Here is a 102855-nt window from a genome sequence, read left to right on the forward strand (position 1 = left end):
GCGAGATGAACGAACATCTGCCGGAACCGCTGATCTATGCCGCCTGGCTGCGCGCGTTGCAGGAAAGGCTGATCCGCGACGATCTCGGGCCGCTGGCGGATGAATACACCCATGTCGAGCCGCTGTTCATCGAACGGGTCTACCGCGACATCGACGGCGCCAGCGCCTGGTGCGACATCCTGCAATCCTCGCCCGAGGAGAGCTGCACCGATATCGCCCGCCTGGCGCTGGACGATGCAGTGGTCTGGTTGGAAGAGACCCACGGCCGCGACCTCTCGGCCCTGCGCTGGGGCGACGCGCATGAGGCGACCCATGATCACCCGGTGCTGGGCGAGGTGCCGGTGCTGCGCCATTTCGTCAATATTCGCCAGTCGACCTCGGGCGGCGACCATACGCTCTTGCGCGGCCGCACCCGCGGCACCGGAGCCAACCCCTATCTGAACGTGCATGGCGCTGGCTATCGCGGGGTCTACGACTTCGCCGATCCCGACAGTTCGGTCTTTATCACCTCGACCGGCCAGTCTGGCCACTTTCTGTCCCGCCACTACGACGATCTCGGCAGCCTGTGGCGGCGCGGCGAATATATCCCGATGTCACTGGATGAAGATCTCGCACGGGCGGCAGCAACGGGGGTGACACGGCTGATGCCGCAGTAGCTTTGCGGCACCTGATCGCCCCCGTTTGCGAGAGCCGCGCCATCGTCGACCCGGGTGGCGATACAACGGCCGTGAATGCCACTTCATCCCGGCCAGGCCCGTAACAGTTCGCGAAAGAACGCCGACAGCAGCCAAATTGCAGCCTCGGGAAGCGGGTCTGCGATGGCGCAGCAGCCTGCGCCCCGGCCCAGCCAACCCGCTACCGTACAGACCTTCACCGTCCCGGCCCTGCGCCGGGACCTCCCGGCCAGCCTCACACCGGCGCGTTCGGTTGCTTGCTCGGGCTGCGCCCCAGTTCCGCGCCCTACAGCCTTGCGAATTGCGCTTCCTGTTTGCGGCTCCAGGCCACCTTGAGCCGATAGCCGGTCTCGTCCTGCGCCTCGTCGGTCACCAGACCGCGCTCGAACAGCCAGGCGCGCTTGCGGCCCTCGCCGAAACCAAGCGCCACTTCGGTCTCGTGTTTTTCGGCCTCGAGCGCGCGGGTCACCGCATCGAGGAAATCCCCCATGCCGTCGCCGGTCACCGCCGAAAGCGTCACGATGGCATCGTCGCGGGCCGCGCGGGCCTGAAGCGCGGCCCGGTCCTCGGCGGCAATCCGGTCGATCTTGTTCCAGATCTCGAGCTGCGGGGTGCTGTCAGGCACCCCGAGGCTGCCCAGGATGGCGCGCACGTCCTCGGCCTGCTCTTCGCTGCCCTCATGGCTGATGTCGCGCACATGGCAGATCACATCCGCCGCCAGCACCTCTTCCAGCGTGGCGCGGAAGGCGGCGACCAGTTCGGTCGGCAGGTCCGAGATAAAGCCCACGGTGTCCGACAGGATCACCTCGAGCCCGTTGTCGAGTTCGACCGCGCGCATCGTCGGGTCGAGCGTAGCAAAGAGCATGTCCTTGGCCATGACCTCAGCCCCGGTCAGCCGGTTGAACAGCGTCGATTTGCCGGCGTTGGTATAGCCCACCAGCGCGACAATCGGAAACGGCACCTTGGCGCGGGCCTTGCGGTGCAGGTCGCGGGTCTTGACCACCTTGTCGAGCTGCCGGCGCAGGCGCACCAATTGATCGTCGATCGCCCGCCGGTCGGCCTCGATCTGGGTTTCGCCGGGGCCGCCGACAAAGCCGAGCCCGCCGCGCTGCCGCTCGAGGTGGGTCCAGGCGCGGACAAGGCGGGTGCGCTGATAAGACAGCGCCGCCATCTCGACCTGCAACACCCCCTCGCGGGTGGCGGCGCGGTCGGAAAAGATCTCGAGGATCAGCCCGGTGCGATCGAGCAACTTGACCCCCCAGTCCTTTTCGAGATTGCGCTGCTGCACCGGTGTCACCGGCCCGTCGACCAGCACCAATTCGACGTCCTCGGCCTTGAACCGGGCGCCCAGTTCCTCGATCTTGCCGGAGCCGAAGAGCTTGCCGGGCTGAACGTTTCTCAGGCCGACGACCTCGGCGCCCACCACCTCGAGATCAGGCAGCGCCGCGGCCAGGGCCACCGCCTCTGCCAGCGCCGGTTCGGGCGTGCGCCGGTCCTGATCGGACTTGATGTCGGGATGCAGGACCCAGGCACGGGTCACATGCGTGTCATGCTCTTTCAAGCGCCCTCGTCACCGTCATAAAGGTTGATCGGCTGGGCCGGCATGATCGTCGAGATCGCATGTTTGTACACCAGCTGCGACTGCCCGTCGCGGCGCAGCAGCACGCAGAAATTGTCGAACCAGGTGATCACGCCCTGAAGCTTGACGCCGTTGATCAGGAAAACCGTCACCGGAACCTTGGTCTTGCGCACGTGATTCAGGAACGCGTCCTGAAGGTTCTGTCTGTCCGAAGCCATACCTAAATTGCCTTTGTTCTTGCCGTAGTTGCCGCGGATCGGCCCCCTCACTGAGGCGCGAGTATGTCGTGCCAGCCAAGGGTTTTCCAGCCCCGAATGACGACAAATTATGCTGCGGTGCAGCAAAAGTCAATTGCGCCACAGGTTGGGCGACAAAAGCGCGATGATCGCCAGCGTTTCCAGCCGCCCCAGCACCATGGCCGCGCCATAGACCAGCTTGGCCCCGGCGTTGAGCTCGACCAGCACGATCGGCGCCTCCAGCGCCACGTCGGTCAGCGGCCCGGTTGTCGACAGCGCCGAGGTGGCCAGCACGATGGCGGCGTCGAAACGCACGCCAAAGCCGCCGAGAATCACCGTGATCGCCGCCAGCGAGATGGCGAAGAGCATGAAGAAGACCCAGGCCACAAAGGCGCCGTGCCGGCGGATGCGCCGGCTGACGGCGCGGGCATTGCCGACCGAGGAGGGATGTACCAGCCGTTCGATCTCGCGCCGGCCGTTGAGATAGAGCGCGAAGACCCTGAGCAGCTTGACCCCGCCGGCGGTGGTGGCCACGCCGCCACCGATCATGGCAAGCCCCAGAAGGATGATGCCCGGGTTGTCGAGGCCGGACCAACTGCGCGCGGCGGCCCAGTCGGCGCTTTCGAAGCCGGTGGTCGAGAGAAACGACAGCACGGTGAACATGCTACCCCAGGCCGCACGGACGGCCGAGAACAGGTCGTCAACCTCGTCGACCTCGAAGGCCCCGGCCCAATGGCGCAGGATCAGAAAACCGGGCACCAGCACCACCAGCAGCAGGCCCAGCCGGAACTCGGGGTCATGGCGCAGATCGGCGGCAGCGCCGGTGACGGTGTCATTGGTGAAGGTCAGCCGCGACAGCGAGAACAGCAGAAAGAGAAAGATCAGCCCCTCGCCGACAAAGCCGGCCGCACCGCTCTGCACCCCGCCGATTGGCGAAATGCCGGAGGTCGCCAGCGTCGAGGCGGCATGGCTGAAGGCCACCAGCGGCGCCTCGCCCGCCACCAGCAGCGTGATCCAGAGCGCCAGCGTCAGCCCGAAATAGACCGGGATCAGCCGCCACGAGGTCCGCATCAGCCGGGTCACCGGATCGGCGCCTTCCATGGTGGCGACGCGGGCTTCGCCACCGCCCGGCTCGGCGCTGGCGGTCACCTCGAAGCCGCCGAGATTGAGCGGCGCGAGGATCGCCGCCGCGGCGATCCACATCAGCAACCCGCCCATCCAGCCGACCAGCGCGCGCCAGAGATGCAGGGTGTCGGACAGCCGTTCCGGCGCAAACAGCGTCGCGCCGGTGGTGGTAAAGCTCGAGACCATCTCGAGATAGGCGTTGAGAAACGAGGTGGTGCGCAGCGCCTCGTGAAATGGCACCGCCATGATCAGCGGCAGCACGGTGAAGGCGCCCAGCAGCCCCAGCAGCTGGCGCAGGCCGGAACGGTTCTGCACCTGGTTCGAAATGGCGATGCCGACAAGGCTGACCAGGATCAGCGTCAGCAGGCCGGCATAAAAGAAGGTGCGCGCCTGGTGAAACGCTTCCGAGGCCAGCGCATGCACCGCCGGAACCATCATCCACAGCCCGCAAAGCCCCACAAGCTGAAGAAAGAAGGGAAGGTTTTTCAGGGTGTTGAGCATCTAGAAAAAGTCGATCGAGACCTGGAGCAGGCGCTCCACCTCGGGGACATCCTTGGTCATCGAGAACAGCGCGATGACATTGCCCTCTTCGATCCTGAGCGCGCCCGTGGGCCGCATCACCTTGCCCTCCTGCAAGACCGCGCCCACCAGCACACCCTCGGGGAAATCGATGTCGCGGATGCGCTGGCCGGCGATCGGCGAGGTCGAGAGCACCTCGGCCTCGATCACCTCGGCCTCGGCATCGCCCACCGAATAGACGCCGCGCACCCGGCCATGGCGGATGTGGCGCAGGATCGAGCTGACGGTGGTGGCGCGCGGGTTGATATAGGCGTCGATGCCCAGCGGCCCCATCAGCGGCACCAGCGTCGGATCGTTGATCAGCGCGATGGCAAAGGGACAGCCCTCGGCCTTGGCGCGCACCGCCGCCAGCATGTTGACCTTGTCGTCGTCGGTGACCGTCAGCACCGCGTCGGCGCGGTGGATATTGGCCTCTTTCAGCAGCGCCGCATCCAGACCGTCGCCATTGAGCACGATGGTCCGCTCGAGGATATCCGCCGCCCGTTCGGCGCATTTGCGGTTCTTTTCGATCACCTTGGCGCGGATCCGCTCGGCCCGGGACTCGAGCGCCTGCGCCACGGCGAGGCCGACATTGCCGCCGCCGACCAGCACCACACGCTCCTGCTTGGTCTGGGTCTTGCCGAAGATCTCCATCGTGCGGGTCACGTCGTCGATGTGGCTCATCAGATAACAATCGTCGCCGGCAAAGAGCTGATCGCCGGGATCGGGCGCAAAGAGCGTGCCCTCGCGACGGATCGCCACCACCACCGACCGCAGGGTCGAGAACAGATCGGTGAGCTGGCGCAGCGGCGTGTTGAGCACCGGGCATTCGGCGGTGAGCCGAAGACCGAGAAACTGCGCCTTGCCGTCGAGGAAATGCTCGGTGTCGAAGGCGGCCGGCGCCGAAAGCCGTTGCAGCGCGGCGTCGGCGACCTCCTTCTCGGGCGAGATCACCACGTCGATCGGCATGTGATCGCGGCGGTAGAGATCGGAATAGATCGCGTCGAGATAGCTCTGAGAGCGCAGTCGCGCCACCTTGCGCGGGATGGCAAAGACCGAATGGGCCACCTGACAGGTGACCATGTTGACCTCGTCGGAATGGGTGGCGGCGATGATCATGTCGGCATCGCGCGCGCCGGCCCGGTCGAGAATGTCGGGATAGCTGGCAAAACCGGCAATGCCCTGCACGTCCAAGGTATCGGTGGCCCGGCGCACCAGGTCGGGGTTGCTGTCGACCACCGTGACATCGTTGCGCTCACCCGACAGATGACGCGCGATCTGCCAGCCGACCTGTCCGGCGCCACAGATGATAACTTTCATGGCTCAGGCTCCCCTGCCCCGATCGCGAAAATCATCCTTGGCAGATGCGTGCAAGAGCGTCAACGCGCTACGCGGATGGCGACGGGCCAGCTGTGGCAAATACGGCAAGCGGCCGCGTTCCGGCCGCCTCCCGGGCAAAAAGACTTGCAAAAGCCGCCCGAGATTGCTGTGACGCTGAAAACCTGCGCAGCCACACAGCGAGAGAGACCGCCGGATGACCCTGACGAAGACTAGCCTGAGAACCGTGACCCTGGTCTCGGCGCTCGCGATTCTGGCGAGCTGCGGACAACGCGACCGGTCGGCGCCGCGCCCCGACCCGCAGGCGCTGGAATGCATGACCCGGGCGATGTACTTCGAATCGAACCGCTCGAGCCGCGACGGCATGATCGGGGTGGGCACCGTGGTGATGAACCGCGTCGCCTCGGACGATTTCCCGGATACGGTCTGCGGCGTGGTCTCGCAGAAGAACCAGTTCGCGCCGGGCGTGATGACCCGCCCGATGACCGACCGGGGCCTGCCGCTGGCGCTGGAATCGGCGCGGGCGGTGCTGCAAGGCGAACGCCATCCGCTGATCACCAAAGGCCGGTTCTTCCACGCCGCCTATTACGTCGCGAACTACAACAACATCCATTATGTGGCGACCGCCGGCGGCAATGCGTTCTACGAAAAGCGCCGCCCGGAACTGGTGACCCGCCGCACCCCGCCGACCCAGATCGAAGGCCTGACCGGCGGCTGATCCCCCGTCCCGGGTGCGGGCCGGGTGTTTTCGGCGGGATTATGGCTCTTCGCGAGGACCGGGGCACTTCGCCGACCCAGAGGCCCCGGCGCGGGGGCCGGGGCGCGGATCTCGTGCCAATTGCCTGACGCCCTGACCGGAGGCAGCGCCCTCCCCCGTCCCGGGCCCGCCCCGGGACCTCTGGCGTTGAGGCCAAGACGCTGGGCCGACGCGCCTACTGCCCGAAGCCCTGCATGGCCTTGAAATCCATCTTTTCCAGCGTGGCGAGCATGGTTTCGGTATCCGCGCCAGAGACCTGAACCAGAATGCGGTTGGCCACCAGCCCCATGATCTCGCCGTCCTGAATGGCGAATTTCTGGCGGTTCACCCGTTCGACCGTCAGCCCCATCATCGCGGCATTGTTGATCACCCCAGCCAGGCTCGCCACCATCGGATTGTCGGCCATGAGCTTGATGGCAAAGCGCTTGCCCTCGCCGGCATAGCTTGCCTCGGCGCCGACGCCACCGCCGATCATTGCCAGCCCCGGGGCCGCCTCTTCGTCGATCTCGCGGGTCCAACCTTCGGGCGCCGGCGGCAGAAAGGCGCTGAGCGCGCCGGTCTTGCGGCCAAGCAGCTGCTGCCTCGCGATGTCGATCTCATCGAGGGCGTATTGGATATCGCCCGCTTCATAGGCCGCGAGGGCGCTGTTCAGGGTGTCGGTGATCTCGTCGGCCGCCAGCGGCGTGGCAACAAGACAGGCGGCGGTCAGAAGGCCGGGGAAAATACGCATGAAAAATCTCGTGTGGTGCGGTTATTCGCGAAACCTGCCGCGAAGCGACGCGCAAGACAAGCCCGCCGCCGGGTGTCGGCTGTTCAGAGACCGAGCCGCGCCTTCTGTTGCGCTTGCCAGGCGCGCACCGCTTCCAGCGTTTCCCATTCATACCGCGGGTCTTCCGTCACCCGGCCGAACCACAGCCGCCCCTGGCCGATGCGCCAGGGATCGAGCAGCAGCCCCGCCTCCATCGGCCGGCCCCGGGCAGAGACCACCACCGAGACATGTTCGAGCCGGACGTTGCGGGCATTGGAAAAGCCGACGTGCAGATCGATGGTCCGCAGCCTCTCGGCATGCAGCGCCGCATAAAGCGCATTGGTCCAGTCGCGGCAGAGCCCCTTTTCGCGCAGGCCGTGGATCACCTTGAAATTGTGCTTCAGCGGCGGGTCGACCACCTGCCATTCCTCGGCCCAGTCGAGCGGCCGCAATACCGCGATCCGCGCGGTGCGCCCCGCCTCTTGCGCATCCACCTCCGGCCCCAGCGCCAGAAGCGCCCGGGTCAGCGCGGCGATCCGGGCCTCGCCGTTGCCGGTTTCGGCGAAACTCATCTGCGGCGCCGGCGCGCCGCAGCCGGCCGACAGCCCCAGCGCCGCGAGGCCCAGGGCCACGCGGCGCCGCGTCATCACTGCTGGCACCGGTCAGCCCGCCTGTGCCGCCGTCTCGCCGACCCGCGCCACCCTGGCACCGGATTTCGACGAGGTGACCACGCCCAGCGACTTCAGCTTGCGGTGCAGGGCCGAGCGCTCCATGCCGACAAACGAGGCGGTGCGGCTGATGTTGCCGCCGAAGCGGTTGATCTGGGTCAGCAGGTATTCCCGCTCGAAGGCCTCGCGCGCCTCGCGCAGCGGCAGGGTCGCCAGCGTGCCGGCCAGCACCACCCGGCCCTCTTCCTGCCCCGCCGGCGCATCCTGCGGCAGCTCATGGGCGTCGATCTCGCCCGTGCCGTCGCCAAGGATCAGCACCCGTTCGATCAGGTTCTTGAGCTGGCGGACGTTGCCCGGCCAGGTCATCGTCTGCATCAGGGCCACGGCCTCATCCGACAGGCTGCGCATCGGCAGGCCCTGGGTGTCGTGGCAGACCTTGATGAAATATTGTGCCAGCACCGGGATATCCTCGCGCCGTTCCTCAAGCGAGGGCACGGCGATCGGCACCACGTTGAGCCGGTGATAGAGCTCCTGGCGGAAGCGCTCGGCCTCGATCTCTTCTTCCAGGTTACGGTTGGTCGAAGAGATCACCCGCAGGTCCACCCGCACCTTGTCTGTGCCGCCGACGCGGGTGAACTGCTGATCGACCAGCACCCGCAGGATCTTGGACTGGGTGCCGAGCGGCATGTCGGCCACCTCGTCGAAGTAGATCACCCCGCCATGCGCCTGTTCCAGCAGGCCGGCCTCGACGCCGCGTTCGGCGCTCTCGCGGCCGAACAGCACCTCCTCCATGGTCTCGGGCTCGATCGAGGCGCAGTTGACGGTGATGAAAGGCGCCTCGGCGCGGGCGGAATGGGCATGGATGTAGCGCGCCGCCACCTCCTTGCCGCTGCCGGCCGGCCCGGTCAGCATCACCCGACCGTTGGATTTGGTCACCTTGTCGAGCTGGCCCAGCAACGCCCGGAACGCGGCGCTTTCGCCGACCATCTCGGCGGCGGTGCTTTCCTTGCGCTTGAGCTGCTGGTTCTCACGGCGCAGTCGCGATGTCTCCATCGCGCGGCGGATCACCACCAATAGCTGATCGATGTTGAACGGCTTCTCGATGAAGTCATAGGCGCCCTGCTTGATCGCGGCGACGGCGATCTCGATATTGCCATGCCCCGAGATGATCACCACCGGAATGCCCGGGTTGTCGCGCTTGACCGTCTTGAGGATGTCGATGCCGTCCATCCGGCTGTCCTTGAGCCAGATATCGAGGATCATCAGCGCCGGCGGCTCGTCGTTGAGCGCGGCCATGCATTCATCCGACCCGCCGGCAAGACGGGTGGTAAAGCCCTCATCTTCCAGAATATCCCCGATCAGCTCGCGGATATCGCGTTCGTCGTCGACAATTAGAATATCGCTCATTTGCTCGTTTCCCCTCGGTCCTCTTCACGCACACTGTCCAAATCCGCCGCCAAAGGCAGCCGGATCACGGCCATCGCCCCGGCAGCGGGCTGGCCGTCAAATCGCGGCGCGTCTTCCAGTGCAAGACTGCCGCCATGTTCCTCAATGATCTTCTTGACGATGGGCAGGCCCAGCCCGGTGCCCTTGTCGCGGGTCGTCACATAGGGCTCGAACAGCCGCGCGCGGTCTTCGGGCAGGCCGATGCCGTTGTCCATGATGTGGATCAGCGCCTGGCGGCCCTCGTCCTCGCAGGTGACGCGGATCATCGGCCTGTGGCCCTCGGGCGCGCCACGCTCTTGCAGGGTCTCGATGGCCTCGCCGGCGTTCTTGATCAGGTTGGTCAGCGCCTGGCTGATCATCGTGGCGTCGAGATCGGCCATCATCGGCCCTTCGGGCAGCGCCACGTCGAAGCGCACATCCGGCTGGCCGCTTTCCTGCAACAGCAGCGCGCCGCGCAGCAGGTCGACCACATCCTCCGGCGCGCGGTCGGGTTCCGGCATGCGGGCGAATTTCGAAAATTCGTCGACGATGCGCCGCAGGTCGTTGGTCTGGCGCACGATCACCCCGGTCAGCTCCTCGAGCTTGGCGGCGCTGGCCGCGTCGAGCTCGCGGCGGAACTTGCGATGGATGCGCTCGGCCGAAAGCTGGATCGGCGTCAGCGGGTTCTTGATTTCATGCGCGATGCGCCGCGCCACGTCGCCCCAGGCGGCCATGCGCTGCGCCGCCACCAGGTCGGACACATCGTCGAAGGCCACCACATAGCCTTCGAGCCCGCCGTCCTCGCGGCTTCGGGTGGCCATGCGCACCAGCAGGTTCTCCTGTCTGCCCTCGCGCACCACCTTGACCTCTTGCTGCACCACGTTGCGTTCGCCGGCGGCCAGTGCCTCGAACAGCGGGCCGAATTCCGGCACCGCCACATTCAGCGGCACGGTCTGGCGGTTTTCGCTCCAGCCCAGAAGCCGCTCGGCCGAGCGGTTGACGAAGGACACCCGCCCGGCATCGTCGAGCCCGACCACGCCTGACGTCACCGAGGACAGCACCGAATCGAACATCCTGCGGCGGCGTTCGATCTGGCGGGTGTTGTCGAGCAGGGTCTCGCGCTGGCCCTTGAGCTGACGGGTCATCTGGTTGAAATAGCGGCCGAGCATGGCGATCTCGTCGTCGCCTTCCTCTTCGCGCACCTGCACATCCAGATCGCCGGCACCGACCCGCTGCGCCGCGCCAGTCAGCCGGCCCACCGGCCGCGACAGCCGTTCGGCGAACCACAGGCCCAGCCAGGTGGCGGCCAGCACCAGCAACAGCGCAAAACCCAGGTAGATCAGCGCGAAGTCGAACAGGCGCCGGCCGCGCTCACTTTCCTGTTGCTGATAGAATTGCGCGGTCTGCTGGGTATCGTCGAGCAGGTCGAGCAGCTCGCCGTTGACGTTGCGGGAGATATAGAGATAGCGGTCGGGAAATTCGCTGAGCGGCACGATGGCGCGAAACTCGCTGTTTTCCCAATCCTCGATCAGGCTCAGGCTGTTGTCGCCCTGGCTGGCGGCGATCTGCGCCGCCGTGGGTTTCTCGAAATCGAACAGGTAGGACCGTTCGCCACGGGTGCGCAGCTCGCCGGTGCCGTCGATCAGATAGGCCTCGCGCAGCCCGCGCTGGATCAGCCCCTGCCCGTCGGTCAGCACCTTGCGCAGATTGGTCGTCGGATCGCGCAGCACGGTCGGACGCTGGGCATTGATATAGCCGGCCAGCGCGCGGGCATCCTCAGCCAGATCCTCGCGCTGTTCGGCCTGATAGGCCTTGGCGGCCGAAAGCGACGCCCCCACCACCTGGCGCACCCTGTCCGAGAACCAGGTCTCGAGCCCGATGTTGATTGTCAACACGGCAAAGACCGCCACCGTCACCGCCGGAATCAGCGCCATCAGTGCAAACACCCCGGTCAGCCGCAGGTGCAGCCGCGACCCGGCCGAACGCGCCCGCCGCGCCGCCACCATCCGCGCCACCCGTTGCAGCACCAGCGCCGCGATCAGCAGAACATAGACAAAATCCGCCAGCAGAATCAGCCGCAGCCCCGGCGCGCTGGCGCCCATGTTGAGCGGCCCCATGACAAGGAAGGTGGCAAAAGCCAGGCAAGGGCCCAGCACCACCAGCGCCAGGGTCGTGATGTTCTGGACCCGGCGCTGACGCGCCCACCGCCGCAGCCCCTCCAGAGAGACCCGCCGAACCGGCGGAGTCCTGCCGCCCCCGTTCAAACCTCGCGCCGATGCATGTGCCCCAGTGGCCACAGACCGCCCTCACTCAGATGTGCCGCTTGCGCGGCGAACCGCCATATCCTGTGGCTCTCTCCCGTCCAACCACATGGGTTGCGACATCGGGGCCACTCATGTGGCTGTTTTACATCAACTTGCGGCGCCGTGTCACGGGAATATCGAGATCGGTGATTTTCTTGCGCAGCGTATTGCGGTTGATGCCGAGCAGTTCGGCGCATTTCGCCTGATTTCCGCCTGTGGCCTCGAGCGCGATTTCGATCAACGGGTATTCCACCTCCTTGAGAATACGCTGATAAAGCCCCGGCGGCGGCAGGAGCGCGCCATGCAGGTCGAAATACCGGCGCAGGTGGCGGGAAACTGCCGCCCCCAGCTTTTCGCTGCTGCCGCCCGAAAGCACCGGCTCCATCTCGGGTTGATTGCCAAGCACCAGCTCAACCTCGGTGCGGGTGATTTCCTCGGCCCGGCTGGTCAGACTCAGCCGGCGCACCGCGTTCTCCAGCTGGCGGACATTGCCCGGCCAGCTGTAGGCGCGAAACAGCTCGGCGGCATCGCCCGAAAGCCAGCGCTTGGGCGCGCCGTCGCGCTCGGCCCGCAGCAGGAAATGATCGGTCAGCAGGGCGATGTCCTCGACCCGTTCGCGCAGGCTCGGCACCTGGATCGAGGCGCCCGAGAGCCGATAGTAGAGATCCTGCCGCAGCCGCCCCTTGTCCAGCGCCTCGGCCAGGTCGCCCTGGCTGGTCGCCATGAAGCGCGGCACGTGGTCGCCGGGCGTGTCGATCATCCGCACGATCCGCGCCTGGATGTCATCGGGAATGTCGGTGATCTCGTCCAGCAGCAGCGTGCCGCCCTTGACCCGCGCCAGCACCCGCGCCGGGCCTTCGATGTCCTGCAACTCATTGCCGGTGACGGTGACAAACGGCAGCGTGCGCCGGTCGGAGAAGTCGTGAATGGCCCGCGCGATCAGGGACTTGCCGGTGCCACTTTCACCGGAAATCAGCACCGGAAGATCGGTGTTCATCACCCGCGCCACCAACCGGTAAAGCGCCTGCATCACCGGCGTCCTGCCGACCAGCGGCAATTCGTCCGGCTGATCGGGCACATCCGGCGCCGGCCGGGCCGGGGCGCTGCGCGCCTCGAGCGCCCGGGCGGTGCGCTTCATCAGATCCGGTAGATCGAAGGGCTTGGGCAGGTAATCATAGGCCTCGGCCTCGGCCGCCTGGATCGCCGTCATGATGGTGTTCTGCGCCGAGATCACGATGACCGGCAGGTCGGGTCGGTCCTGGCGGATTTTCGGAAGCATTTCCAACCCATTGCCATCCGGCATTGCAACGTCGGAGATGACCACGTCGCCCTTGCCCTCGCCGACCCAGCGCATCAGCGTGGTCAGCGACGAGGTGGCATGCACCTTGCAGCCCGCGCGGGTCAGCGCCTGGGTCAGCACCGTGCGGATGGTGCGGTCGTCGTCAGCAACCAGGATCGTGCCGTCCATGAGAAATCCTCCTAGGCTCTGCCCGCTGTGGCGCCCTTGGGCACCATCGGCAGGGAAATTCGAAAGACCGTGCGCCCGGGCACGGAAGTGACTGAAATCCAACCGTCATGGTCGGAAATGATCTTGCTCACCAGCGCCAGGCCCAGCCCGGTGCCATTCTCGCGGCCCGAGACAAACGGCTCGAAGATGTCGCCCTTGAGCGCTTCCGGCAGGCCCGGGCCATCGTCGATCACCTCGACCTGAAGCGGCAGGGTCTGGCCGGTGCCATCCGAACGCCGCAGGCGGAAGGCGCGTTCGTAATAGGTGTGCAGGCGAATGGTGCCGCCCTCGGGGCCGGCGGCCTCGGCGGCATTGCGGATCAGGTTCGAGATCACCTGCAAGAGCTGGTCGGCATCGCCCCAGACATGCGGCAGCGAGGGGTCGTAATCCTCGATGATCTTCATATGCGCCGCGGCACCCACCAGCGCAGAGCGCCGCGCCCGGTCGAGAACATCGTGGATATTGACCGATCCGCGCTCGGGCGCCGAGAGATTGCCGAATTGTTCGACCTGCTCCAGAAGCTTCACGATCCGCCGGGTCTCACCGACGATAAGGTCTGTCATTTCAAGATCTTCAGCGCTGAGATTCATGCTCAGAAGCTGCGCCGCGCCGGCGATCCCGGCCAGCGGATTCTTGATTTCATGGGCCAGCATCTCGGCCATGCCGATGGCGGATTTGGCGGCGGATTTCACCGAATGGCTCTGGGTCATCCGCCCCGCCAGCTCGCGTGGCGAAATCAGCAGCATCATGCCGCCGGCCGCGTCTTGCAGCGGCGCGACCTGTAGGTTGCACTGAAGCGGCGCGCGGTCGCCGGTGCCGACGTCCACATCATTGACGAACAGCGCGGTTCCCTGCGCCCTGGCGCGCCCGAGGCTTTCTTCCAACGGCGCGTCGACGGCCAGCCGGTCCCAGACCGGCTCGCCCCGAAGCGCCTTGGCCGAGGAGTTGAGAAAGCCCTCGGCGGCCGGGTTCACATCGACGATGCGGTCGCCGTCGTCGATCAGGATCGCCGGCACCGGCAGCGAAGACCAGACGGCATTGTCGGTGGTGGCGGCCGGCGCGGTCATGCGGCCACCTCGGTCTCTCCGGCCAGCGCCTCCGGCAGGCGCGTCAGCACTTCGGCCGGCGCCTTGCTGGTGAGAAGGACGCGGCGCAGCCCCGGCTCGGTCCCTGCGACATCCATGTACCAGCCCAGGTGCTTGCGCGCCACGCGCAGCCCGAGCTCCTTGCCGTAGAACATCAGCATCGCCTCGTAATGCCCTGCAACTATGTCAGAAAACGCCTTGCCTCGCGGAACTTCCGGGGCCGGTGTGCCAAAGAGATCATGCGCCATTTGCGCCAGTATCCATGGTCGGCCCTGAGCCCCGCGCCCGACCATCACCCCCTGAGCGCAGGATTTCGCCATTGCGTCAGCGGCTTGCGTGCTGGAAGTAATGTCTCCATTGGCTATCACCGGGATATCGACGGCGGCGCTGACATTGGCGATTGCATCCCAGTCGGCGCGGCCCTTGTAGAACTGGCAGCGGGTCCGGCCGTGGATGGTGATCATCCTGACCCCCGCCTCCTGGGCCCGCCGCGCCAGCTCCGGCGCGTTGAGCAGATTGTCGTCCCAGCCCAGCCGCGTCTTGAGCGTCACCGGCAGATCGACCGCGCCCACCACCGCCTCGATCAGCGTCAGCGCATGGTCGAGATCTTTCATCAGCGCCGAACCGGCCGCACCGGCCCCGCTGGCCGACGTCACCTTCTTGGCCGGGCAGCCCATGTTGATGTCGATCAGCCGGGCGCCATTGGCCTCGATCTGCCGGGCGGCCTCGGCCATCCAATGCGCCTCGCGGCCGGCGATCTGCACCGAGGTCGCCTCGATGCCATAGCCCAGCTCGGCCTTTTCGCGCACCCCGGGCTTGGCCTGCACCATCTCCTGGCTGGCCACCATTTCCGAGACAACCAGCCCGGCACCAAAGCTCTGGACGAGGTTGCGAAACGGCAAATCGGTGATCCCCGCCAAAGGCGCGAGGAAAACCGGGGGGTTGAGCGATAGGTCTGCCACCTGAATGGTCACGTGCTTAATCCTTGTGCATTCCCCTCCGGCCTACCCCCTGCCCGGGGCAACTTCAATCTTTGCCGCACTTTCTGCGACTGCGAAAAGGACGGCTGCCCAAAAAACGGGCAGCTTCCCGGGGGCAATTGCCGTTTGCTTCGGCAGGTCGTATCAGGCGGCCATGAAAATCGCAGCTTTGATTGTTGCCGCCGGGCGCGGCACCCGCGCAGGGCCCGGCGCGCCGAAACAATGGCGCCCGCTGGCCGGCCGGCGCGTTGTCGACTGGACGCTGGCGGCCTTTGACCGGCCCGATATTACCACGCGGGCGCTGGTGATTCACCCGGAAGACCGCGCCGAGGCTGCGGCGCTCGACGTGCGGCTGATCGACGGCGGCAAAACGCGGTCCGAAAGCGTGCGCCGCGGCCTCGAGGCGCTGGCCGGGGACCGCCCCGATCTGGTGTTGATCCACGACGTGGCGCGGCCCTGCGTGCCCGACGCGGTGATCGACGCGGTGATCGACGCGCTGGCCCATGCGCCCGGCGCCGCCCCGGCGCTCCCGGTGACCGATGCCCTCTGGACTGGCGCGACGGCCCGCGTCACCGGCACGCGCGACCGTGAGGGGCTTTTTCGCGCGCAGACGCCGCAGGGCTTTCACTTCGACGCCATCCTTGCCGCGCACCGCGCCCATACCACCGAGGCCGCCGATGACGTCGCCGTGGCGCGCGCATTCGGGCTGGACGTCGCCATCACCGCTGGCGCAGAAGAGAACCTGAAAATCACCCTGCCCGCCGATTTCGCGCGGGCCGAATCCCTGCTGAAAGGAGCCGCCGCGATGCGTATCGGCACAGGCTATGACGTGCACCAGTTCTGCGAGGGCGATCACGTGATGCTCTGCGGCGTGAAGCTGCCGCACGAGCGCGGGCTCAAGGGCCATTCCGACGCCGATGTCGGCATGCATGCGCTGACCGACGCGATTTATGGCGCCCTCGCACGGGGCGACATCGGCCAGCATTTTCCGCCCTCGGATCCGCAGTGGAAAGGCGCCGAAAGCCATATCTTCCTGCGCCATGCGGTTGATCTGGCAAAGGACATGGGATTCACCCTGGGCAACGCCGATATCACGCTTATCTGTGAACGGCCCAAGGTGGGCCCGCATTCGGAGCGGATGCGCCAGGCACTGGCAGAGATCATGGGGGTCGGGATGGATCAGGTTTCGGTCAAGGCGACCACGTCGGAGAAACTCGGCTTTACCGGCCGCGAAGAGGGCATTGCGGCACAGGCCAGCGTGCTTCTGGTGCCCGCATGAGCCGGTTGATCGCCACCTGGTTCTATTCCGGCTATCTTAAGCCCGCGCCGGGCACCTGGGGCTCGCTGGCTGCCCTGCCCTTTGCCTATGTGCTGCATCTGCTGGGCGGGCCCTGGCTTCTGCTGCTGGCGACTTTGGCGATTTTTGCCCTCGGCTATTGGGCGACCGGCCGCGAAACCGCCGGCAAGGCCGATCATGACCCATCGGAGATTGTCGTCGATGAGGTCGTCGGCCAATGGCTGGCGCTCTGGCCGGTGTCCTATGGCGCGGTCTTTGCCGGGGCGGATGTGCTGCGGCTCTGGCCGGGCATCCTTGCCGCCTTTCTGTTCTTTCGGCTGTTCGACATCTGGAAGCCGGGCCCGGTGGGCTGGGCCGACCGCAAGGGCGGGCCAATGGGCGTGATGCTGGACGATGTCTTTGCCGGCATCGCGGCCGGCGGCGTGGTCATCGTGCTGGCGGCACTGGCGCATCTGGTGCTGCTGACATGAGTCTTGCGGCGGGTCTTCTGGCGGCGGATCTTCTGGCGGCGGCGCGGCGGGCCGGCAAACGGGTGACCTGCGCCGAGAGCTGCACCGGTGGCATGGTGGCGGCGGCAATCACCGATCCGCCCGGTGCCTCGGACATCTTCGATTGCGGCTTTGTCACCTATTCCAACCAGACCAAGCAGGATCTGTTGGGGGTGCGGGCCGCCACCCTCGAGGCCCATGGCGCGGTCTCGGAACCGGTGGCGCGCGAAATGGCTCAGGGCGCGTTGCGGCGCGCAGGGGCCGATGCGGCGGTGTCGATCAGCGGCATTGCCGGGCCGGGCGGCGGCAACGCCGAGAAACCCGAAGGCCGGGTCTGCTTTGCCATTGCCACCGGTGCCAGCACCACCTGCGAGACGGTGGATTTCGGCGCACTGGGCCGCGACCGGGTGCGCGCGGCGGCGCGTGACCATGCGCTGGGCCTGCTTTTGCGCGCCCTGCACAGCAATTAATCATTTCGCCGGATTCATCGCCTAAAAATTCGTCACATCGTAAATGCCGTGCTTTTGTGCGGGCCTGAGCGCAGTTGCCGCTTTTTTTTGCAGCGGCTTTGCGGTTTTTCCCCGGAAACCGCACTCAGGAAGGAATTTCAGGCATGAACGGAGCCGATACCGCCTGGATCATCGTTGCAACTGCGCTGGTCCTCTTCATGACATTGCCGGGGCTTGCCCTGTTTTATGGCGGGCTTGTGCGCGCCCGCAATGTGCTCAGCGTCTTCATGCATTGCTATGCCATCGCCTGCCTGATGAGCGTGCTGTGGTTCGCGCTGGGCTATTCCATCGCCTTCGGCGGCGGCGACAGCGGGCTCTGGGGCGGGCTCGACAAGGTGCTGCTTCTGGGGCTGAGCGCCGATGACCTGGCCGGCACCCTGCCCGAGGTGCTGTTCTTTGCCTTCCAGATGACCTTTGCCATCATCACCCCGGCGCTGATCGTCGGTGCCTATGTCGAACGGGTGGGCTTTGGCTTTGTGCTGCTGTTCTCGGCGCTCTGGATGCTGTTGGTCTATGCGCCGGTGGTGCATTGGATCTGGGGCGGCGGCATGCTGTCGGATGGCGGCATCTTTGGCGAAACCGGGGTGCGGGATTTTGCCGGCGGCATCGTGGTGCACGAAACGGCCGGCCTCGCGGCGCTCTTGCTGGCGGTGTTTCTCGGGCCGCGGCGCAACAAGACCACGCCGCCGCACAACCCCGGTTTCGTGATGATCGGCGCGGCTATGCTATGGGTCGGCTGGTTCGGCTTCAACGGCGGCTCGCAGCTGGCGGCCGACGGCGGTGCTGCCATGGCGCTGACGGTGACGCACCTTTCGGCGGCGACGGCTTCGCTGACCTGGGCGCTCTGGGAAAAGATCAAGTTCGGCAAGGCCTCGCTGGTGGGCATGGTCACCGGCACCATCGCCGGCCTCGCCTCGATCACCCCGGCCTCGGGCTTTGTCGGCCCGGTCGAGGCGCTGATCATCGGTGCTGTGGCGGGTGTGCTCTGCCAGGAGGCGGTGAACCTGGCCCGCAACACGCTCAAGATCGACGACACGCTCGACGTCTTTGCGGTGCACGGGGTCGGCGGCATCTTCGGCACCATCATGATCGCGGTCTTCGGCGCCGGCAGCTTTGCCGCGCAACTCGGATCGCTGGCGATCGTGGGTGTGTTCACCGTGGTGGTGACGGTAGTGCTGATCTTCGTGGTCAAGGCGATCACGCCGCTGCGGGTCGATGAAGAGACCGAGCACAGCGGGCTCGACATCATGGTGCATGGCGAACGGGCCTACGACCACGCGAGCTGAGGCGCCGCCCTGTCGCCTGACCGAAACATACAGACCGAGAAAAGGGCCCTGCGTGGGCCCTTTTTGCGTGCCGGGCCCGCATTTGGAACACCGGCGCCGGCGATCTTGTTGATCCCCTGAGCAAAATGCACAGAGGAAGGTCACGTCATGCAAAGTCACACCGCCCGCGTTCAGGACATCCCCATGCGCTGGGAAGAGAGCGGATCCGGCGATCCCGTCATCCTGGTTCACGGCATCCCCACCTGCCCCGCCCTCTGGCGCCATGTCGCGCCGCTGATCCAGAAACGGAGGGTGTTGGCCTGGGAGATGGTCGGCTACGGCAGCTCGATCCCGGAGGGCCGCGACCGCGATATCTCGGTGGCGGCGCAGGCCGGCTACCTGGCCGCCTGGATGGAGGATCAGGGCATCGCCCGCGCGGTGGTGGCAGGCCATGACCTGGGCGGCGGCGTGGCGCAGATCCTTGCGGCGCGGCACCCCGACAAGGTCAGCGGGCTCTTTCTGACCAATGCGATCTGTTACGAATCCTGGCCGGTGCCTGTGGTCAAGGCGGTGGCGGCCACCGGCTCGATCCTCAAACATGCGCCCGACGGCTCGGTGCGTCAGTTCATGAAGTTGATGTTCTCGAAAGGCCATGACGCCGCGGAGGCCCGCGCAGAGGCGCTGGAAACCCATGCGCCCTATTACGAGGCGCATGACGGGGCCGAAGCCTTCGTACGGCAGACCCAGTCGCTCGACAATGCCGATACCATGGCGGTGGCCGAAGACCTGCCGCGCCTCGGGATACCGGCGCGGATCGCCTGGGGGGCCGAGGACGAATTCCAGACGCTGGATTATGGCGAACGGCTGGCCCGCGATCTGAAGGCGCCCCTGCGCCGGATCGAAGGGGGCAAGCATTTTACCCCGGAAGACCACCCGCAGATCATCGCCGAAGAGATCAACGCGCTGATCCGCGAGGTCGAGGCGGCCGACCCGCCGGCCCGATAACACCGGCAGATCGGAGAGCGGGCCGTGGCGGCCCGGTCGCGCGGATCAGATCACCGCGTCAAAGCCCACGCTGGCCCTGGCCGGTTCCGACGCCGTCTTGGCATAGCCCTTGAGGGCTGCGCTCAGCGCCCCGGGCCGGTCCTCGGCGACGGTCTCCCGCGCGGCGAGAAGGTCCGACTTGGGGGTCTGTCCCAGCCCGTCGACCAGGCTGTTCATCTGGGTTTCGGCCTGCACCCGCAACGCCTGGGCGCGGGCCTGCGAGATATCGGTCGGGCGCTCGATGGCGGCCACCGGCGCGACCTTCTGGGTCACGACAACGGCGGGTTTCTCCGCGACCGGCGCCGCCGCATTGGCGCTGTCGGTGCTTTGCGCCGGGGCCGGCTCGGCCTTGGCGGGTTTGTTCTTGGCCTGGCTGTTCTCGGAAGGGCCCTTGTCCTTCTCGGCCTTTTGTTTTTCCTTGGTCTTCTGCTCCGCGGCGGGCATCGAAGATGCGCCCCCGAGCCCGAGGGATGATGTCAGCATGGCGATTTGTCTCCATAGTGGTTACCAAACCGTTGAATCGCCGATGATTGCGTCGGAAACGGGGCCAGTCTGTGGAGTTTTCAAAACATGTTAAACGCCGCCGCTGACAGCCTTGGGCTCAACCATAAAGCTCTTGGGCACGGGATTCGAAGGCGCGGACGATGCGGTGCATCGCCTCATTGAAGACCACGCCGATGATGCTTCGCAGGATGGCATTGCGGAACTCGAAATCGACGAAAAAGGACACATCGCAGCCGCCATCGGCACGGTCGGCGAAGCTCCAGTTGGACTTCATGTATTTGAACGGCCCGTCGAGGTATTCGGTGTCGATCTTCCGGGCCTCGGGCCAGAGCACGACGCGGCTGCCGAATTGTTCGCGGAAAACCTTGAAGGAGATCACCAGGTCGGCCTCCATCAGAACCGAGCCGTCGGCCTGCGGTGTTTCGCGGCGGATCCGCGCGGCGGCGCACCAGGGCAGGAATTCCGGGTAGCGGCCGACATCGGCAACCAGATCGTACATCTGCTGCGCGGTATACGGAAGGTGACGGGTTTCGGAATGGGTTGGCATCGGGCCCCGGATTTGTCATGACGGTTCGGGGCCCATGTCGCCCGAAGACCAACGGATTTCAAGGGGTGGCCCATGTCAGAGCGTCCTTATGTCATCGATCAGATGATCTCGGCCAAGACGATCGCGGCCCGCATCGAAGAGCTCTGCCGCGACATCCGGGGCGAGTTCTCGGACACGGAAAAGCTTGTGGTTGTGGGCCTGCTGCGCGGCTCCTTTGTGTTCATCGCCGATCTGGTGCGCGAGCTGCACATGCCAGTCGAGGTCGATTTCATCGAGGCCTCGTCTTATGGCGACGCGATGGAATCGAGCCGCGAAGTGCGGATTCTCAAAGACCTGCGTGGCGCCATCGAGGGGCGGGATGTGCTGGTGGTCGAGGATATCGTCGACACCGGCCACACGCTCAGCCATGTGATCTCCCTACTGACCTCGCGCCACCCGGCGCGGCTGCGGTCGATCGCCCTGCTCGACAAGCCGACCCGGCGCGAGGTGGATTTCCGCGCCGACTGGATCGGCTTCGAAATCCCCGATGAATTTGTTGTCGGCTACGGCATCGACTTTGCGCAACGCGACCGCAACCTGCCGTATATCGGCAAGGTCCGCTTTACCGAGTAGCGCCGATGCACTGGCTGTATCGCATGTCGCTCTGGGCCCGGCGCCCGCCATCCGCCAGACGGGTGATGCTGGTGCTGGCGGTGATTGCGGTCTGCCTTGCGATCTACGCCGTCGAACGCTGGGTCGGCTGGCCGGAGGCGTTGACCGCCGAGCGGCTGCGCTGGGGCGGCGGCGCGCGGCCCTGAGGTCAGGGGCCGGCCAGCGCCTCGGCCTGATCCGCCAGCACCTCGCGCACCACCGCCATGAACCGCGCCATGCGCGGTGAGCCCGCCAGATCGCGGTGGCAGAGCACCCAGATCGGGATCCGCATGCGCGGCAGGCCGCAGTCCACCGGCCGCAACTCGGGGCATTCCACCGCCAGAACATGCGGCAGGATGGCGATCCCCTGCCCCCGGACCGCCATTGCGCGCAAGGCCAGAAAACTGTCGGCGCAGGCAGCGATCCGGTCGGGCGCCACATGTTCGGCCATCCACTGCGCCGGGGCGGCCCGCGCCAGCGGCCCCGCGAGGCCCAGCCAGCGGCGGTCGTCCGGGTCGCGGGCATAGGCGCCGAACCCCAGTTCCGCCGCCGCCGCACCAGACATGTCGGACGGCCGCGTCAGCGAGGGCCGCACCGCCAGATCCGCCTGAAGCCGGCCCATGTCGAGATGCGCATTGTTTGACATCAGGCAGACCCGGTGCGGCGCCATGACGTCGGAGATCCGGCCCAGCCCGGCCGCCAGCACGCCGGTGCAGAAGGTATCCGTCGAGGTCAGCCGCAGCAGGTCGCCCGCCGCCGCGCCGCCGGCACGCAGCAGATCGCTGACCCGGCCCAGCGCAAGCGCCGCTTCTCGCGCCGCTTCGATCACGTCTGCGCGATCCGTCCGGAGCCGATAGCCTTGCTGCGAGCGTTCGAAAACCTCGGCGCCATGCGCGTCTTCGAAAGCCGAGATTCGGCGCAAAACCGTTGCGTGGTTGACCCCGAGCCGCCGTGCCGCGCCGCTGACCGAGCCGGTTTCGGCCACCGACAACACGAATTTCAGGTCATCCCAATTGTCGTTGTGCATGAATGCGCACCTGTTTCGCAGGGTTTCGGAATATGTTTGTGATCCTTGCAGTGCATACTAAGCTCTGTTTTAGGCACCAACTTCGGGAAGGTACTGATGAAAAAGATTGTAACTGTTCTGGCCGCCACGGCAATTCTGTCCGGCGGCACTGTTGTCGCGCAGGAATACAAGAACCAGATCAAGGCCCGTCAGGGCACGATGTGGGTGATCGCGCTCAACCTTGGCACGCTGGGCGCGATGGCCAAGGGCGAGGCCGAATATGACGCCGAGGCCGCCACCACCGCCGCCGAGTCGATCCAGGCCGCGTCGAATATCCACGTTCCAGCGCTCTTTCCCGAAGGCTCTGACGGCGAGATGAACGAAGGTTCGACCGCCAAGGCATCGATCAGCCAGGACATCGCCGGTTTCAGCGAGAAATGGGCCGCGCTGGGCACCGCCGCCGACAAGGCTGTGGCCGAGGCCGGCACCGGCAAGGACGCGCTTGGCCCGGTGATGGGGGCGTTGGGCGGCGCCTGCAAATCCTGCCATGAAACCTATCGCATCCCGCAGTGACGGTGCTGAATGGTTAAGGTTCTGAGGCTGATTGTTCCGGCCGCGATTGTCGCGGCCGGGATTGCCTGGGTGATGACCGCACCGAAAACCGTGGCCGAGGACGCCTTTGCCAGCCCCGAGGGCGGCGAAGTCGCGCGCGGCGAGACGGTGTTTCGCGCCGCCGGCTGCGGCACCTGTCATGCCGCGCCCGGGGCCGAAGGCGACGACAAGCTGGTTCTGGCCGGCGGGCAGAGCTTTCCCTCGCCCTTCGGCGCCTTCACCGCGCCCAATATTTCGCCCGATCCCGACCATGGCATCGGCGAGTGGTCGCTTCAGGACCTCGCCAATGCGCTGCTGCACGGGGTATCGCCCGAGGGCGTGCATTATTTTCCGGCCTTTCCCTATACCTCGTACACCCATATGGGCGACCGCGACATTGTCGATCTCTACGCCTATCTTCAGACCCTGCCGGCCAGTTCCGCGCCGTCGCAGCCGCATGAGGTGGGCTTTCCCTTCAACATCCGCCGCAGCCTCGGCGGCTGGAAATTCCTGTTTCTCAAGGATGACTGGGTGATGGACGGCAACGATCTGGGGGCCGAGCTGACCCGCGGCCGCTATCTGGTGGAAGCGCTGGGTCATTGCGCCGAATGCCACACGCCGCGCAACGCGCTTGGCGGGCTCGACCGCAGCCGCTGGATGGCCGGGGCGCCCGACCCTTCGGGCAAGGGGACGATCCCGGCGCTGACACCGGACAAGCTCTCCTGGTCGGCCACCGACATCGCCTATTACCTCGAGAGCGGCTTTACGCCCGAGTTCGACAGCGCCGGGGGTCATATGGCGGCGGTGGTCGAGAATACCTCAAGACTGCCGGCGGAGGACCGTGCCGCAATTGCCGCATATGTCAAGGCATTGCCCGTGCCCGTGGCGGCAAGCACAGGCTATTAGATCAGAATCGGTGTAGGCTGTCTCCGGACCATATCTGGGGGGATATGATGCATGTGGTGATTGCCGGCGCCGGGCCAACCGGGCTGACGGCCGCTGTCGAGCTGGCCCGTCTTGGCGCGCGCGTCACGACGCTGGAAAAGCGCTCCGGCCCGTCCTATCTGTCGCGCGCGGTGGGGCTTCAGCCCCGCTCGCTCGAGATCCTGCGACCCTCGGGTGTGGCCGATGCCCTCCTGCGCGAAGCTGTGGTTTTTTCCGGCATCACCTTTCATTTGCGTGCCGAAGAGGTGGCGCGGCTGCCGCTGGGCTTCGACGCTGCCAGCCGGCTCTGGGGGCTGGCGCAGGACCGGACCGAGGCGCATCTCGAGACCGCGCTCACCCATTACGGAGAGATCGTGCGCTACGGCGTTGAATTCCGCGGGTTTTCCCAAGATGCCAAGGGCGTCACCGTCGAAACCGGCGATGGCCATCTCGAGGCCGACTACCTGATCGGCGCCGATGGCGTGCACAGCGCCGTCAGAGCGGCCATGGGGCTGGAATTCCGCGGCCGCGACCTGCCCGGCACGTGGTCGATCGCCGATGTGGATGCCGAAGGCTGGCCCGATCCGACACGGTTCCAGGGCTTCCTGCTCGATCAGGGCGACGTGCTGGTGGTGGTGCCGCTGGAAGAATCCCGCTTTCGGGTGATCTCGTCGCGCGAAGATGCGCTGGCGGCCTTGCCGGTGCCGATGGACATCCGCCGGGTACGGCGGCGCGGCAATTTCACCGTCTCGGTGCGGCAGGTGAAGCGCTATCAGGAAGGCCGGGTGTTCCTTGCCGGGGATGCGGCACATTGCCATTCGCCGGTGGGCGGGCGCGGCATGAATCTCGGCATTGCCGATGCCGCCGACCTGGCGCAGCGGATCATCGACGGCACCACCGACGGCTATACCGAGACCCGCCACCCCGAGGGCGCGCGGGTGCTGCGCCTGTCGGAACGCGGGCGCAAGATGCTGAACACCACAAGCGCCACGCGCCGCGGACTGGCGATCCGGGCGATGAAACTCGGCGCCGCGGTGCCGCCGGTCGGCCGGGCGATGGTGCGCCGGCTGGTGTCGGGGTGAGCGCGGGGGATTGAGTGTGGGTGGCGAGAGGCGGGCTGGGTTGCAACCCCGCCCCACGGGATTTCATCCGCGCCGCACCGCAGGTCATGATACCCAGCCGCGACGCGGTCCGCCTTCGGGCCGCGCCGCGCAACCGACGGTCACACCTTGGCGAGCTTGGCGTCGCGATTGGCCTTGAGCCGGGCGAAATCGTCGCCGGCGTGATAAGACGACCGGGTCAGCGGCGTGGCCGAGACCATCAGAAAGCCCTTGCCATAGGCCGATTTCTCGTAGGCCGCGAATTCATCGGGATGCACAAACCGCTCGACCCCGTGGTGTTTCGGCGTCGGCTGCAAATATTGCCCGATGGTCAGGAAATCCACATCCGCGGCGCGCATGTCGTCCATCACCTGGGTCACCGCCTGGCGGTCCTCGCCGAGGCCCACCATGATGCCGGATTTGGTAAAGATCGAGGGGTCGAGTTCCTTGACCCGCTGCAACAGGCGCAGGCTGTGGAAATAGCGCGCGCCGGGCCGCACCTCGGGATAGAGGCCGGGCACCGTCTCGAGGTTGTGGTTGAAGACATCCGGCTTGGCGGCGACCACCACTTCGAGCACTTCGGGGGCGCATTTCAGGAAGTCCGGCGTCAGGATCTCGATCGTCGTGCCGGGCGAGCGATGGCGCACCGCGCGGATGGTCTGGGCAAAGTGATCGGCGCCGCCATCGGCCAGGTCGTCGCGGTCGACCGAGGTGATCACCACATGGTTGAGCCCCAGCTTGTCGACCGCATGCGCCACCCGGCCCGGCTCGAAGACATCGAGGTTTTCCGGGCGGCCGGTGGCGATGTTGCAGAAGGTGCAGCCGCGGGTGCAGATGTCGCCCATGATCATCATGGTGGCATGGCCCTGCGACCAGCATTCGCCGGCATTGGGGCAGCCGGCCTCTTCGCAGACCGTCACGAGGTTGTTCTCGCGCATGATCTTGCGGGTTTCGTTGTACCCTTCGCCGCCGGGCGCCTTGACGCGAATCCAGCTCGGCTTCTTTGGCTGCGCATTGTCCGGGCGATGGGCCTTTTCCGGATGGCGTTGCTCAGGGATCTTGAGGTCTCGCACGATTTATTCCCCGCGACGTTGGCTGATAGCGTGGCCTATAGCATAGGTGCTTGCAGTGAGCCATGCCAGTACGACATTGCTGCCATGCTGTCGCTCACCCCAGTTCTCAAGTATTGCTCACTGCAAGTCAGATCTCCTAGACATCACTTGGATTCTGCACCTGCGAAGGGTTTACTTCGCGCGTGCGGCATTACATATCCGCCGGGCCGGAGCGACCGGCCCCAGACGATTGCCAGCGATTGACGGAGAGCAAGATGAAAACCGGATACAAACTTCCCGATGTGACCTTTCACACCCGCGTGCGCGACGACAGCCTCGAAGGGCCCAACCCCTTCCGCTGGGAAGACAAGACCACGGCGGATTATTTTGCCGGCAAACGGGTGATCCTGTTCTCCCTGCCCGGCGCCTTCACCCCCACCTGCTCGACCTACCAGCTGCCCGGGTTCGAGAAGAACGCCGAGACCTTTGCCAACCATGGCATCGACGCGATCTACTGCATGTCGGTCAACGACAGCTTCGTGATGAACAAATGGGCGCAGGACCAGAAGCTCGAGACCGTCACCGTGATCCCCGACGGCTCGGGTGAATTCAGCCGCAAGATCGGCATGCTGGTGGCCAAGGACAACCTCGGCTTCGGCATGCGCTCCTGGCGCTATGCGGCCATCGTCAAGGACGGCGTCATCGAAGCCTGGTTCGAAGAGCCCGGCCTGGCCGACAACCACGGCGAAGACCCCTATGGCGTCTCGTCGCCCGAGACCGTTCTGGAGTACCTGGCCGAAGACGCCAAGGGCGTCGCGGCGGAATAATCCGGGTTTCGGGGGCTCTGCCCCCGTCCTCGCAAGCGAGGACTCCCCCGGCGGTATTTGAGAAGAGAAGAAGGACTGGGGGGTGCCTCGGTCCTTTTTTGTATTTGGAAGATGGGCCTACAGGATCGGCCAGGGGCTGGTGGGTTTGGTGCGGCGCAGGACGAAATTGGTGTGGCTGGCGCGGACGAGGCCGGAGGCCAGGATGCCGCGCATCAGGAAATGCTCGAGGTCCTCGGGGTCCTTGGCGGCGATCTTCAGAATATAATCGCTCTCGCCGGTAACGCTGGCGCATTCGATGATCCGGTCTTCGGTCTGCACCAGGCGGTTGAAGGCGCCAATGGTGTCTTCGCGGTGATCCATCAGGGTGACAAAGACATAGGCCAGGGCATGAAGCCCCAGAAGCTTGGGATTGAGCCGCGCGGTATAGCCGGTGATCAGCCCGGCCTCCTCCATCCGCTTGATGCGCCGCCAGCAGGGCGAGGTGGAGAGCGCCACCCGCCCCGCGATCTCCTGGATGCTGGCCTTGCCGTCGGTTTGCAGCAGGTGGAGGATTCGACGGTCGGTGTCGTCGAGCGCGAGGGTCATCTTGCCTCTCTTTCCGCGAGCTTCAGGCAAATCTTTCCGTCATTCTGCGCAGAGACGGCAAGATGGGCAAGTTTTTCCCGGCAATCGGATGGAAAATACCCGGCAAGGAGGAGCCATCATGCCGAAATCCACCAGTTATGCCGCCAAGATCCCCGACGCGCGGGGCCGTATCGCCTATGACGCCGAGGAAGACGCCGTCTGGCGCGACCTCTATGCCCGGCAATTGCCCAATGTGCAGGCGCATTCGGCGCGGGCCTACCTCGACGGTCTGGCGCGGGTCGGCCTGCCGGAGACCCGGGTGCCGCAATGCCCCGATGTCTCGGAGACGCTGCGGGCGCTGACCGGCTGGCAGGTGCAGCCGGTGCCGGCGCTCATCCCGTTTGGCAAATTCTTCTCGATGCTGGCCGAGCGGGCGTTTCCGGCGGCGTCCTTTATCCGCCGACGCGAGCATTTCGACTATATCGAGGAGCCCGACATCTTTCATGAGCTCTTCGGCCATACCCCGCTGCTGACCGATCCGCGCTTTGCCGGGTTCAGCCAGGCGATCGGCCAGGCCGGGCTGCGGGCCGGTCCCAAGGAGTATGCCTGGCTGATCCGGCTGTACTGGTTCTCGATCGAATTCGGCCTGGTGGTCGAGGATGGCGGTTACAAGGCGCTGGGATCGGGGCTGGCCTCGTCGGTGACCGAACTTCCCTGGAGCGTGCAGGACAAGGGCCCGGAGCGGCGGCCGTTCAACATTATCGACATCCTGCGCACGCCCTACCGGATCGACATTCATCAGCCGATCTATTTCGTGATCGAGGATCTCGACGATCTGTTTGCCGCCGCCGAGCGCGACCTGCTGGCGGATGTGCATGCGGCGCAGGCGCTGGGCCTGCATGCGCCGGCCTATCCGCCCAAAGATGACGCAGCCTGAGGAGCGCAGACCATGACAACCTGTAACATCGGTGGCGGCTGTTCACCGGACACGCCGACCATGTCACGACACGACGCCCAGGCGCAGCTCAAGACGCTGCATGCCGATTGGCAGCTGTCCGAGGATGGCAGCACGATCACCCGGCGGATTGCGGTGAAGGGATTTGCCAAGGCGGTCTATCACGCCAATCTCGCCGCCTGGATGGCCGACCGACACGGCCATCACCCCGACGTGGCCTTCGGCTGGGGTTATTGCGCGCTGAGTTACACCACCCACGAGGCCGGCGGGCTGACCGAGATCGACATCGCCTGCGCCAAGGAATTCGACGGGCTGCTGGCCTGAGCGTCAGCCGATCAGCGTGTCACCGCCCTGCACCTCGTCGTAGAACCGGCGCAGCCGTTGCAGGGCGATGCGCAGCACGATCTTGCCCGAGCGCGCCGACCAGCCCATGCGCTTTTCGGTCACTTCGAGGCCTTCGAGATAGCAGCAGCAGCGCAGCGCCACATCGCCAAGGCCGGGGCCGAGGTCGCCGAGCGCCCGGGCAACCCGGCGGCGGGCCTCGGTGCTGGCCAGGGGGCCCTCGCCCGGGCCGCTGCCCTGGGTGCCGCCGGTCAGAAAGCTGTCCCAGTTCTGGGTGGTGCGGGCGGCCATCTGGGCAATCTCGAAATCCTCGCGCAGCCGTTCGCCGGCCGAGACCAGATCATCGGTCAGAAATCGCGCGCCGTCCTTGTCCCTGCGCCGCGCCAGCAAGGTGAGCGGCGTCTCATTGGCGCTGTAGCGGATGCGCTTGCGCGGCAACGGCGGCGCCACCGCCGACGGCGCGGCGGAAAACGGCGCCTGGGCCTCGGCCATGCCGCAGGCGCCGGCCTGCGCTCCGCTTTCGTCCTGCGCCAGAAGCCGGCTCAGCGCGGCGCGACCGGACGGGGTGATGTGATAGCGCGCAATCCGCCCCGGCACCTTGCAGGCGATCCATTCCTTCAGCGCCAGTGCCTCGGCAATCTGGGTGTCGACCACCGCGGTGCGCTGGGTGGTGCCGGAGGCGGTGTCGCGCACCACAACCGCCTTTTCCATGTCAGGCACCACCGCCAGCACGGCGCCGCTTTCGGTCAGCCGCCGCAGGATGCGCCGGGCCTCTCGGTCAAGGGTTTCGTCGTCGGTCTGGGTGCAGTCGCGCCGGGAGTGGGCCGCCATGGGTTCGCCTTTCGCAAAGGGCGCCTTGTCGGTGGTGGATTTCCCGAGCTGTCGCAATGCGGCATCGACCAGCGGATCGTCGCGCCGGTTTTCAAGCCGCCGCACCTGCCGCAAAACAGTAGAGGGATGGCACCCCGAAAGCCGCGCCAGCTGCCGCAGCGAGAGACCATGCTCGACGTGACGGATGTAATGAGCCGCCGCCTCTGGCACCCAGCCGGGCCAATTCCACGCGGCAGGCCAGTCGATCACCTTCGACGGTCCGAACTCAGTCTTGCACAAGGCTCATATCCCACGATTTATCAAGATATCCACAACCTAAAGGCGACAAGGTTACTCGTTGGTTAATTGTTGCCGCATGGTGAACATCATTGTTTCCAAAGGATAAACAATTCTGACAGCGGCGCACTCTGCCGGGCGGCCGCACGCAACACCCGTGAAAAGTGTGAGACCTTTGGCGAAATCCTGCTTAACGAGAGGAACCGCCATGCAAGACGCCCTGACCATCCTGCGCCGGCTGCGCCGTCCCCGACTTCTGATCCGGGCGGCGCGTGCCGGGCTTGCCGAGTATCGTCGTGACGTGCACCTGCGCCGCACGCTCGGAGGCGAGGCGCCGCAGCGCTGCGGGCCGGCGCTGATCCGGCTGATCGAGATCGAGACCGATCTCAATGATGCCCGACTTCGGAAATGCGCAAGCTACAGCGTCGCCCGCCATGTCGAGGTGCTGGTGGCGATGATGGGCGAGGCGCAGCTGCTGCGCCCCGCGCAATGAGGCCGTTCAGGTAAAGCTGTCGGGCATCGAGGCCTTCTTGTTGGCGACATAGCCGGCCAGCGCCTCGTTGACGCCCGGATCGATTGCCGGCTGCTGGTAGTCGCGCAGCATCCGCTCCACCCGCTCGGCGGCCAGGGTCATGGTGTCGCGGGCGCCCTCTTCGTCCCAGGTCTCGAACGGCTTGTAGTCGAACAGCTGGGTTTTCCAGAAGGCATCCTGGAAATTGGCCTGGGTATGGGCGCAGCCGAGGTAGTGGCCGCCGGGGCCGACCTCGCGGATCGCGTCCATCGCCTGGGCGTTTTCATCCGCCACCACGCCGGCGGCCATCTTGTGCAAGGTGCCGAGCTGGTCGGCGTCCATCACGAATTTCTCGAAGCTCGACACCAGCCCGCCTTCGAGCCAGCCGCAGGCGTGCAGCATGAAATTGACCCCGCCCAGCAGCGCCGCGTTGAGCGTATGGGTCGTCTCGTAGGCGGCCTGGGCATCGGGCAGTTTCGACCCGCAGAGCCCGCCGCCGGAGCGATAGGGCAGCCCCATGCGCCGCGCCAGCTGACCGGCGCCATAGAGAATCTGGCTGGCCTCGGGGGTGCCGAAGGTGGGCGCCCCGGAGCCCATGTCGATCGAGGTCACGAAGGTGCCGAAGATCACCGGCGCGCCGGGGCGGATCAGCTGGGAATAGGCGATGCCGGCCAGCACCTCGGCCAGCACCTGGGTCAGCGTGCCCACCACCGAGACCGGCGCCATCGCCCCGCCGACGATGAAGGGCGAGACGATGCAGGCCTGGTTGTTCCTTGCGTAGACCTCGAGCGCGCCCATCATCACGTCGTCGAAGGTCATCGGCGAGTTGACGTTGATCAGCGAGGTCATCACCGTGTTCTGCTGCACGAAGTCGCGGCCAAAGAGGATCTCGCACATCTCGACCGAATCCTGCGCCCGGCTGGGTTCGGTCACCGAGCCCATGAACGGCTTGTCCGAAAGCGTCATATGGGCGTGCAGCATGTCGAGATGGCGCTTGTTCACCGCCACGTCGGTGGGCTCGCAGACGGTGCCGCCGGAATGGTGCAGCCATTTCGACATGTAGCCCAACTTCACGAACTTGCGGAAATCCTCCATCGTCGCATAGCGGCGGCCACCGGCCATGTCGCGCACGAAGGGCGGGCCATAGACCGGCGCGCAGACAAGGCCCTTGCCGCCGATCACCACGTTGCGCTCTGGGTTGCGGGCGTGTTGCGTAAAGGAGGATGGCGCCGTGGCGCAGAGCTTGCGGGCCAGGCCACGCGGAATATGCACCCGTTCCCCCTGGACATCGGCGCCGGCCTCTTTCCAGCGCGCGCAGGCGGCAGGGTTGTTGACGAAATTGACGCCTATCTCTTCCAGCAAGGTCTCGGCATTGGTCTCGATGATCTCGAGCACCTCTTCGGTCAGCACCTCGAAATTCGGGATGTTGCGCTCGATATATTTTGCCGTGTCAAAGCTCACGGCGGAGCGTGCCGCGCGCCGCGCGGCGCCGCCGCCGCCCCGTGCCCGCCTGCGAGTTGCTGCGTCTGACATGTGCTCACCCTTTCGATCTTGCCCGGGCGCTGCCGGTAATTACCCCGGATTTACAGCAGGGTCAGAACGACGCGTGTGGGAAATCCGCCCTTTGAGGCGGGAAAACGACATGCCGGGGCGATCAATCGCCTGTCGAGCGCAGCCGCCAGCCGGTCTGTTCCGGCAGAAAGACCTCGATCGCCGCGCTGGCCACCACCTGGGTGTCGCCCGCTAGATGGGGCACGTCCATGCCGCCCTTTACCGCCGTGATCGCCACCGTGCCGAAAGGGAACTTTCCGGCCAAGGCCTGCGTCTCCACCGCTTCGGGGTGTTGCACGCCCAGCGTCACCTTGATCTGAACCGCATCGGGCGGCAGGTTCAGCGTCTGGACCACATGCAGGCTGGAATGGCGCAGCGCATCGTCGATCGCCCGGCCGGCGGCCTTGGTGTAATCCGCGCCGTGCAGGTCGACGCCCTGCCCCATCTCGATGATCAGCCGCCTCATGCCACCCGCTCCATGTCGAAGGAGACCGTCAGCGCGGCATGGGCGATCACCGTCGGATTGCCCGTCCCCTCGGGGCGCGGAATGTCGAGACCGCCGGCCACCACATCGAGTTCCGGCGCGCCATAGGGAAAGACCGCCGCCACCGCCGCGCGATCAACCTTGTCGGGCTGCTGCACGGCGATCTGCACCGATATCGCCATGTCGCTCTTGTCAAAACCGAAAAGCTCGGCGGCATTGATCGAATTGTGCCACAACGCGTTCTCCACGGCGCGTTTCGCCGCCTGGGTGTAATCGCCACGCCGCAGCGAGGTGCCCATGCCGAATTCCGTCAATATCCGTTCCATCGTGATCCTCCGTTTGCCGCAGGCAGGCACGAAGCGCGCCCAAAGGTCAACGGCCAATCGGATCCTTTGACCCGGGGCGCGGGGATGTGCATGATGGAGGTGGGGAGCGGGCAGAAACGGTGGCGCAATGACGACCCAGACCGAAGCCCGCACGGAGCGCGACGAACGCAAGACACTGACATCGCCGGAAATCACGGCGGTGGCGCACCTCTACCGTGGCGAGGTCTATCGCAGCACGATCTGGCGCACGCGGCTCGACACCACGACCAACTGGTCGGTGGTGACGCTGGGGGTGGCATTGTCGATTTCCTTCTCCTCGCCCGAGGCCTCGCCCCTGCCGCTGGTGCTGGTCGGCGTGCTGATCCTGCTGTTCCTGATGCTCGAGGCGCGGCGCTATCGCTATTTCAACGTCTGGCGGGCGCGCTGCCGCTGGCTCGAGACCCATTTCTATGCGCCGATGCTGCATGACGGCGACCTGCATCTCGAGGATCAATGGCAACAGACCCTGGCCGAGGACTATCTGCGCCCGCGCTATCATGTCGGCTTCTTCATCTCGGTCGGGCGACGCATCCGCAGCAATTACCTGTGGATCCTGCTGATCCAGACCCTGGCCTTTGCCGGCAAGATCGCGGTGCATCCGACCCCGGTGCAAAGCTGGGCCCAGGCGGTCGACCGTGCTAATGTCGGGCCGATCCCGGGCGAGCTGCTGTTTCTCGGCGGGTTCCTCTATGTCACGGTCTGGACCGGCATCGCCTATTGGTCCTATCAGAAAGACGCCGCGAAACACCGCCGGAGCGGCCGGCCCCGATCCGACAGCATGGGATGACCGTCCCGGACCCCGCTCCGGGACCTCGCGTCCCGGGATAACCTTTGGGTCCAGCGCGGCCGCTCACCGGGAGCCCCCGGATCAAGTCCGGGGCGCGCGGGGCGGATACCCGGCGGAGGATCCCCCGGCAAAACGCATTGACACTCTTGCCCTCTCCCCCGCGCGCGCCTAAAGCCCTGTCATGACCCAGGACACCCATGACCGCCTTCTGATCATCGACTTCGGCAGCCAGGTAACGCAGCTCATTGCGCGCCGCCTGCGCGAGCTCAACGTCTATTGCGAAATCCACCCCTACCAGAACGTGACCGACGCCTTTCTGGCCGAATTTGCGCCCAAGGCCGTGATCTTTTCCGGCGGGCCGGATTCGGTGATGCGCGACGGCTCGCCCCGGCCGCCGAAATCGGTCTATGAGCTGGACGTGCCGATCCTGGGCATCTGTTACGGCCAGCAGGTCATGATGCAGGATCTGGGCGGCAAGGTCGAAGCCGGCGAACATGCCACGGCCGAATTCGGCCGCGCCTGGGTGACCCCGGCAGAGACCCGCCCCGATCTGCTCACCGGCTGGTTCATGGATGGCTCGGGCCGCGAGCAGGTCTGGATGAGCCACGGCGACCATGTCTCTGAAATCGCACCCGGTTTCGCCGTCTACGGCACTTCGCCCGGCGCGCCCTTTGCCATCACCGCCGATCTCGAGCGGCGGTTCTATGCCGTGCAGTTCCACCCCGAGGTGCACCATACCCCCAACGGCAAGACGCTCTACGAGAACTTCGTGCGCGATGCCGGCTTCGAGGGCGACTGGACCATGGACGCCTATCGCGAGGAGGCGATCCGCAAGATTCGCGAACAGGTCGGCGACAAACAGGTGATCTGCGGGTTGTCCGGCGGCGTCGACAGCTCGGTCGCGGCGGTGCTGATCCACGAGGCGATCGGCGATCAGCTCACCTGCGTCTTTGTCGATCACGGCCTGCTGCGGCAGAACGAGGCCGAGGAAGTCGTGACGATGTTCCGCGACAACTACAACATTCCGCTGATCCACGCCGATGAATCCGAGCTGTTCCTGGGCGAGCTGGAGGGCCAGAGCGACCCCGAGACCAAGCGCAAGATCATCGGCAAGCTGTTCATCGACGTGTTCCAGAAATACGCCGGCGAGATCGAGGGCGCCGAGTTCCTGGCGCAGGGCACGCTCTATCCCGACGTGATCGAATCGGTGTCGTTTTCCGGCGGCCCCTCGGTGACGATCAAGTCGCACCACAACGTCGGCGGGTTGCCCGAGAAAATGGGGCTGAAGCTGGTCGAGCCGCTGCGCGAACTCTTCAAGGACGAGGTGCGCGCGCTGGGCCACGAGCTGGGTCTGCCGGCCTCCTTTATCGGCCGCCATCCCTTCCCCGGCCCGGGCCTCGCCATCCGTTGCCCCGGCGAGATCACCCGCGAAAAGCTCGAGATCCTGCGCAAGGCCGATGCCGTCTATATCGACCAGATCCGCAAGCACGGGCTTTATGACGAGATCTGGCAGGCCTTTGTCGCGATCCTGCCGGTGCGCACCGTGGGCGTGATGGGCGACGGCCGCACCTATGATTTCGCCTGTGCGCTGCGCGCCGTGACCTCGGTCGACGGGATGACGGCGGATTACTATCCGTTCAGCCATGATTTCCTGGGCGAAACCGCGACCCGGATCATCAACGAGGTCAAGGGAATCAACCGGGTGACCTATGATGTGACGTCGAAACCGCCGGGAACGATCGAATGGGAATGAGCGGGCGGTAAAGGCCCGTCCGGCGCCCTCGCAGAGTTCTGCGGGGGCGTTTTTGTTTCCGCGCCGCCGATCTGGCGGGAAGGCCCGCGCGCTACCCTGGCACCTTCGGCGGTGGCCGGCGGAAGATCTCGCGGAACATGCCGGGTGTCAGCGCCGACAGCGGGTTGACCGAGATCTTCGGCGCGCTGGCCTTGCCGCGCAGGTTGAAGTTGAAGCCGAACAGCCCCTCGCCCTTGCGCGAAAACAGCTGACCGACGAAATTGACCACATAGATCGGCGACAACACCCCCTGCATGTCCATCGTCTGGCTCGCCAGATCGTAATAGCCGTCCAGGCTGATGCCCATCGACGGGCCGACCGCGCTCGATCGGGTGAGGATCACCTGTTTCGGCGTCAGCCGGAATCGCGCCTCGACCTCGGGAAAGGAAATCCCCTGGCCGCCCAATTGCTCGAGCAGGCCGATCACCGAGATCGCGTTCAGCAGATCGGCCATCACCGGGGCATTGCGGATGCGGGTGTCGCGAATGTCGAGCTCGCCGTCGAAAGTGCCGGCGGCGCCGGTGGGCAACAGCTTGAGGTGGAAGGTGCCGCCATGCATGTTCTTGAGCAGTCCGGCATCGCGCAGCACCGCACCGGCATCCTCCGATTTGATCACGAAACGGCTGCCCTTGCCGGTCGGGCTGACGCTGCCGCGTACCGGCACACCGCCATTGAGCCGCGCGGTGAAATTGCCCTTCATCCCGCCGCTCAACGCGAAATCGCCGCGAAAATCGGTGAGCACGATGCCATCGGTCAATTGCAGCCGGTCGGGCGCCAGGGTGAGCGGCCCCGGTGCCGCGCCGCCGCGCGCGGATGTGCCGCCACCGCTGCCGCTGGTCGAGGTGAAGGGCGCGTTGCGCATGTCGATCCGGCCGCCCGAAACCTGCACCGCCGGAGCGCTGCCGCGCCCCCGCCCGGTCAGCGTCACCGGCGCGTCAAGCCAGCTGCCGGCGCGCAGCCGGGTGATCGCCAGCGATTGCAACCCGCCGCTCTCGCGCAGGGTCAGCCGGCCCTCGAGGTCGAGCCCGGGGCCGCTCAGTGCCAGCGAATCGACCCGCACCGGTTTTCCAAGCACACCGTCGATGGCCAGCGTGCCGGTGCGCGCCTGTCCCATCGACCAGCCGATCGCATCGAGCCGAAGCCCCAGCCCGGCAAGATCGGAGGTCAGGGAAAATTCCGGCGGCCTGCCCTTGGCCAGCGCCAGTTCCAGCCGCCCCTGGCCCTGCCCCGAGACCGAGCCGGGTGGCAGGGTGATATTGAACGTGTCGAGCGTCTCTTGCGACAGGGTCACATCCGCCACCACCTGCGATCCCGCATCCGCCGCCCCCGGCCCCAGCCCGGTTTCCCAGCTGCCGTCAAACGGCACGCCGGCTAGGGTGCCGGCGCCTTCGATCCTCAGGTGCCGGTTGCTGGCGGTAAAGCTCAGCGCCTTGGCGGCAAGCGGCTTTCCGGGCACGATCTGCCGGCTCGAAACGCCAAACCCCCGTCCCGCGACCGCAAAGCTCACCTCGCCCGGCGCGGGCTTTTTCTTCAGCGGGAAATCGATCTGCCCCGACGCCTGCACCCGGCCGTGAGCGAGATCGACCGGCCGGCCCGCCTTGTCCAGCGCGCGCATCGGTTCCTGGTTCAGCACCCAGAGCGCCGCATGCACCGGCCCGGCGGCCTTGAGCTGCACCTGCGCCGGGCCGCGCCGCACCCGGACATCGGGAATGGTAAAGACCGTCCCGGCCACATCCAGCGCCCCGCCCTCTTTCGCGGTCAGGGTGCCACTGTCGACGCTGACCGCCAGCCGGTTGTTTTCGAACTGCAACAGACCCGATGCGTCGGTGACCGGCGGCAGGGTCTTCATGAAGCGCACCCGCGCCTCGGCGACCTCGGCGCTGACAAAGAGATCGGGCGCCGCGCCGTCGGGATAGGCGCGCAGCCGCACCGCCATGTTGCGCAACCGGCCGTCCAGCACATTTGTGGCAACCCAGTCGCGGGTCTTGGGCTTGAAACCGGCGGGCCAGAGACCCAGCAGCCGGTCCGGCGCGATTTCGTCGAGCTGGCCCATGACCGAGATGTCCCAGCCCTCCGGCGCCGCCTCGACCCGGCCCCGCGCGCGCAGGGTCTGGCCGGTGTCGGACAGGGCCAGCCGGCCGATGCGCAACACGAAGGGATCGAGCGCCAGATGGAAATCGAGCGCCGCCGAGGTCAGCGTCTGCGGCGCATCGTACAGGCCCACCGGATTGGCGCTGATCCCGGCGAGGCTGACCTGCCCCTGCAAGGAAAACGGCAGGCCGCTGTCGGTCCCCTCGAGCACCGCGCTGCCGTCGCCGGTGGCGTTGATCCAGTCGCTGACCACCGCGATCTCGTTGAAGCGCAGGGTCTCTTCGGCGGGATCATAGGTGAAATAGGACCGGGCCGAGGTAAAGGGGATCGGCCGGGTGGCGTCGCTGGGCTGGACCACGCCTTCGCCGATGCTGAGCGTCGCGCTGAGCGGGCCAAGCCGGCCGTCTTCGTGAAACGAGGTCCGCAGCGACCCCGAGATCGGCGCCCGAAGCACGCCGAGCCAGGCCAGCGCCGCGCTCTGGCTGGCAATGTCGCCCGAGGCCACATCGGTGACGCTGACCCCGAGGCTGACCGCGTTGGAACCGATCGCGCTTTCGCCGAATACCTCGAGCGTGGCGGCGTAGGAGCGGCCGCTGAGCAGTGCAAAATCGCCCCGCATCTGCAAGATCTCGCTTTCGCGCGACAGCGCCAGCCGGCCGCCGTCCACCGTCCAGCTGCGGCGCGCGCGGGCGTCCTGAAATTGCAGGGTAACGGCGTTGATCTCGATCTCCCGCAGGGCGGCGAACTGCGGCTGATAGACAAAGTCGTCGATCTTCTCGATCAACCCGTTGAGCCCGATCCCGGCCTCGCCCAGACCGTCGCCAAAGGCCAGGTCGAGCGCCCCGTCGGCGCCGCGCCGCAGCCGCAGGAACACCCCGGCGACCGACACGCTGCGCGGCTGCAACCGGCCTTCGAATATCGCCCGCCGGGCGATCTTGATGTCGGCATGCGACAGTTCGAGCAACAGCCGCCCGGTTTCGGCCTGGCGCAGCTCCACATCCTCGAGCGCGATTTCGGGGCGCAGGTCGGATTGCACGTACAGCGTCATCTCGCTGAAGCTCAGCTCGTACCCCGGCATCTGCCGTGCGAGACGCGTCTCGATCTCGGCGCGCAGCCAGTCGGGCGCGTTCAGCGGCTTGCCCAGCAGCGCCACGCCGCCCCAGACCAGCGACCCGGTCAGCAATGCGACCCAGAACACCATCCAGAGCGCGGCACGCGCCACGATCGCCCGCTTGCGGGGACCGCACCGCCGAACCGCTCTCGCCCCCTGATCGGGGCCGGTCTGTTGCGGGGTCGTATCGTCCTGTTCGCTGCTCACCGGCTGGGGCCGCCTCCCGAGAATTGACAAGCCTGTGTTTTTCTGGCCTGCCCGGCCCTAATATTGGGTGAAGGCCCGGCAACCAAGGGAAAGCGAAGCATATGACCACAGGCGTCCTTCAAACCGGCGAAATCGTGCCGGAGATCACCCTGCCACGCGATGGCGGCGAAACTGTGAACCTCGGCGCGCTGCGGCCCGCGCCGGTGGTGCTGTTTTTCTATCCCCGCGATCTGACTTCGGGCTGCACCAAGGAGGCGATCGCCTTTTCCGCCCTGCGCGCCGATTTCGAGGCGGCCGGGGCGCAGGTCTTCGGGATTTCCAAGGATTCGGTCCAAAGTCACGACAAGTTCGTTGCGAAACATGATCTGACTGTACCGCTTCTGTCGGACGAAGCTACGGATATCGCCGAGATTTTCGGCGTCTGGCAGGAAAAGAAGATGTACGGCAAGACCTTCATGGGCATCGTGCGCTCGACCTTCCTGATCGATAGCGAGGGCCGGCTGGCCCGCGAATGGCGCAAGGTCAAGGTTGATGGCCATGCCGAAGAGGTGCTGGACGCGGTGCGCGCCCTATGAGCCGCAGCCTCGCGGAGATGGCCACCGAGGTGCTGATCACCGCCGATGGCCGCGAAAAGACCCGGCTGTCGCGCGCCCATGCCGTAACCTGGCTGGCGGCGCGCGCTGAAGGCCGGCCGCTGCCGGTCGGCCGCGCCGCGCCGCCGCAGCGCCCGGCACGGCCCGAACAGCCCGAACTCCTGTCGCCGCGCGACGTGCCGAAACGCAAGCCCGGCAGCCCGGCGGGGCGTATCGCCCTGCTGCATGCGGTTGCACATATCGAACTCAATGCCGTCGATCTGCACTGGGATATCATTGCCCGCTTTACAGATACCGACTTTCCGCCCGGCTTCTACGATGACTGGGTGCGGGCGGCGGACGACGAATCCAAGCATTTCAACCTGATGTGCGACTGCCTCGAGGCCGAAGGCAGTTTCTATGGTGCGCTGCCGGCCCATGCCGGCATGTGGCGCGCCGCCGAGGATACCGCGGGTGACATTCTCGGGCGGCTGGCCGTGGTGCCGATGGTGCTCGAGGCGCGCGGGCTCGACGTGACGCCGGGCATGATCGAGATCTTCCGCAAGGCCGGCGCGACCCGGGCGGTCGAGGCGCTGGAGGTGATCTACAGCGAAGAAGTGGCGCATGTGGCCTATGGCTCGAAGTGGTTCCACTTTCTCTGCGGGCGGCACAATCTCGACCCGAAAGACGTGTTCCACGAGCTGGTCACAAAATATTTCAAAGGCCCGCTCAAACCGCCTTTCAACGAGGAAAAACGCGCCGAAGCCGGTCTTCCGCCGGATTTCTACTGGCCACTGACCGCCGAGGGCGCTGCGTAGCGCGCGGCGCGCGGTCGGCAAGACCGAAAGCGCTTACCTTACGCAACCCCTTCCGATATCGGCGAATATTCGCCCATTGCCGGGTTTGAGCGCCGCTTTGCCGAATCGCGCGGCTTGCAAACTTGCGCGTGTGTAAAGCTCTGGTTAAGGAAGCCTGAGGGGCAAAGTGCCGGGGACAGGCACCCTTGGACTGGACGAACAAGATAAGGGACGGCTGCGGTGCGGACACGGCTAGCAATCAGAATTCATGCGATCCTAGAGAGATACTTCCCGGAACGCCGTCTGTTCCTGCGATCGGACACCGACACCCGCTTCATCCGTCTGAAATCCGAAACCCAGTTCATCGCCTTCACCGGCTCGGCGCTGGTCATCGCCTGGTCGATCATCGCCACCGCCATCCTGCTGATGGATTCGATCGGCGCCGGAAACTTCCGCGAACAGGCCCGCCGCGACCAGCAGACCTATATGTCGCGCCTCAATTTGCTCAGCCAGGAACGCGACGCCCGCGCCTCGGACGCGCTGGCCGCGCAGGAGCGCTTCAACTCGGCGCTCGAACGGATCTCGCTGATGCAGAGCGAACTGCTCGGCTCGGAAATCCGCCGGCGTGAGCTGGAAACCGGCATCGAAGTCGTCCAGACCACCCTGCGCAACGTGATGTCCGACAAACGGGCGGTGGAAACCAAATTCGCCGCGCTTCAGGACGCGATGGAAAACGGCGGCCCGATGCCCGGCCATTCCGACATGGCCGACAGCGAAACCGTCGACCTGCTCGCCAATGCGCTGGAACGCACCGCGCAGGAACGCGACCGCGTGGTGGCCGACGCCCAGCAGGCGTTGATTGCCGCCGACGCCATGGCCACCGAACTGCGCAGCATGGAAGAGAAGAACGACGCCATCTTCCGCCAGCTCGAAGAGGCGATGACGATCTCGGTCACCCCGCTCGACAAGATGTTCAAGGCCGCCGGCATGAACCCCGACAACATCCTCGACAAGGTGCGGGCCGGCTATTCCGGCCAGGGCGGTCCGCTGATGCCGCTGAGCTTTTCCACCAAGGGCGGCGAGCTCACCGAAGACAGCAAGCGCGCCAACCGCATCCTCAACCAGATGGATCGGCTCAACCTCTATCGCATCGCCGCTGCCAAGGCGCCTTTTGCCAACCCGCTGAAGGATTCCTATCGCTTCACCAGCGGCTTCGGCTATCGTTGGGGCCGGCTGCACGCCGGTGCCGATTTCGCCAGCGCCCACGGCACCCCGATCTATTCCACCGCCGATGGCATCGTGGTCCATGCCGGCTGGCAGTCGGGCTATGGCAAGCTGGTCAAGATCCAGCATGAATTCGGCATCGAGACACGCTATGCGCATATGTCGAAAATCCGCGTGAAGAAGGGCCAAAGGGTCTCGCGCGGTGATCGCATCGGTGATATGGGAAACACAGGACGCTCCACCGGCACGCATCTGCACTATGAGGTCCGTGTTGGCGGCAAAGCCGTCAATCCAATGATTTATCTGAAGGCTGCGAAAGATGTTTTCTAAAAGCAAAATCAATGAGCCCGGCCCCAAGGCCGACGACGCTGCAAAGCCTGCGGCCGCAGAACAGAAGAAGCCCACAATGCCTCCACAGTCCGAATACAAGCCCTCCTCCGCGCCCAAGACCAAGCCGCCGGCGTCGGTCCTGTCGGCCGATCTGCACGTGGTCGGCAACATGAAGACCACCGGCGACATTCAGGTCGAGGGCACCGTCGAGGGCGATATTCGTGCCCACCTGCTGACCATCGGCGAAACCGCCACCATCAAGGGCGAATGCGTCGCGGATGACGTCGTCGTCAATGGCCGCATCGTCGGCCGGGTGCGCGGCCTCAAGGTGCGCCTGACCGCCACCGCGCGGGTCGAAGGCGACATCATCCACAAGACCATCGCGATCGAGAGCGGCGCGCATTTCGAAGGCTCGGTGCAGCGCCAGGACGACCCGCTGAACGCCAAGGGCAAGGCACCGGCGCAACAGCCGCAAGAGCAGCAGCAGCGCCCCGCCGGCCAATAAGCCCGGCCTCGCGTCGACCCGTACCGAATGAAAGTCCCGCCGCGTGCGGGGCTTTTCCGTTCCGCCGGCCGCTTCCGGCGAAACCGCGCCCGAGGCCGCAAAGGATGACCGGATGACCTTTCCCGATTTCATTACCAGCCAGCCCGGACTTGACCTGCCCTATCCAGAGGATGTGGTGCAAAGCGCCACCGTCCGGTCGAATGACAGGCTGGTGGTGTTTTTCACCTTCCTGAAGGACATGGACCTGCCTCTCCATGCCCACAAGGCACAATGGGGCAGCGTCGTCGAAGGCGAGATCGAACTGACCATCGGCGGCGAAACCCGCATCTATCGCCCCGGCGACAGTTATTCCATCGCCGCAGGCGTCGAACATGGCGCCCGGATCAAGGCCGGCACCCGGGTGATCGACGTCTTCGAAGAGCCCGACCGCTATCCGCTCAAGCCGTGACGGCGGTGGACCGCCCACCGCGTTGACAGTCGTTGCCCGACAGGCCGGGCAGAGCTAGGACCGCTGCATGAAACCCACCGCGTTGCTCACCGCCGCTGCCCTGGGACTGGCGCTCGCCAGCCCGCTTGGCGCGCATCCGCATATCTATATCGACACCGATTTCGACCTGGTCTTCGACACCGACGGCAAGCTTGCGGCGGTGCGTATCGACTGGGCCTACGACGATTTCTATTCGCTGCTGATGATCGAGGAAAACGGTCTCGACGCCGATGGCGACGGCACCCCCGAACAGGCCAGGCTCGACGCCTTTGCCGGCCAGGACGTCGATTGGGAAGCGGGCTTTCCGGGCCATTTCACCCTCGACGCCGCCGGCACGCCGCTGGCACTTGGCCTGCCCGAGGAGCACCGCGTGCGTTATGAGGACGGGCGGATCATCACGTCGCACCTGCGGCCGCTGGTGGCGCGTTTCGAGATCGACGCCGCGCCGCTGGTGGCCCGGTCCTATGACCCGACCTATTTTGTCGCCTATGACGTGCCCGAGACCCCGGGCAGCCAGGGTCGTGACGATTGCAGCCTGACCCGCAACGTCGCCTCGCGCGATGCGGCGATGAAGGAATACGGCGATCAGCTCGCGGCGGTGGACGCCAGCGACGATCCCTTCCAGGTGGTCGACCTGCCCGACATCGGCATCCTCTTTGCAGACAGTTTCGAGATTACATGCAACGCACCCTCCTGATCTTTCCCCTGCTGCTGGTGGCAGGCGCCACCTGGGCCGTGATGCAGGGCCATGACGATGCCCTCGTGCGCTGGGCCGCCGAGGGCCAGCGCGAGTTCCAGAACGCCCTGGCCGGCGCCCTGCGCGCGCTGCGCGCCGAAGAGCCCGGCGCGGTGCTGGCGCTGGTCGGTGTCTGCTTTGCCTATGGCTTCTTTCACGCCGTCGGCCCCGGCCATGGCAAGCTGCTGATCGGCGGCTACGGGCTGTCGCACCGCGTGCCGCTGGGCCGGCTCACGGTGATTTCGCTGCTGTCGTCGCTGGGCCAGGCGCTGAGCGCCATCGTGCTGGTGCTCTCCGGTCTGTTCCTGCTCGACTGGACCCGCAGCCAGCTCACCGACACCGCCGAAAAGGTCATGCTGCCGCTGAGCACCCTGGCGATCGGCCTGATTGGCGGCTGGCTGGCGCTGCGCGGCGCGCGCAAGCTCTGGCGGCTGCGTCGCGATCAGGCTCATGCCCACCACGGCTGCACCCATCGCCACGGACCGACGCAGGAAGAGCTGCGCCGTGCCGGCGGGCTGCGCGACGCCCTGGTGCTGATCGCCGGCATCGCCGCGCGCCCCTGTTCGGGCGCGATCCTGCTGCTGGTGCTGAGCTGGCACATGGACATCCTCACCACCGGCATTCTCGGCGCCCTGGCGATGTCGCTGGGCACCGCCGCGCTGTCGATCCTGGTGGCCACGATCAGCGTCGTCGCCCGCGACAGCACCCTGCTGTCGCTGGCCGACACCCGCCGCGCGGCCCTGGTGCTGCCGATGATCGAACTGCTCGCCGGCGGCGCGATCCTGGCGATCTCGCTCCGGGTGATGGGCCTTTTGGCCTGAACAGGGACGGCCGCCGCACGCCCCCACCGTTGCCCGGCAAGCGACAGGTACAGACGCTCAGGCTTCGAGCTCGGCATCCCAGTAGAGAAAATCGACCCAGCTTTCATGCAGATGGTTGGGCGGGAACTTGCGGCCCATGTTGCGCAACTCTTCGGCGCCGGGCTGGCGCGGCGGCTTGCGCAGCGACATGCCGGCGCGGGCCAGCGACTTCGAACCCTTCTTGAGATTGCAGGGCGCGCAGGCGGCGACCACGTTCTGCCACGAGGTCACCCCGCCTGCGGCGCGCGGCACCACATGGTCAAAGGTCAGCTCGCGCTTGGTGCCGCAGTACTGGCAGCGGAATTCATCCCTCAGAAAAAGATTAAAGCGCGTGAAGGCCACGCGCTTTTGAGGTTTTACATAGTCTTTCAGGACAACGACGCTGGGTATCCTGATGGTGGTCGAGGGACTGCGGACCTCGTGGTCATATTCGGCCACGATATCCACCCGGTCGAGCCAGGCCGCCTTGATCGCGTCCTGCCAGGGCCAGAGCGACAGGGGATAATACGACAAAGGCCGGTAATCCGCGTTGAGCACCAGTGCCGGGTATTGCTTCAGCGCCGATGGCTCGCGTACAAAATCCGTCCTGAAATCACCGTCCATGGGTCGTCACATCCTCTTGTCCGCTCCAGTATGCCTCATGTCCGCGCTTCTTGGGATCGCTTTCGTTACTACGACTATATCTCGCGTTTCCAATCAGGCAAGCGCCTAAACATGGAGATTTGCCCTAGGGGTTAGGCCAGTTTGGTAACGTTGGCATGACGGCGGCTCACCCGGCGGCCAACCGCTCATGCCAGGCCCCTGTCGCTGACCCGGCCCGAGGCGATGGCGATCTCGCGCGCGGGGGCCAGGGCGGCGGCAAAGGCGCTGTCGTGGGTGACAAAGATCAGCGCGCCGTCATACTCGCCAAGCGCGCGTTCCACCGCCGCGATGGCCGCCAGGTCAAGATGGTTTGTGGGCTCATCCAGCAGCACCAGCTGCGGCGGCCGCGCCCGCCCCAGCGTCAGCGCCAGCCCCAGCCGCAGCCGCTCGCCGCCCGAAAGCCCGGCCAGCGGTTTGAGCGCCTCGCGGTTGCGAAACAGAAACCGCGCCAGCAGCGCCCGGCAGTCCTGTTCGCCCATTTCCGGCAATGTGCGGCGCGCCAGCGAAAGCACGTCGCCGGCTTGGCCCAGATGGCTCAGCCGCTGGTCGAGGTAGACACTATCCACCGGGCGCTCGATCCGACCCGACAGCGGCGGCAATCGCCCGGCGATCTGCCGCAGCAGCGTCGACTTGCCGCTGCCGTTGGCGCCGGAAAGCCGGACCCGCTCAGGCCCGCGCAGCTCGAAGGACAGTGGCGGCAGAAGCGCCCGGCCAGCCTGCCCCACCCCCAGGTCGCGGGCGCGCAGCACCAGCTTCTGCGCCGCCAGCCCGGTCGAGGGCAGGTCGAAACTGATCGCCCGGTCGCGCGCCACGCCGGCCTGTGCCGCCGCCAGCCGGGCCGCCGCCGTCGCCTGCTGTCGGGTCGCCAGCCGGCTCTGGCCGGCGCCGGCGGCTTCGGCCCCCTCCCGGGCCTTGTCGAGCAGCATCTTCGACTGCGAGCCATCGCGCAGCGCCCGGCCCTGCCGCGCCCGCCGGGCGGCGCGCATCTCGGCCGTCCGCGCTGCGCGCCGGGCCCGCGCCACCTCGGCGCCGGCCTGCTCCAGCTCGGCCGCGGCTCGGGCCTCGGCCGCCGCGCGCGCCGCGGCAAACGCGCTCCAGCCGCCGCCAAAGAGATGTACGCCACCCGGCGCCAGCTCGATGATCCGGTCGACCCGCTCGAGCAGCGCCCGGTCATGGCTGGCCACCAGCGCAATCCCCCGGTGCGTCGCCAGAAGCTCGGCCACCAGCGCGCGGCCCGCAGCATCGAGATCATTGGTCGGCTCGTCCAGCAGGACGATCCCCGGCCCGTCAAAAAACGCCGCCGCCAGCGCCGCCCGGCGTTGTTGCCCGCCGGAAAGCTCGGATAGCCCCCGCGCCGGCGCGACCGGCACCCCGGCCTGCGCCAGCGCCGCCGCCATCCGCTCTTCCAACGTCCAGTCGACAAGATCGTAATCCACCGGCGCCCCGGCCAGCGCCGCCTGCAACCGATCGAAGCCAGCGGCATCGAACAGGTCCGCCACCCGCGTGCCCTGGCGCGGCGCGAGCTGTGCCAGACGCCGCGGCGGCGTGCTGGCATGGATATGACCGGCGTGGGGATGCGCCCCGGCAATCGCCGCCAGCAGGCTGGATTTTCCGGTGCCATTACCGCCCACCAGCCCGGTCACCCCGGCCTCGAGGCTCAGGGAAAAGGCTGCGATCAGCGGCGTGGCGTCAGGTCGGGCAAGGGCGGTTTCGGTAAATGTCAGAACAGGCATGGGGACTCCGGGAAACGGCGAGGATCAAGCGGCGGTGATACAAACCCTGATCCATCGTTTCGGTCTCCATGCTTGGACAATGCGGCCAGTCTAGCCCGGCCCGCCCCCTTGGCGCAACAGCGCCGATCCTGTAGCCTGCCGCCATGTTCATCCCCCCCAAGATCACCGGCGTTCTCGAAGCCGCGCTTTACGCGGCGGATCTCGACCGCGCCGAGGCCTTCTATCACGGCGTGCTGAACATGGAGGTCGTGCTGCGGCTGGAGCAGCGCCATGTGTTCTTTCGCGCCGGCCAGACCATCCTGCTGGTCTTCAACCCGGAAGAAACCGCCAAACCCTCGCAGAACACCCGGATGCCGGTGCCGGCCCATGGCGCCCACGGCCCCGGCCATGTCTGCTTTCGCGCTTCCCGCGAGGAGATCAGCCGCTGGCGGGCGCATGTCCTGGACCAGGGCATTGCCGTCGACGCCGAGTTCGACTGGCCCAACGGCGCCCGCTCGCTCTACATCCGCGACCCGGCGGGAAACTCGGTGGAATTCGCCGAACCCCACCTCTGGTTCTGACCCGATCCGGGACCTCGTTCGATTGGAAACACCTCTGGGGTGGAGGCCGCAGGCCCGGGGGCAATGTCCCTTAAGAAATGTGGGCCAAGCCCTCTAAGTCGCGCAGCAGGCGCGGCGTCGCGTCAAAAGCCGCACTTGTCGCGCAGAAAGGCCAGCGCCACTCCCAATCCGTCGGGGGCGATGCCATGCGCCGTGCCCTTCATGATATGGGCAAAGACCTCCTTGAAGCCGGCCTTTTGCAAGGCCTCGGCCGCCTCGGGCAGCGATTGCGGCGGCACCACGTCGTCATGGTCGCCATGCACCAGCAGCACCGGCGGAAAGCTCACCGCCTCGTCCTCGAGCAGCTCGGGCGCCAGCAGGCGGCCGGAAAAGCCCACCACGCCGGCCACCGCATCCTCGCGCCGGGGCGCGACGTGCAGGCTCATCATCGTGCCTTGCGAAAACCCGAAGAGCGCCACCTGCTCGGGCAGCACATCCTCGTCCACCATCACCGAGTCGAGATAGGCATTGAGGTCTTCCGCCGCGCGCACCATGCCGGCCTCGGCCTCTTCCTGCGACGAACCGTCGATCCAGGGGATCGGAAACCACTGAAACCCCATCGGCGCCCCGGCGCAGGCCTCGGGCGCATCCGGCGCCAGAAACAGCGTGTCGGGCAGATGTTCGCTCAGCGGATCGGCCAGACCGAGAAGGTCGGCCCCGTTGGCGCCGTAACCATGCAGAAAAATCACCACCGACCGCAGCTCGCCCGAGGCGGGCTCCTTGCGACCGGACGTCAGAACACGAGTCATCGAATACCTTCCCTTGCCTTGGCATGCCTGTAGTAGGCCCAGAGCGCACGGGCCGCAACCGACCGCCAGGGCGACCAGGCTTCGGCCATCTGCCGCAGCGCGCGCTCCTTCGGCCGGTCCTCCAGGTCGAACAGCAGCCGCGCCGATTCTTGCAGCGCGAGGTCGCCGGGGGCAAAGACATCGGCCCGGCCGAGCGAGAACATGGCATAGATCTCCGCTGTCCAGATGCCGATCCCCCTGACCGCCACCAGCGTCGCGATCACCTCCGCATCCGGCATCCGGCGCAGCGCGGCAAAGTCGATCTCCGCCGCCGCCAGCGCCCCGGCATAGGCCGCCTTCTGCCGGCTCAGCCCGAGATCGCGCAGGGCGCTTTCGTCGACCGCGCGGATTGCCTCCGGCGTCACCATGCCCGCCGCCTGCAACCGCGCCCAGATTGCCGCGGCCGAGGCGACCGAGACCTGCTGGCTGACGATCGCGCTCAGCAATTGCGCAAAGCCGTCCGCCCGGCGGCGCAGCGGCAGCGGGCCGCAGGCGTCAAGCGCCGGGGCAAATCGCGGATCGGCGCGGCGCAGCCAATCCGCGCCCTCGGCCACACAGGCGTCGGTCTCGATGATCCGGCCTAGCTCGCCCATTCTGCAATCCTCCTCCGGGCCGCCGCCACGTCGCGCACCACCGGCGCCGGCGGCAGGGGTTTCCGGTCGATCATGCCGACCCGCAGCCCGAGCCGCCGCGCGGCGGCGAGCTTGGGCCAGCCGCCGGGCCCGCCGGCATTGCGCAGGATCAGCCAGTCGATCCGAAGCCGCCGGAACAGCGCCACCTCGCCGGCCACCGAAAACGGCGAGGCGCCGCGCAGGAACCGGCCACGGGGCAGTGGAAACGGATCGTGATGCTCCGACAATTGCCGGGTGAACACATAGGCCTCGCGCAGCGCGGCAAAGCGCGTCAGCCCTTCGCGGCCGGTGGCCAGAAACACCCGCGCACCGCGCGGCAGGTGACGCGCCGCCGCGGTCTCGTCGCGCAGCCGGACCCAGCGGTCGCGCCGGCCTGGCCGCCAGGCCGGCCGCTCCAGCCGCAGCAGATCGACGCCCAGCGCCCCGGCCACCCGGTGGGCGCAGAACGAGCTCTGCCAATCGTTGGGATGGCTGGCGTCGACGATCAGCCCGACCCCGGCCGCGACCCGCGCGGTCAGCGCCGCCTGCCCCAGCGGTTCGGGCAGCAGCGGGATCGGCCAGCCATGCGCCCGCCGCTCCGGGCCGGGCAGCATCACAGCGGCCCTTCCGCGCAAGCCGGGGGCCAGCGCCCGCGCCTCGGCAGAGCCGCCGATCAGCAGAATGTCAGTGCCCGATCGATGCATGTCGCGTCAGCCCTTCCGGGGCCGAGGATTGGCCGGTTCGCCGGCCGGGGTCAAGCTCTCTGCCCGTGGCGCCCCGTTCGGGCAATCATTCCCCCCGGCGCGGCAATCCGAGAAAGAACCGCAGCATTTCCGCGCTCGCGTCGGGCCCCTCGGCATCGGTGTAGCTGCCCGCCGGAACGCCGCCCGACCAGGCATGGCCAAGACCGTCGATCTGCCAGTGTTCCATGGCCGGCGTGCCGTCGGCTGCCAGCACGCTGGTGCGGGTGAAACTGCGCCCGCCGGCATTTCCGCCATCGATCACCTCGGCCCCGCCGGGATTGGCCTGGCTGGCGATGCGGCCGCCATTGGCCGGGGCGACGGTGCTGTCGGCGCTGCCGTGAAAAACGATGGTGGGCAGCGGCGGGCCGGAGGCATCCTGCATTGCCGCCGGGCTTCCGGCCATGGCGGCAAAAGCGCCATGCGCCGTGTTCGCGGCCTTGTACGGCAGCCCGGAATGCGCCCCCACGGCGGCAAAGAGATCGGGATAGCTGCGCCCGAGGATCACCGCCATCGCCGCCCCGGCCGAGAGCCCGGCGACAAAGACCTTGCCCGCCGGTACATCATGGCGCTCGTACAATTCGCGGGTCAGCCCGGCGAGGATCGCGGGCTCGCCCGCGCCCCGCTCCTGGTCGTCGGTGGAGAACCAGTTCCAGCAGGCATTCACATTGGCCGAACGCGGCTGGGCCGGATAGACGACGATCAGCCCGTGGTGATCCGCCAACCGGTTCATGCCGGTGCCAATGGCGAAATCAACCGGCGTCTGGGTGCAGCCATGCAGCATGAGGATCAGCCCCCGCGGCCGGCCCGTCAGCCGCGGCAGATAGACCCGGTACTCGCGACGGCCGGCGGCACAGGCAAAGGTGCCGGCATCGAAGCGCGCGCCCTCGGGCAGCGGCGCCTCCTCGGGCTCCGGCCCCGGCATGCCGATCCCCGGCATCCGGGCGGCGATATCGGCCAGGGTCTCGCCCAGCGCCTTGCGCGGGCTTTCGGCGCTCTGCGGATTGCCGCCAGCGGTATCTGCCGCAACCCCGCCAAACGAGGTGCGGAGCCTGTCGGCCGCCTCGGCCAAGGTGCTGCTCCGCAGGGCCTCTGTCGCCCGTTGCATGGCCGAGGAAAATCGAGAGTTCATTGCCCTCTCCTTGTCAGGGGATGCCGCCCGTCGCAATGTTCCGCGCCGTGCTGGCCTGTCGGTCATCCTGCGCGGCGGCCTGCGATGTTCATCATTAACTGCCGTTTCGGGCACAGGTATATCCCGGGACGGCCCGACCACAAGCTGCGGCGCACCGCCTGCCCGATATTTGCGCGCCGCCCGGTCGCTGGACACCCGCCCGTCAAAGGTGGCCGAGGACCGGGATGGCCGAGATGCAGTTTTGTGCAGGTCGGCCAGCCCGCTCCGCGCGATCGTCCGGGTTTTGCCTTGCGCCGCACTTTTGCCGGCGTCGCCGCCCCTACCGCTCGGCGTGTCGCACGGCCGTTTCCCTTGCCCGATGCCTTCGTCGGCAATGCTCAGCCCGGCGGCCCCGATCTCGACCGCCGCCGCCACAGACGATCCCGCGTCTCCTTTCCATGTGTGACGCGGGTCACCCAAGGCCGGGAAATCGGCGCTTGCCGCGCCCGGCGCGGCGGCTTACCGATTGCCTCATGACAGATCTTGCCGCTCCCACCCCCGCCGACAGCCGTGCCCGGCGCAATGTGGTCGTTCTTGTGCTCGCCCAGGCGATCCTCGGGGCGCAGATGCCGATGATCTTTACCATCGGCGGCCTGGCCGGGCAGTCGCTGGCTTCCAACGTCTGTTTTGCAACGCTGCCGATTTCGCTGATCGTGATCGGCTCGATGGTCACCGCGACGCCGATTTCCGCCTTCATGCAGCGCTATGGCCGGCGGGCGGGGTTTTTCGTCGGGGCGCTTGGCGGCGCGCTCGGCGGGTTGATCGGTGCCTACGCGCTTTATCTTCAGAGCTTCCCGCTCTTCCTCCTCGGCTCTTTCCTGACCGGGATCTACATGTCGGCGCAGGGCTTCTACCGCTTCGCCGCCGCCGACACCGCCTCGGACGATTTCCGCCCCAAGGCGATCTCCTATGTCATGGCCGGCGGCCTGGCCTCGGCGGTGATCGGCCCGCAGCTGGTCAAGCTCACCGCCGATGCCTATGTGATCCCCTTCCTCGGCACCTATGCCACGGTGATCGCCGTCAACCTGCTGGGCGCGCTGCTGTTTCTCTTCCTCAACATCCCCCGGCCGCCGGTGCCCGCAGCCGATGCCCCCAAGGGCCGGTCCCGCCGCGAACTGATCGCCACGCCGCGCATCGCGGTGGCGGTGATCTGCGCCATGGTGTCTTATGCGCTGATGAACCTGGTGATGACCTCGACGCCGCTGGCGGTTGTCGGCTGCGGCTTTGACAAGAACAACGCCGCCGACGTGGTCACCGCCCATGTGCTGGCAATGTTCGTGCCCTCGTTCTTTACCGGCCATCTGATCGCGCGCTTCGGGGTCGAACGGATCATGGGCCTGGGGCTGGTGATCCTCGCCGTCGCCGGCGGTGTCGGGCTGGCCGGCGTCGCGCTCGAGAATTTCTTTGTCGCGCTGGTGCTGCTCGGCCTCGGCTGGAACTTCGGCTTTATCGGCGCCACCACCATGCTCGCCGCCGCCCATGCGCCGGAGGAACGCGGCAAGATGCAGGGCCTCAATGACCTGATCGTCTTTGGCGGCGTCTCGGTGGCCTCGCTGGCCTCGGGCGGGCTGATGAATTGTTCCGGCGGCACGCCGCAGGCCGGGTGGACGGCCGTCAACATGGCGATGGTGCCCTTCCTGGTGCTGGCCGGCGGCGCGCTGCTCTGGCTGATGCTGCGGCCCCGGCCCGAAGCGGCCTGAGGCGGCCTGAGGCGGCCCGAGGCTCAGACCCCGCTGCGCAGGGCCCGCCAGATCAGCCGCGCCCGCTTGCCTGCGTCCGACAGGCCGAGGCTGCCCCGCGCCACCCGCCCGGGATCGGCCGTCACCTGTTTCAGCAGAGCCTCGGCCTGCCAGGTGCTGCGCAGCGCTACGCTCTGGGCCGGCGACACCGCCGCCCGCCCCCGCCGCAGCCGTTCCAGCGCCGCCGCTGCCAGCGCCCGCACCGCCTCTGGCCGCCCGTCTACCAGCGGCCGATGCCCCCGCGCCTCGAGCTCGGGAACGGCAACCAGGTAATGCGCCACCCCGGCGCCATAGGCGACGTCACGCACCGCCGCCTCATCCGGCGCACCATACCATAGCGCGGCGGCATACAGCAGGTTGCCCGAGGTGGCCTCGATATAGGCCTCGAACTCCGACTCGCTGGCAAAGCCCTCGCGCCCGATATCCTGCCGCCGCGCGTCGATCAGCCCGTCGAGCAACGCGCCCTGCTCCGGCGTCAGCACCAGCGCCAGCGGCGTCACCACCTCGTGGCGCCGCACCAGCCCGCCGGCGGCAATCTCGGCCAGGGCGTCGCGCCACCATTGCAGCCGCATCTCGGCAATCATCGGCTCCTGGGTCATCCAGGGCGCCCGCGCCACCTCGAGGTTGAAGGCAAACAGCGGAAACAGCCGGGCCCGCGCCGCGACGTCACAGGACATCACCGCCATGAAGCGGTCGGGATCGCCCTTTTCGACAAGGGCGGCGCAGGCATGCCAATCCGCCATCAGCCGGCGTCGCGGATCAGTTTCCAGCGGATCGCGTCGAGCAGCGCCTCCATCGAGGCATCGACGATGTTGGGCGAGACCCCGACCGTCGACCAGCGCCGCCCCTTGCCATCCTCGCAGTCGATGATCACCCGTGTCACCGCCTCGGTGCCGCCCTGGGTGATCCGCACCTTGAAATCCACCAGATGCATGTCGTCGATCGAGGCTTGGTACTTGCCCAGATCCCGCTTCAGCGCCTGGCTCAGCGCATTGACCGGCCCGCGATCGTTGCCCTCCTCGTCGTGGCTTTCGCTGACCGAGAGGATCTGCTCGCCGTCGATGGTCACCGCCACCACCGCCTCCGAGGCGCTGACGATGCTGCCCAGCGCATTGCGCCGCCGCTCCACCGTCACCCGGTAGCGGTCGAGCTCGAAGAACCGCCGCGCCTGGCCCAGCTCCTCGCGCGCCAGCAGCTCGAAGGAGGCCTGGGCGCCATCGTAGGAATAGCCGTCGGTCTCGCGTGATTTGACCCGGTCCAGGATGCGGCCCAGCGCCGGATCGCCCTTTTCCACCGCCAGCCCGGCATCGGCCAGCCGCGTGCGCAGGTTCGACTGCCCGGCCTGGTTCGACATCGGGATGATGCGCGTATTGCCCACCACCTCCGGATCGATATGCTCATAGGTCGCCGGATCCTTGAGGATGGCGCTGGCATGCAGGCCCGCCTTGTGGGCAAAGGCCGAGGCGCCCACATAAGCCGCCTGCCGCATCGGCACCCGGTTGAGAATCTCGTCCAGCATCCGGCTGACCCGCACCAGACCCGAAAGCGCCGCGCGCTCGACGCCGATCTCGAACAGATCGGCATAAGGCGCCTTGAGCAACAGGGTCGGGATCAGCGTCGTCAGATTGGCATTGCCACAGCGCTCGCCCAGCCCGTTGAGCGTGCCCTGCACCTGCCGCGCCCCGGCCATGACCGCTGCCAGCGATCCGGCCACCGCCGTTTCGGTGTCGTTGTGGGTGTGGATGCCCAGCCTGTCGCCCGGGATCCCTGCCGCGATCACCTCCGCCACGATCCCTCCGATCTCTTCCGGCAGGGTGCCGCCATTGGTGTCGCAAAGCACCACCCAGCGCGCCCCGGCCGCAAGCGCCGCGCGGCAGGCCTCGAGCGCATAATCGGGATCGGATTTGTAGCCGTCGAAGAAATGCTCGGCATCGAACAGCGCCTCGCGCCCCTGGGCCACGATATGCGCCACCGAGCGGGCGATGTTCTCGGTGTTCTCGGCCTTGCTGATGCCCAGCGCCGCCTCGACGTGATAGGTGTGGCTCTTGCCCACCAGGCAAATGCTGCCGGTGCCGGCATTCATCACCGCCGCCAGAACATCGTCGTTCTCGGCGCTGATGCCGGCGCGCTTGGTCATGCCGAAGGCGGTCATTCGCGCTCGCGTCTGCGGCGCGGCTTCGAAAAACGCGCTGTCGGTCGGGTTGGCGCCGGGCCAGCCGCCCTCGATGTAATCCACGCCGAGCGCATCCAGCGCCTCGGCGATCCGCAGCTTCTCGGCGGTCGAGAACTGCACCCCCTGGGTCTGTTGCCCGTCGCGCAGGGTGGTGTCGTAAAGGTAAAGCCGTTCAGCCATGACAGCGCCCCATGCTTCTTCTGTTCAAAAATACCCGTCGGGGGGAGTTCGCACCGGCGGAGGGGGGGCAGACAGCCCCCCGGAAACGCGCATCCCGCATCACAAGGCCTCCAGCTTGGCGGCGTCAAAGCCCGGTCCCGGCACCAGCTCGACGCCGGATTTGCTCATCCGCACCTCGACGCCGGCGGCGATCAGCCCCTGTTTCAGCGCATCGACACCAGAGAAATCCTTGCTCTCCATCGCCTGCGCGCGGGTCTCGTTGAAGCGGGCGACCAGCGCCGAAAGATCCACCTCGACGCGGTCCCAGCCGCCCAGCGCCTCGCCCAACAATCCGAGCAAGCCCGCCCCGGCCTTCAGCGCCGGGGCCTCCCCCTCGGCCGCCAGCCGGTGCAGCTCGGCAATCGCGCCGGCGGTGTTCAGATCATCGGCCAGGGCGGCAACCACCGCCTCGGGCAGCGCGCCCGGCTCGACGCCCTCGCAGAGCCCGCGCCACTTGCGCAGCGTGGCCTCCGCCTCATCCCGCTTCTTCACGGTCCAGTCCATCGGCTTGCCGTAATGGGTCGAGAGAAAGACAAAGCGGATCACCTCGCCCGGCACCCCCTCGTTCAAGAGATCCCGCACGGTAAAGAAATTGCCCAGCGACTTGGACATCTTCCGCCCCTCGACCTGCAACATCTCGTTGTGCAGCCAGACCCGGGCAAAATCGCCTTCCGGATGGGCGCAGCAGCTCTGGGCGATCTCGTTTTCATGATGCGGAAACATCAGGTCGTTGCCGCCGCCGTGAATGTCGAACGACGCCCCGAGCAGGGCATGCGACATCGCCGAACATTCGATATGCCAGCCGGGGCGGCCGCGGCCCCAGGGGCTCTCCCAGCCGGGCAGATCCCCGGACGAGGGTTTCCACAACACGAAATCCATCGGGTTGCGCTTGTACGGCGCCACCTCGACGCGGGCGCCGGCAATCATGTCATCCACCGACCGGCCGGAGAGCGCGCCGTAATCCTTGTAGCTCTCGACCGAGAACAGCACATGGCCCTCGGCGGCATAGGCATGGCCCTTGGCGATCAGCCCTTCGATCATCTCGATCATCTCGCCGATATATTGCGTCGCCCGCGGCATCTTGCTGGGCTCCAGCGTGCCCAGCGCCGCCATGTCGTCGAGATACCATTGCGTGGTCTCGGCGGTGATCTCCTCGATACTGCGGCCGCTTTCGGCGGCGCGGGCGTTGATCTTGTCGTCGACGTCGGTGAAGTTGCGCACATAGGTCACATGGTCCGGCCCATAGACATGGCGCAGCAGCCGGAAGAGCACGTCGAACATGATCACATTGCGCGCGTTCCCCAGGTGGGCGCGATCATAAACCGTTGGCCCGCAGAGATAAATCCGCACATTTTCCGGATCGATCGGGGCAAAGACCTCTTTTCGGCGGGCCTTGGTATTGTGCAGTCTGATCTCGGTCATAACCTCTCCTCACGGGCGCGCAGGCGCTCGCGGCGGGCTTAGCAAGATCGGTTCACAAAGGAAAGAAAGAGCAGGCCCGCCGACAAGTGTCAGCGGATAATGCAGCAAATGATGATTGCCTGGATGCTCATGCGGCCCGACCTAGCACAGGACGTGCGCCGCGCCAAGCGCGGACTTGCCCCCGGCCGGCCTCTTGCGCGACTCGCCCGGCCGCCGCACCATGGGTGTCATGTCACGCGAGATGGTGAATACGATCTGCGCCGCCATGCCCGGCGCCGAGGTCTCCGACCCCTAGGGCGGCGGCCACGACGCCTGGAAGGTCGCCGGCAAGATGTTCGCCTGTGTCGGCGCTCTGGGCGGCGGCGTCTCGGTCAAGACCGCCGATGTCGAGAGCGCCAGCGCGCTGATCGAGATCGGCCGGGCGGTCAAGGCACCGTACTTCCACCGCTCCTGGGTGCAGGTGCCCTTCGAACGGCTCGGTCCCAAGGACATCACCGACGAGGAGCTGCGCGAACGGCTGGTGGCCTCCTACCGGATCGTGCGCGCGAAGCTGCCGAAGAAGGTGCAGGCCGGGCTCGACCCGGCGGAGTGATTGACATCCCGGCACGGCGCTGTCTGCATGGCGAAAAGTCGAAAGGGGCGCGATATGCGGATATCCGACAGGTTGGCCACATTGGTGAGCGATGGCGACGGCTGGGGCGTGTTCTACAAGGCGCGCGCCCTGGTGGCCGAAGGCGTGGCGGTCACCGAGCTGACGATCGGCGAACATGACATCCCCACCCATCCCCGCATCCTCGAGGAAATGCACCGCGCGGCGCGGGGCGGCCATACCGGCTATGCCGCCGTGCCCGGCACCGATGCGCTGCGCGACAAGGTGGCGGCGCATGTCACCGAGCGCAGCGGCGTGCCCACCGGGCGCGGCAACGTGCTGATCACCCCGGGCGGACAATCCGGGCTGTTCGCGGCGCATATGCTGGCCTGCGCGCCGGGCGACCGGGGGCTGTTCATCGATCCCTATTACGCCACTTACCCCGGCACCATCCGCGCCGCCGGCGCCCTGCCGGTGCCGGTCGCGGCGCGTGCCGAGGATGGGTTCCAGCCAGATCCGGCGCGGATCGCGGCGGCGGCGGCGGGCGCGACCTCGCTGCTGATCAACACCCCCAACAATCCCACCGGCATCCTCTATGACCGCGACCGGCTGCAAGGGCTGGTCGATCTGACGCGCACACGCGGTCTGTGGCTGATCTCGGACGAGGTCTATGACACCATGGTCTGGGAGGGCCGGCACCTGAGCCCGCGCGCTCTGCCCGGTGCGCGCGATCACACGCTGGTGGTGGGCTCGATGTCCAAGAGCCACGCCATGACCGGCAGCCGCATCGGCTGGGTGATCGGCCCGGAGCCGGCGATCTCGGCGCTGATCGACCTGGCGACCCACACCACCTATGGCGTGCCGGGATATATCCAGGATGCGGCGCTTTTCGCGCTCGACGAAGGCGCCTGGCTGGAAGAGGAAATCGCCGCGCCCTTCCGCCGCCGCCGCGATCTGGCGGCGGGAATTGTCGCCGGGTGCCCGGTGGTGCAGAGCGCCCCGGCGCAGGGCGCGATGTACCTGATGCTCGACATCCGCCGCACCGGGCTCTCCGGGCTGGGGTTTGCCGAGGCGCTGCTCGACCGGCACCGCATTGCCGTCATGCCCGGCGAAAGCTTTGGCCGCGCCGCGGCCGGCCATGTGCGGGTGGCCCTGACGGTCGAGGATGCGGCGCTGGCCCGGGCGCTCGACGTGCTGCTGCGCTTTGCCGAAGACCTTTGCCGGGAGGCGGCGGAATGAGCGATCCGGTCAGTTCGATCCGCAATCTCGGCCCGGCGATGGAGGCGGCCTGCGCCCGCGCCGGCATCACCAGCGCCGACGCGCTGCGCGCGCTGGGGGCGGATGTGGCCTACGGCAAACTGATCGCCAGCGGCATGCGCCCGCATTTCATCGGCTATTACGTGCTGGTGATGGGGCTTCAGGGGCGGCCGTGGAACGATTGCCAGGGCGCGGAGAAACAGGCGCTGCGCCAACGTTTCGACGCGCTCAAGGCGGCACAAAAGCCCGCCGGGGCCCCTGACAGCGGCATCGAGCGCATCCTGGACGAGATCGGCGTGGTCGAGGCGGCGCGACGGTGAAGTCCTGCGGGCCCGCGGTTCGAGGGGCCTTGGCCGAAGAGACCCCGGCGCGGGGGTCCGGGGCGGGTCAGGCGGGGAGTTTCATCCGGGCAAAGGCCCAGGCGGCGGCCATGTGGGTGATGGCAAAGCGCGGCGTACCGAGCGCGGCGTCGAGCTCTTCCGGGGTGGCGAAGCTCACTTCCATCTCTTCGAGATCGCCGGGGTCGGGTTCGGCCACCTTTTCGCAGTCGAGGGCGAGGAAATAACTGCCCGAACAGCCACGCTGGTTGCCGTTGTCGACATAAGTGCCCATCGGGATGAAGGCCCCGGCCCGATAGCCGGTTTCCTCCATCAGCTCACGGCGGCCGGCCGTTTCCGGGTCTTCGCCCGCGTCGACGAAACCGCCGGGAAAGGTGATCGAGACGCAGCGCGGGCCATGCTTGTATTGCTCGAGGATCAGGATGCGGCCCTCGGGTGTGACCGGCACGACCGAAACGAAGGGACGCAGGTGGACCTGATAGAAATCGTCGACCTGACGGCCATCGGGCAGTTCGACCGTCTCGCGCGCGACCTTGAGATACGGCGCGGCCTCGAAGACGATGTCCTTGCGGAGGGTTTTCCAATGCCTGTCAGCCATGTCCGGCGTCGCCCTGTGATTGTCTGAACGTCTTGAAACGGAAAACGCCGCCCCGGGACCGGGGCGGCAGCATTCATCGGGTCGGCGCGGACGGCTCAGCCGACCAGTTCGAGGCCCGAGAAGAAATAGGCGATCTCGACCGCGGCGGTTTCCGGCGCGTCGGAGCCGTGCACCGAGTTCTCGCCCACGGATTCGGCAAACTCGGCACGCACGGTGCCCGGCGCCGCATCGGCGGGGTTGGTGGCGCCCATCACTTCGCGGTTCTTCTGGATGGCGTTGTCGCCCTCGAGCACCTGCACCACCACCGGCTCGGAGGCCATGAACTCGCAGAGTTCGTCGTAGAAGGGACGCTCGGCGTGCACTTCGTAGAACTTGCCGGCCTGGGCCTTGGTCAGCTGAATGCGCTTCTGCGCGACGATGCGCAGACCGGCGTCCTCGAATTTGGCATTGATCTTGCCGGTGAGGTTGCGGCGGGTGGCATCGGGTTTGATGATGCTGAGCGTGCGTTGGGTTGCCATCGGGCGGTCTCCTGTTTGAGACCGGGGATATGCGCCCCGGCCGGTCTGAAATCGGGCGTGCGATAGCACGGGGGTTGCGGCATGGGAAGGGGGCTTTGCCCCCTCGGCCTGCGGCCTCACCCCCAGGAATATTTTCGGCCAGAAGAAGGGCCGGAGGTGGCTGGTGTGTGGGGCCCGGCTCTGCTAGAGCGCGGCCATGCTGACGATTGATGACATCTCCTATTCGGTGGAAGGGCGCCTGCTGCTTGACGGCGCCAGCGCGCGGATCCCCGCCGGCCACAAGGTCGGGCTGATCGGCCGCAACGGCACCGGCAAGACCACGCTGTTCCGGCTGATCCGCGGCGAGCTGGCGCTGGAAGGCGGGGCGATCACCCTGCCCCAGCGCGCCCGCATCGGCGGCGTGGCCCAGGAGGTGCCGGCCAACGAGGTGTCCCTGCTCGACACCGTGCTGGCCGCCGACACCGAGCGGGCGGCGCTGATGGCCGAGGCGGAGGAGGCCGAGGACGCCACCCGCATCGCCGAGGTCCAGACCCGGCTGGCCGATATCGACGCCTGGAGCGCCGAGGCGCGGGCCTCGTCGATCCTCAAGGGCCTGGGGTTCGACGATGCCGAGCAACTGATGCCCTGTTCAGCCTTTTCCGGCGGTTGGCGGATGCGGGTGGCACTGGCCGGCGTGCTCTTTGCCCAGCCCGACCTGCTCTTGCTCGACGAGCCGACCAACTATCTCGACCTCGAGGGCGCGCTCTGGCTGGAGAGCTATCTGGCGAAATATCCGCATACGGTGATCATCATCAGCCACGACCGCGGGCTATTGAACCGTGCCGTGGGCGCGATCCTGCATCTCGAGGATCGCCAGCTGACCTTCTACCAGGGCCCCTATGACCAGTTTGCCCGCCAGCGCGCCGAACAGCGTGCGGTGCAGGCCTCGATGGCCAAGAAGCAGCAGGCCCGGGTGGCGCATCTGCAAAGCTTTGTCGACCGGTTCCGCGCCAAGGCCTCGAAGGCCAAGCAGGCGCAGGCGCGGCTGAAGATGATCGAGAAGATCGATCTGGTGGCGGCGCCGGAAGAGGTGGCGCGCCGGGTCTTCACCTTTCCGCAGCCCGAGGAGCTGTCGCCGCCGATCATCTCGATCGAGGGTGGCGAGACCGGCTATGACGACAAGCCGGTGCTGCGTGGGCTGAACCTGCGGATCGACCATGACGACCGCATCGCGCTCCTGGGCAAGAACGGCCAGGGCAAATCGACCCTGTCGAAGCTCCTGTCGGACCGGCTGCCGCTGATGGCGGGCAAGATGACCCGCTCGGCCAAGCTGCGGATCGGCTATTTCGCCCAGCACCAGGTCGACGAGCTGCATATCGACGAGACGCCGTTGCAACACCTGCAACGCGAGCGGCCCGAGACCCAGCAATCGAAGCTCCGGGCGCAGCTTGCCGGGTTCGGCCTGGGCGCCGATCAGGCCGAGACCGAGGTCGGCCGGCTGTCGGGCGGGCAGAAGGCGCGGCTCTCGCTGCTCTTGGCGACGCTCGACGCGCCGCATCTCCTGATCCTCGACGAACCGACCAACCACCTCGATATCGAGAGCCGCGAGGCGCTGGTCGAGGCGCTGACCGCCTATGGCGGCGCGGTGATCCTGGTCAGCCACGACATGCATCTGCTGTCGATGGTGGCCGACCGGCTCTGGCTGGTATCGGATGGCGGGGTGAAACCCTTCGACGACGATCTCGAGGCCTATCGCAAGCTGCTGCTCTCCTCGGACAAGGCGGCGAAATCCGACAAGCCCAAGCCGGCGAAGAAGGACGAGGCGCCGCGCCGCGCCACCCGCGAGAAGCTGATGGCGCTGCGCGCCGAGGTGCGCAAATGCGAGGACCGGGTGGAGAAGATCACCGACATGCATGGCAAGCTGTCGCGCAAGCTGGCCGATCCGGCGATCTACGACGCGGCCAAGACCGCCGAGCTGGCCGAGTGGAACCGCAAGTTCGCCGAGGTCGAGGAAGGGCTGAAGCGCGCCGAGGCGCTGTGGATGGCGGCGCTGGAGAAGCTGGAGAAAGTTGGCGGCTGAGCCTCCCACGGCGCGCCCCGGGCCTGACCCGGGGCCCCGCCCTCAAGCTGCCCTCTCGTGGCGATTGTGTCGCGGCACCCGCCGTGCCTGTCGTCTTCGCCCCTTGCCAAACCGCGCGCGCCGTGCTGCCTAGGGGCATGGACAGCGCCTTTCTCATCTCCGCCTTTGTCACGCTTTTCGTGGTGATCGATCCCGTCGGGCTGTCGCCGCTCTTTGTGGCCATGACCTCGGGCATGTCGCCCCGCGCCAGACGCGCCATCGCGGTGCGGGCCTGCGTGGTGGCGGTGGCGATCCTGGCGCTGTTCGGCGCTTTGGGGGAATCGGTGCTGGGCTTCATCGGCATCTCGATGCCCGCCTTCCGCATTGCCGGCGGGCTGCTGTTGTTTCTCACCGCGCTCGACATGCTGTTCGAGCGCCGCACCAAGCGCCGCGAGGACCGCGCCGAGGAGGCCGAGGACGAGGACGACGATCATGATCCGTCGGTCTTTCCGCTGGCGATCCCGCTGCTCGCCGGGCCCGGCTCGATCGCCTCGATGATCCTGCTGACCGGTGCGCGGCCGGGGATCGAGGGCTATCTCTGGGTGACCGGCGTGATGATAGCGGTGGTGGCCATCGCCTTCCTGCTGTTTCTGGCGTCGGGGCTGCTCGAGCGCGGACTGGGGCGCACCGGCATCGTGGTGGTGACGCGGCTCTTGGGCATGCTGCTGGCGGCGCTGGCGGTGCAATTCGTGCTCGACGGGCTGCGCGATTACGGGCTGGCCACCGGGCTGGCCTCGTAAAGCCGGCCCGCCCACCCTATGTCAGGGACAAAGGAGAGCGCGCATGTCGGCCATGGACACCGGACAATTGATCTATCTCGTGATGCTGCTGGCTGCGGTGGTGTTCTGGTTTGTGGTGGCAAACCGGAATTCGATGGGCAAGGTGATGCAGCATGCCGCGCTCTGGGGGCTGATCTTTCTGGGCGCGATCGCCGCTGTCGGGCTCTGGGGCGATATCCGTCAGACGGTGGTGCCGCGGCAGGCGGTGTTTTCCGATCAGGGCCGGATCGAGGTGCCGCGCAGCCCCGACGGGCATTACTACCTGACGCTCGATGTCAACGGCCATCCGACCCGCTTTGTCGTCGACACCGGCGCCACGTCGATTGTCCTGCTGGAGGCGGATGCCCGGGCGGCGGGGATCGATCCGGCACGGCTGAACTATTCCGGCACCGCGATGACCGCCAATGGCGCGGTACGCACGGCGCGGGTGGTGCTGGACGAAATCGGGTTTGAAGAGATGACCGACCGGCGGGTGACCGCCTTTATCAACGAAGGTGAAATGGCCGAGAGCCTGCTCGGCATGTCATACCTGCAACGCTTTGACCGGCTCGAGATCTCGGGCGGGCGGCTCATTCTGGAACGTTGAGGCCCGACAGCGCGGTTTCGAGGTCGTCGGCCCAGCCTTCGGCCAGCGGCAGAAGCTGATTTTCGGCGCGCAGCGCGGTGACAATGGCCAGCGCCTCGGTCAGATGCGCGCGCGGGGTCGCGTCGCTCCGGGCCAGGTTGGACAGGGTCAGCGCGATGTCGTGGCGCCATCTGGCATTGGCCGGGTCGCGCTGTACCAGATCGCGCTGAATGGTCAACGCTTCGGCAAAGGCCTGCCGGGCTGCCGCCGCATCGCCCTGCCCCAGCGCGACCGAACCGAGATTGCCGTGGCTGTAGGCCAGATCCTGCCGCCAGAGCAGATTGTCGGGGTTCGCCGCCAGCAGGGCCGCGCGCAGGTCGCGGGCCGCGCCGAACGAGGCTGCGGCGGCGGCCAGATCGCCGCCGGCCTGCGCCAGCCCGCCCAGCCGGTCATGGCTGATGGCCAAGCTGCGCTGCCAGGCACGATTGTCCGGATCCTGAGCCAGAAGCGCCGTCGTCAGCCGCAGGCTCTCTTCGAAGGCCCGGCGCGCACCGGAGAGATCGCCGGAATTCCAGAGCGCCAGGCCCAGGAAATCGTGGCTGACCGCCAGATCGCTCTGCCAGACCGTATGCGCCGGGTTCTGCGCCACCAGGGCGCGCATCGGCGCCAGCCCGGCGCGAAAGGCATCCCCGGCGGCCTGCGGATCGCCCTGCGCCAGCGCCGCCTGCCCGATCTTGTTGTAGGTGATGGAAATATCGCGGCCCAGCCCGGCATTGGCGGCCGTCAGCGGCAGGAGCCGCGCCAGCGCGCGGTCATAGGCGCCACGCGCCGCCGCCGCGTCGCCCAAGGCCAGCGCGATATCGCCGGCGAGGTTGTGGCTGATCGCGAGGTCGCGCTGCCATTGCGCATTGCCGGGGTCGCGCGCCGCCAGGCTCTCGCGCCCGGCAAGCGCGGCCGAATAAGCGGCCTGCGCCCCGGCCAGATCGCCCAGTCGTTGCAACACGTTGCCGTATTTCTCGAAAGCGATTGCCAGATCGCGTTTCAGCTCGGTATTGCCGGTATCCTGCCGCGCCAGAAGGCGCGAAAGCTCGAGCGCGGCCGCATACTGGGTCTGCGCCCCGGCCAGATCGCCCTGCGCCAGCGCGAGGTCGCCAAGCCGGGTGCGCAGGATCGAGATGTCGCGCTGCCAGAGCGGCTCGTCCGGCTGGGCGGCGCGCAACCCTTCGAAGAGCGCAAGCGCGCGGTGGTAACCCGCCGCCGCCGATGCCGTTTCGCCCAGCGCTTCGGACACATCCGCCAGCCGCCGATGCGACAGGCCGAGACCGCGCTGCCAGGCGGTATTGGCCTGGTCTTGCGTCACCAGCGCCTCGGAAATCCGCAGCGCGGCGGCGAAGGCCTCGCGCGCTTCGGCCAGCGCGCCGAGATCGAGGCGGATCTGCCCCAGCCGCTCCTGCGAGATCGCGAGATCGCTCTGATACGACAGCCTATCCGGCGCGGCGGCGGCGACAGCGGCAATCACTGTCAACGCCGCCTCGTACAGCGCGCCGGCCCCGGTCATGTCGCCGGAAAACCGCGCCACGTCGCCCAGACCGTTCTGCGCCACCCAGACCGCACGTTGCCGGGAAATGTCCTCGGGCGCGGCGGCGCGGCGGGCCTCGGCCGCCGCCAGGCTCTGCCGAAACGCCTGGCCGGCGCCGACCAGATCGCCGGTGGTCATCAGCAGGCGGCCCAGTTGATCGGTGACCAGCCGAAGCTGGTCCGGCGTCTCGCCGCTCAGCGCCTGCGCCTCGGCAAACAGCGCGGCGGCGCGGCGGTAATCGGCAATCGCCAGATCACGGCGCAGATCGGCCTCGGCGGCGCGGGCGTTGAGACTGTGGGTTTCGGCCTCGGACAGCGTCCTGACGAGGTAGTTTTCCCGCAGCGCATCACGCGACCGGCTGTCGATCTCGGCCGCCTCGGTGAGACGCGCGCGGGCGGTCTCGAAGGCGCCGAGTTCGAGCTGGCGCTCGGCCTCCTGCCGCAGCGCGGTAACCGCCGGATCGTCCGACGCCAGGGTCGCCATATCCCGGCGCAACTCGGTAAAGGCCAGGGCGGCGGCGGTCAGTTCGGCGGTCTGGTCGTTCGAAGGACGCCGCGCCAGATCGGCCGAGAGAAAGGCGCCATACAATGGCGCCAGCGGCATGTCGTTTTCCGCCGCGATGCGCTCGATCAGGCCGCGGTGGGCCGGTTGCAGCCCGGCCATGGCCAGCAGCAGCGACTCGCGTTCGGGCAGATCGGTGGTGCCGCCGGCAAAGACCATAGCCGGCAGGCCGCTTTCGACATAGGGCAGCTGCTTGCCCCGGGTGCGGTCATAGACGTCCTGCTGCACCAGCGTCAGCACCTGGCGAATTTCCAGCCCCGGCGTCTCCAGGTGCCGGCTCAGCGCCTCGGTAAAGGGCGAGTTGTTGCCGGTGCCATCCGCCGCCGCCTGCCCCGGCGCGGCGGAAAAGGCATAGAGCAGGTTGTCGGCCCGCCCGAGCCGCGCCATCCCGGGGCTGACCTCGGGGCGCCGCGCCAGGCTCATCGCACCGCGCCCGGTGCCGCCGAAGGGATCAGTGCGGCAGGCATCGACGATCAGAAGCCCAACCGGCGCCACCCCTTGCAGCACCGCCGCCACCTCGTCGAGCGGCACGCCGCCGGCGCGCAGCGCATCGAGGTTGTCGGCGGGGGCATCGACCGGCAGGAGCAGGTTCTGCCCCGCCACCTCCATGCCGTGGCCGGCAAAGAACACCAGCGCCACATCCGCGCCCGCCGCGTCATACGCGAAATCCTCGATCGCGCGGCGCATCCGGCCCAGGTCGCGGTTGGTCTCGGTATAGACCTCGAAGCCGAGGGCGATCAGCCGGTCCTCGATGGTGCGGGCATCGTTGACGGGGTTTTGCAGCGGCCGCAGCGCCTCGTATCGTTCCGCCGCAAGCACCAGCGCGGCCCGGGTTTCGGCCCAGGCAAACCCCGGCAGGACCAGCAAGAGAATCGACAAAAGAACACGCATGCCGCAGGGTAACCCGAGGGGCGTGGCGCTCAAATGATTTCTGCCGTCATCGAGGGCCCCGGCGACAGGGGAAGGACGGGTCATGAAACTGGGTGCATTTTCGGTGAGCCTCGCGGTCCGCGATCTGGCGGCGTCGCAGGTGTTTTACGAAAAGTTGGGGTTTTCGGCGGCCGGCGGGGAGGCCGAGCACGGCTACCTGATCATGCGGAACGAGGACGCCGTGATCGGCCTGTTCCAGGGGATGTTCGAGCGCAATATCCTGACCTTCAACCCCGGCTGGGATCAGGCGGCGCAGCCGGTGGCGGGCTTTGCCGACGTGCGGTCCTTGCAGGCCGAGTTGCAGGCGGCGGGGCTGAGCTTTGCGCAGCAGGCGGATCCCGAGGGCACCGGGCCGGCAAGTTTCATGGTGATCGATCCCGACGGCAACCCGGTGCTGGTGGACCAGCACATCTGAGCGAGGCGCCGGACCGGCGGCCGCCCGTCGCGCCAGAGGCCTGCCCGCTTGGTGCGGGCCTCTCCCCGTCCCGGGCCCGCCCCGGGGCCTCGCGGTCACCACGGCAGGGCCCCGGATCGAAGTCCGGGGCGCGCGGGTTTGCGTCGCCGCCCGCGACAGGCTCGGTCAGCCGCTTTCCGCCTTCTTCTCCCAGCGGCCCGAGGCCTCCGACCAGTATTGCGCCGCGCAGCCCGCTCCCGTCAGCACCTTCCACTGGTCACGGGCCCGGTCCACCGCCTGCGGATCGCCGCCATCGAACAGCACGCAGACCCGTTCCAGCGCCCCCACCTCCTCGGGCGAGACCTCGGCGCCATCCACCGTCATCAGGCATTGCGGATCGTTGCCCGCCGCCCCCGAGGTCAGCAGCACCGGTTGCAGCGCATCATGCGGCCCGCCGGCGCGGCCATGCGGCAGAAAGCTGTCGTCGGCCCCCTGCCAGAGCCGCTCGTCCAGCCAGTCGAGCCGTCCCTCGTCGGTGCCGCGCACCGCGACGCGCCAGCCGGCACCGCGGGCCTTTTCCAGCAGCATCGGCAAGGTCGCCTCGAGCGGCCGCTGCGTCAGGTGATAGAAGAACGCGGCGCCCAAGGCTCAGCCTTTCTCGAACCGGTCGCGCACCAGCCGGTCCAGCGCCATGACGCCCCAGCCCGTCGCGCCCTTGGGCGCCAGGTCGGTGTCCTTGGCGACCTGGGCCACACCGGCGATGTCGAGATGGATCCAGGGCGTCTCTTCCTTGACGAAGCGCTTGAGGAACTGCGCCGCGGTGATCGACCCGGCCGGCCGGCCGCCGACGTTCTTCATGTCGGCCTTCTGGCTCTTGAGCTGGTCGTCGTAGCTCTGGCCCAGCGGCAGGCGCCAGGCGCCCTCGCATTCCGCCTCGGCCGATTTCAGGAAGTCGTTGCACAGGCTGTCGTTGTTCGAGAACACCCCGGCATTGTCATGGCCCAGCGCGATGATCACCGCCCCGGTCAGGGTCGCCAGATCGATCATCCCGGCCGGCTGGAAGGTCTCCTGCGCGTACCACATCACGTCGCAGAGCACCAAACGGCCCTCGGCGTCGGTGTTGATCACCTCAACGGTGTCGCCCTTCATGCTCTTGACGATATCGCCCGGCCGGGTGGCATTGCCCGAAGGCATGTTCTCGACGAGCCCCACCAGACCCACCACATTGGCCGGCGCCTTGCGCAGCGCCAGGGCCTTCATCACGCCGGAGACGACGCCGGCGCCGCCCATGTCCATCGTCATGTCTTCCATGCCGGCCGCCGGTTTCAACGAGATGCCGCCGGTGTCAAAGACCACGCCCTTGCCGACCAGGGCCAAAGGCGCCGCGTCCTGCGCGCCGCCCATCCATTTCATCACCACCACCTTGGAGGGGCTGTCGGAGCCCTGCCCCACGGCCAGGAGCGCGCCCATGCCCAGTTCGGCCAGCCGGTCCTCGTCGAGCACCTCGACCTCGACCCCCAGACCGCGCAACGCCTCGAGCCTCGTGGCGAACTCGGTGGTGGTCAGCACATTGGCCGGCTCGCTCACCAGATCGCGGGTAAAGAAGACCCCCTCGGCCACCGCCGCCATCGGGGTGAACTCCCCCTCCAGCTCGGCCGGTTTCGAACACATGACGGTCAGGCTGGCTTCGCGCGGGGCGTCCTTGCCGGTCTTGTGATCGGCGAAGTCATAGCCGCGCAACGCCAGGCCCATGGCCAGATCGGCCATCTTGGCCCGGCCCCCGGCAAGAAGCAGAAGATCGGCCTCGCCGCGCGCCCGGGCCAGCGCCGCCCCGGCCTTGCGCGCGGTGGCCACGTCGGGGCGCCGCGGCAGCTTGATCACATCGACCGCTTCGGCCTCCATCCCGGTGGGCGACGCCAGCGACTTGAGATCGCCGGGCTTCATGTCGGCAAAGGCGCGGCTTTCGGCAAAGCGGTTCAGCGCCTGCCGCATCAGCCGGTTGACCCGCCGCGCGCCGGGATCGAGCCGGCCCTCCTCGTCCAGGATCACGGCCACCCGCCCGGGCGCGGTGGCCACAAGGTCCAGGTCGGTCTCGGCAAAGGTGATCTTGGCGGGGCTGGTCATGGTCAGGTCTCCGGAGAACATTAACATTACGGTGAGTGCCACTAGTCCTAGTGCGCGGACCCCCGCTGAACCACCCCTTTATGTGTGCGCGCTGCCAATATCCAGTTTTCCCTAGGGGAGAAATCTTTTAGGGTCACGGAAAATGAAAAGAGGTTGGGGGACCTGTTGGCCAGATTCGACAGATACATGCTGTCGCAGCTCTTCATGCTTTTCGGCTTTTTCGCGCTGGTTCTGGTCGCGGTCTACTGGGTCAACCGGGCGGTGATCCTGTTCGACCAGCTGATCGCCGACGGGCACTCGGCCTTTGTCTTTCTCGAATTTACCGCCCTGTCGCTGCCGCAGGTGATCGGCATGGTTCTGCCGATGGCGACCTTCGCGGCGGCGATCTATGTCACCAACCGGCTGTCGGCAGACAGCGAGCTGACGGTGATGCAAGCGACCGGCTATTCGCCCTGGCGGCTGGCACGGCCGGTGCTGATCTACGGGCTGCTGCTGGCGCTGATGATGTCGGTGCTGACCCATCTGCTGATCCCCGCCAGCCTCGAGAGGCTGAAAGAACGCGAGCGCGAGATCGCCGGATCGATCAGCGCCCGGCTGCTGCGCGAAGGCACCTTTCTGCACCCGGCCGAAGGGGTGACCTTCTACATCCGCGAGATCTCGCCCGAGGGCGAGCTTGCCGATGTCTTCCTGTCGGATGTGCGCAACGCCAACCGCCACATCACCTATACCGCCGAAAAAGCCTATCTGCTGCGCGACGACGACGGCCCCAAGCTGATCATGCGCGACGGCATGGCCCAGGTGCTCACACCCGACACCGGCCAGCTCTCGACCACCAATTTCGCCCAGTTCTCGCGCGATATCAGCGGCCTGATCGCCCAGAACGGCCAGGGCCCGCGCAAGCTGCGCTATGTGCCGACCTGGGAGACGCTGTTCGACACGCTGGCGGTAGCCGAAGAGGTCAACGATCCGCCGGGCGAGGTGCTGCTCGAGGGTCATCAGCGGATTTCCCAGGCGCTGGTCACCATCGTGGCGGCGCTGATCGGTCATTCGGCGCTTCTGGCCGGCGGGTTCAGCCGCTTCGGCGTCACCCGGCAGATCGTTCTGGCGGTGTTCCTGCTGGTGGTGGTGCAACTGGTCGAAGGCGCGATGACCGAGCCGGTCCGCGGTGACATGACGCTCTGGCCCCTGGCTTATGTGCATGTGGCGATCGGGCTGGTGATCGCCCTGGCGCTCTATTGGCGCGCCGATCATCCGGCGGCGTTTCGGCGCAAGCGGCCGAACGCGCCGGCGGCGGAGGGCGCGGCATGACGCTTCACACCTATTTCGCGCGCCGCTTCGCCACCATCTTCTGCGGCATGCTGGCGATCTTTTTTCTCTTCGTCATGCTGCTTGATCTGGTCGAGCAACTGCGCCGGTTCGACGAGGATGTGGGCTTTGCGCAGGTGTTGCAGGTCACCCTGCTCAACACCCCCGAAGGTCTCTATCAGATGCTGCCGCTGGTGATGATCCTCTCGGCGATTGCGCTCTGCCTGGCGCTGGCGCGGTCGTCGGAACTGGTGGTCAGCCGCGCCGCCGGCCGCTCGGGCCTCTCGGCGCTGACCGGGCCGGTGATTGTCGCGGTGCTGATCGGCGGCCTCGCGGTGGCCGTCTTCAACCCGATCGTCGCCGCCACCTCGCAACGCTATCACGACCTGCGCGAACTCTATGACAGCGGCGGCACCTCGACGCTGTCGATCGGGCGCGAGGGGCTCTGGCTCCGGCAGGGCGACGTCATGGGCCAGACGGTGATCCATGCCGCGCGCTCCAATCCGACGGCGACGGTGCTGCATGACGTGACCTTCATCGCCTATGCAGCCGACGGCGGCCCGGTGCGGCGCATCGCGGCGGACGAGGCGGCATTGGCCACCGCGCAATGGGTGCTGAAGAACGCCAAGGTCTGGCCGTTGGTGGCCGGGCTCAACCCCGAGACCAACGCCGCCGTGCATGACGAGCTGCGCCTGCCCTCGACCCTGACGCAAGAGCGCATCCGCGACAGTTTCGGCAAGCCCTCGGCGGTGTCGATCTGGGATTTGCCCGAGTTCATCGCCCAGCTCGAAAACGCCGGATTCTCGGCCCGGCGTCACGCGGTCTGGCTCCAGATGGAGCTGGCACGACCGGTCTTCCTGGTCTCGATGGTGCTGCTTGGCGCCGCCTTTACCATGCGCCACGCCCGCTTTGGCGGCACCGGCCTGGCGGTGCTGACGGCGCTGCTGCTGGGCTTCGGGCTCTACTACCTGCGCAACTTCGCGCAGATCCTTGGCGAAAATGGCCAGGTTCCCGCCATTCTCGCCGCCTGGGCGCCACCGGTGGCGGCGGTGCTGATCGGCCTCGGCCTCATACTTCACATGGAGGACGGCTGATGCTGCGCCGCCTGACTTTCGCGCTGTGTCTTGCGCTGACGCCCCTGGCCCTGCACGCGCAGGAGGCAGAGCCCGACCCGGCGCTCCTGGTGGCCGATACGGTGGTGGTGACGCCCGACGAACGGCTGATCGCCGAAGGCAATGTCGAGGCGCTTTACGACGGCACCCGCATCTGGGCGCGGCGGATCACCTATGTCAGCGAGACCGACAGCCTGATCATCGAAGGCCCGATCCGCATCGACGACGGCGAAAGCGTCGTCATCCTCGCCGATGCCGCCGAGCTGGATTCCGATCTGGAAAACGGGCTGCTCGGCGGCGCGCGCATGGTGCTCGATCAACAGCTTCAGCTTGCCGCGGTGCAGCTGGCGCGGGTCGAGGGACGGTATACCCAGCTTTCCAAGGTCACCGTCACCTCCTGCCAGATCTGCGGGCCGAAAGGCGTGCCGCTCTGGTCGATCCGGGCGCGGCGGGCGATCCACGATGAAGAGGCGCAGCAGCTCTATTTCGATGGCGCCACCTTTCGGGTGCTCGACGTGCCGGTGATGTACATCCCGCGGCTGCGGCTGCCCGATCCGACGCTCGAGCGCGCGCGCGGCTTCCTGTTTCCCTCGATCCGCACCACGACCGAGCTGGGCAGCGGCATCAAGCTGCCCTATTTCATTCCGCTCGGCGATCACGCCGACCTGACGGTGACGCCCTATCTATCGCAGGAGACGCGCACACTCGAGCTGCGCTACCGGCAGGCCTTCGTCAACGGCGACATCGAACTGAACGGTGCGCTGACCCGCGACACCGTCCTGCCTGACGAGACACGCGCCTATCTCTTTGGCGAAGGGGTCTTCGATCTCGGCAACCGGTATGATCTGAGTTTCAACTTCGAGGTGACGTCCGACGAATCCTATCTTTCGGAATATGATTATTCCGGCAAGGACCGGCTCGACAGCGAGGTTTCTCTCAGCCGCACCACCCGCAACACCAACCTGCTGGCCGAGCTGGTGCATTACAACACGCTCCGCGACAACGAGCTGAACTCGACCCAGCCGACCATCATCCCGGATCTGCGCTACGAGCGCCGCTACCAGATGACCAACGGCCTCGGTGGCGAACTGCGGCTCGGGCTGCTGGGCCATAGCCACATCCGCTATTCCGAATCCGACGTGCGCGGCCGCGACGTGAGCCGCGCCGGAGCCGAGGCGACATGGCTCAACCAGTGGACCTTCGGCACCGGTCTCCAGATGGCGGCGCAGGCCGGCCTGGCGCTGGATCAGTTCTCCACCGGGGACGACACCACCGTCACCGATGTCGACAACTCGGTCACCCCCTCGGCCGCCCTGACCTTTCGCTATCCGTTTCTGCGCAGCGCTGGCGGCGGCGCGCGCCAATTGCTCGAACCGGTGGCCCAGATCGGCTGGGTCGGCGGCCGCGATGCCGATGTGGCCAACGACGAAAGCACCCGGCAGGAGCTTGACGAAGGCAATCTGCTGTCGCTGTCGCGCTTTCCCGCCGAAGACCGGCGCGAGCGCGGCCTGGCTTCGGTGCTGGGGCTGCGCTTCCTGCACAAGGCGGCCAGCGGATGGGAAGCGGGGCTGGCGGTGGGCCGGGTCTATCGCAGCACGCAGAACGATGACTTCACCGCCACCTCGGGGCTCGACAATGCCGCCTCGGACTGGCTCTTCGCCACCCATTTCCGCAACACCGACGGGCTATACATCCAGTCGCGGACGCTTTGGGACGAGCAGGGCGAAGTCAGCAAATCCGCCGCCCGCGGCGCCTGGTCGAACGACCGGATCGATCTTGGCGCCTCGTTCATCCTGCTGCCCGCCGACACCGACGAGGATCGGGACGAAAAGGTGGCGGAATGGACCTTTGACGGCTCTTACCGGTTCAACCGCCACTGGACCGTCTCCGGCGATGCGCAATACGACATCGCCGACAACCGCGCTGTCGAGGCCGGCCTCGGCCTCGCCTATCGCAACGAATGCATCGAGGCGGCGTTCACCGCCGACCGGACCTTTGCCGATTCATCCAATCTGGACCCTTTCACCACTTATGGTCTAACTGTAACGCTAAAAGGGTTCAGCACCGGCGGCGACGCCGGAAGCTACAGCAGGACATGCAAACAATGATTTCACGATTTTTCCGGACCGCGGCCGCGGCGCTTCTGATCGCGCCGCTGACGCCCCTGCCCGTTCCGGCCCAGGGGCTGTTCTCGCCGGCCATCAAGGTCGATGAAATGGTGATCACCAATTACGAGATCAATCAGCGCATGGCCTTTCTCGAAGTGCTGCGCGCGCCCGGCAACCCGCGTGATCTCGCCCGTGAACAGCTGATCGAGGACCGCCTCAAGCTGCGCGAGGCCGAGGCGCTGGGCATCACCGTTTCGCCCGAGCAGATCGCCGCCGGAATGGAGGAATTCGCCGGCCGCGCCAATCTGACCGCCGATCAGCTGATCGCCGAGCTGTCGGGGCTGGGCGTCTCGGCCGAGACCTTTCGCGATTTCGTCCGGGCCGGGGTGGCCTGGCGCGAGGTGGTGCGGGCGCGGTTTGCCGGATCGGCGCAGGTCAGCGAGGCCGAGATCGACCGCGCCCTGAACGCCGCCGGGGGCGGCTCTTCGGTGCGGGTGCTGCTGGCCGAGATCATCATGCCGGCCCCGCCCGCCGAGGCCGAGGCGGTGATGGCCCGGGCGCAGCGGATCGCGCGGACCACCTCGGAGGCCGAGTTCGCCGCCGCCGCACGGCAGTATTCCGCCACCGCCACCGCCCGTTCGGGCGGCAAGCTGCCCTGGCAGCAGATCGAGGATCTGCCGCCGGTGCTGCGGCCGCTGGTGCTGGAGCTCTCGCCCGGTGAAGTGACCGCTCCGCTGGCCATTCCCAATGCCGTCGCGCTGTTCCAGCTGCGCGCGCTGGAAGAGACCGAATATGCCCCGCCGAGCTATTCGGCTGTGGAATACGCCGCCTATTACATGGCCGGCGGGCGCAGCGAGCAGACCCTGGCCCAGGCCGCCGGGATCACGGCCCGGATCGACACCTGCGACGATCTTTATGGCGTGGCCAAGGGCCAGCCCGAAGAGGTGCTCGACCGCAGCACCCTGCCGCCCGATCAGATCCCCGACGACATTGCCATCGAACTGGCCAAGCTCGACCCCGGCGAAACCTCGACCGCGCTGACCCGCGCGGGGGGCGAGACCCTGGTGCTTCTGATGCTCTGCGGCCGCAGCCCGGCGGTCGAAGAGGCGCCCGACCGCGAGGCCGTGACCACCGGCCTGCGCAACCGCCGCGTCGGCACCCTGTCCGAGAGCTTTCTGGAACAGCTGCGCGCCGATGCGCGGATCGTGGAACTGGAATGAGCCCGGCCCTGCCCGTTGCGCTGAGCTGCGGCGAGCCGGCGGGCGTCGGCCCGGAACTTGCGCTGCGCGCCTGGGAGGCGTTGCGCGACCGGGTGCCGTTCTTTCTGATCGGGGACGCCGGCCATCTTGGCCAGGGCGCGCCGCATGTGCGCATCGCCGACCCGGGCGAGGCGCCGGCGGCGATGGCGCGCGGCCTGCCGGTGCTGCACCGTGATTTCGGCCCGCCGGTGACGCCGGGCCAGCCCCAAGCCGCCCATGCGCAGCCGGTGATCGATGCGATCGCCGAAGGTGTTGCGCTGGTGATGGCCGGCCGCGCCCGGGCGCTCTGCACCGCGCCGATCCACAAGCAGGCGCTGGCCGAGGGGGCGGGGTTCGCCTATCCCGGCCACACCGAATACCTGGCCGCACTGGCCGGCGTGCGGCGGGTGGTGATGATGCTGGCCGCCCCGGCGCTGCGGGTGGTGCCGGTGACGATCCACATGGCACTGGCCGAGGTGACCGGGGCGCTGACGCCCGCCCTGCTGGAAGAGACCCTGCGCATCACCCATGACGGGCTGCGCCGGCGCTTCGGCCTGAGCGCCCCGCGGATCGCGGTGGCCGGCCTCAACCCCCATGCCGGAGAAGGCGGGCGGATGGGGCGCGAGGAGATCACCACCCTCGCCCCGGTGCTCGACCGGCTGCGGGCCGAAGGGTTCGACATCACCGGACCGCTGTCGGCCGACACGATGTTCCACCCGGCAGCCCGCGCGCGCTATGACGTGGCGGTCTGCATGTATCACGACCAGGCGCTGATCCCGATCAAGACGCTGGATTTCGACCGGGGGGTCAATGTGACGCTCGGCCTGCCTTTCCTGCGCACCTCTCCCGATCACGGCACCGCCTTCGACATCGCCGGCCAAGGCCTGGCCAACCCGGCGTCGCTGATCGCGGCACTTGAAATGGCGGGCGCGGCGGCGCCGCCGGCGTCGTGATGCGTATTTTTGAAAGAGAAGAAGCCTGATGGCCACGATTGACGACCTGCCGCCGCTGCGCGAGGTGATCACCGATCACGGGCTGGTGGCAAAAAAGGCGCTGGGGCAGAACTTCCTGCTCGACCTCAACCTTACCGCCAAGATCGCGCGGCTGGCCGGCGAGCTGTCGGGCTGCGACGTGCTCGAGATCGGCCCCGGCCCCGGCGGGCTGACCCGGGGCCTGCTGGCCGAGGGGGCGCGCAAGGTGCTGGCGATCGAAAAGGACGCGCGCTGCCTGCCCGCGCTGGCCGAGATCGGGGCGCGCTATCCCGGCCAGCTCGAGGTGATCAACGGCGACGCGCTGGAGATCGATCCCGGGCAATACCTGATGCCGCCGATCCGCATTGCCGCCAATCTGCCTTACAACGTCGGCACCGAGCTTCTGGTGCGTTGGCTGACGCCGCCGGAGTGGCCGCCGTTCTGGCAGTCGCTGACGCTGATGTTCCAGCGCGAGGTGGCACAGCGCATAGTGGCCGAACCGGGATCGAAAACCTATGGCCGCCTGGCAATCCTGTCGCAATGGCGCGCCGATCCGCGCATCGTGCTGCATCTGCCGCCCGAGGCCTTTTCGCCGCCGCCCAAGGTGTCTTCGGCGGTGGTGCATCTGACCGCCCTGCCCGCGCCGCGCTTTCCGGCCGATGCCAGGATCCTGCAAGAGGTGGTGGCGCGCGGCTTCAACCAGCGGCGCAAGATGCTGCGGGCAAGCCTCAAGGGGCTGCATCCCGGCATCGAGGATCTGCTGCGCGCCGCCGGGATCAAACCCACCGAGCGGGCCGAGCAGGTCTCGCTCGAGGCCTTCTGCGCGCTGGCCCGCGAGGTGGAAGCCGCTCGGCGCTGAGCCCGGCCTTTCTTGCCCCCCGTCCCGGACCCCGATCCGGGACCTCGCCGCCGTCTCGCCCATCTGCCATGAGGCCCCGGATCGGGGTCCGGGGCGCGTGGGATCCCGGGGGCGCGGGGGCGCAAAAGCACAGGGCCGCCCCTCGGAGCGACCCTGTGCAATGTCATGTGTCAGGCGCCGCCGAGGTTATTCGGCCGCCTGCGACGGCTCGTCCTTGGCCGGGGCATCGGCGGAAGCGTCCTTGGCCGAGCTGTCCTTGGCCGGGGTGTCCTTGGCAGCGGCGCGGCGCGTTGGCCGCTTGGCAGGAGTTTCCTTGGCCGGGGTATCCTTGGCCGAGGCGTCCTTGGCAGAGGCGTCCTTGGCCGGCGCCTCGCCGCCCGCCTCTCCCTCGGGCTTCTTGCGCGCCGGCTTGCGGCGGCTGCGCTTGGGCTTGTCTTCCTCGACCTTGCTCTCCGGCGTCTCGACCAGCGTGCTGTCGGCGTCGGTGTCGGAAACATCGAGCACATCGGGCTGCGGTGCCTCGCTCGGATCGGCGGCCTCGGAGGGCTGCGGATTGCCGTTGCCGTTGCCGTTGCCGTTCGAGGATTCGCGCTCCTGCCGTTCGGCCCGCTCGCGATCGCGCTGCGCCTGCCGCTCGCGGTTCTGGCGCTCCTGCTCCTCGCGCTTGGCGTCCTGTTCCTTCTGCGCCTCGCCCAGAAGCCTCAGGTAATGCTCGGCGTGCTGCTGGAAATTTTCGGTCGCCACCCGGTCACCGGCCAACTGGGCATCGCGTGCCAGCTGGTTGTATTTGTCGATGATCTGCTGCGGCGTACCGCGCACCTTGCCTTCGGGCCCGGAGCTGTCGAAGACCCGGTTGATGATATTGCCACCAGAAGGCTTGTTGCGGTTCGATCGCGACCGCGACCGTGACTTGGATGATCTCATTATACTGTTATCCAGCCCGTTTTTGGATAGTCTCTAGCCGGTGTGCCAAACGCGATGCTATGGCGCGGTGCATTCGGCAATCATGCTCTTGTGCGGCGAGTGTCTCGCGGGGCGCAATACGCGACCCATCTGCGACGACACCCAAGCACTAACCACGACAAGCCCGGCCTTACAAGGGGGTAATTGTCGCATTCCCCGCCCGAAACCGCCAAAAGCGGCAGATTTGCACCGATTTCGAGCGAAATTCACTGAATCTTGCGAGCGCTAACGGCCCGGTCGCGGCCATCGAGATCCTGGATCACCACCACATCCGACAGCCCGCCCTCGCGCATCAGCACCGCCACGGGAAAGGCCTGCTGCCAGCCGATCTCGACCAGCAGCCGGCCGCCGGGTTCGAGAAACTGGCCGGCGCTGGCGGCAATGGCGCGATAGGCCGAGAGGCCGTCGGCCTCGTCGGTCAGCGCCAGGCGCGGCTCATGCGCCAGCTCCGGCGCCAGCGCCGTCATTTCGTGATCGGCGATGTATGGCGGGTTCGAGACGATCAGATCAAAGCTGCCGTCGACCTCGGCGAACCAGTCGCTCTGGCGCAGGAGCGCGCATTCCGACAGGCCCAGCATCGCCCGGTTGCGCGCCGCCACATCAAGCGCGGCGGGCGAGACATCGACCCCCAGCCCCCAGGCGCCCTGGCTTTCGGCCAGCAGCGTCAGCAGGATACAGCCCGTGCCGGTGCCGAGATCGAGCAGCCGTTCGAACGGCTGGGCCAGCGCCGCCTCGATCAGGGTTTCGGTTTCCGGCCGGGGGTCGAGCACATCCGGCGTGACCGCGAATTCGCGGCCGTAAAACATCCGCTTTCCAGTGAGATGCGAGACAGGTTCCCGGGCCGCCCGGCGCGTGATCAGATTGTCGAACCGCGCCGCCGCTTCGGGATCGACCGGTTCCGGCAGCACCAGCGTCAGCCGCCCGGCCTCTTGCCCCAGCGCATGGGCCAGAAGCCGGCGGGCATCGTTGCCGGCGCCGTCGATCCCGGCGGTCTTGAGCGCGCGCGTGCCGCGCGCCAGCAATTCCGAGCCGGTCATGCCATCGCCGCCAACTGGGTCGCCTGGGCATCGGCCGTCAGCGCATCGACGATCTCGTCGAGATCGCCCTGCATCACCTGGTCGAGTTTGTAGAGCGTGAGGTTGATGCGATGATCGGTCATTCGGCCCTGCGGGAAATTATAGGTACGGATACGTTCGCTGCGGTCACCGGAGCCGACCTGGGATTTGCGGTCGGCGCTGCGTTCGCTGTCGACCCGGCTGCGCTCGAGGTCGTAAAGCCGCGTCTTGAGCACCTGCATGGCAATCTCGCGGTTGCGGTGCTGGCTCTTCTCGGAGCTGGTGACGACGATGCCGGTGGGGACATGGGTGATCCGCACGGCCGAATCGGTGGTGTTGACGTGCTGGCCGCCGGCGCCCGAGGCGCGCATGGTGTCTATGCGGATATCGCCGGCGTCGATCTGGATATCCACATCCTCGGCCTCTGGCAGCACCGCCACGGTGGCGGCCGAGGTATGGATGCGGCCGCCGCTTTCGGTGGTGGGCACGCGCTGGACGCGGTGCACGCCGGATTCGTATTTCAGCCGGGCAAAGACGCCCTCGCCTTTCACATGCGCCACCACTTCCTTGATGCCGCCCAGCTCGGTGGCGTTTTCCTCGATGATCTCGAAATTCCAGCCCCGGGCCTCGGCATAGCGCTGGTACATGCGCAGCAGATCGCCGGCAAAAAGCGCCGCCTCTTCGCCGCCGGTGCCGGGCCGGATTTCGACGATGGCGGGCCGGGCATCGGCCTCGTCGCGTGGCAGAAGCGCCAGTTGCAGCGCGTGCTCTGCCTCGGGCAGGCGCTTTTTCAGCACCGGCAGCTCCTCTTCCGCCAGCTCGCGCATGTCGGGATCGGCGAGCAGCGCCTCAGCCTCGGCCATGTCTTCCAGGAGCTGGCGCCAGGCGGCGATCTGGTCGACCACCGGCTTGAGATCGGAATATTCCTTGGCCAGCGCCGCGATCTCGCCAGCATCGGCGCCGGCGTTCATCCGGGCCTCCAGATATTGGAAACGGTCTTCGATCTGGCGCAGGCGGTCTTCGGGAATCATGCGGGGAGGCTTCTGCCGGTCAGAATTGTCAGGTTTGGGAGTTTCGTGATAAACTGCTCTCATGGTGAGAGGAAGTACCCTTTTGTGGCTGCTTGCGGCGCCTGCCCTGGCCGATGTGACCGGCCCGGGCGGACGCACCGTCGATTGTTACTGCACCGACCGAAACGGCGCCCGCGTGGAGCTGGGCCAGACCATCTGTCTTCAGGTCGATGGCCGCATGTTCATGGCGCAGTGTCAGATGTCGCTCAACGTGCCGATGTGGCGCGAGGTGGCGCAGGGCTGTCTCGGCGCCTCACAGAGCGGCGAGCCAACCCTCGATGCGGGCGCGGTTGACGCCAAGATCTGACTTGCCGTATCGCGCCCGGCTGAACACCTCGAGCTGCGCGCCCTGCGGCGTCTCGGTCAGACTGAGGGTGGTGTAATCGGGATACCCCATCAGCTTGCTGCGCGTGACATAGGTGATCCGTCCCTCTTCGAGCGAACCGGCCAGCACCTCGGTGCGGGGGGTGGCGCGAATGACGGCATCGAATGCGGCGAACCGCTCTTGCCCGCCCTCGGCCAGCGGTTCCCGGTAGACATGGCTGTTGGCGCCACCGTGGTGGCCCGGATCGGTGAGGCTCGAGGTGACATGCCAGCGCGCCGGGTCGTCGGGCGCGAAGCGCACCCAAACCGCCCCGGCCACCACCGCGCCGTCCAGAAACAGGAGGGCAATATATATGATCTTCATGTAGTTACGCGCCTTTCTTCAGGTGGTTCCAGCCCCAGAGACAGATCAGCTCTGTCGCCACATGGGCGCCGGCGATGGCGGTGGCGCCGGTGGTGTCAAAGGGTGGTGAGACCTCGACGATATCGCCGCCGACCATGTTGATGCCGGCCAGCGCGCGCAAAGCGACGGCGGCCTGCGCGGTGGTCAGCCCGCCCCAGACCGGCGTGCCGGTGCCGGGCGCATAGGCGGGATCGAGGCAATCGATGTCAAAGGTCAGGTAGGTCGGGCTGTCGCCGACGATCTCACGCACCCTGGCGGCGGTGTTTTTCGCCCCGTTTTCATGCACATCCCGCGCATCGATAAGGTGCATCCCGTGGCGATCCGGGTTGTCGGTGCGGATGCCCACATGCACCGAGCGCGAGGGATCGACCAGCCCCAGCTTGATCGCCTTGTAAAGAAAGGTGCCGTGGTCGATGCGGTCGAGATCGTCATCGGTCCAGGTGTCGGAATGGGCGTCGAACTGGATGATCGAAAGCGGGCCGAAGACCTCGGCATAGGCCTTGAGGATCGGCAATGTGATGAAGTGATCGCCGCCCAGCGTCACCGTGCCGACGCCCTTGGCCAGGATGCCGGAAATATGGCGTTGCAGCGTTTCGGGAAATTCGGAGACCTTGGCATAATCGAAGGCAAGATCGCCGTAATCGACAATCTTGAGCTCTTCCATGGGGTTATATCCCCAACCATAGGGCGCGTCAGGGCTTTGCAGGGCGCTGGCCTCGCGAATGGCGCGCGGGCCGAAACGGCTGCCGGGGCGATTGGTCACCGCCTGATCGAAGGGCACGCCGGTCACCGCCAGGTCGACGCCGGAGAGATCCTTGCTGTAGCGCCGGCGCAGGAAGGAAGTGGCGCCGCCAAAGGTGTTCTCAAAGCCGAGCCCGGTGTAACTTTCCCGCGTAAACGCCTCGTCTACCTTGGTTTTTGCGTCTTCCAGCGCCATGGTCATTCCCTTTCGGATCGGCCGGGGTCTGGACTTCGTGCCCGCCCCGCGACAGGGTGCAGACAATCGCAAATGACCGGGGGCTGCAATGGCTGACGACGCTTTGATCCAGGATCCGCAGGGCGGCATGCCGCGGCTGCTCAAAATCATGCGGCGGCTGCGCGATCCCGAAACCGGCTGCCCCTGGGATATCGAACAGGATTTCAGTACCATCGCGCCCTACACCATCGAAGAGGCCTATGAGGTGGCCGATGCCATCGAACGGCAGGATTGGGGCGAACTGAAAGGCGAATTAGGCGATCTGCTGTTCCAGTCGGTGTTCCATGCGCAGATGGCGCAGGAGGCCGGGCTGTTCGACTTTGACGACGTGGCCAACACCATGTCCGACAAGATGGTGGCGCGGCATCCGCATGTGTTCGGCGCCGAGAGCCGCGACAAGAGCCCTGAGCAGCAGACCCGCGACTGGGAGGCGATCAAGGCCGCGGAACGGGCGGAAAAGGCGCAGAAAGGCGCGCTCGATGGCGTCGCGGTCGGGCTGCCGGCACTGCTCCGCGCGTTCAAGTTGCAAAAACGCGCGGCGCGGGTGGGGTTTGACTGGCCCGAGACCGAACAGGTGCTCGACAAGATCGCCGAAGAGGCGCGCGAGCTGGTCGAGGCGCGCGAGAGCCTGCCGCAGGACAAGGTCGAAGAGGAGATGGGCGATCTGCTCTTTGTCATGGCCAATCTCGCACGGCATCTGGCGGTCGACCCCGAGGCCGCGCTGCGCCGGGCCAATGCAAAATTCACGCGCCGTTTCAAATCGATAGAGGCCGCACTTGCAGCGCAAGGCAGATCAACGGCCGACTCGGACCTGGACGAGATGGATGCGCTCTGGGACGCCGCCAAGGCGGCCGAACGGCGGGCCGCGGAATGATCCGTCCGCGCGCCTACTGACACATTCTGGCGGCAAACCGCTTATGGACTCTCGGCGCCGCGATTGACAAGTTGGCGCGCAAACAGCCCTGCCCTGAACGAGGTCCCATGACCCAACGCAAGATCATCATCGACACCGACCCCGGACAGGACGACGCGGTGGCGATCCTTCTCGCTCTGGCCAGCCCCGAAGAGATCGAGGTGCTGGGCATCACCGCCGTGGCCGGCAACGTGCCTCTGGCGCTGACCGCCAAGAACGCCCGCATCGTCTGCGAACTGGCCGGCAAGCCGGAAACCCCGGTCTTTGCCGGCTGTGACAGCCCGATGAAACGGCGGCTGGTGACGGCCGAACATGTGCACGGCAAGACCGGGCTCGACGGGCCGGTGCTGTCCGATCCGACGATGGATTTGCAGGAAATGCACGCCGTGGATTTCATCATCGAGACCCTGCGATCCGAGCCCGAGGGCACGGTCACGCTTTGCCCGCTGGGTCCGCTGACCAATATCGCCACGGCCTTTGAACGGGCCCCCGACGTGGCCGCGCGGGTGCGCGAGATCGTGTTGATGGGCGGCGCCTATTTCGAGGTAGGCAACATCACGCCCGCCGCCGAGTTCAACATTTACGTCGACCCGGAAGCCGCTGATATCGTGTTCAAATCCGGCGCACCGATCACGGTGATGCCGCTGGACGTGACCCATAAGGCGCTGGTCACCAAGGCGCGCAACGACGCGTTCCGCGCGCTGGCAACGCCGGTCGGCGTGGCGGTGGCCGAGATGACCGATTTCTTCGAACGTTTCGACAAGGAGAAATACGGCTCTGACGGCGCGCCGCTGCATGACCCCTGCGTGATCGCCTGGCTGCTCAAGCCCGAGCTGTTTTCCGGCCGCAAGATCAATGTCGAGATCGAGACCGGCTCTGAACTGACGCTCGGCATGACCGTGGCGGATTGGTGGGGGGTGACCGACCGGCCGGCCAATGCGCTGTTCATCGGCGATGTGGACGGCGACGGTTTCTTTGCCCTGCTGACGGAAAGGCTGGCCCGCCTATGAGCACCAGATTGCACCTCGCCGGACCGGACGACATCGAACGGCTGATGCCGCTGACCGCCGCATTCTGCGCCGAGACCGGCCTCGAGACCGATGACGACCGGCGCCGCGCCGCCGTTCTGCCGTTGCTCGAAGGCTCGCCGCATGGCGCGGTCTATCTGATCGGGCCGCAGAAGGCGCCGGTGGGCTATATCATCCTCAGCTTCGGCTGGTCGCTCGAGTTCGGCGGCATGGACGGCTTTGTCGACGAGCTCTACATCCGCCCCGCCGTGCGTGGCCGCGGCATGGCGACCGATGTGCTCTATTCCCTGCCGCGGGCGCTGCGCGATGCCGGGCTCAAGGCGCTGCATCTGGAGGTGAAGCGCGAGGACAAATCCGCCCAGCGGCTCTATCGCAAGGCGCATTTCGAGCTGCGGGACGGCTATTCCCTGATGTCGCTCAAACTGTAGGCTCTGGCTCTGTGGCGGGCCGCGTGCTACCGCTGAAGACACCGGGGCCAAGGCAGGTAGCACGATGAATTTTCTGCAAATCACATCCCTGCTGATTGTTCTGGCGGGGCTCTTTGGCGCGATCAACTATCTTGTCCTGAAGCTGCCCGCCGCGATCGGCATTCTGGTCGTGGCGCTGCTGGCCTCTTTCGGGATCATGGCGCTCGATCTGGCGCTGCCGGCGCTGGGGCTGGCCGATACGGTGCGGGCCGCCGTGCAGGGGCTGGAGTTCTCCGACGCGCTGCTCGAAGGCATGCTGGGGCTGCTGCTCTTTGCCGGGGCGCTGCATGTGAAGCTCTCGGATCTGCGGGCGCAATGGCGGATTGTCTTTCTGATGGCGACGCTGGGTGTGGGCCTGTCTACGGTGATCGCGGGCTTCGGCTTTTTCTGGATCACCGGCATGCCGCTGCTGGTGGCGCTGGTCTTCGGCGCGCTGATCTCGCCCACCGATCCGGTGGCGGTGCTCGGGGTGCTGCGCGAGGCCAATCTGCGCAAGGAGCTGGAAACCAAGATCGCCGGCGAGTCGCTGTTCAATGACGGTGTCGGCTATGTGGTCTTTCTGGTGCTGGTCGGCCTCGCCTTTCCTGTCGGCGGCGCCCATGACGCCGGGCTCGAGGCGGCGGCGCTGCTGTTTGTTCAAGAGGCGCTTGGCGGCGCGGTGCTGGGGATCGTTCTGGGCTGGCTCACCTTCCGGCTGATGCGGCGGATCGACGATTATTCGCTCGAGGTGCTGCTGACGCTGGGGCTGGCCTTCGGCGGCTATGAGCTGGCGGTCTATCTCCATGTCTCGGCGCCGATCATGGCGGTCTGCGCCGGGCTGCTGATCGGCGATATCGGTGCCAAGCACGGCATGACCGAAGAGACCCGCAACTATGTCGACGCCTTCTGGAAGCTGATCGACGAGATCCTCAATGCCGTGCTGTTCCTGATGATCGGTTTCGAGGTCTTCGCCCTGGCCTTCGACGTCGGCGACCTGATGATCGGGGTGATGTCGATCGCGCTGGCGCTGGTGGCGCGGCTGCTGGCGGTGGCGGTGCCGGTGCTGGTGCTGCGCCCGTTCCGCAGCTTTCCGCGCGACGTGATCCCGATCATGACCTGGGGCGGGCTCAAGGGCGGCATCTCGGTCGCGCTGGCGCTGTCTCTGCCCGAAGGGGAATGGAAACCGGTGATCCTGACGGCGACCTATGTGGTGGTGATCTTCTCGATCATCGTTCAGGGCCTCAGCGTGACCCGGCTGGCCAACCGGCTGGGCCGAGAGCCGGACCTCGTCTGATGGCGCTCTTTGTCTTCGATATCGACGCCGAGGGGCGGGCCCAGGCCGGCGCGCTGGATCAGGAGGTTGCCCGGGGGCACTGGCGCTGGGTGCATTTCGACCTGGCGGCGCCGGGTACGGTGGCGCGGGTCGGCCAGCTGGTTTCCGAAGAGGCGGCCGAGGTGCTGGTGCAGCCGGAAACCCGGCCGCGCTATCTGGGCCTGGGCGAGTCACTGATCCTGATCCTGCGGGGGGCGAACTTCAACCCGGGGCAGCAGGCCGATGACATGGTCTCGCTCCGGCTCTGGGCCGGCCGCGACCTGGTGGTCACCCTGCGGCACCGGCCGATCTTTGCCGTGCGCGAATTGCAGGCCGATCTCGAGGCCGGCTATTGCATGCCCGGCGGCCCCGGCGAACTGGTGGCCGAGCTGACCGAGCGGTTGGTCGACCGGATCGAACAGGTCTCGCTCAAACTTGACGATCAGGTCGATGCGCTGGAAGAGGCGATCCTCGATCCCGATTGCCCGCCCGATGTGCTTGCGCCGCTGCCCGAACTGCGCCGCGCCTCGATCCGCCTGCTGCGCTATCTGCGGCCGCAGAGCGAGACCCTGCGCCGGCTCGAGGCCCGCCCGCCGGACGGCCTCGCCCTGCCCCATGACGAGATCCGCGAGAGCGCCAACCGGGCGCAGCGCGCGCTCGAGGAACTGGACGCGGTGCACCAGCGGCTGGGGGCGCTGGCCGATCACCAATATGCCCAGAAGGCCGATCAGCTCTCGCGCAACGGCTACGGGCTGTCGGTGGTGGCGGCGATCTTTCTGCCGCTGGGGTTTGTCACCGGGCTGTTCGGCATGAACGTCGGCGGGCTGCCCTTTACCGACACGGCCTGGGGCTTTGCCATCGTCTGTTTCGGCATGGCCGGTTCGGTGATCCTGGTGCTGCTGGCGCTGCGCCTGTTGCGGCTGATCTGACGCCGGCGGGATTCCCCCCTTACTTGCGCGGCAAAACCTGCCAGAGTGGCAGCAATCCATTTCAACGGGAGGATATGACATGGGATTGATGGGCACTTTGGCCAAGGTTGCGCTGGGGTACGCCGCCGCACGCGGGGTGGATCACCTGAGCAGGAACCAGGGGCTCGGCGGCATGCTGGGCGGCGCGCAGGTGCCCTCGGGCGCGGCAAAGGCGCGCCAGAACCCGACCGCCGAGGCCTTGGGCCAGATGCCCGGCATGGAGCAGATGCGCGGCATGATGGCCCAGATGCGCGAGAGCGGCGCCCAGAGCATGACGCAGGCGCAGGACATGTTTGCCAAGATGGTGGGGGCCGGCGGCGGCGCCGGGATGAACCTGCAAGAGATGATGGGCAACATGATGGGCGGCGGCCAGAGCGCGGACGCCAAGGGCAGCGGGTTGCTCTCGGGCGCCGGCGGCGCGGGGCTGGCCGGGCTGCTCTCGATGGCCGGCGGCGCCGCGGCGGCCCAGGGCAAGGGCGTGGGCGCGATGCTCGACCAGGTTTCCGACACCCCCGGCGCGCCCGAGGCGGAAGCCGCCGCCGGGCTGATGCTGCGGGCGATGATCCAGGCGGCCAAGTCCGATGGCGGGATCGACGCGGCGGAAAAGAAGAAGATCCTCGAAACCGTGGGCGAGGATGCCGACGCCGAGAGCCTGGCCTTCGTCAAGAAACAGCTCTCCGCCGAGGTCGACCCCGAGGCTCTGGCCCGCGACACGCCGGACGCGCAGAAGATGCAGGTCTATTCGATGTCGCTGATGCCGATCCGCGTGGATACCGAGGCCGAGGCGCAATATCTCGACACCCTGGCCTCGGAACTCGGCCTCGATCAGCAGACGGTGAACATGCTGCATCTTCAGATGGGGGTGCAACCGCTCTACGCCTGAGCCGCCGTCCCGATCTTTCGCCCGGCGTCACCGCCGCCGGGCAATACCCTGCCGGCGCGGCCAATCGGCGCTCTTGCCCTTTTTCATCCATCTGCGTAAACCGCGCCGGACGACTTCAGGCAGGACGATCCCATGCCCCTTCTGGTGATGAAATTCGGCGGCACCTCCGTCGCCACGCTCGACCGTATCCGCCGCGCCGCCAAACGGGTGGGCGTGGAAGTGGCCAAGGGCTATGACGTGATCGTCATCGTCTCGGCCATGGCGGGCGAGACCAACAAGCTTGTCGGTCTGGTCAACGAGACCTCGCCGCTCTTTGATGCGCGCGAATACGATGCGATCGTGTCGTCCGGCGAGAATGTGACCGCCGGGCTGATGGCGCTGACGCTTCAGGAAATGGACGTGCCGGCGCGCAGCTGGCAGGGCTGGCAGGTGCCGATCAAGACCACCAACGCCCATGCCGCGGCGCGGATCGTCGAGATCCCGACCGACAACATCTCGGCGAAATTCGCCGAGGGCATGCAGGTGGCCGTGGTCGCAGGGTTTCAGGGTATCGGCCCCGACGGCCGCGTCACCACCCTGGGCCGGGGCGGCTCGGACACCACGGCGGTGGCTTTTGCAGCCGCCTTCGGCGCCGAGCGCTGCGATATCTATACCGATGTGGACGGTGTCTATACCACCGACCCGCGCATCTGCGAAAAGGCCCGCAAACTCGATAAGATCGCCTTTGAGGAGATGCTGGAACTGGCCTCCCTGGGCGCCAAAGTGCTGCAAACCCGTTCCGTCGAACTGGCAATGCGCTATAACGTCAAACTGCGGGTGCTTTCGAGCTTCGAGGAAATGGACGACGCGGCCGGAACGCTCGTCTGCGATGAGGATGAAATCATGGAACTCAATGTCGTCTCTGGCGTGGCCTATTCCCGTGACGAGGCCAAGATGACCCTGATCTCGGTGGCCGACCGCCCCGGCATCGCCGCCGCGATCTTTGGCCCGCTGTCCGAGGCCGGCGTCAATGTCGACATGATCGTGCAGAACATCTCGGAAGAGGGCCGCACCGACATGACCTTCTCCTGCCCCACCGATCAGGTGAAACGGGCGGAAAAGGCGATGGCCGACGCCAAGGCCGCGGGCGCGATCAATTTCCACGATATCGTCGCCGACACCGGCGTCGCCAAAGTATCGGTGGTGGGGATCGGCATGCGCAGCCATGCCGGTGTGGCAGCCAAGATGTTCAAGGTACTCTCGGATGAGGGGATCAACATCAAGGTCATTACAACTTCCGAGATAAAAATTTCCGTGCTGATCGACCGGAAATATATGGAACTCGCCGTGCAAGCGCTTCATGATGCCTTCGAACTGGAAAAGGCGGCCTGACGCCAAAGCCCTGCGACGGGCCTAGGCAAGTCGGGTCCGAACGGGGAGATCGGTGATGCGACACGCGGCTTTTGCCGTCGCTTTGGGTGCCTGCCTGCCGCTTTCGGCGGCGGCGGAGCCACTGTTCTTTTCCTCGGTCACCTCGAATGACATCGATTATATCCTGACCGATGACCCCGATGCGCTGGCCTGCCTTGTCGACCGCGGCGATGGCCGGCGCGAAATGCCGGACAAGCGCGGCGGCCCGCTGATGGCCGAGGGCGTGCATCTTTTTGATGCGCGCTATCTCGATGGCGCGATGGTGCCGATCTGGGCGCATCCCCGGCTGGGCGACCGCGACGCGGCTCTGGCGACGGTGACGCCGCTGGCCCATGCAATCGGCAAGCTGCCGGGGTTCATGCGCGCCAAGCTCGATCATGTGGTGCTGCTCGACGGCGACGAAAGCGCCTTTGCCGAGGATCGCGGGCGGTTCTTTGTGGTCTATGCCGAAAACCTCGCCCGCCGCATCGCCAGTCATGATCTGGAGGAAACGGTGTTTCACGAAAGCGTCCATGCCACGCTCGACCAGCCGCATGCCGCCTCAGAGGCCTGGCGCGCGGCGCAGCAGGCCGATGGCGGATTTCTCACCGGATATGGCGCCGAAAACCCGGACGGCGAGGATCTGGCCGAGACCCTGCTGATCGCCTATGCGGCGCTGCGCCATCCCGAACGGCTGCCCGCGGCGCTGACGGAACGGCTGCGCCGGCAGGTGCCGCACCGGCTCGCCTTTATCGAAAACCTGCTGACGCGGCTGGACCGGCCGGCGGCGATGCGCGACAGGGCCGCGGTTTGCGGTTAGACACAAGGGCCACACCGCGGCGTGACACCCGCCCATGACACTTCGGTCCGAATAAGGGGACATCGACATATGCCAGAAGGTACGGAAAGCGAAAGCCGCAAGCTTCTCAGACGCTTGCGCGACCTCATGGCGGAGGAAGCCGCCGGTCAGGAAAGGCTCGACAAGATCACCCATCTGACCGCGGATTCGATGAAGACCGAGGTCTGTTCGGTCTATCTGTTCCGCGACGAGGACACGCTCGAGCTTTGTGCCACCGAGGGTCTGAAGGCGGAAGCGGTGCACCAGACCCGGCTGCGTGTCGGCGAAGGCCTTGTCGGCCGGGTGGCGCGGCAGGGCAATATCGTCAACACCGCCAATGCGCCGCAGGCGCCCGGATTCCGCTACATGGCCGAGACCGGCGAGGAGATTTATTCCAGCTTCCTCGGCGTGCCGATCCAGCGGCTGGGCGAGATGCTCGGCGTGCTGGTGGTGCAGTCGAAAGAGGCGCGCGAATTCACCGCCGACGAGGTCTATGCGCTCGAGGTCGTCGCCATGGTGCTGGCCGAGATGGCCGAGCTGGGCGTCTTTGTCGGCGAGGGTGCGGCGCTTTCGGCGCGCCACACCCAGCCGCATCTGATCCGCGGCATCACCGGACAGGAAGGCGCGGCCGAAGGTTATGTCTGGCTGCACGAGCCGCGGGTGGTGGTCACCAATCCTATCGCCGACGATCCGCACCGCGAGCTGGAGCGGCTGAAAGAGGCGGTCGACGAGCTGCGCGTCGGCGTCGACCAGATGCTGGCCGGCGCCATGGGCGGCGATGCCGAACAGCTCGAAGTGCTTCAGGCCTATCGCATGTTCGCCAATTCGCGAAGCTGGATGCGCCGCATGGAGGAAGACATCTCGCGCGGTCTTTCGGCCGAGGCTGCCGTCGAGAAAGAGCAATCCGCCGCCCGCACCCGGTTGGGCCAGGTGCCCGACGCCTATCTGCGCGAACGGCTGCACGACCTCGACGACCTGTCGAACCGACTGTTGCGCATTCTGACCGGTCAGGGCAGCGCCACCGGTGCCGAGATGCCCGATGATCCGATCCTGATCGCCCGCAACATCGGGCCCGGCGAGCTCTTGGAATACGGCCGTCAGCTCAAGGGTATCGTGCTCGAGGAAGGCGCGGTCGGCAGCCATGCCGCCATTGTCGCGCGGGCGCTGGCGATCCCGCTGGTGCTTCAGGCCAGCCGCATCACCACCGAGGCGCTGAACGGCAATCACATCATGGTCGATGGCGATCAGGGGGTGGTGCACCTGCGTCCCGACGACAATGTCGTCACCGCCTTTCGCGACAAGATGGCGATGCTGCACAAGGCGCAGGAGCGCTATTCCTCGATCCGCGACAAGCCGGCCGAGACGCTTTGCGGAAAGACGATCTCGTTGCACATGAACGCCGGGCTGATGGCCGATCTGCCTTCGCTGGAAAGTTCGGCGGCTGAAGGCGTCGGCCTGTTCCGCACCGAATTGCAGTTCCTGATCCGCAACCAGATGCCCAAGCGGACAGAGCTGGCGCAGATCTATTCCGGCGTGCTCGATGCCGCCAAGGGCAAGCGCGTGGTGTTCCGCACGCTCGACATCGGCTCGGACAAGGTGCTGCCCTACATGAAGGCCACCGACGAGCCGAACCCGGCGCTGGGCTGGCGGGCGATCCGGGTGGCGCTTGACCGTCCCGGCGTGATGCGGATGCAATTGCAGGCGCTGCTGCGCGCGGCCAATGGCCGGCCGCTGTCGGTGATGTTCCCTTTCATCGCGCAATACAGCGAATACAAGCAGGCCCGCGCCGAGATGGACAAGGCGATCGAGCGCGAAAAGATTCTCGGCCACCCCCTGCCCTCCAAGCTCGAGGTCGGCGCCATGCTCGAGACGCCGTCGCTGGCCTTTGCGCCGAACGCGTTTTTCGAGGAAGTGGAATTCCTCTCGATCGGCGGCAATGATCTCAAGCAGTTCTTCTTTGCCGCCGACCGCGAAAACGAGCGGGTGCGGCGCCGCTACGACACGCTCAACACCTCGTTCCTGAGCCTGCTGGAGATGATCATCGCGCGGTGCGACAGCACCGGCACGCAGGTCAGCTTCTGCGGCGAGGATGCGGGCCGCCCGATCGAGGCGATCTGCATGGCGGCGATGGGTCTGCGGACCCTGTCGATGCGTCCGGCCTCGATCGGGCCGGTCAAGCATCTGCTGCGGCGCACCAACCTCGACGAGCTGCGCGAGGTGATCAATGCCGAACGCAAGCGCGGCGCGGAATCGGTGCGCGATGCGGTGATGGAATACCTGCGCACGCAATAAACCAAGGGATCGCATGCCGCGCCCGGATTTCGCGCTATACTCAGCTTCGTCCCCTTTTGGAATCGGAGCCATTGCCATGTTGCGTCTTGCCCTGTTCGCCAGCCTGCTTGCCGGTACAGCCCTGGCCGAGCCGGGCTATTTCCGGGTCACCGATGTTGCCTCGGACGACACGCTCAATGTCCGCGCCCTGCCGGATGCGCACAGCGAAGACATCGGCGATCTGGCCCATGATCAGACCGCGGTCGAGGTGATCGACACCGACGAAAGCGGCGATTGGGGCCGGATCGTCTGGGAAGAGAGCCACGGCTGGGTGGCGATGCGGTTTCTGGAGCCCGACGACATCGCGATGATCGGCCAAAGCCGCCTGCCGCAGGGGCTGTTGTGCAGCGGCACAGAGCCGTTCTGGTCGATCCGCTACACCGGCGACACCGCGCTCTATTCGGATTTCAACAACAATTCCGCGACCTTGCCGCTGACCGATCTGCTCACCGCCGCCGGTCGAACGGGCTTTCCGGCGCTTCTGCGTCATGGCACCGGCGACGCGACCTCGACCGCGGTGATCCGTGCACAGCTCTGCTCGGACGGCATGAGCGACCGCGATTACCCCTATGCGGTCAGTCTGATGATCGAGGCCGGCAAGGACCGGATCCTGTTTGACGGCTGCTGCCAGCTGCCGCTGGAAGCGGGATCGCATTAACCCGCGAAAGCGGAGTTGCCCCCTTTCCATTCCCGCCGCCATATGGTCCTGTCGCGCCATGTTTCGTTTCGCGACCCTGTCTCCCCTGTTCTCTGCGGCGCCTTTTGTGGCGCGTGATCTGACGCGCGCCTGTGCCGTGGTGGCGAAATGAGCGAGACCGTCAAGGCGGCGTTCTGGATGATCGGCGCCATCGTGTCCTTTACCGCGATGGCGATTGCCGGCCGGGCGGTGAGCCTCGATCTCGATACCTTCGAGATCATGATGTACCGCAGCCTGATCGGCTTCGTCATCGTGATCACCGTGGCCCGCGCCGCCGGCACTCTCGGCCAGGTGACACGACGCAACCTGGGCGTGCATACGATCCGCAACCTCAGCCATTTCGCGGGCCAGAATCTGTGGTTCTATTCGATCACCGCGATTCCATTGGCGCAGGTCTTCGCGCTCGAATTCACCTCGCCGCTCTGGGTCATCGTGCTGTCGCCGCTGATCCTTGGCGAGCGGCTGACACGGGTGCGGGTGCTGGCGGCGAGTATCGGTTTCGTCGGCATCCTGATCGTCACCCGGCCCAACCCCGAGACATTGGAATTCGGTCAGCTCACGGCGGCAATTGCGGCCATCGGCTTTGCCGGATCGGCGGTGTTCACCCGGCTGTTGACCCGGACCGAAACGATCACCTGCATCCTGTTCTACCTGACTGTAATGCAAGCGATTTTCGGCGTCATCTGCGCCGGGTTCGATGGCGATATCGCACTGCCCACGGCGGCCAACCTGCCTTGGGTCGTGCTGATCGCCTTTGCCGGGCTGGTGGCGCATTTCTGCCTGACGACGGCGCTCAAGCTGGCGCCGGCGGCGGTCGTCATGCCGATCGATTTCGCCCGGCTTCCGGTGATCGCGCTGGTCGGCATGTGGTTCTACTCCGAACCGCTGGACCTCTTGGTCCTGCTGGGCGCGCTGGTCATCTTCGGCGGGAATTACCTCAATATCTGGTCCGCATCACGGGTTCGCGGGCCGGTGCGCGGAGTTGACGTAACAGAAAAGTAACGTCACGGAACAACCTAAAGTGTGACGTTGGGTCAGGAATTGACCGAAATCTGTCTCAGGAATTAGCGTTCAGCCAGGGAAGAGACAGGAAAATCCAGATGAAACATGTAGCAAGTGCCGCTTCTGCGGCCTGCCTTTTTGCAGGCATTGCTCAGGCCGGCGGCCTCGAGCGTGCGCGCCCCGCCGAGGCGATCCTTTTCGAGCAGGGCAATTACGTACAGTTCTCGTTTTCGCAGACCGATGCCGACGTGTCGGGCGACTATCCGGCCTTTGTCGGCGGCGGCAGCACCGGCGACATGTCGGACGCCACCCGGCACATCGGGTTCGGCCTCAAGATGGCGATCAACGACCGGCTCGATTTCGCCCTTCTGATGTCGCAGCCCTATGCGGCAGACGCGGCCTATGGCCAGGGCTTCTACGAGGGGCTGACCGCCAGGTGGAACAGCACCGCCGTCGATGCCATCGTGAAATACAACATGTCCGACCGCTTGTCGGTCTATGGCGGCGCGAGCCTGCTGACCTCTTCGGCCGATATCACCATTCCGGTGGCGCTGGGCAATATCGCCTCCGACCCCGACGGCCCGGCTCTGCTGGGCGGCGGCCCGCTGCCGGGCTCGATCGTCAGCGATTATTCGGCCTCCAGCTCGAAAGAGACCGACCTCGGCTTCATTCTTGGCACGGCCTATGAGATCCCCGATTTCGCCATGCGCGTCGCGCTGACCTATCGCTCCGAGATCGAACATGAATTCGACGCGCGCGAGACCTATACCCAGCTCAGCCTGCCGGGCGGCGTTCCGACCTTCTCGCCGGTGTCGACCACCACCGACACGCCGGTCATCATGCCGCAATCGGTGACCCTGGATTTCCAGTCGGGCGTGGCCCCCAAGACGCTGGTCTTCGGCTCGGTCAAATGGACCGAATGGTCGAAATGGCAGGTCAAGCCCGGCGCCTATGAATCGGAAACCGGCGGCGAGATCACCAGTTTCGACAATGACACTTTCACCTATCAACTGGGTGTCGGCCGTCAGCTCTCGGATCAATTCTCGGTCTTCGCCCGCGCCGGCTATGAATCCAAGAAAGGCGGCGAAAGCTCGCGCCTGTCGCCCACCGACGGCTATACCTCGATCGGTCTCGGCGGCAGCTACACCATGGGCAAAGCCAAGATCACCGCAGGTGTCGAACATGCCTGGCTGGGCGATGCGGAATCGGGCACGCCGACCGATTTCTCGGACAACACCGCCACCGGCTTTGGCATCTCTGTCGGCTTCGCATTCTGACGCCGAAATAAAATCCGCTCACGGATTGGCCTCGCCTGCGTGCATCGCGGCGGGGCTTTTTCGTGGCGGGCGGGTGTGCTAGGCGAAGCGAACGTTCAGCGGGACCAAGAAGATGCTCTATTCAACTGCCGAAGACTGGCGCCAGGCGCCCAAGAAACGGGTGCTGTTCTTTGGCATGTCGGGCCTTGGAAAGACCCATGTTTCCAACATGTTGCGCGACAATGGCGCATGGTTCCACTATTCCATCGATTACCGCATCGGCACGCGCTACATGGGCGAATACATCGCCGACAACGCCAAGGCGCATGCCATGCAGGTGCCGTTCCTGCGCGATCTGCTGTTGTCGGACAGCATCTACATCGGCTCCAATATCTCGTTCCACAACCTGACCCCGGTCTCGGCCTATCTGGGCAAGCCGGGCAACCCCGATCAGGGCGGTCTGCCAATGGCCGAATACACCCGGCGGCAGGATCAGTTTCGCCAGGCCGAGATCAATGCGTTGCTGGACACCGGCTATTTCATCGACCGGGCGCAGGCGCTTTATGATTACCCGCATTTCATCTGTGACACCGGCGGCTCAATCTGCGAATGGGTCGATCCCGAAGACCCCGCCGATCCGGTGCTTTCGGCGCTGTCAGAGCGCACGCTGATGATCTGGATCCAAGGCTCCGAGGCGCATACCCAGGAGCTGATCCGCCGGTTCAACCGCGCGCCCAAACCGATGGCCTATCAGCCCGCCTTCCTCGCCCGCTGCTGGCAGGAATATCTCGAGGTCGAGGGCTGTTGCGAAGGCGAGGTGAACCCCGATGCCTTCATCCGCTGGACCTATGGCCGGGCGCTGGCGCACCGCCAGCCGCTTTATGCCGCGATGGCGCGGAACTGGGGTGTGACGGTGACCGCCGACGAGATCGCCCAGGTGCGCGATCAGGCCGATTTCACCGATCTGATCGCCGGCGCGATCACCCGGTCAGCACGGCGCAGCTGACCGCTTGTGGCGCGCGCCGCTCTGGCCTATTTCTCTGACGCCACAGGAAAGGACACCCGATGCCCCTGAAACTGCCCAGTGATCTGCCCGCCTTCGACGTGCTCTCGCGCGAGGGTGTGATGGTCATGGCAGAGAAACAGGCCGAGCATCAGGACATCCGGCCGCTGCGCATCGGGTTGCTCAACCTGATGCCCAAGAAGATCGCCACCGAGACCCAATTCGCCCGGCTGATCGGCGCCTCGCCCTTGCAGATCGAGTTGACGCTGATCCGGATGAGCGAGCACGAGACCAAGACCACCTCGGCCGAGCATATGGAGAGCTTTTACCACCCGTTCCGCGAGGTGAAGGACTGGAAATTCGACGGCCTTATCATCACCGGGGCGCCGATCGAGCATCTGCCGTTCGAGGATGTGACCTATTGGGAAGAGCTCACGCAGATCTTCGACTGGACCCAGACCAACGTGCATTCCACCTTTGGCGTCTGCTGGGGCGGGATGGCGATGATCAACTATTTCCACGGGGTGCAGAAACATATCCTCGATCACAAGGCCTTCGGCTGCTTCCGCCATACAAACCTCGACCCCGCCTCGCCCTACCTGCGCGGCTTTTCCGACGAGTTCGTCATCCCGGTCAGCCGCTGGACCGAGATGCGCCAGCCCGAGATCGATGCCGCCGCCGGGCTGCGCACCCTGCTGGGCAGCGACGAAGTCGGGCCCTGCCTGGTCGAGGATCCGAAGCACCGGGCGCTCTATATCTTCAATCACTTCGAATATGACAGCGGCACGCTGAAGGAAGAATACGACCGTGACGTTGCCAATGGCACCGCGATCAACGTGCCGCGCAACTACTACCCCGGCGATGATCCCAGCAAAAAGCCGCAGAACCGCTGGCGCAGTCATGCCCATCTGCTCTACGGCAACTGGATCAGCGAACTCTATCTGACGACGCCCTTCGACATGGCCGAAATCGGTTCCAAGTCGACCGACCTCCGGGGCTGAGATGATCGCCAACCTCGCCTTCGCCCTGCTGACCGTGGCGCTCTTGGCCGGCGGCGTGTTCCTGATCGACCGGCGGGCGGATCTGCGAGAGGCCGAAGCCGAGGCGCAGTTTGGCCCCTCGGGCAAGCTGATCGACATCGACGGCACCACGGTGCATGCGCTGGTCACCGGCGCCGGCCCCGATCTGGTGCTGATCCATGGGGCCTCGGGCAATCTGCGCGATTTCAGCTTCGATCTGATCGAACCTCTGGCGCAGCATTACCGGGTGATCGCCCTGGACCGGCCGGGGCTGGGCTGGACCGATCGGCTGCACGACCGGGGTGAGACCCCCGGCGAACAGGCCCGTCTGTTACAGAAGGCCGCCGACCGGCTGGGCGTGACGAGGCCGCTGGTGCTGGGCCATTCCTTCGGCGGCGCGGTGGCGCTGGCCTGGGCGCTGGAACGCCCCGAAGAGACCGCCGGGCTGATCTTGCTGGGCGCGGTATCAAATCCCTGGCCCGGTGGGCTCGACACGCTGTACCACGTCAATTCCTCGCGCCTGGGCAGTGCATTGGTGGTGCCACTGATTACCGCCTTCGCGCCGCTCGACCGGGTTCATGCCGCGCTCGAGGCGATTTTCAAGCCGCAACGCGTGCCTGTGGGCTATGCCCGCCACATCGGCGCCGGGCTGACAATGCGCCGCGACAGCCTGCGCGCCAATGCCCGCCAGATCACCCGGCTGCGGCCGCAGGTGGTGGAGATGTCGGAGCAATATCACCGGCTCGAGATGCCGCTGGAGATCCTGCACGGTGAGGCCGATACCATCGTGCCGCTGGAGATCCACTCCGAACCGCTGAGCCGCCAGGCGCCCGATGCCGACCTGCTGCGGATGCCCGGTGTCGGCCACATGCCGCATCACGCCGATCCGCATGCCGTGATCCAGGCGGTGCACCGCGCCGCCGCCCGCGCCGGGCTTCGTGAAGGGCATTAACATTGCAACACCTGGCCTAAGACGCCATATTTACATGAAAATATGCGAGGCCCCATGGCACAACCTTTTGACGGTGCAATCAGTACCTACTTCGAAAACGAGGCCCCCAAGCCGATCCGTGATGCCATCCGGCGCGCTGAGAAAGGCGAGATGCTGTCGGAGGGCTACCCTTATTCCGACCGCATGCCGCGCAAGGCCTATGACAAGGCGATGAAGGCGCTGCAAATCGAGCTGGTCAAGCTTCAGGCCTGGGCCAAGGACAGCGGCGCGCGGGTGGCCGTGGTTTTTGAAGGCCGCGACGCCGCCGGCAAGGGCGGCACGATCAAGCGCTTTCGCGAGAACCTGAACCCCCGGGTCGCCCAGGTCGTGGCACTGTCGAAACCTTCGGACCGGGAAGCCGGACAATGGTATTTTCAGCGCTACGTCACCCGCCTGCCCACCGCCGGCGAGATCGTGCTGTTCGACCGGTCGTGGTACAACCGCGCGGTGGTGGAAAAGGTGTTCGATTTCTGCACCGAGGCGCAGCGCGCGCATTTCTTTCAGCAGGTGCCCGACTTCGAAAAGATGCTGTTAGATGACGGCATCATCCTGATCAAGCTCTGGCTCAACGTCGGCCGCGCCGAGCAATTGCGGCGCTTTCTCAGCCGCGAGAGCGACCCGCTCAAGCATTGGAAACTGAGCTGGATCGACGTCGAGGGGCTCAAGCGCTGGGATGCCTATACCGCGGCCATCGCCGAAACCTTCGAGCGCAGCCATACCGGGATTGCGCCCTGGACCGTGGTGCGCAGCGACGACAAGCGGCGCGCCCGGATCAATGCCATCCGCGCCGTGCTGCACCGGATCGATTATGCGAACAAGGACGCGGCCGCCATCGGGGCGGTGGATCCGCTGATCGCCGGCGGGCCGGATCTCTGGCAGGCCCGCGCACAAGATGCCTAAACGCGGCTATCACCACGGCAACCTGCGGCAGGCGCTGATCGACGCCGCCCTGAAGCTGATCGAAGACCGGGGGCCCACGGGCTTCACGCTCTCCGAGGCGGCAAAACAGGCGGGCGTCACCCCGGCTGCGGTCTATCGCCATTTCGAGGGGCGCGAGGACCTGATTGCCGAAGCCGCGCTTCAGGGCTACGAGATTTTCGCCGATGTCATGGATTACGCCTATGACAGCGGCAAACCCTCGGCGCTAGCCGCTTTCGAGGCCACGGGCCGGGCCTATCTGGCCTTTGCCCGCAAGCACCCCGGCCATTACATCGCGATGTTCGAAAGCGGCGTCTCGGTCAACAAGACACCGGATCTGGCTGCCGCCTCGGCGCGGGCGCGCGGCGTGCTGGAAAAGGCCGCCGAGGGTCTGTCGCAGCATATCCCCGCCGACAAGCGCCCGCCCGCCGCGATGTTCTCGGCGCATATCTGGGCCCTGAGCCACGGGGTGGTCGAGCTTTTCGCCCGCGGCTCGCCCGGCACCCGCAGCCCCTATCCGCCCGAAGAACTGCTTGAGGCCGGCATCGGGATTTACCTCAGGGGTCTTGGCCTGATCCCACCGGACGCGTAAGGCAGGCGCATGAGCGACAAGACCTTCTTCCTCGGCCTCGGTGGCCAGAAATGCGGATCGAGCTGGATTCAGGCGTATCTGAACCGCCAGCAAGGCGCCGATTTCGGCCGTCTCGGTGAATATCAGATCTGGGAGAGTGACCTCGGTTCGGTCTTTGCCCGCTACCGGCTGGCCGCGCCCTCGGGCTTTCAGATGCTGCGCGCCGAGGCCAAGCGGCGGCTGGGCATGACCGAGCCGGCCGACCATCTGCGCTGGCGGATGCAGCACGACCGGCAACAGTATTTCGCCTATTTCGAACAGTTGCTGAACCGGCCCGGCGTGACAATGACCGGCGACATCACCCCCAGCTATGCCGCCCTGCCCGCGCCGCTGCTGCAAAAGATCAAGGATGGCTTCGAAGGCCCCGGAATATCAGTGAAATGCCTGTTCTCGATGCGCGACCCGGTGGCCCGAATCCGGTCGCATTACCGGATGGACATCGACAAGGGCACGGCGCCGGAACCGGCGGATTTCGAGGCCGGGCTGCGCGGCTTTTATGCCAGCGCAGAGGCCGCGGCGCGGACGCGCTATGACATGACGCTCGAGGCGATGGAGACGGTCTTTGCACCGCAAGACCGGTTCATCTGCCTTTTCGAAGAACTGTTCACGCATGAGGGCATCGCCGATCTGGCGGCGTTTGCCGGCGTTCCGGCCGAGGCCGAGGCCGGGGGACAAAAGGTCAATGCCCGCGGCTCGGCCGGTGGCATCTCTGACGACCTGACCGCCGAAATCGCCCGGCATTACGCCCCGGTCTATGCCGCCGTCGCCCGGCGTCTGCCGCAGATCGCCCGGGTCTGGCCCAGCGCGCGGTTTCTCACCAGCGCATGAGCCCAGCGTCGATCAACTGCTGCGGCCCCTCGTAACGCAGCGAGTTCTCGTCGAGAAAGCTGCCCTTGCGGGCCTGCATCCGGGCCAGAAGCTCGGCGTAATAGCGGTATTTCGAGGCGCCATTGGCATGCGCCCCCCAGGCCCTGGCGCGGTCGATCTTGTCGGCGAACTGCGCGGTAAAGACAAAATGCGCCACGGTCAGCAGCACCGTGCTGCTAGGCGCGAGATTGGCGTAATGCGATCCGGTCAGCCGGCTTTCGGCGTTGCGCAACACCAGCGGCGTCTTGTGGCGCGGCGACTTCTGGAACTGTTGCGCCTTCTTCGCCCTGGACGACATGTAAAGCCGTTGAAGCCCCCGGCGCTCCACCTTGGGTTCGATATCGAATTGCTTGAAAAGACGCGCTGTTTTCGATTTTCCCAAGAGCTCCGGCTGGCGCCCCGGCACCAGATCGACAAGCGCTTCAGCCTGGAAATACGGGTAAGCCTCGAGCAGCCCGTCAAAGCTTTTCGGCAGATCGCCCGAGAGCCCGGCAACGTTTTCCGGAAAGAATTCCACCACCGTGGCAATCGCCGAGGGCGCGCCTTCGGCCGCAAGCCGCGTCACCACCTCGGAGATCGAGCTGACCCCGGGCGGCAGCAGCAGGAATTCGTCGGCATCGACATAGGCGACATAGGCGCCGTCGAAAAACAGATGCGGCAGGGCGATCTTGAAATAGGTGCCGGCGCGTTCCCTGCGGCTTTCGCCATCGGGGTCGCGATAGGTGATCTCATCGCCAAAGCTGAGATCGGATTGCATGACCACGCAATCCGATTGCGCCGCGAGATAGGCGCTGGTGCCGTCGTCCGAGGCATCGTCGAAGATCAGGAATTGCTCGAAGCCGATGGCCCGATGATGCGCCAGGAAGGCCGGCAGGAAGCCCATCTCGTTCTTCATGGTGGAAAACAGCGTCAGCTTGCCGGCATCCACCTGCCCGCTCACCACCCGCGCCAATCGGCCCGCGTCTTCTATTCCGTATGCGCTCATGGCAGTGCCTTCCGATGTTGCGGGCCGCGCGTCAAGCCCCCTCGCCCCGCGCATGAAAAAGGCCGCCCCGAAAGGCGGCCTTTTCCGATACATGTCCGTAAAGCTTAACGCTTGGAGAACTGGAAGCTCCGGCGGGCCTTGCGGCGGCCGTATTTCTTCCGTTCCACAACCCGGCTGTCGCGGGTCAGGAAGCCGGCGGCTTTCAGCGCGCCGCGCAGCGAGGGATCGTAAAGTTGCAGCGCCTTGGAGATGCCGTGCTTGACCGCACCGGCCTGACCCGAGAGACCACCGCCCTTGACGGTTGCCTGCACGTCGAACTGGTCTTCGACACCGGCCACGGTAAAGGGCTGGCGCAGGATCATTTGCAGCACGGGACGCGCGAAATAGGTGTTCAGCTCGCGGCCATTGACCGAGACCTTGCCGGAGCCCGGCTTGATCCAGACACGGGCAACCGCGTCTTTCCGCTTGCCGGTGGCATAGGCCCGGCCGAGCTCGTCACGGACGGGTTCGCGCGGGGTTTCCACCTCGGTCACGGCCTCGACACCGCCGGTCACGGCGTTCAGGTCTTCGAGGGAATTCACTTGCTCAGCCATTATTTCGCCACCCGGGTGTTTTTCGAGTTCATGTTCTTGACGTCGAGCACTTCGGGCGACTGCGCCTCGTGGGGGTGCTCGGTGCCGGCATAGACGCGCAGGTTGGTCATCTGCTGGCGCGCCAGACGGTTGCCCGGCAGCATGCGCTTGACCGCCAGGGTCACAACGCGCTCGGGGTGGGCGCCCTCGAGGATCTGCTGTTTGGTGCGCGACTTGATGCCGCCCGGGTGGCCGGTGTGCCAATAGTGGTTTTCTTCGCGCTTCTTGCCGGTCAGCTGAACCTTGTCGGCATTGACGATGATGACATTGTCACCACAGTCCATGTGCGGCGTGAAGGAAGGCTTGTGCTTGCCGCGCAGGCGGGTGGCGACGATCGAGGCGAGACGGCCGAGCACCACGCCTTCGGCGTCGATGACGATCCATTTCTTCTCGATGTCTGCCGGAGTCGCAGAGAAGGTTTTCATATCGGGTCTACCCTTGGGTCTTGAGTTCCGACGCCTCGGGGAGACCCCGGCGCCAAATTCGATGGGCGGGTTATAAAGACTGCAAAGACACAGTCAAGATGCGTTATCGCGAATTAATGGCGCAATTTCAATTACTTGCAAATTAGGTATCTAAACACCCCATTCAGACACCGATATTTTCCGGCGGCTTGTCCAGCAACCGGCGCAGGCGCAGCATCGCATCCTCGAAAGAGGCCAGCGTCACCTCGGCATTGACGGCGATGCGTACCGCGTGGGGCACCTTCGCGTCGCGCATGGCGAAATCCTCGGCGCTGCGGATCTTGAGGCCCTGCGCCTCGGCTGCCTGGCAGAAGGCCGAGACCCGCCAGCCCTCGGGCAGACGCAGCCAGAAAAAGGGCACATCGGGGTTCCAGGTCAGATCGTAGCTGCCCAGGGTATTCACCCCGACGCGAATGTAACGCTCCACCTCGGTGCGAACCTCGGCCACCAGCCTGTCGGCCGACGCCGCGCCGAGCAAACGCCCGATCATCTCGGCCAGCGGGGTCGAGAGGCCGAAAAAGCCGTATTCGGCGGCGCGGCGCAGGGTGGTGTCGCTGCCTCGCGGCGCCACAGCAAAGCCGACCCGCAGCGCCGGGGTCAGCAGCTTGGAGATCGAGGCGATGTACCAGGTCTGATCCGGCAGCAACATGCGATAGCCGGGCAGTCGCGTTTCGGACAGGCGGTAACAATCGTCCTCGAGAATGTTCAGCCCGCGCGCCCGCGCCACCTCGGCAATGGCTTCGCGGCGGTCGAGCGGGGTGTGCAGGCAGGTCGGGCTCTGCACCTCGGGCGAGGTGCAGAAAAGCTGCGCCGCATGGGTGCGCGCCAACCGGTCGAGCTCTTCCGGGATCACCCCCCTGGCGTCCATCGGCACCGGCACCACCTCGGCGCGCAACAGTTCGGCGGCACGGCGGAAACCCGGATAAGACAGCTCTTCGACCAGAATAACCGGCCGCCGCCCGCGCAGAACGCATTGCATCACCAAGGACACCGCATTCTGTCCGCCATGGGTAAAGACCAGCCGGTCGGGATCGACCGGCCCCAGCCGCGCGGTCGAGAGCCAGCGCGCCGCCGCCTGGCGCGCGCTGTCGGAGGCGCCGGCGGAGGGATAGTTGAGCAGATCGGTCGCATCGCTCTCGGCCACCTCGCGCAGGGTGCGGCGGATCGCGTCGACCTGGCCGACATCGGGCAATTGCGGGCTGAAAAGCGATACAATCCCGGTTTCGCGCGGCGGATTGCGGATCAGCAGGCGCGGCTCCGGCGCCGCCCTGTCGTCCTGCCCCGCCACAAAGGTGCCGCGCCCCACCTCGGCCCGCAACACGCCCTTGTCCGTCAGAACCGAATAGGCCCGCGCCACCGTGCCCGGGGTTATTTTCAGCTCCCATGCGAGATCCCGCACCGGCGGCAGCTTGTCACCCCGGGCAAGCTTGCCCTCGGCGATGGCGCTGCCGATCAACTCGGCCACGGCACGATATTTCGGACCGTCCATGCCGGAAATATCACCGATTGAAATTGTATCCATCACAATATTTCCATGGATCATTATACCGCTTCTACTTCAAAACCCGAAAGTTCTCGTGGGTGAT

Annotated in this window: 102 protein-coding genes and 1 pseudogene (1 of these 103 running past the window's edge); 59 read left to right on the forward strand and 44 right to left on the reverse strand. The window is 66.5% G+C overall.

The features are described from left to right. On the forward strand, nucleotides 1-656 hold the final stretch of the coding sequence (locus tag PVW49_RS09075) for a penicillin acylase family protein (RefSeq protein WP_074834934.1). 1810 nt of this gene lie to the left of the window's left edge; 656 of the gene's 2466 nt are visible here — the last part of the coding sequence; its start codon lies off the left edge, out of view; its stop codon occupies nucleotides 654-656. A gap of 304 nt (nucleotides 657-960) precedes the next feature. Here PVW49_RS09075 and hflX read toward each other — a convergent pair whose 3' ends face one another. The 4 genes from hflX to trkA form a co-directional block, all read right to left on the reverse strand. Continuing rightward, nucleotides 961-2235, reverse strand: a complete 1275-nt coding sequence (gene hflX / locus PVW49_RS09080; protein WP_074834936.1) for a GTPase HflX — start codon at nucleotides 2233-2235, stop codon at nucleotides 961-963. After that, nucleotides 2232-2471: an RNA chaperone Hfq gene (hfq, locus tag PVW49_RS09085; RefSeq protein ID WP_048531263.1), complete on the reverse strand. Its 240-nt coding sequence runs from the start codon at nucleotides 2469-2471 to the stop codon at nucleotides 2232-2234. Before hfq ends, hflX begins: the two co-directional genes overlap by 4 nt. 129 nt (nucleotides 2472-2600) lie before the next feature. After that, the gene (locus PVW49_RS09090; RefSeq protein ID WP_048531261.1) at nucleotides 2601-4115 is read right to left on the reverse strand and encodes a TrkH family potassium uptake protein; all 1515 of its coding nucleotides are present in this window, start codon (nucleotides 4113-4115) and stop codon (nucleotides 2601-2603) included. After that, entirely contained in the window at nucleotides 4116-5492 is a 1377-nt protein-coding gene (trkA, locus tag PVW49_RS09095) for a Trk system potassium transporter TrkA (RefSeq protein ID WP_048531259.1), read from the reverse strand. Nucleotides 5493-5706: 214 nt separating this feature from the next. Here trkA and PVW49_RS09100 point away from each other — a divergent pair, with 214 nt between their 5' ends. Continuing rightward, the gene (locus PVW49_RS09100) at nucleotides 5707-6228 is read left to right on the forward strand and encodes a cell wall hydrolase (protein ID WP_074834938.1); all 522 of its coding nucleotides are present in this window, start codon (nucleotides 5707-5709) and stop codon (nucleotides 6226-6228) included. Between the two features lie 214 nt (nucleotides 6229-6442). On the opposite strand, the gene PVW49_RS09105 is transcribed toward PVW49_RS09100, so the two are convergent. The 7 genes from PVW49_RS09105 to dusB form a co-directional block, all read right to left on the reverse strand. Continuing rightward, nucleotides 6443-6997 carry a hypothetical protein gene (locus PVW49_RS09105; RefSeq protein ID WP_074834940.1) on the reverse strand — a complete coding sequence of 185 codons (555 nt, stop codon included), beginning with the start codon at nucleotides 6995-6997 and terminating at the stop codon, nucleotides 6443-6445. A gap of 83 nt (nucleotides 6998-7080) precedes the next feature. Further along, the gene (locus PVW49_RS09110; RefSeq protein WP_074834942.1) at nucleotides 7081-7662 is read right to left on the reverse strand and encodes a hypothetical protein; all 582 of its coding nucleotides are present in this window, start codon (nucleotides 7660-7662) and stop codon (nucleotides 7081-7083) included. 15 nt (nucleotides 7663-7677) lie between these two features. Then, nucleotides 7678-9090 (reverse strand): nitrogen assimilation response regulator NtrX, encoded by a 1413-nt coding sequence (gene ntrX / locus PVW49_RS09115; RefSeq protein ID WP_048531251.1) that lies wholly within the window; start codon nucleotides 9088-9090, stop codon nucleotides 7678-7680. Further along, nucleotides 9087-11264 (reverse strand): sensor histidine kinase NtrY-like, encoded by a 2178-nt coding sequence (locus PVW49_RS09120; protein ID WP_407657373.1) that lies wholly within the window; start codon nucleotides 11262-11264, stop codon nucleotides 9087-9089. The genes ntrX and PVW49_RS09120 overlap by 4 nt, the downstream gene beginning before the upstream one ends. Before the next feature lie 250 nt (nucleotides 11265-11514). Next, nucleotides 11515-12879, reverse strand: a complete 1365-nt coding sequence (locus PVW49_RS09125; protein ID WP_048531250.1) for a sigma-54-dependent Fis family transcriptional regulator — start codon at nucleotides 12877-12879, stop codon at nucleotides 11515-11517. 11 nt (nucleotides 12880-12890) lie between these two features. After that, nucleotides 12891-13985: a two-component system sensor histidine kinase NtrB gene (locus PVW49_RS09130; RefSeq protein WP_074834944.1), complete on the reverse strand. Its 1095-nt coding sequence runs from the start codon at nucleotides 13983-13985 to the stop codon at nucleotides 12891-12893. Continuing rightward, a complete protein-coding gene (dusB, locus tag PVW49_RS09135) occupies nucleotides 13982-14977 on the reverse strand; it encodes a tRNA dihydrouridine synthase DusB (RefSeq protein ID WP_274590409.1) in 996 nt (331 codons plus the stop codon). Before dusB ends, PVW49_RS09130 begins: the two co-directional genes overlap by 4 nt. 160 nt (nucleotides 14978-15137) lie before the next feature. Between dusB and PVW49_RS09140 the strand changes: the two genes are divergently transcribed. From PVW49_RS09140 to PVW49_RS09160, 5 genes are all read left to right on the forward strand, one after another. Further along, nucleotides 15138-16262: a bifunctional 2-C-methyl-D-erythritol 4-phosphate cytidylyltransferase/2-C-methyl-D-erythritol 2,4-cyclodiphosphate synthase gene (locus PVW49_RS09140; protein ID WP_074834948.1), complete on the forward strand. Its 1125-nt coding sequence runs from the start codon at nucleotides 15138-15140 to the stop codon at nucleotides 16260-16262. Continuing rightward, the gene (locus tag PVW49_RS09145; RefSeq protein WP_074834950.1) at nucleotides 16259-16750 is read left to right on the forward strand and encodes a phosphatidylglycerophosphatase A family protein; all 492 of its coding nucleotides are present in this window, start codon (nucleotides 16259-16261) and stop codon (nucleotides 16748-16750) included. Before PVW49_RS09140 ends, PVW49_RS09145 begins: the two co-directional genes overlap by 4 nt. Further along, complete coding sequence (locus PVW49_RS09150) at nucleotides 16747-17238, forward strand: CinA family protein (protein ID WP_074834951.1); 492 nt, start codon at nucleotides 16747-16749, stop codon at nucleotides 17236-17238. The genes PVW49_RS09145 and PVW49_RS09150 overlap by 4 nt, the downstream gene beginning before the upstream one ends. 143 nt (nucleotides 17239-17381) lie before the next feature. Continuing rightward, entirely contained in the window at nucleotides 17382-18563 is a 1182-nt protein-coding gene (locus tag PVW49_RS09155) for an ammonium transporter (RefSeq protein ID WP_274590410.1), read from the forward strand. Nucleotides 18564-18710: 147 nt separating this feature from the next. Beyond that, a complete protein-coding gene (locus PVW49_RS09160; RefSeq protein ID WP_048531236.1) occupies nucleotides 18711-19547 on the forward strand; it encodes an alpha/beta fold hydrolase in 837 nt (278 codons plus the stop codon). Between the two features lie 45 nt (nucleotides 19548-19592). On the opposite strand, the gene PVW49_RS09165 is transcribed toward PVW49_RS09160, so the two are convergent. Together PVW49_RS09165 and PVW49_RS09170 are read right to left on the reverse strand one after the other, a co-directional pair. Further along, nucleotides 19593-20069: a hypothetical protein gene (locus tag PVW49_RS09165; protein ID WP_274590411.1), complete on the reverse strand. Its 477-nt coding sequence runs from the start codon at nucleotides 20067-20069 to the stop codon at nucleotides 19593-19595. A gap of 118 nt (nucleotides 20070-20187) precedes the next feature. Further along, nucleotides 20188-20637: a type II toxin-antitoxin system RatA family toxin gene (locus tag PVW49_RS09170; RefSeq protein WP_048531233.1), complete on the reverse strand. Its 450-nt coding sequence runs from the start codon at nucleotides 20635-20637 to the stop codon at nucleotides 20188-20190. Nucleotides 20638-20709: 72 nt separating this feature from the next. Here PVW49_RS09170 and hpt point away from each other — a divergent pair, with 72 nt between their 5' ends. Both hpt and PVW49_RS09180 read left to right on the forward strand, forming a co-directional pair. Continuing rightward, entirely contained in the window at nucleotides 20710-21249 is a 540-nt protein-coding gene (hpt, locus tag PVW49_RS09175) for a hypoxanthine phosphoribosyltransferase (protein WP_048531231.1), read from the forward strand. Between the two features lie 5 nt (nucleotides 21250-21254). After that, nucleotides 21255-21434, forward strand: coding sequence for a hypothetical protein (locus PVW49_RS09180; protein WP_274563134.1), 180 nt, complete (start codon nucleotides 21255-21257; stop codon nucleotides 21432-21434). Between the two features lie 2 nt (nucleotides 21435-21436). On the opposite strand, the gene PVW49_RS09185 is transcribed toward PVW49_RS09180, so the two are convergent. Further along, nucleotides 21437-22294, reverse strand: a complete 858-nt coding sequence (locus PVW49_RS09185; protein ID WP_274590412.1) for a LysR family transcriptional regulator — start codon at nucleotides 22292-22294, stop codon at nucleotides 21437-21439. Nucleotides 22295-22390: 96 nt separating this feature from the next. Here PVW49_RS09185 and PVW49_RS09190 point away from each other — a divergent pair, with 96 nt between their 5' ends. The 3 genes from PVW49_RS09190 to PVW49_RS09200 are packed head-to-tail and all read left to right on the forward strand — an operon-like array spanning nucleotide 22391 to nucleotide 24870. Beyond that, a complete protein-coding gene (locus tag PVW49_RS09190; protein WP_048531225.1) occupies nucleotides 22391-22846 on the forward strand; it encodes a c-type cytochrome in 456 nt (151 codons plus the stop codon). 9 nt (nucleotides 22847-22855) lie between these two features. Further along, nucleotides 22856-23770, forward strand: a complete 915-nt coding sequence (locus tag PVW49_RS09195; protein WP_074834960.1) for a c-type cytochrome — start codon at nucleotides 22856-22858, stop codon at nucleotides 23768-23770. 47 nt (nucleotides 23771-23817) lie between these two features. Further along, a complete protein-coding gene (locus PVW49_RS09200) occupies nucleotides 23818-24870 on the forward strand; it encodes an FAD-dependent oxidoreductase (RefSeq protein WP_274590413.1) in 1053 nt (350 codons plus the stop codon). Between the two features lie 140 nt (nucleotides 24871-25010). Here PVW49_RS09200 and lipA read toward each other — a convergent pair whose 3' ends face one another. Next, entirely contained in the window at nucleotides 25011-25961 is a 951-nt protein-coding gene (gene lipA / locus PVW49_RS09205) for a lipoyl synthase (RefSeq protein ID WP_274590414.1), read from the reverse strand. Between the two features lie 254 nt (nucleotides 25962-26215). Between lipA and PVW49_RS09210 the strand changes: the two genes are divergently transcribed. After that, nucleotides 26216-26767 carry a peroxiredoxin gene (locus PVW49_RS09210; protein WP_274590415.1) on the forward strand — a complete coding sequence of 184 codons (552 nt, stop codon included), beginning with the start codon at nucleotides 26216-26218 and terminating at the stop codon, nucleotides 26765-26767. A gap of 117 nt (nucleotides 26768-26884) precedes the next feature. Here PVW49_RS09210 and PVW49_RS09215 read toward each other — a convergent pair whose 3' ends face one another. After that, nucleotides 26885-27352, reverse strand: coding sequence for an Lrp/AsnC family transcriptional regulator (locus PVW49_RS09215; RefSeq protein ID WP_274590416.1), 468 nt, complete (start codon nucleotides 27350-27352; stop codon nucleotides 26885-26887). Between the two features lie 118 nt (nucleotides 27353-27470). Here PVW49_RS09215 and phhA point away from each other — a divergent pair, with 118 nt between their 5' ends. Both phhA and PVW49_RS09225 read left to right on the forward strand, forming a co-directional pair. After that, the gene (gene phhA / locus PVW49_RS09220; protein WP_274590417.1) at nucleotides 27471-28268 is read left to right on the forward strand and encodes a phenylalanine 4-monooxygenase; all 798 of its coding nucleotides are present in this window, start codon (nucleotides 27471-27473) and stop codon (nucleotides 28266-28268) included. A 12-nt stretch (nucleotides 28269-28280) separates the two neighbouring features. Next, on the forward strand, nucleotides 28281-28610 hold the full coding sequence (locus PVW49_RS09225; protein ID WP_074834966.1) for a 4a-hydroxytetrahydrobiopterin dehydratase: 330 nt from the start codon (nucleotides 28281-28283) through the stop codon (nucleotides 28608-28610). Between the two features lie 3 nt (nucleotides 28611-28613). Here the strand turns inward: PVW49_RS09225 and PVW49_RS09230 are convergent, their stop codons facing one another. Beyond that, nucleotides 28614-29738: a DUF6456 domain-containing protein gene (locus PVW49_RS09230; protein ID WP_274590418.1), complete on the reverse strand. Its 1125-nt coding sequence runs from the start codon at nucleotides 29736-29738 to the stop codon at nucleotides 28614-28616. 205 nt (nucleotides 29739-29943) lie between these two features. Here PVW49_RS09230 and PVW49_RS09235 point away from each other — a divergent pair, with 205 nt between their 5' ends. After that, the gene (locus PVW49_RS09235; protein WP_048531212.1) at nucleotides 29944-30228 is read left to right on the forward strand and encodes a DUF6477 family protein; all 285 of its coding nucleotides are present in this window, start codon (nucleotides 29944-29946) and stop codon (nucleotides 30226-30228) included. Between the two features lie 6 nt (nucleotides 30229-30234). Here PVW49_RS09235 and PVW49_RS09240 read toward each other — a convergent pair whose 3' ends face one another. The 3 genes from PVW49_RS09240 to PVW49_RS09250 all read right to left on the reverse strand — a co-directional run bounded on the left by PVW49_RS09240 (nucleotide 30235) and on the right by PVW49_RS09250 (nucleotide 32607). After that, nucleotides 30235-31779 (reverse strand): trimethylamine methyltransferase family protein, encoded by a 1545-nt coding sequence (locus tag PVW49_RS09240; protein WP_048531210.1) that lies wholly within the window; start codon nucleotides 31777-31779, stop codon nucleotides 30235-30237. Between the two features lie 121 nt (nucleotides 31780-31900). Continuing rightward, the gene (locus PVW49_RS09245; protein ID WP_274590419.1) at nucleotides 31901-32263 is read right to left on the reverse strand and encodes a Lin0512 family protein; all 363 of its coding nucleotides are present in this window, start codon (nucleotides 32261-32263) and stop codon (nucleotides 31901-31903) included. Continuing rightward, entirely contained in the window at nucleotides 32260-32607 is a 348-nt protein-coding gene (locus tag PVW49_RS09250) for a Lin0512 family protein (RefSeq protein WP_274563116.1), read from the reverse strand. Before PVW49_RS09250 ends, PVW49_RS09245 begins: the two co-directional genes overlap by 4 nt. Before the next feature lie 127 nt (nucleotides 32608-32734). On the opposite strand from PVW49_RS09250, the gene PVW49_RS09255 reads away from it, so the two are divergent. Continuing rightward, nucleotides 32735-33433 carry a DUF2270 domain-containing protein gene (locus tag PVW49_RS09255; protein ID WP_048531204.1) on the forward strand — a complete coding sequence of 233 codons (699 nt, stop codon included), beginning with the start codon at nucleotides 32735-32737 and terminating at the stop codon, nucleotides 33431-33433. 181 nt (nucleotides 33434-33614) lie between these two features. Next, nucleotides 33615-35186, forward strand: coding sequence for a glutamine-hydrolyzing GMP synthase (gene guaA / locus PVW49_RS09260; RefSeq protein ID WP_274590420.1), 1572 nt, complete (start codon nucleotides 33615-33617; stop codon nucleotides 35184-35186). A gap of 91 nt (nucleotides 35187-35277) precedes the next feature. Here the strand turns inward: guaA and PVW49_RS09265 are convergent, their stop codons facing one another. Then, complete coding sequence (locus tag PVW49_RS09265; RefSeq protein WP_274590421.1) at nucleotides 35278-38538, reverse strand: YhdP family protein; 3261 nt, start codon at nucleotides 38536-38538, stop codon at nucleotides 35278-35280. A 197-nt stretch (nucleotides 38539-38735) separates the two neighbouring features. Here PVW49_RS09265 and PVW49_RS09270 point away from each other — a divergent pair, with 197 nt between their 5' ends. From PVW49_RS09270 to PVW49_RS09300, 7 genes are all read left to right on the forward strand, one after another. Then, complete coding sequence (locus PVW49_RS09270) at nucleotides 38736-39209, forward strand: peroxiredoxin (RefSeq protein WP_274563109.1); 474 nt, start codon at nucleotides 38736-38738, stop codon at nucleotides 39207-39209. Further along, complete coding sequence (locus tag PVW49_RS09275) at nucleotides 39206-40024, forward strand: ferritin-like domain-containing protein (RefSeq protein WP_274590422.1); 819 nt, start codon at nucleotides 39206-39208, stop codon at nucleotides 40022-40024. The genes PVW49_RS09270 and PVW49_RS09275 overlap by 4 nt, the downstream gene beginning before the upstream one ends. A gap of 219 nt (nucleotides 40025-40243) precedes the next feature. Then, nucleotides 40244-41557 carry a M23 family metallopeptidase gene (locus tag PVW49_RS09280; protein ID WP_274590423.1) on the forward strand — a complete coding sequence of 438 codons (1314 nt, stop codon included), beginning with the start codon at nucleotides 40244-40246 and terminating at the stop codon, nucleotides 41555-41557. Next, nucleotides 41547-42062, forward strand: coding sequence for a bactofilin family protein (locus PVW49_RS09285; protein ID WP_074834978.1), 516 nt, complete (start codon nucleotides 41547-41549; stop codon nucleotides 42060-42062). Before PVW49_RS09280 ends, PVW49_RS09285 begins: the two co-directional genes overlap by 11 nt. 112 nt (nucleotides 42063-42174) lie before the next feature. Beyond that, nucleotides 42175-42510, forward strand: a complete 336-nt coding sequence (locus tag PVW49_RS09290) for a cupin domain-containing protein (protein ID WP_074835422.1) — start codon at nucleotides 42175-42177, stop codon at nucleotides 42508-42510. A gap of 67 nt (nucleotides 42511-42577) precedes the next feature. Further along, a complete protein-coding gene (locus tag PVW49_RS09295) occupies nucleotides 42578-43246 on the forward strand; it encodes a DUF1007 family protein (protein ID WP_274590424.1) in 669 nt (222 codons plus the stop codon). Beyond that, nucleotides 43228-44106, forward strand: coding sequence for a nickel/cobalt transporter (locus tag PVW49_RS09300; RefSeq protein ID WP_274590425.1), 879 nt, complete (start codon nucleotides 43228-43230; stop codon nucleotides 44104-44106). The genes PVW49_RS09295 and PVW49_RS09300 overlap by 19 nt, the downstream gene beginning before the upstream one ends. Nucleotides 44107-44163: 57 nt before the next feature. Here the strand turns inward: PVW49_RS09300 and PVW49_RS09305 are convergent, their stop codons facing one another. Then, the gene (locus PVW49_RS09305) at nucleotides 44164-44748 is read right to left on the reverse strand and encodes an HNH endonuclease (protein WP_048531187.1); all 585 of its coding nucleotides are present in this window, start codon (nucleotides 44746-44748) and stop codon (nucleotides 44164-44166) included. A 185-nt stretch (nucleotides 44749-44933) separates the two neighbouring features. Then, entirely contained in the window at nucleotides 44934-46520 is a 1587-nt protein-coding gene (locus tag PVW49_RS09310; protein ID WP_074834981.1) for an ATP-binding cassette domain-containing protein, read from the reverse strand. 143 nt (nucleotides 46521-46663) lie between these two features. On the opposite strand from PVW49_RS09310, the gene PVW49_RS09315 reads away from it, so the two are divergent. Continuing rightward, a complete protein-coding gene (locus PVW49_RS09315) occupies nucleotides 46664-47080 on the forward strand; it encodes a VOC family protein (RefSeq protein ID WP_274590426.1) in 417 nt (138 codons plus the stop codon). 122 nt (nucleotides 47081-47202) lie between these two features. Here PVW49_RS09315 and PVW49_RS09320 read toward each other — a convergent pair whose 3' ends face one another. From PVW49_RS09320 to PVW49_RS09335, 4 genes are all read right to left on the reverse strand, one after another. Then, entirely contained in the window at nucleotides 47203-47868 is a 666-nt protein-coding gene (locus PVW49_RS09320) for an alpha/beta hydrolase (RefSeq protein WP_048531180.1), read from the reverse strand. Then, nucleotides 47865-48500, reverse strand: a complete 636-nt coding sequence (locus tag PVW49_RS09325; protein ID WP_274590427.1) for a DNA-3-methyladenine glycosylase family protein — start codon at nucleotides 48498-48500, stop codon at nucleotides 47865-47867. Before PVW49_RS09325 ends, PVW49_RS09320 begins: the two co-directional genes overlap by 4 nt. Beyond that, on the reverse strand, nucleotides 48488-49222 hold the full coding sequence (locus tag PVW49_RS09330) for a precorrin-6A/cobalt-precorrin-6A reductase (RefSeq protein ID WP_274590428.1): 735 nt from the start codon (nucleotides 49220-49222) through the stop codon (nucleotides 48488-48490). The genes PVW49_RS09325 and PVW49_RS09330 overlap by 13 nt, the downstream gene beginning before the upstream one ends. 85 nt (nucleotides 49223-49307) lie before the next feature. Beyond that, on the reverse strand, nucleotides 49308-50390 hold the full coding sequence (locus PVW49_RS09335) for an extracellular catalytic domain type 1 short-chain-length polyhydroxyalkanoate depolymerase (RefSeq protein ID WP_274590429.1): 1083 nt from the start codon (nucleotides 50388-50390) through the stop codon (nucleotides 49308-49310). Nucleotides 50391-50902: 512 nt separating this feature from the next. On the opposite strand from PVW49_RS09335, the gene PVW49_RS09340 reads away from it, so the two are divergent. Then, nucleotides 50903-52129, forward strand: a complete 1227-nt coding sequence (locus PVW49_RS09340) for an MFS transporter (protein WP_274590430.1) — start codon at nucleotides 50903-50905, stop codon at nucleotides 52127-52129. Between the two features lie 23 nt (nucleotides 52130-52152). On the opposite strand, the gene PVW49_RS09345 is transcribed toward PVW49_RS09340, so the two are convergent. The 3 genes from PVW49_RS09345 to cysS form a co-directional block, all read right to left on the reverse strand. After that, nucleotides 52153-52911, reverse strand: coding sequence for a squalene/phytoene synthase family protein (locus tag PVW49_RS09345; RefSeq protein WP_274590431.1), 759 nt, complete (start codon nucleotides 52909-52911; stop codon nucleotides 52153-52155). Then, nucleotides 52911-54521: a citramalate synthase gene (gene cimA, locus PVW49_RS09350; protein WP_274590432.1), complete on the reverse strand. Its 1611-nt coding sequence runs from the start codon at nucleotides 54519-54521 to the stop codon at nucleotides 52911-52913. The genes PVW49_RS09345 and cimA overlap by 1 nt, the downstream gene beginning before the upstream one ends. Nucleotides 54522-54620: 99 nt before the next feature. Next, complete coding sequence (gene cysS / locus PVW49_RS09355) at nucleotides 54621-55982, reverse strand: cysteine--tRNA ligase (protein WP_274590433.1); 1362 nt, start codon at nucleotides 55980-55982, stop codon at nucleotides 54621-54623. A gap of 322 nt (nucleotides 55983-56304) precedes the next feature. On the opposite strand from cysS, the pseudogene PVW49_RS09360 reads away from it, so the two are divergent. From PVW49_RS09360 to PVW49_RS09370, 3 genes and pseudogenes are all read left to right on the forward strand, one after another. After that, nucleotides 56305-56574 (forward strand): annotated as a pseudogene (locus tag PVW49_RS09360) (MmcQ/YjbR family DNA-binding protein); the annotation flags it as partial. Nucleotides 56575-56628: 54 nt separating this feature from the next. After that, complete coding sequence (locus tag PVW49_RS09365) at nucleotides 56629-57810, forward strand: pyridoxal phosphate-dependent aminotransferase (protein ID WP_048531164.1); 1182 nt, start codon at nucleotides 56629-56631, stop codon at nucleotides 57808-57810. Beyond that, nucleotides 57807-58148: a TfoX/Sxy family DNA transformation protein gene (locus tag PVW49_RS09370; RefSeq protein WP_048531162.1), complete on the forward strand. Its 342-nt coding sequence runs from the start codon at nucleotides 57807-57809 to the stop codon at nucleotides 58146-58148. The genes PVW49_RS09365 and PVW49_RS09370 overlap by 4 nt, the downstream gene beginning before the upstream one ends. 67 nt (nucleotides 58149-58215) lie before the next feature. On the opposite strand, the gene PVW49_RS09375 is transcribed toward PVW49_RS09370, so the two are convergent. Next, nucleotides 58216-58764 carry an NUDIX hydrolase gene (locus PVW49_RS09375; protein ID WP_074834998.1) on the reverse strand — a complete coding sequence of 183 codons (549 nt, stop codon included), beginning with the start codon at nucleotides 58762-58764 and terminating at the stop codon, nucleotides 58216-58218. 95 nt (nucleotides 58765-58859) lie between these two features. Next, nucleotides 58860-59282: a nucleoside-diphosphate kinase gene (gene ndk, locus PVW49_RS09380; RefSeq protein ID WP_274590434.1), complete on the reverse strand. Its 423-nt coding sequence runs from the start codon at nucleotides 59280-59282 to the stop codon at nucleotides 58860-58862. Between the two features lie 196 nt (nucleotides 59283-59478). Here ndk and PVW49_RS09385 point away from each other — a divergent pair, with 196 nt between their 5' ends. The 3 genes from PVW49_RS09385 to PVW49_RS09395 all read left to right on the forward strand — a co-directional run bounded on the left by PVW49_RS09385 (nucleotide 59479) and on the right by PVW49_RS09395 (nucleotide 62745). Continuing rightward, nucleotides 59479-61341, forward strand: coding sequence for an ABC-F family ATP-binding cassette domain-containing protein (locus tag PVW49_RS09385; RefSeq protein WP_274590435.1), 1863 nt, complete (start codon nucleotides 59479-59481; stop codon nucleotides 61339-61341). Nucleotides 61342-61478: 137 nt separating this feature from the next. Further along, nucleotides 61479-62120 (forward strand): MarC family protein, encoded by a 642-nt coding sequence (locus PVW49_RS09390; protein WP_074835002.1) that lies wholly within the window; start codon nucleotides 61479-61481, stop codon nucleotides 62118-62120. A 43-nt stretch (nucleotides 62121-62163) separates the two neighbouring features. Further along, the gene (locus PVW49_RS09395) at nucleotides 62164-62745 is read left to right on the forward strand and encodes a retropepsin-like aspartic protease family protein (protein WP_274590436.1); all 582 of its coding nucleotides are present in this window, start codon (nucleotides 62164-62166) and stop codon (nucleotides 62743-62745) included. Here PVW49_RS09395 and PVW49_RS09400 read toward each other — a convergent pair. Next, entirely contained in the window at nucleotides 62729-65755 is a 3027-nt protein-coding gene (locus PVW49_RS09400) for a caspase family protein (RefSeq protein ID WP_274590437.1), read from the reverse strand. The genes PVW49_RS09395 and PVW49_RS09400 overlap by 17 nt on opposite strands. 82 nt (nucleotides 65756-65837) lie before the next feature. On the opposite strand from PVW49_RS09400, the gene PVW49_RS09405 reads away from it, so the two are divergent. Further along, entirely contained in the window at nucleotides 65838-66209 is a 372-nt protein-coding gene (locus PVW49_RS09405) for a VOC family protein (protein ID WP_274563057.1), read from the forward strand. A gap of 165 nt (nucleotides 66210-66374) precedes the next feature. Here PVW49_RS09405 and PVW49_RS09410 read toward each other — a convergent pair whose 3' ends face one another. Both PVW49_RS09410 and PVW49_RS09415 read right to left on the reverse strand, forming a co-directional pair. Continuing rightward, a complete protein-coding gene (locus PVW49_RS09410; protein WP_048531146.1) occupies nucleotides 66375-66833 on the reverse strand; it encodes a DNA polymerase III subunit chi in 459 nt (152 codons plus the stop codon). Between the two features lie 3 nt (nucleotides 66834-66836). After that, nucleotides 66837-68312, reverse strand: a complete 1476-nt coding sequence (locus PVW49_RS09415; protein ID WP_048531145.1) for a leucyl aminopeptidase — start codon at nucleotides 68310-68312, stop codon at nucleotides 66837-66839. A 165-nt stretch (nucleotides 68313-68477) separates the two neighbouring features. On the opposite strand from PVW49_RS09415, the gene lptF reads away from it, so the two are divergent. Genes lptF through rsmA form a run of 6 tightly spaced genes read left to right on the forward strand, consistent with a single transcriptional unit; the run spans nucleotide 68478 to nucleotide 75905 of the window. Then, nucleotides 68478-69620 carry an LPS export ABC transporter permease LptF gene (lptF, locus tag PVW49_RS09420; protein WP_274590438.1) on the forward strand — a complete coding sequence of 381 codons (1143 nt, stop codon included), beginning with the start codon at nucleotides 68478-68480 and terminating at the stop codon, nucleotides 69618-69620. Then, nucleotides 69617-70711: an LPS export ABC transporter permease LptG gene (gene lptG, locus PVW49_RS09425; RefSeq protein WP_048531143.1), complete on the forward strand. Its 1095-nt coding sequence runs from the start codon at nucleotides 69617-69619 to the stop codon at nucleotides 70709-70711. Before lptF ends, lptG begins: the two co-directional genes overlap by 4 nt. Then, entirely contained in the window at nucleotides 70711-72837 is a 2127-nt protein-coding gene (locus PVW49_RS09430; RefSeq protein ID WP_274590439.1) for an LPS-assembly protein LptD, read from the forward strand. The genes lptG and PVW49_RS09430 overlap by 1 nt, the downstream gene beginning before the upstream one ends. After that, nucleotides 72834-74057, forward strand: coding sequence for a peptidylprolyl isomerase (locus PVW49_RS09435; RefSeq protein ID WP_274590440.1), 1224 nt, complete (start codon nucleotides 72834-72836; stop codon nucleotides 74055-74057). The genes PVW49_RS09430 and PVW49_RS09435 overlap by 4 nt, the downstream gene beginning before the upstream one ends. Beyond that, nucleotides 74054-75028: a 4-hydroxythreonine-4-phosphate dehydrogenase PdxA gene (gene pdxA, locus PVW49_RS09440; RefSeq protein WP_074835014.1), complete on the forward strand. Its 975-nt coding sequence runs from the start codon at nucleotides 74054-74056 to the stop codon at nucleotides 75026-75028. The genes PVW49_RS09435 and pdxA overlap by 4 nt, the downstream gene beginning before the upstream one ends. Nucleotides 75029-75056: 28 nt before the next feature. Beyond that, entirely contained in the window at nucleotides 75057-75905 is an 849-nt protein-coding gene (gene rsmA / locus PVW49_RS09445) for a 16S rRNA (adenine(1518)-N(6)/adenine(1519)-N(6))-dimethyltransferase RsmA (protein ID WP_048531134.1), read from the forward strand. A 186-nt stretch (nucleotides 75906-76091) separates the two neighbouring features. Here the strand turns inward: rsmA and PVW49_RS09450 are convergent, their stop codons facing one another. From PVW49_RS09450 to prfA, 3 genes are all read right to left on the reverse strand, one after another. Continuing rightward, the gene (locus tag PVW49_RS09450; protein ID WP_274590441.1) at nucleotides 76092-76829 is read right to left on the reverse strand and encodes a DUF4167 domain-containing protein; all 738 of its coding nucleotides are present in this window, start codon (nucleotides 76827-76829) and stop codon (nucleotides 76092-76094) included. 245 nt (nucleotides 76830-77074) lie between these two features. Next, complete coding sequence (gene prmC, locus PVW49_RS09455; RefSeq protein ID WP_074835017.1) at nucleotides 77075-77905, reverse strand: peptide chain release factor N(5)-glutamine methyltransferase; 831 nt, start codon at nucleotides 77903-77905, stop codon at nucleotides 77075-77077. Beyond that, the gene (prfA, locus tag PVW49_RS09460) at nucleotides 77902-78954 is read right to left on the reverse strand and encodes a peptide chain release factor 1 (RefSeq protein ID WP_048531129.1); all 1053 of its coding nucleotides are present in this window, start codon (nucleotides 78952-78954) and stop codon (nucleotides 77902-77904) included. The genes prmC and prfA overlap by 4 nt, the downstream gene beginning before the upstream one ends. A 61-nt stretch (nucleotides 78955-79015) precedes the next feature. Between prfA and PVW49_RS09465 the strand changes: the two genes are divergently transcribed. After that, complete coding sequence (locus tag PVW49_RS09465) at nucleotides 79016-79300, forward strand: hypothetical protein (RefSeq protein ID WP_074835020.1); 285 nt, start codon at nucleotides 79016-79018, stop codon at nucleotides 79298-79300. Here PVW49_RS09465 and PVW49_RS09470 read toward each other — a convergent pair. Both PVW49_RS09470 and speB read right to left on the reverse strand, forming a co-directional pair. Next, nucleotides 79247-79681 (reverse strand): DUF1499 domain-containing protein, encoded by a 435-nt coding sequence (locus PVW49_RS09470; protein ID WP_074835022.1) that lies wholly within the window; start codon nucleotides 79679-79681, stop codon nucleotides 79247-79249. The genes PVW49_RS09465 and PVW49_RS09470 overlap by 54 nt on opposite strands. 4 nt (nucleotides 79682-79685) lie before the next feature. Further along, on the reverse strand, nucleotides 79686-80657 hold the full coding sequence (speB, locus tag PVW49_RS09475) for an agmatinase (RefSeq protein ID WP_274590442.1): 972 nt from the start codon (nucleotides 80655-80657) through the stop codon (nucleotides 79686-79688). Between the two features lie 88 nt (nucleotides 80658-80745). Between speB and mazG the strand changes: the two genes are divergently transcribed. The 18 genes from mazG (at nucleotide 80746) to PVW49_RS09565 (ending at nucleotide 99149) form a co-directional block, all read left to right on the forward strand. Beyond that, nucleotides 80746-81570, forward strand: a complete 825-nt coding sequence (gene mazG / locus PVW49_RS09480; protein ID WP_274590443.1) for a nucleoside triphosphate pyrophosphohydrolase — start codon at nucleotides 80746-80748, stop codon at nucleotides 81568-81570. A 107-nt stretch (nucleotides 81571-81677) separates the two neighbouring features. Then, complete coding sequence (locus tag PVW49_RS09485) at nucleotides 81678-82619, forward strand: nucleoside hydrolase (RefSeq protein ID WP_074835027.1); 942 nt, start codon at nucleotides 81678-81680, stop codon at nucleotides 82617-82619. Then, nucleotides 82616-83065, forward strand: a complete 450-nt coding sequence (locus PVW49_RS09490; RefSeq protein ID WP_074835028.1) for a GNAT family N-acetyltransferase — start codon at nucleotides 82616-82618, stop codon at nucleotides 83063-83065. The genes PVW49_RS09485 and PVW49_RS09490 overlap by 4 nt, the downstream gene beginning before the upstream one ends. Nucleotides 83066-83129: 64 nt before the next feature. Further along, nucleotides 83130-84377: a cation:proton antiporter gene (locus tag PVW49_RS09495; protein ID WP_274563032.1), complete on the forward strand. Its 1248-nt coding sequence runs from the start codon at nucleotides 83130-83132 to the stop codon at nucleotides 84375-84377. Then, nucleotides 84377-85324, forward strand: a complete 948-nt coding sequence (locus PVW49_RS09500) for a CorA family divalent cation transporter (RefSeq protein ID WP_274590444.1) — start codon at nucleotides 84377-84379, stop codon at nucleotides 85322-85324. The genes PVW49_RS09495 and PVW49_RS09500 overlap by 1 nt, the downstream gene beginning before the upstream one ends. A gap of 79 nt (nucleotides 85325-85403) precedes the next feature. Next, a complete protein-coding gene (locus tag PVW49_RS09505) occupies nucleotides 85404-86246 on the forward strand; it encodes a tellurite resistance TerB family protein (protein ID WP_274590445.1) in 843 nt (280 codons plus the stop codon). 132 nt (nucleotides 86247-86378) lie between these two features. Then, entirely contained in the window at nucleotides 86379-87617 is a 1239-nt protein-coding gene (locus PVW49_RS09510; protein WP_274590446.1) for an aspartate kinase, read from the forward strand. A gap of 55 nt (nucleotides 87618-87672) precedes the next feature. After that, on the forward strand, nucleotides 87673-88455 hold the full coding sequence (locus PVW49_RS09515) for a hypothetical protein (RefSeq protein WP_074835035.1): 783 nt from the start codon (nucleotides 87673-87675) through the stop codon (nucleotides 88453-88455). 69 nt (nucleotides 88456-88524) lie between these two features. Next, nucleotides 88525-90765 carry a phosphoenolpyruvate--protein phosphotransferase gene (gene ptsP, locus PVW49_RS09520; RefSeq protein ID WP_074835036.1) on the forward strand — a complete coding sequence of 747 codons (2241 nt, stop codon included), beginning with the start codon at nucleotides 88525-88527 and terminating at the stop codon, nucleotides 90763-90765. A gap of 76 nt (nucleotides 90766-90841) precedes the next feature. Next, complete coding sequence (locus PVW49_RS09525; protein ID WP_048531107.1) at nucleotides 90842-91462, forward strand: COG3650 family protein; 621 nt, start codon at nucleotides 90842-90844, stop codon at nucleotides 91460-91462. Nucleotides 91463-91609: 147 nt separating this feature from the next. Next, nucleotides 91610-92503, forward strand: a complete 894-nt coding sequence (locus tag PVW49_RS09530; RefSeq protein WP_048531105.1) for a DMT family transporter — start codon at nucleotides 91610-91612, stop codon at nucleotides 92501-92503. A gap of 98 nt (nucleotides 92504-92601) precedes the next feature. Then, nucleotides 92602-93780: an OmpP1/FadL family transporter gene (locus PVW49_RS09535; protein ID WP_048531102.1), complete on the forward strand. Its 1179-nt coding sequence runs from the start codon at nucleotides 92602-92604 to the stop codon at nucleotides 93778-93780. Between the two features lie 112 nt (nucleotides 93781-93892). Beyond that, nucleotides 93893-94765 (forward strand): hypothetical protein, encoded by an 873-nt coding sequence (locus PVW49_RS09540; protein WP_048531101.1) that lies wholly within the window; start codon nucleotides 93893-93895, stop codon nucleotides 94763-94765. Between the two features lie 59 nt (nucleotides 94766-94824). Then, nucleotides 94825-95763 (forward strand): homoserine O-acetyltransferase MetA, encoded by a 939-nt coding sequence (metA, locus tag PVW49_RS09545; RefSeq protein WP_274563022.1) that lies wholly within the window; start codon nucleotides 94825-94827, stop codon nucleotides 95761-95763. A 1-nt stretch (nucleotide 95764) separates the two neighbouring features. Further along, nucleotides 95765-96733: an alpha/beta fold hydrolase gene (locus PVW49_RS09550; RefSeq protein ID WP_074835043.1), complete on the forward strand. Its 969-nt coding sequence runs from the start codon at nucleotides 95765-95767 to the stop codon at nucleotides 96731-96733. Between the two features lie 54 nt (nucleotides 96734-96787). Further along, on the forward strand, nucleotides 96788-97672 hold the full coding sequence (ppk2, locus tag PVW49_RS09555; protein ID WP_074835044.1) for a polyphosphate kinase 2: 885 nt from the start codon (nucleotides 96788-96790) through the stop codon (nucleotides 97670-97672). Further along, nucleotides 97665-98282, forward strand: a complete 618-nt coding sequence (locus PVW49_RS09560) for a TetR/AcrR family transcriptional regulator (RefSeq protein ID WP_048531093.1) — start codon at nucleotides 97665-97667, stop codon at nucleotides 98280-98282. Before ppk2 ends, PVW49_RS09560 begins: the two co-directional genes overlap by 8 nt. 9 nt (nucleotides 98283-98291) lie before the next feature. Next, nucleotides 98292-99149 (forward strand): sulfotransferase family protein, encoded by an 858-nt coding sequence (locus PVW49_RS09565; protein ID WP_274590447.1) that lies wholly within the window; start codon nucleotides 98292-98294, stop codon nucleotides 99147-99149. Here the strand turns inward: PVW49_RS09565 and PVW49_RS09570 are convergent. The 4 genes from PVW49_RS09570 to PVW49_RS09585 all read right to left on the reverse strand — a co-directional run bounded on the left by PVW49_RS09570 (nucleotide 99136) and on the right by PVW49_RS09585 (nucleotide 102791). After that, nucleotides 99136-100173, reverse strand: a complete 1038-nt coding sequence (locus PVW49_RS09570; RefSeq protein ID WP_274590448.1) for a glycosyltransferase family 2 protein — start codon at nucleotides 100171-100173, stop codon at nucleotides 99136-99138. The genes PVW49_RS09565 and PVW49_RS09570 overlap by 14 nt on opposite strands. Nucleotides 100174-100277: 104 nt before the next feature. Next, nucleotides 100278-100766 carry a 30S ribosomal protein S9 gene (gene rpsI / locus PVW49_RS09575; RefSeq protein WP_048531087.1) on the reverse strand — a complete coding sequence of 163 codons (489 nt, stop codon included), beginning with the start codon at nucleotides 100764-100766 and terminating at the stop codon, nucleotides 100278-100280. After that, nucleotides 100766-101230 carry a 50S ribosomal protein L13 gene (gene rplM / locus PVW49_RS09580; RefSeq protein WP_048531085.1) on the reverse strand — a complete coding sequence of 155 codons (465 nt, stop codon included), beginning with the start codon at nucleotides 101228-101230 and terminating at the stop codon, nucleotides 100766-100768. The genes rpsI and rplM overlap by 1 nt, the downstream gene beginning before the upstream one ends. A 163-nt stretch (nucleotides 101231-101393) precedes the next feature. After that, a complete protein-coding gene (locus PVW49_RS09585; protein WP_274590449.1) occupies nucleotides 101394-102791 on the reverse strand; it encodes an aminotransferase-like domain-containing protein in 1398 nt (465 codons plus the stop codon). Between the last annotated feature and the right edge of the window lie 64 nt (nucleotides 102792-102855).

This window comes from Marinovum sp. PR37 (assembly GCF_028807375.1).
Taxonomy (GTDB): Bacteria; Pseudomonadota; Alphaproteobacteria; order Rhodobacterales; family Rhodobacteraceae; genus Marinovum; species Marinovum algicola.

Excerpts from the sequence above, each read along its gene's own strand:
- hfq (WP_048531263.1), bottom strand. The coding sequence starts at position 2,471 with ATGGCTTCGGACAGACAGAACCTTCAGGACGCGTTCCTGAATCACGTG.
- PVW49_RS09090 (WP_048531261.1), bottom strand. The coding sequence starts at position 4,115 with ATGCTCAACACCCTGAAAAACCTTCCCTTCTTTCTTCAGCTTGTGGGG.
- trkA (WP_048531259.1), bottom strand. The coding sequence starts at position 5,492 with ATGAAAGTTATCATCTGTGGCGCCGGACAGGTCGGCTGGCAGATCGCG.
- PVW49_RS09100 (WP_074834938.1), top strand. The coding sequence starts at position 5,707 with ATGACCCTGACGAAGACTAGCCTGAGAACCGTGACCCTGGTCTCGGCG.
- PVW49_RS09105 (WP_074834940.1), bottom strand. The coding sequence starts at position 6,997 with ATGCGTATTTTCCCCGGCCTTCTGACCGCCGCCTGTCTTGTTGCCACG.
- PVW49_RS09110 (WP_074834942.1), bottom strand. The coding sequence starts at position 7,662 with ATGACGCGGCGCCGCGTGGCCCTGGGCCTCGCGGCGCTGGGGCTGTCG.
- ntrX (WP_048531251.1), bottom strand. The coding sequence starts at position 9,090 with ATGAGCGATATTCTAATTGTCGACGACGAACGCGATATCCGCGAGCTG.
- PVW49_RS09125 (WP_048531250.1), bottom strand. The coding sequence starts at position 12,879 with ATGGACGGCACGATCCTGGTTGCTGACGACGACCGCACCATCCGCACG.
- PVW49_RS09130 (WP_074834944.1), bottom strand. The coding sequence starts at position 13,985 with ATGACCGCGCCGGCCGCCACCACCGACAATGCCGTCTGGTCTTCGCTG.
- PVW49_RS09140 (WP_074834948.1), top strand. The coding sequence starts at position 15,138 with ATGAAAATCGCAGCTTTGATTGTTGCCGCCGGGCGCGGCACCCGCGCA.
- PVW49_RS09145 (WP_074834950.1), top strand. The coding sequence starts at position 16,259 with ATGAGCCGGTTGATCGCCACCTGGTTCTATTCCGGCTATCTTAAGCCC.
- PVW49_RS09150 (WP_074834951.1), top strand. The coding sequence starts at position 16,747 with ATGAGTCTTGCGGCGGGTCTTCTGGCGGCGGATCTTCTGGCGGCGGCG.
- PVW49_RS09155 (WP_274590410.1), top strand. The coding sequence starts at position 17,382 with ATGAACGGAGCCGATACCGCCTGGATCATCGTTGCAACTGCGCTGGTC.
- PVW49_RS09160 (WP_048531236.1), top strand. The coding sequence starts at position 18,711 with ATGCAAAGTCACACCGCCCGCGTTCAGGACATCCCCATGCGCTGGGAA.
- PVW49_RS09165 (WP_274590411.1), bottom strand. The coding sequence starts at position 20,069 with ATGCTGACATCATCCCTCGGGCTCGGGGGCGCATCTTCGATGCCCGCC.
- PVW49_RS09170 (WP_048531233.1), bottom strand. The coding sequence starts at position 20,637 with ATGCCAACCCATTCCGAAACCCGTCACCTTCCGTATACCGCGCAGCAG.
- hpt (WP_048531231.1), top strand. The coding sequence starts at position 20,710 with ATGTCAGAGCGTCCTTATGTCATCGATCAGATGATCTCGGCCAAGACG.
- PVW49_RS09180 (WP_274563134.1), top strand. The coding sequence starts at position 21,255 with ATGCACTGGCTGTATCGCATGTCGCTCTGGGCCCGGCGCCCGCCATCC.
- PVW49_RS09185 (WP_274590412.1), bottom strand. The coding sequence starts at position 22,294 with ATGCACAACGACAATTGGGATGACCTGAAATTCGTGTTGTCGGTGGCC.
- PVW49_RS09190 (WP_048531225.1), top strand. The coding sequence starts at position 22,391 with ATGAAAAAGATTGTAACTGTTCTGGCCGCCACGGCAATTCTGTCCGGC.
- PVW49_RS09195 (WP_074834960.1), top strand. The coding sequence starts at position 22,856 with ATGGTTAAGGTTCTGAGGCTGATTGTTCCGGCCGCGATTGTCGCGGCC.
- PVW49_RS09200 (WP_274590413.1), top strand. The coding sequence starts at position 23,818 with ATGCATGTGGTGATTGCCGGCGCCGGGCCAACCGGGCTGACGGCCGCT.
- PVW49_RS09210 (WP_274590415.1), top strand. The coding sequence starts at position 26,216 with ATGAAAACCGGATACAAACTTCCCGATGTGACCTTTCACACCCGCGTG.
- PVW49_RS09215 (WP_274590416.1), bottom strand. The coding sequence starts at position 27,352 with ATGACCCTCGCGCTCGACGACACCGACCGTCGAATCCTCCACCTGCTG.
- phhA (WP_274590417.1), top strand. The coding sequence starts at position 27,471 with ATGCCGAAATCCACCAGTTATGCCGCCAAGATCCCCGACGCGCGGGGC.
- PVW49_RS09225 (WP_074834966.1), top strand. The coding sequence starts at position 28,281 with ATGACAACCTGTAACATCGGTGGCGGCTGTTCACCGGACACGCCGACC.
- PVW49_RS09235 (WP_048531212.1), top strand. The coding sequence starts at position 29,944 with ATGCAAGACGCCCTGACCATCCTGCGCCGGCTGCGCCGTCCCCGACTT.
- PVW49_RS09240 (WP_048531210.1), bottom strand. The coding sequence starts at position 31,779 with ATGTCAGACGCAGCAACTCGCAGGCGGGCACGGGGCGGCGGCGGCGCC.
- PVW49_RS09245 (WP_274590419.1), bottom strand. The coding sequence starts at position 32,263 with ATGAGGCGGCTGATCATCGAGATGGGGCAGGGCGTCGACCTGCACGGC.
- PVW49_RS09250 (WP_274563116.1), bottom strand. The coding sequence starts at position 32,607 with ATGGAACGGATATTGACGGAATTCGGCATGGGCACCTCGCTGCGGCGT.
- PVW49_RS09255 (WP_048531204.1), top strand. The coding sequence starts at position 32,735 with ATGACGACCCAGACCGAAGCCCGCACGGAGCGCGACGAACGCAAGACA.
- guaA (WP_274590420.1), top strand. The coding sequence starts at position 33,615 with ATGACCCAGGACACCCATGACCGCCTTCTGATCATCGACTTCGGCAGC.
- PVW49_RS09270 (WP_274563109.1), top strand. The coding sequence starts at position 38,736 with ATGACCACAGGCGTCCTTCAAACCGGCGAAATCGTGCCGGAGATCACC.
- PVW49_RS09275 (WP_274590422.1), top strand. The coding sequence starts at position 39,206 with ATGAGCCGCAGCCTCGCGGAGATGGCCACCGAGGTGCTGATCACCGCC.
- PVW49_RS09285 (WP_074834978.1), top strand. The coding sequence starts at position 41,547 with ATGTTTTCTAAAAGCAAAATCAATGAGCCCGGCCCCAAGGCCGACGAC.
- PVW49_RS09290 (WP_074835422.1), top strand. The coding sequence starts at position 42,175 with ATGACCTTTCCCGATTTCATTACCAGCCAGCCCGGACTTGACCTGCCC.
- PVW49_RS09295 (WP_274590424.1), top strand. The coding sequence starts at position 42,578 with ATGAAACCCACCGCGTTGCTCACCGCCGCTGCCCTGGGACTGGCGCTC.
- PVW49_RS09300 (WP_274590425.1), top strand. The coding sequence starts at position 43,228 with ATGCAACGCACCCTCCTGATCTTTCCCCTGCTGCTGGTGGCAGGCGCC.
- PVW49_RS09305 (WP_048531187.1), bottom strand. The coding sequence starts at position 44,748 with ATGGACGGTGATTTCAGGACGGATTTTGTACGCGAGCCATCGGCGCTG.
- PVW49_RS09310 (WP_074834981.1), bottom strand. The coding sequence starts at position 46,520 with ATGCCTGTTCTGACATTTACCGAAACCGCCCTTGCCCGACCTGACGCC.
- PVW49_RS09315 (WP_274590426.1), top strand. The coding sequence starts at position 46,664 with ATGTTCATCCCCCCCAAGATCACCGGCGTTCTCGAAGCCGCGCTTTAC.
- PVW49_RS09320 (WP_048531180.1), bottom strand. The coding sequence starts at position 47,868 with ATGACTCGTGTTCTGACGTCCGGTCGCAAGGAGCCCGCCTCGGGCGAG.
- PVW49_RS09325 (WP_274590427.1), bottom strand. The coding sequence starts at position 48,500 with ATGGGCGAGCTAGGCCGGATCATCGAGACCGACGCCTGTGTGGCCGAG.
- PVW49_RS09330 (WP_274590428.1), bottom strand. The coding sequence starts at position 49,222 with ATGCATCGATCGGGCACTGACATTCTGCTGATCGGCGGCTCTGCCGAG.
- PVW49_RS09335 (WP_274590429.1), bottom strand. The coding sequence starts at position 50,390 with ATGAACTCTCGATTTTCCTCGGCCATGCAACGGGCGACAGAGGCCCTG.
- PVW49_RS09340 (WP_274590430.1), top strand. The coding sequence starts at position 50,903 with ATGACAGATCTTGCCGCTCCCACCCCCGCCGACAGCCGTGCCCGGCGC.
- PVW49_RS09345 (WP_274590431.1), bottom strand. The coding sequence starts at position 52,911 with ATGGCGGATTGGCATGCCTGCGCCGCCCTTGTCGAAAAGGGCGATCCC.
- cimA (WP_274590432.1), bottom strand. The coding sequence starts at position 54,521 with ATGGCTGAACGGCTTTACCTTTACGACACCACCCTGCGCGACGGGCAA.
- cysS (WP_274590433.1), bottom strand. The coding sequence starts at position 55,982 with ATGACCGAGATCAGACTGCACAATACCAAGGCCCGCCGAAAAGAGGTC.
- PVW49_RS09365 (WP_048531164.1), top strand. The coding sequence starts at position 56,629 with ATGCGGATATCCGACAGGTTGGCCACATTGGTGAGCGATGGCGACGGC.
- PVW49_RS09370 (WP_048531162.1), top strand. The coding sequence starts at position 57,807 with ATGAGCGATCCGGTCAGTTCGATCCGCAATCTCGGCCCGGCGATGGAG.
- PVW49_RS09375 (WP_074834998.1), bottom strand. The coding sequence starts at position 58,764 with ATGGCTGACAGGCATTGGAAAACCCTCCGCAAGGACATCGTCTTCGAG.
- ndk (WP_274590434.1), bottom strand. The coding sequence starts at position 59,282 with ATGGCAACCCAACGCACGCTCAGCATCATCAAACCCGATGCCACCCGC.
- PVW49_RS09385 (WP_274590435.1), top strand. The coding sequence starts at position 59,479 with ATGCTGACGATTGATGACATCTCCTATTCGGTGGAAGGGCGCCTGCTG.
- PVW49_RS09390 (WP_074835002.1), top strand. The coding sequence starts at position 61,479 with ATGGACAGCGCCTTTCTCATCTCCGCCTTTGTCACGCTTTTCGTGGTG.
- PVW49_RS09395 (WP_274590436.1), top strand. The coding sequence starts at position 62,164 with ATGTCGGCCATGGACACCGGACAATTGATCTATCTCGTGATGCTGCTG.
- PVW49_RS09400 (WP_274590437.1), bottom strand. The coding sequence starts at position 65,755 with ATGCGTGTTCTTTTGTCGATTCTCTTGCTGGTCCTGCCGGGGTTTGCC.
- PVW49_RS09405 (WP_274563057.1), top strand. The coding sequence starts at position 65,838 with ATGAAACTGGGTGCATTTTCGGTGAGCCTCGCGGTCCGCGATCTGGCG.
- PVW49_RS09415 (WP_048531145.1), bottom strand. The coding sequence starts at position 68,312 with ATGACCAGCCCCGCCAAGATCACCTTTGCCGAGACCGACCTGGACCTT.
- lptG (WP_048531143.1), top strand. The coding sequence starts at position 69,617 with ATGACGCTTCACACCTATTTCGCGCGCCGCTTCGCCACCATCTTCTGC.
- PVW49_RS09430 (WP_274590439.1), top strand. The coding sequence starts at position 70,711 with ATGCTGCGCCGCCTGACTTTCGCGCTGTGTCTTGCGCTGACGCCCCTG.
- PVW49_RS09435 (WP_274590440.1), top strand. The coding sequence starts at position 72,834 with ATGATTTCACGATTTTTCCGGACCGCGGCCGCGGCGCTTCTGATCGCG.
- pdxA (WP_074835014.1), top strand. The coding sequence starts at position 74,054 with ATGAGCCCGGCCCTGCCCGTTGCGCTGAGCTGCGGCGAGCCGGCGGGC.
- rsmA (WP_048531134.1), top strand. The coding sequence starts at position 75,057 with ATGGCCACGATTGACGACCTGCCGCCGCTGCGCGAGGTGATCACCGAT.
- PVW49_RS09450 (WP_274590441.1), bottom strand. The coding sequence starts at position 76,829 with ATGAGATCATCCAAGTCACGGTCGCGGTCGCGATCGAACCGCAACAAG.
- prmC (WP_074835017.1), bottom strand. The coding sequence starts at position 77,905 with ATGACCGGCTCGGAATTGCTGGCGCGCGGCACGCGCGCGCTCAAGACC.
- prfA (WP_048531129.1), bottom strand. The coding sequence starts at position 78,954 with ATGATTCCCGAAGACCGCCTGCGCCAGATCGAAGACCGTTTCCAATAT.
- PVW49_RS09465 (WP_074835020.1), top strand. The coding sequence starts at position 79,016 with ATGGTGAGAGGAAGTACCCTTTTGTGGCTGCTTGCGGCGCCTGCCCTG.
- PVW49_RS09470 (WP_074835022.1), bottom strand. The coding sequence starts at position 79,681 with ATGAAGATCATATATATTGCCCTCCTGTTTCTGGACGGCGCGGTGGTG.
- speB (WP_274590442.1), bottom strand. The coding sequence starts at position 80,657 with ATGGCGCTGGAAGACGCAAAAACCAAGGTAGACGAGGCGTTTACGCGG.
- mazG (WP_274590443.1), top strand. The coding sequence starts at position 80,746 with ATGGCTGACGACGCTTTGATCCAGGATCCGCAGGGCGGCATGCCGCGG.
- PVW49_RS09485 (WP_074835027.1), top strand. The coding sequence starts at position 81,678 with ATGACCCAACGCAAGATCATCATCGACACCGACCCCGGACAGGACGAC.
- PVW49_RS09490 (WP_074835028.1), top strand. The coding sequence starts at position 82,616 with ATGAGCACCAGATTGCACCTCGCCGGACCGGACGACATCGAACGGCTG.
- PVW49_RS09495 (WP_274563032.1), top strand. The coding sequence starts at position 83,130 with ATGAATTTTCTGCAAATCACATCCCTGCTGATTGTTCTGGCGGGGCTC.
- PVW49_RS09500 (WP_274590444.1), top strand. The coding sequence starts at position 84,377 with ATGGCGCTCTTTGTCTTCGATATCGACGCCGAGGGGCGGGCCCAGGCC.
- PVW49_RS09505 (WP_274590445.1), top strand. The coding sequence starts at position 85,404 with ATGGGATTGATGGGCACTTTGGCCAAGGTTGCGCTGGGGTACGCCGCC.
- PVW49_RS09510 (WP_274590446.1), top strand. The coding sequence starts at position 86,379 with ATGCCCCTTCTGGTGATGAAATTCGGCGGCACCTCCGTCGCCACGCTC.
- PVW49_RS09515 (WP_074835035.1), top strand. The coding sequence starts at position 87,673 with ATGCGACACGCGGCTTTTGCCGTCGCTTTGGGTGCCTGCCTGCCGCTT.
- ptsP (WP_074835036.1), top strand. The coding sequence starts at position 88,525 with ATGCCAGAAGGTACGGAAAGCGAAAGCCGCAAGCTTCTCAGACGCTTG.
- PVW49_RS09525 (WP_048531107.1), top strand. The coding sequence starts at position 90,842 with ATGTTGCGTCTTGCCCTGTTCGCCAGCCTGCTTGCCGGTACAGCCCTG.
- PVW49_RS09530 (WP_048531105.1), top strand. The coding sequence starts at position 91,610 with ATGAGCGAGACCGTCAAGGCGGCGTTCTGGATGATCGGCGCCATCGTG.
- PVW49_RS09535 (WP_048531102.1), top strand. The coding sequence starts at position 92,602 with ATGAAACATGTAGCAAGTGCCGCTTCTGCGGCCTGCCTTTTTGCAGGC.
- PVW49_RS09540 (WP_048531101.1), top strand. The coding sequence starts at position 93,893 with ATGCTCTATTCAACTGCCGAAGACTGGCGCCAGGCGCCCAAGAAACGG.
- metA (WP_274563022.1), top strand. The coding sequence starts at position 94,825 with ATGCCCCTGAAACTGCCCAGTGATCTGCCCGCCTTCGACGTGCTCTCG.
- PVW49_RS09550 (WP_074835043.1), top strand. The coding sequence starts at position 95,765 with ATGATCGCCAACCTCGCCTTCGCCCTGCTGACCGTGGCGCTCTTGGCC.
- ppk2 (WP_074835044.1), top strand. The coding sequence starts at position 96,788 with ATGGCACAACCTTTTGACGGTGCAATCAGTACCTACTTCGAAAACGAG.
- PVW49_RS09560 (WP_048531093.1), top strand. The coding sequence starts at position 97,665 with ATGCCTAAACGCGGCTATCACCACGGCAACCTGCGGCAGGCGCTGATC.
- PVW49_RS09565 (WP_274590447.1), top strand. The coding sequence starts at position 98,292 with ATGAGCGACAAGACCTTCTTCCTCGGCCTCGGTGGCCAGAAATGCGGA.
- PVW49_RS09570 (WP_274590448.1), bottom strand. The coding sequence starts at position 100,173 with ATGAGCGCATACGGAATAGAAGACGCGGGCCGATTGGCGCGGGTGGTG.
- rpsI (WP_048531087.1), bottom strand. The coding sequence starts at position 100,766 with ATGGCTGAGCAAGTGAATTCCCTCGAAGACCTGAACGCCGTGACCGGC.
- rplM (WP_048531085.1), bottom strand. The coding sequence starts at position 101,230 with ATGAAAACCTTCTCTGCGACTCCGGCAGACATCGAGAAGAAATGGATC.
- PVW49_RS09585 (WP_274590449.1), bottom strand. The coding sequence starts at position 102,791 with ATGGATACAATTTCAATCGGTGATATTTCCGGCATGGACGGTCCGAAA.